The 115,343-nt window shown below is 46.1% G+C and carries 124 protein-coding genes and 2 other annotated features (2 of these 126 only partly in view); of the genes, 10 read left to right on the plus strand and 114 right to left on the minus strand.

What is annotated here, in order from left to right:
• The 3 genes from MHI55_RS19415 to MHI55_RS19425 all read right to left on the minus strand — a co-directional run.
• A protein-coding gene (locus tag MHI55_RS19415; protein WP_074095606.1) for a carbon-nitrogen family hydrolase crosses the window boundary here: on the minus strand, positions 1 to 62 show its start. 760 nt of this gene lie to the left of the window's left edge; the window shows 62 of its 822 coding nt (coding positions 1-62); it begins with the start codon at positions 60 to 62; the stop codon falls past the left edge of the window.
• A gap of 73 nt (positions 63 to 135) precedes the next feature.
• The gene (locus MHI55_RS19420) at positions 136 to 1,758 is read right to left on the minus strand and encodes an AraC family transcriptional regulator (protein WP_339186767.1); all 1,623 of its coding nucleotides are present in this window, start codon (positions 1,756 to 1,758) and stop codon (positions 136 to 138) included.
• Positions 1,759 to 1,959: 201 nt separating this feature from the next.
• On the minus strand, positions 1,960 to 2,955 hold the full coding sequence (locus MHI55_RS19425) for an ABC transporter substrate-binding protein (RefSeq protein ID WP_340386658.1): 996 nt from the start codon (positions 2,953 to 2,955) through the stop codon (positions 1,960 to 1,962).
• A 260-nt stretch (positions 2,956 to 3,215) separates the two neighbouring features.
• Between MHI55_RS19425 and MHI55_RS19430 the strand changes: the two genes are divergently transcribed.
• From MHI55_RS19430 to mtnB, 7 genes are all read left to right on the plus strand, one after another.
• Positions 3,216 to 4,424, plus strand: coding sequence for a pyridoxal phosphate-dependent aminotransferase (locus tag MHI55_RS19430; protein WP_339186764.1), 1,209 nt, complete (start codon positions 3,216 to 3,218; stop codon positions 4,422 to 4,424).
• Between the two features lie 64 nt (positions 4,425 to 4,488).
• Positions 4,489 to 4,703: a binding site (T-box leader), on the plus strand.
• 82 nt (positions 4,704 to 4,785) lie between these two features.
• Positions 4,786 to 5,889, plus strand: coding sequence for a glutamate 5-kinase (gene proB / locus MHI55_RS19435; RefSeq protein ID WP_339186762.1), 1,104 nt, complete (start codon positions 4,786 to 4,788; stop codon positions 5,887 to 5,889).
• Between the two features lie 57 nt (positions 5,890 to 5,946).
• Positions 5,947 to 7,194 carry a glutamate-5-semialdehyde dehydrogenase gene (locus tag MHI55_RS19440; protein ID WP_036671975.1) on the plus strand — a complete coding sequence of 416 codons (1,248 nt, stop codon included), beginning with the start codon at positions 5,947 to 5,949 and terminating at the stop codon, positions 7,192 to 7,194.
• 36 nt (positions 7,195 to 7,230) lie between these two features.
• Positions 7,231 to 8,091: a pyrroline-5-carboxylate reductase gene (gene proC / locus MHI55_RS19445; RefSeq protein WP_036671976.1), complete on the plus strand. Its 861-nt coding sequence runs from the start codon at positions 7,231 to 7,233 to the stop codon at positions 8,089 to 8,091.
• Positions 8,088 to 9,311 (plus strand): 2,3-diketo-5-methylthiopentyl-1-phosphate enolase, encoded by a 1,224-nt coding sequence (locus MHI55_RS19450; protein ID WP_339186759.1) that lies wholly within the window; start codon positions 8,088 to 8,090, stop codon positions 9,309 to 9,311. Before proC ends, MHI55_RS19450 begins: the two co-directional genes overlap by 4 nt.
• Positions 9,308 to 9,985: a 2-hydroxy-3-keto-5-methylthiopentenyl-1-phosphate phosphatase gene (locus MHI55_RS19455; RefSeq protein WP_017687758.1), complete on the plus strand. Its 678-nt coding sequence runs from the start codon at positions 9,308 to 9,310 to the stop codon at positions 9,983 to 9,985. The genes MHI55_RS19450 and MHI55_RS19455 overlap by 4 nt, the downstream gene beginning before the upstream one ends.
• 3 nt (positions 9,986 to 9,988) lie before the next feature.
• Positions 9,989 to 10,642 (plus strand): methylthioribulose 1-phosphate dehydratase, encoded by a 654-nt coding sequence (mtnB, locus tag MHI55_RS19460; RefSeq protein WP_339186757.1) that lies wholly within the window; start codon positions 9,989 to 9,991, stop codon positions 10,640 to 10,642.
• 163 nt (positions 10,643 to 10,805) lie between these two features.
• On the opposite strand, the gene MHI55_RS19465 is transcribed toward mtnB, so the two are convergent.
• From MHI55_RS19465 to MHI55_RS19585, 25 genes are all read right to left on the minus strand, one after another.
• On the minus strand, positions 10,806 to 12,098 hold the full coding sequence (locus MHI55_RS19465; protein WP_340386659.1) for a multi-tm2 domain protein: 1,293 nt from the start codon (positions 12,096 to 12,098) through the stop codon (positions 10,806 to 10,808).
• A 37-nt stretch (positions 12,099 to 12,135) separates the two neighbouring features.
• Positions 12,136 to 12,588 (minus strand): hypothetical protein, encoded by a 453-nt coding sequence (locus MHI55_RS19470; RefSeq protein ID WP_339186754.1) that lies wholly within the window; start codon positions 12,586 to 12,588, stop codon positions 12,136 to 12,138.
• On the minus strand, positions 12,581 to 13,213 hold the full coding sequence (locus MHI55_RS19475; RefSeq protein ID WP_340386660.1) for an RNA polymerase sigma factor: 633 nt from the start codon (positions 13,211 to 13,213) through the stop codon (positions 12,581 to 12,583). Before MHI55_RS19475 ends, MHI55_RS19470 begins: the two co-directional genes overlap by 8 nt.
• 115 nt (positions 13,214 to 13,328) lie before the next feature.
• Positions 13,329 to 14,033 carry a DnaD domain-containing protein gene (locus MHI55_RS19480; RefSeq protein WP_127549601.1) on the minus strand — a complete coding sequence of 235 codons (705 nt, stop codon included), beginning with the start codon at positions 14,031 to 14,033 and terminating at the stop codon, positions 13,329 to 13,331.
• A gap of 20 nt (positions 14,034 to 14,053) precedes the next feature.
• The gene (gene asnS, locus MHI55_RS19485) at positions 14,054 to 15,349 is read right to left on the minus strand and encodes an asparagine--tRNA ligase (protein ID WP_017687752.1); all 1,296 of its coding nucleotides are present in this window, start codon (positions 15,347 to 15,349) and stop codon (positions 14,054 to 14,056) included.
• Between the two features lie 101 nt (positions 15,350 to 15,450).
• Positions 15,451 to 16,656, minus strand: coding sequence for an acetate kinase (locus MHI55_RS19490; protein WP_036671987.1), 1,206 nt, complete (start codon positions 16,654 to 16,656; stop codon positions 15,451 to 15,453).
• Positions 16,653 to 17,525, minus strand: a complete 873-nt coding sequence (locus tag MHI55_RS19495; protein ID WP_017687750.1) for a 3-hydroxyacyl-CoA dehydrogenase NAD-binding domain-containing protein — start codon at positions 17,523 to 17,525, stop codon at positions 16,653 to 16,655. The genes MHI55_RS19490 and MHI55_RS19495 overlap by 4 nt, the downstream gene beginning before the upstream one ends.
• 133 nt (positions 17,526 to 17,658) lie before the next feature.
• Positions 17,659 to 19,161, minus strand: a complete 1,503-nt coding sequence (locus MHI55_RS19500) for an AAA family ATPase (RefSeq protein WP_047843540.1) — start codon at positions 19,159 to 19,161, stop codon at positions 17,659 to 17,661.
• A complete protein-coding gene (locus tag MHI55_RS19505; RefSeq protein ID WP_017687748.1) occupies positions 19,154 to 19,681 on the minus strand; it encodes a hypothetical protein in 528 nt (175 codons plus the stop codon). Before MHI55_RS19505 ends, MHI55_RS19500 begins: the two co-directional genes overlap by 8 nt.
• Positions 19,682 to 19,982: 301 nt before the next feature.
• Complete coding sequence (locus MHI55_RS19510; protein ID WP_047843541.1) at positions 19,983 to 20,513, minus strand: DUF5590 domain-containing protein; 531 nt, start codon at positions 20,511 to 20,513, stop codon at positions 19,983 to 19,985.
• A gap of 37 nt (positions 20,514 to 20,550) precedes the next feature.
• Positions 20,551 to 21,858: an amidohydrolase gene (locus tag MHI55_RS19515; RefSeq protein WP_339186752.1), complete on the minus strand. Its 1,308-nt coding sequence runs from the start codon at positions 21,856 to 21,858 to the stop codon at positions 20,551 to 20,553.
• Positions 21,845 to 22,498, minus strand: a complete 654-nt coding sequence (locus MHI55_RS19520) for a redox-sensing transcriptional repressor Rex (RefSeq protein WP_036671997.1) — start codon at positions 22,496 to 22,498, stop codon at positions 21,845 to 21,847. The genes MHI55_RS19515 and MHI55_RS19520 overlap by 14 nt, the downstream gene beginning before the upstream one ends.
• Before the next feature lie 219 nt (positions 22,499 to 22,717).
• Positions 22,718 to 25,579, minus strand: coding sequence for an ATP-dependent DNA helicase DinG (gene dinG / locus MHI55_RS19525; protein WP_339186751.1), 2,862 nt, complete (start codon positions 25,577 to 25,579; stop codon positions 22,718 to 22,720).
• Between the two features lie 142 nt (positions 25,580 to 25,721).
• On the minus strand, positions 25,722 to 26,345 hold the full coding sequence (locus MHI55_RS19530) for a tetratricopeptide repeat protein (protein WP_306068488.1): 624 nt from the start codon (positions 26,343 to 26,345) through the stop codon (positions 25,722 to 25,724).
• A gap of 117 nt (positions 26,346 to 26,462) precedes the next feature.
• On the minus strand, positions 26,463 to 26,846 hold the full coding sequence (gene panD / locus MHI55_RS19535; protein ID WP_017687742.1) for an aspartate 1-decarboxylase: 384 nt from the start codon (positions 26,844 to 26,846) through the stop codon (positions 26,463 to 26,465).
• On the minus strand, positions 26,839 to 27,735 hold the full coding sequence (panC, locus tag MHI55_RS19540) for a pantoate--beta-alanine ligase (RefSeq protein ID WP_339186748.1): 897 nt from the start codon (positions 27,733 to 27,735) through the stop codon (positions 26,839 to 26,841). Before panC ends, panD begins: the two co-directional genes overlap by 8 nt.
• Entirely contained in the window at positions 27,732 to 28,610 is an 879-nt protein-coding gene (gene panB / locus MHI55_RS19545; protein WP_036672039.1) for a 3-methyl-2-oxobutanoate hydroxymethyltransferase, read from the minus strand. Before panB ends, panC begins: the two co-directional genes overlap by 4 nt.
• A 343-nt stretch (positions 28,611 to 28,953) precedes the next feature.
• A complete protein-coding gene (locus MHI55_RS19550; RefSeq protein WP_340386661.1) occupies positions 28,954 to 29,931 on the minus strand; it encodes a biotin--[acetyl-CoA-carboxylase] ligase in 978 nt (325 codons plus the stop codon).
• On the minus strand, positions 29,918 to 31,216 hold the full coding sequence (locus MHI55_RS19555; RefSeq protein ID WP_339186745.1) for a CCA tRNA nucleotidyltransferase: 1,299 nt from the start codon (positions 31,214 to 31,216) through the stop codon (positions 29,918 to 29,920). The genes MHI55_RS19550 and MHI55_RS19555 overlap by 14 nt, the downstream gene beginning before the upstream one ends.
• A 62-nt stretch (positions 31,217 to 31,278) precedes the next feature.
• Positions 31,279 to 32,439, minus strand: a complete 1,161-nt coding sequence (gene bshA, locus MHI55_RS19560; protein WP_036672009.1) for an N-acetyl-alpha-D-glucosaminyl L-malate synthase BshA — start codon at positions 32,437 to 32,439, stop codon at positions 31,279 to 31,281.
• A gap of 99 nt (positions 32,440 to 32,538) precedes the next feature.
• A complete protein-coding gene (gene bshB1 / locus MHI55_RS19565) occupies positions 32,539 to 33,237 on the minus strand; it encodes a bacillithiol biosynthesis deacetylase BshB1 (protein WP_076317443.1) in 699 nt (232 codons plus the stop codon).
• Positions 33,234 to 33,674, minus strand: a complete 441-nt coding sequence (mgsA, locus tag MHI55_RS19570) for a methylglyoxal synthase (RefSeq protein ID WP_017687735.1) — start codon at positions 33,672 to 33,674, stop codon at positions 33,234 to 33,236. The genes bshB1 and mgsA overlap by 4 nt, the downstream gene beginning before the upstream one ends.
• A gap of 11 nt (positions 33,675 to 33,685) precedes the next feature.
• Positions 33,686 to 34,489: a 4-hydroxy-tetrahydrodipicolinate reductase gene (gene dapB, locus MHI55_RS19575; RefSeq protein ID WP_036607633.1), complete on the minus strand. Its 804-nt coding sequence runs from the start codon at positions 34,487 to 34,489 to the stop codon at positions 33,686 to 33,688.
• Between the two features lie 80 nt (positions 34,490 to 34,569).
• Complete coding sequence (locus tag MHI55_RS19580; RefSeq protein ID WP_017687733.1) at positions 34,570 to 35,094, minus strand: tetratricopeptide repeat protein; 525 nt, start codon at positions 35,092 to 35,094, stop codon at positions 34,570 to 34,572.
• 50 nt (positions 35,095 to 35,144) lie between these two features.
• Complete coding sequence (locus tag MHI55_RS19585; RefSeq protein WP_017687732.1) at positions 35,145 to 35,474, minus strand: nucleotide pyrophosphohydrolase; 330 nt, start codon at positions 35,472 to 35,474, stop codon at positions 35,145 to 35,147.
• A gap of 171 nt (positions 35,475 to 35,645) precedes the next feature.
• Here MHI55_RS19585 and MHI55_RS19590 point away from each other — a divergent pair, with 171 nt between their 5' ends.
• Positions 35,646 to 36,515 carry a YitT family protein gene (locus MHI55_RS19590; protein ID WP_036607636.1) on the plus strand — a complete coding sequence of 290 codons (870 nt, stop codon included), beginning with the start codon at positions 35,646 to 35,648 and terminating at the stop codon, positions 36,513 to 36,515.
• Between the two features lie 121 nt (positions 36,516 to 36,636).
• Here MHI55_RS19590 and MHI55_RS19595 read toward each other — a convergent pair whose 3' ends face one another.
• From MHI55_RS19595 to MHI55_RS19865, 55 genes are all read right to left on the minus strand, one after another.
• Positions 36,637 to 37,506 (minus strand): sporulation protein YpjB, encoded by an 870-nt coding sequence (locus MHI55_RS19595; RefSeq protein WP_339186742.1) that lies wholly within the window; start codon positions 37,504 to 37,506, stop codon positions 36,637 to 36,639.
• A gap of 66 nt (positions 37,507 to 37,572) precedes the next feature.
• Positions 37,573 to 38,199 (minus strand): DUF1405 domain-containing protein, encoded by a 627-nt coding sequence (locus MHI55_RS19600; RefSeq protein WP_091018277.1) that lies wholly within the window; start codon positions 38,197 to 38,199, stop codon positions 37,573 to 37,575.
• Positions 38,200 to 38,309: 110 nt separating this feature from the next.
• The gene (locus tag MHI55_RS19605; RefSeq protein ID WP_036607643.1) at positions 38,310 to 39,194 is read right to left on the minus strand and encodes a menaquinol-cytochrome c reductase cytochrome b/c subunit; all 885 of its coding nucleotides are present in this window, start codon (positions 39,192 to 39,194) and stop codon (positions 38,310 to 38,312) included.
• Between the two features lie 21 nt (positions 39,195 to 39,215).
• Positions 39,216 to 39,887: a cytochrome b6 gene (locus tag MHI55_RS19610; protein WP_017687726.1), complete on the minus strand. Its 672-nt coding sequence runs from the start codon at positions 39,885 to 39,887 to the stop codon at positions 39,216 to 39,218.
• A gap of 15 nt (positions 39,888 to 39,902) precedes the next feature.
• Complete coding sequence (locus tag MHI55_RS19615; RefSeq protein WP_036607648.1) at positions 39,903 to 40,442, minus strand: ubiquinol-cytochrome c reductase iron-sulfur subunit; 540 nt, start codon at positions 40,440 to 40,442, stop codon at positions 39,903 to 39,905.
• Positions 40,443 to 40,634: 192 nt separating this feature from the next.
• Positions 40,635 to 41,057 (minus strand): DUF2487 family protein, encoded by a 423-nt coding sequence (locus MHI55_RS19620; RefSeq protein WP_036607650.1) that lies wholly within the window; start codon positions 41,055 to 41,057, stop codon positions 40,635 to 40,637.
• A gap of 153 nt (positions 41,058 to 41,210) precedes the next feature.
• Positions 41,211 to 41,390 (minus strand): IDEAL domain-containing protein, encoded by a 180-nt coding sequence (locus MHI55_RS19625; RefSeq protein WP_017687723.1) that lies wholly within the window; start codon positions 41,388 to 41,390, stop codon positions 41,211 to 41,213.
• A 23-nt stretch (positions 41,391 to 41,413) separates the two neighbouring features.
• Positions 41,414 to 41,920 carry a gamma carbonic anhydrase family protein gene (locus MHI55_RS19630; RefSeq protein WP_339186740.1) on the minus strand — a complete coding sequence of 169 codons (507 nt, stop codon included), beginning with the start codon at positions 41,918 to 41,920 and terminating at the stop codon, positions 41,414 to 41,416.
• A 44-nt stretch (positions 41,921 to 41,964) separates the two neighbouring features.
• Complete coding sequence (locus tag MHI55_RS19635; RefSeq protein WP_036607656.1) at positions 41,965 to 43,083, minus strand: hypothetical protein; 1,119 nt, start codon at positions 43,081 to 43,083, stop codon at positions 41,965 to 41,967.
• Between the two features lie 234 nt (positions 43,084 to 43,317).
• Positions 43,318 to 43,917, minus strand: a complete 600-nt coding sequence (locus tag MHI55_RS19640) for a histidine phosphatase family protein (protein WP_076328398.1) — start codon at positions 43,915 to 43,917, stop codon at positions 43,318 to 43,320.
• A 43-nt stretch (positions 43,918 to 43,960) separates the two neighbouring features.
• The gene (locus MHI55_RS19645; protein ID WP_036607660.1) at positions 43,961 to 44,596 is read right to left on the minus strand and encodes a zf-HC2 domain-containing protein; all 636 of its coding nucleotides are present in this window, start codon (positions 44,594 to 44,596) and stop codon (positions 43,961 to 43,963) included.
• The gene (locus tag MHI55_RS19650) at positions 44,593 to 45,186 is read right to left on the minus strand and encodes a sigma-70 family RNA polymerase sigma factor (RefSeq protein WP_036607662.1); all 594 of its coding nucleotides are present in this window, start codon (positions 45,184 to 45,186) and stop codon (positions 44,593 to 44,595) included. The genes MHI55_RS19645 and MHI55_RS19650 overlap by 4 nt, the downstream gene beginning before the upstream one ends.
• A 727-nt stretch (positions 45,187 to 45,913) precedes the next feature.
• On the minus strand, positions 45,914 to 47,008 hold the full coding sequence (locus tag MHI55_RS19655; protein WP_074095636.1) for a prephenate dehydrogenase: 1,095 nt from the start codon (positions 47,006 to 47,008) through the stop codon (positions 45,914 to 45,916).
• 26 nt (positions 47,009 to 47,034) lie between these two features.
• Complete coding sequence (hisC, locus tag MHI55_RS19660) at positions 47,035 to 48,135, minus strand: histidinol-phosphate transaminase (RefSeq protein WP_340386662.1); 1,101 nt, start codon at positions 48,133 to 48,135, stop codon at positions 47,035 to 47,037.
• A gap of 86 nt (positions 48,136 to 48,221) precedes the next feature.
• Complete coding sequence (gene trpA, locus MHI55_RS19665) at positions 48,222 to 49,028, minus strand: tryptophan synthase subunit alpha (RefSeq protein ID WP_074095638.1); 807 nt, start codon at positions 49,026 to 49,028, stop codon at positions 48,222 to 48,224.
• Entirely contained in the window at positions 49,025 to 50,224 is a 1,200-nt protein-coding gene (gene trpB / locus MHI55_RS19670) for a tryptophan synthase subunit beta (RefSeq protein WP_017687714.1), read from the minus strand. The genes trpA and trpB overlap by 4 nt, the downstream gene beginning before the upstream one ends.
• Complete coding sequence (locus tag MHI55_RS19675) at positions 50,221 to 50,922, minus strand: phosphoribosylanthranilate isomerase (protein ID WP_340386663.1); 702 nt, start codon at positions 50,920 to 50,922, stop codon at positions 50,221 to 50,223. The genes trpB and MHI55_RS19675 overlap by 4 nt, the downstream gene beginning before the upstream one ends.
• 35 nt (positions 50,923 to 50,957) lie before the next feature.
• Entirely contained in the window at positions 50,958 to 51,746 is a 789-nt protein-coding gene (gene trpC / locus MHI55_RS19680) for an indole-3-glycerol phosphate synthase TrpC (RefSeq protein ID WP_340386664.1), read from the minus strand.
• Positions 51,736 to 52,776 (minus strand): anthranilate phosphoribosyltransferase, encoded by a 1,041-nt coding sequence (trpD, locus tag MHI55_RS19685; RefSeq protein ID WP_091034830.1) that lies wholly within the window; start codon positions 52,774 to 52,776, stop codon positions 51,736 to 51,738. Before trpD ends, trpC begins: the two co-directional genes overlap by 11 nt.
• A gap of 68 nt (positions 52,777 to 52,844) precedes the next feature.
• Positions 52,845 to 54,413: an anthranilate synthase component I gene (gene trpE / locus MHI55_RS19690; RefSeq protein WP_036607674.1), complete on the minus strand. Its 1,569-nt coding sequence runs from the start codon at positions 54,411 to 54,413 to the stop codon at positions 52,845 to 52,847.
• Between the two features lie 692 nt (positions 54,414 to 55,105).
• The gene (gene aroH, locus MHI55_RS19695; protein WP_047843558.1) at positions 55,106 to 55,483 is read right to left on the minus strand and encodes a chorismate mutase; all 378 of its coding nucleotides are present in this window, start codon (positions 55,481 to 55,483) and stop codon (positions 55,106 to 55,108) included.
• Positions 55,484 to 55,488: 5 nt separating this feature from the next.
• Positions 55,489 to 56,583, minus strand: a complete 1,095-nt coding sequence (gene aroB, locus MHI55_RS19700; protein WP_340386665.1) for a 3-dehydroquinate synthase — start codon at positions 56,581 to 56,583, stop codon at positions 55,489 to 55,491.
• A 1-nt stretch (position 56,584) separates the two neighbouring features.
• Complete coding sequence (gene aroC, locus MHI55_RS19705) at positions 56,585 to 57,754, minus strand: chorismate synthase (protein ID WP_017687707.1); 1,170 nt, start codon at positions 57,752 to 57,754, stop codon at positions 56,585 to 56,587.
• Between the two features lie 178 nt (positions 57,755 to 57,932).
• Complete coding sequence (locus MHI55_RS19710) at positions 57,933 to 58,727, minus strand: protein-glutamate O-methyltransferase CheR (RefSeq protein WP_047843560.1); 795 nt, start codon at positions 58,725 to 58,727, stop codon at positions 57,933 to 57,935.
• A 25-nt stretch (positions 58,728 to 58,752) separates the two neighbouring features.
• On the minus strand, positions 58,753 to 59,196 hold the full coding sequence (gene ndk, locus MHI55_RS19715; protein WP_017687704.1) for a nucleoside-diphosphate kinase: 444 nt from the start codon (positions 59,194 to 59,196) through the stop codon (positions 58,753 to 58,755).
• 154 nt (positions 59,197 to 59,350) lie between these two features.
• Positions 59,351 to 60,325, minus strand: a complete 975-nt coding sequence (locus MHI55_RS19720; protein ID WP_017687703.1) for a polyprenyl synthetase family protein — start codon at positions 60,323 to 60,325, stop codon at positions 59,351 to 59,353.
• 343 nt (positions 60,326 to 60,668) lie between these two features.
• Positions 60,669 to 61,289 (minus strand): flavin prenyltransferase UbiX, encoded by a 621-nt coding sequence (locus tag MHI55_RS19725; RefSeq protein WP_017687702.1) that lies wholly within the window; start codon positions 61,287 to 61,289, stop codon positions 60,669 to 60,671.
• Positions 61,290 to 62,156 carry a UbiA-like polyprenyltransferase gene (locus MHI55_RS19730; RefSeq protein WP_340386666.1) on the minus strand — a complete coding sequence of 289 codons (867 nt, stop codon included), beginning with the start codon at positions 62,154 to 62,156 and terminating at the stop codon, positions 61,290 to 61,292. It lies immediately after the preceding gene.
• A complete protein-coding gene (locus MHI55_RS19735; protein ID WP_036607690.1) occupies positions 62,149 to 62,877 on the minus strand; it encodes a demethylmenaquinone methyltransferase in 729 nt (242 codons plus the stop codon). Before MHI55_RS19735 ends, MHI55_RS19730 begins: the two co-directional genes overlap by 8 nt.
• A 15-nt stretch (positions 62,878 to 62,892) precedes the next feature.
• Complete coding sequence (locus tag MHI55_RS19740; protein ID WP_339194345.1) at positions 62,893 to 63,756, minus strand: heptaprenyl diphosphate synthase component 1; 864 nt, start codon at positions 63,754 to 63,756, stop codon at positions 62,893 to 62,895.
• Between the two features lie 101 nt (positions 63,757 to 63,857).
• A complete protein-coding gene (locus MHI55_RS19745; RefSeq protein ID WP_076209915.1) occupies positions 63,858 to 64,409 on the minus strand; it encodes a hypothetical protein in 552 nt (183 codons plus the stop codon).
• 121 nt (positions 64,410 to 64,530) lie between these two features.
• Positions 64,531 to 64,752, minus strand: coding sequence for a trp RNA-binding attenuation protein MtrB (mtrB, locus tag MHI55_RS19750; RefSeq protein ID WP_017687697.1), 222 nt, complete (start codon positions 64,750 to 64,752; stop codon positions 64,531 to 64,533).
• Positions 64,753 to 64,921: 169 nt separating this feature from the next.
• A complete protein-coding gene (locus MHI55_RS19755; RefSeq protein ID WP_024630670.1) occupies positions 64,922 to 65,194 on the minus strand; it encodes an HU family DNA-binding protein in 273 nt (90 codons plus the stop codon).
• Between the two features lie 217 nt (positions 65,195 to 65,411).
• The gene (locus tag MHI55_RS19760) at positions 65,412 to 66,398 is read right to left on the minus strand and encodes an ABC transporter permease (protein WP_017687695.1); all 987 of its coding nucleotides are present in this window, start codon (positions 66,396 to 66,398) and stop codon (positions 65,412 to 65,414) included.
• Entirely contained in the window at positions 66,395 to 67,912 is a 1,518-nt protein-coding gene (locus MHI55_RS19765; protein WP_340386667.1) for a sugar ABC transporter ATP-binding protein, read from the minus strand. The genes MHI55_RS19760 and MHI55_RS19765 overlap by 4 nt, the downstream gene beginning before the upstream one ends.
• Positions 67,913 to 68,024: 112 nt before the next feature.
• Positions 68,025 to 69,122 (minus strand): sugar ABC transporter substrate-binding protein, encoded by a 1,098-nt coding sequence (locus tag MHI55_RS19770; protein WP_074095648.1) that lies wholly within the window; start codon positions 69,120 to 69,122, stop codon positions 68,025 to 68,027.
• A gap of 217 nt (positions 69,123 to 69,339) precedes the next feature.
• Positions 69,340 to 70,818: a stage IV sporulation protein A gene (gene spoIVA / locus MHI55_RS19775; RefSeq protein WP_036607700.1), complete on the minus strand. Its 1,479-nt coding sequence runs from the start codon at positions 70,816 to 70,818 to the stop codon at positions 69,340 to 69,342.
• A gap of 454 nt (positions 70,819 to 71,272) precedes the next feature.
• A complete protein-coding gene (locus tag MHI55_RS19780; protein WP_340386668.1) occupies positions 71,273 to 72,052 on the minus strand; it encodes a hypothetical protein in 780 nt (259 codons plus the stop codon).
• A gap of 46 nt (positions 72,053 to 72,098) precedes the next feature.
• The gene (locus MHI55_RS19785) at positions 72,099 to 72,449 is read right to left on the minus strand and encodes a 2Fe-2S iron-sulfur cluster-binding protein (protein WP_340390620.1); all 351 of its coding nucleotides are present in this window, start codon (positions 72,447 to 72,449) and stop codon (positions 72,099 to 72,101) included.
• A gap of 17 nt (positions 72,450 to 72,466) precedes the next feature.
• Positions 72,467 to 73,084 carry a hypothetical protein gene (locus MHI55_RS19790; RefSeq protein WP_076317429.1) on the minus strand — a complete coding sequence of 206 codons (618 nt, stop codon included), beginning with the start codon at positions 73,082 to 73,084 and terminating at the stop codon, positions 72,467 to 72,469.
• Positions 73,085 to 73,167: 83 nt separating this feature from the next.
• Positions 73,168 to 73,347, minus strand: a complete 180-nt coding sequence (locus MHI55_RS19795) for a DUF2768 family protein (protein ID WP_017687688.1) — start codon at positions 73,345 to 73,347, stop codon at positions 73,168 to 73,170.
• Positions 73,348 to 73,520: 173 nt separating this feature from the next.
• The gene (locus MHI55_RS19800; RefSeq protein ID WP_076317428.1) at positions 73,521 to 73,796 is read right to left on the minus strand and encodes a stage VI sporulation protein F; all 276 of its coding nucleotides are present in this window, start codon (positions 73,794 to 73,796) and stop codon (positions 73,521 to 73,523) included.
• Between the two features lie 103 nt (positions 73,797 to 73,899).
• On the minus strand, positions 73,900 to 74,940 hold the full coding sequence (locus MHI55_RS19805) for an NAD(P)H-dependent glycerol-3-phosphate dehydrogenase (protein ID WP_036607707.1): 1,041 nt from the start codon (positions 74,938 to 74,940) through the stop codon (positions 73,900 to 73,902).
• Entirely contained in the window at positions 74,933 to 75,556 is a 624-nt protein-coding gene (plsY, locus tag MHI55_RS19810; RefSeq protein ID WP_076249996.1) for a glycerol-3-phosphate 1-O-acyltransferase PlsY, read from the minus strand. The genes MHI55_RS19805 and plsY overlap by 8 nt, the downstream gene beginning before the upstream one ends.
• Before the next feature lie 11 nt (positions 75,557 to 75,567).
• Positions 75,568 to 76,890: a ribosome biogenesis GTPase Der gene (der, locus tag MHI55_RS19815; protein ID WP_017687684.1), complete on the minus strand. Its 1,323-nt coding sequence runs from the start codon at positions 76,888 to 76,890 to the stop codon at positions 75,568 to 75,570.
• A gap of 185 nt (positions 76,891 to 77,075) precedes the next feature.
• A complete protein-coding gene (gene rpsA / locus MHI55_RS19820) occupies positions 77,076 to 78,290 on the minus strand; it encodes a 30S ribosomal protein S1 (RefSeq protein WP_036607712.1) in 1,215 nt (404 codons plus the stop codon).
• Positions 78,291 to 78,432: 142 nt separating this feature from the next.
• Positions 78,433 to 79,020, minus strand: coding sequence for a lysophospholipid acyltransferase family protein (locus tag MHI55_RS19825; protein WP_036607713.1), 588 nt, complete (start codon positions 79,018 to 79,020; stop codon positions 78,433 to 78,435).
• Positions 79,017 to 79,721: a (d)CMP kinase gene (gene cmk / locus MHI55_RS19830; RefSeq protein ID WP_036607714.1), complete on the minus strand. Its 705-nt coding sequence runs from the start codon at positions 79,719 to 79,721 to the stop codon at positions 79,017 to 79,019. The genes MHI55_RS19825 and cmk overlap by 4 nt, the downstream gene beginning before the upstream one ends.
• A 103-nt stretch (positions 79,722 to 79,824) precedes the next feature.
• Complete coding sequence (locus MHI55_RS19835) at positions 79,825 to 80,049, minus strand: hypothetical protein (RefSeq protein ID WP_339186712.1); 225 nt, start codon at positions 80,047 to 80,049, stop codon at positions 79,825 to 79,827.
• A 62-nt stretch (positions 80,050 to 80,111) separates the two neighbouring features.
• Positions 80,112 to 80,765, minus strand: coding sequence for a flagellar brake domain-containing protein (locus MHI55_RS19840; RefSeq protein ID WP_339186710.1), 654 nt, complete (start codon positions 80,763 to 80,765; stop codon positions 80,112 to 80,114).
• A 148-nt stretch (positions 80,766 to 80,913) separates the two neighbouring features.
• Positions 80,914 to 82,260, minus strand: coding sequence for a germination protein YpeB (ypeB, locus tag MHI55_RS19845; RefSeq protein WP_036607717.1), 1,347 nt, complete (start codon positions 82,258 to 82,260; stop codon positions 80,914 to 80,916).
• A gap of 121 nt (positions 82,261 to 82,381) precedes the next feature.
• Positions 82,382 to 82,552 carry a hypothetical protein gene (locus tag MHI55_RS19850; protein ID WP_164783335.1) on the minus strand — a complete coding sequence of 57 codons (171 nt, stop codon included), beginning with the start codon at positions 82,550 to 82,552 and terminating at the stop codon, positions 82,382 to 82,384.
• 114 nt (positions 82,553 to 82,666) lie between these two features.
• The gene (gene prsW / locus MHI55_RS19855) at positions 82,667 to 83,362 is read right to left on the minus strand and encodes a glutamic-type intramembrane protease PrsW (RefSeq protein ID WP_017687676.1); all 696 of its coding nucleotides are present in this window, start codon (positions 83,360 to 83,362) and stop codon (positions 82,667 to 82,669) included.
• A gap of 43 nt (positions 83,363 to 83,405) precedes the next feature.
• Positions 83,406 to 84,020, minus strand: a complete 615-nt coding sequence (locus MHI55_RS19860) for a genetic competence negative regulator (protein ID WP_017687675.1) — start codon at positions 84,018 to 84,020, stop codon at positions 83,406 to 83,408.
• 187 nt (positions 84,021 to 84,207) lie between these two features.
• Entirely contained in the window at positions 84,208 to 84,561 is a 354-nt protein-coding gene (locus tag MHI55_RS19865; protein WP_047843572.1) for a hypothetical protein, read from the minus strand.
• 94 nt (positions 84,562 to 84,655) lie between these two features.
• Here MHI55_RS19865 and MHI55_RS19870 point away from each other — a divergent pair, with 94 nt between their 5' ends.
• Entirely contained in the window at positions 84,656 to 85,552 is an 897-nt protein-coding gene (locus MHI55_RS19870; RefSeq protein WP_340386669.1) for a polysaccharide deacetylase family protein, read from the plus strand.
• Between the two features lie 45 nt (positions 85,553 to 85,597).
• Here MHI55_RS19870 and MHI55_RS19875 read toward each other — a convergent pair whose 3' ends face one another.
• From MHI55_RS19875 to MHI55_RS19885, 3 genes are read right to left on the minus strand one after another with little or no spacing between them, the layout of a single operon-like run.
• Entirely contained in the window at positions 85,598 to 86,395 is a 798-nt protein-coding gene (locus tag MHI55_RS19875; protein WP_340386670.1) for a metallophosphoesterase, read from the minus strand.
• Between the two features lie 29 nt (positions 86,396 to 86,424).
• Complete coding sequence (locus MHI55_RS19880) at positions 86,425 to 86,877, minus strand: hypothetical protein (protein WP_017687671.1); 453 nt, start codon at positions 86,875 to 86,877, stop codon at positions 86,425 to 86,427.
• A complete protein-coding gene (locus MHI55_RS19885) occupies positions 86,874 to 87,467 on the minus strand; it encodes a type II CAAX endopeptidase family protein (protein ID WP_036607728.1) in 594 nt (197 codons plus the stop codon). The genes MHI55_RS19880 and MHI55_RS19885 overlap by 4 nt, the downstream gene beginning before the upstream one ends.
• Positions 87,468 to 87,802: 335 nt before the next feature.
• Positions 87,803 to 88,033: a binding site (T-box leader), on the plus strand.
• Positions 88,034 to 88,232: 199 nt separating this feature from the next.
• Between MHI55_RS19885 and serA the strand changes: the two genes are divergently transcribed.
• Complete coding sequence (serA, locus tag MHI55_RS19890) at positions 88,233 to 89,828, plus strand: phosphoglycerate dehydrogenase (protein WP_047843574.1); 1,596 nt, start codon at positions 88,233 to 88,235, stop codon at positions 89,826 to 89,828.
• Positions 89,829 to 90,002: 174 nt separating this feature from the next.
• Here serA and MHI55_RS19895 read toward each other — a convergent pair whose 3' ends face one another.
• From MHI55_RS19895 to MHI55_RS20030, 28 genes are all read right to left on the minus strand, one after another.
• Positions 90,003 to 94,295: a collagen-like repeat preface domain-containing protein gene (locus MHI55_RS19895; RefSeq protein ID WP_340386671.1), complete on the minus strand. Its 4,293-nt coding sequence runs from the start codon at positions 94,293 to 94,295 to the stop codon at positions 90,003 to 90,005.
• 194 nt (positions 94,296 to 94,489) lie between these two features.
• A complete protein-coding gene (locus MHI55_RS19900; protein ID WP_017687665.1) occupies positions 94,490 to 95,887 on the minus strand; it encodes a HAMP domain-containing histidine kinase in 1,398 nt (465 codons plus the stop codon).
• A 55-nt stretch (positions 95,888 to 95,942) separates the two neighbouring features.
• Entirely contained in the window at positions 95,943 to 96,659 is a 717-nt protein-coding gene (locus MHI55_RS19905) for a response regulator transcription factor (protein WP_036607918.1), read from the minus strand.
• 139 nt (positions 96,660 to 96,798) lie between these two features.
• Positions 96,799 to 98,061, minus strand: a complete 1,263-nt coding sequence (gene ccsA / locus MHI55_RS19910) for a cytochrome c biogenesis protein CcsA (protein WP_339186697.1) — start codon at positions 98,059 to 98,061, stop codon at positions 96,799 to 96,801.
• Positions 98,058 to 99,731 (minus strand): cytochrome c biogenesis protein ResB, encoded by a 1,674-nt coding sequence (locus tag MHI55_RS19915; RefSeq protein ID WP_074095663.1) that lies wholly within the window; start codon positions 99,729 to 99,731, stop codon positions 98,058 to 98,060. The genes ccsA and MHI55_RS19915 overlap by 4 nt, the downstream gene beginning before the upstream one ends.
• 14 nt (positions 99,732 to 99,745) lie before the next feature.
• Positions 99,746 to 100,273, minus strand: a complete 528-nt coding sequence (locus MHI55_RS19920) for a redoxin family protein (RefSeq protein ID WP_036607739.1) — start codon at positions 100,271 to 100,273, stop codon at positions 99,746 to 99,748.
• A gap of 134 nt (positions 100,274 to 100,407) precedes the next feature.
• On the minus strand, positions 100,408 to 101,157 hold the full coding sequence (locus MHI55_RS19925) for a pseudouridine synthase (protein ID WP_036607741.1): 750 nt from the start codon (positions 101,155 to 101,157) through the stop codon (positions 100,408 to 100,410).
• A gap of 198 nt (positions 101,158 to 101,355) precedes the next feature.
• Positions 101,356 to 102,174: a serine protease gene (locus tag MHI55_RS19930; protein WP_036672254.1), complete on the minus strand. Its 819-nt coding sequence runs from the start codon at positions 102,172 to 102,174 to the stop codon at positions 101,356 to 101,358.
• Between the two features lie 63 nt (positions 102,175 to 102,237).
• Positions 102,238 to 102,771, minus strand: coding sequence for a spore maturation protein (locus MHI55_RS19935; RefSeq protein ID WP_127550944.1), 534 nt, complete (start codon positions 102,769 to 102,771; stop codon positions 102,238 to 102,240).
• 6 nt (positions 102,772 to 102,777) lie between these two features.
• Complete coding sequence (locus MHI55_RS19940) at positions 102,778 to 103,404, minus strand: nucleoside recognition domain-containing protein (RefSeq protein ID WP_036672256.1); 627 nt, start codon at positions 103,402 to 103,404, stop codon at positions 102,778 to 102,780.
• A 31-nt stretch (positions 103,405 to 103,435) separates the two neighbouring features.
• Positions 103,436 to 104,623: a D-alanyl-D-alanine carboxypeptidase family protein gene (locus MHI55_RS19945; protein WP_340386672.1), complete on the minus strand. Its 1,188-nt coding sequence runs from the start codon at positions 104,621 to 104,623 to the stop codon at positions 103,436 to 103,438.
• Positions 104,624 to 104,785: 162 nt separating this feature from the next.
• Positions 104,786 to 105,589, minus strand: a complete 804-nt coding sequence (locus MHI55_RS19950; RefSeq protein ID WP_340386673.1) for a sigma-70 family RNA polymerase sigma factor — start codon at positions 105,587 to 105,589, stop codon at positions 104,786 to 104,788.
• A gap of 66 nt (positions 105,590 to 105,655) precedes the next feature.
• On the minus strand, positions 105,656 to 106,294 hold the full coding sequence (locus tag MHI55_RS19955) for a lytic transglycosylase domain-containing protein (protein WP_340386674.1): 639 nt from the start codon (positions 106,292 to 106,294) through the stop codon (positions 105,656 to 105,658).
• A gap of 63 nt (positions 106,295 to 106,357) precedes the next feature.
• Complete coding sequence (locus MHI55_RS19960; RefSeq protein ID WP_340386675.1) at positions 106,358 to 106,573, minus strand: hypothetical protein; 216 nt, start codon at positions 106,571 to 106,573, stop codon at positions 106,358 to 106,360.
• Positions 106,570 to 106,944, minus strand: coding sequence for a hypothetical protein (locus tag MHI55_RS19965; RefSeq protein WP_051449827.1), 375 nt, complete (start codon positions 106,942 to 106,944; stop codon positions 106,570 to 106,572). The genes MHI55_RS19960 and MHI55_RS19965 overlap by 4 nt, the downstream gene beginning before the upstream one ends.
• A 78-nt stretch (positions 106,945 to 107,022) precedes the next feature.
• Entirely contained in the window at positions 107,023 to 107,409 is a 387-nt protein-coding gene (locus MHI55_RS19970) for a hypothetical protein (protein WP_076328296.1), read from the minus strand.
• 136 nt (positions 107,410 to 107,545) lie between these two features.
• Positions 107,546 to 108,112 (minus strand): sigma-70 family RNA polymerase sigma factor, encoded by a 567-nt coding sequence (locus tag MHI55_RS19975; RefSeq protein WP_051447053.1) that lies wholly within the window; start codon positions 108,110 to 108,112, stop codon positions 107,546 to 107,548.
• A gap of 596 nt (positions 108,113 to 108,708) precedes the next feature.
• On the minus strand, positions 108,709 to 109,125 hold the full coding sequence (locus MHI55_RS19980; RefSeq protein ID WP_036607758.1) for a Na-translocating system protein MpsC family protein: 417 nt from the start codon (positions 109,123 to 109,125) through the stop codon (positions 108,709 to 108,711).
• A 234-nt stretch (positions 109,126 to 109,359) separates the two neighbouring features.
• Entirely contained in the window at positions 109,360 to 109,557 is a 198-nt protein-coding gene (locus MHI55_RS19985) for a hypothetical protein (protein WP_036607761.1), read from the minus strand.
• A complete protein-coding gene (locus tag MHI55_RS19990) occupies positions 109,526 to 109,849 on the minus strand; it encodes a hypothetical protein (RefSeq protein ID WP_036607763.1) in 324 nt (107 codons plus the stop codon). Before MHI55_RS19990 ends, MHI55_RS19985 begins: the two co-directional genes overlap by 32 nt.
• A gap of 156 nt (positions 109,850 to 110,005) precedes the next feature.
• Positions 110,006 to 110,920, minus strand: coding sequence for a hypothetical protein (locus MHI55_RS19995; RefSeq protein WP_339186688.1), 915 nt, complete (start codon positions 110,918 to 110,920; stop codon positions 110,006 to 110,008).
• Between the two features lie 15 nt (positions 110,921 to 110,935).
• A complete protein-coding gene (locus tag MHI55_RS20000; RefSeq protein ID WP_036672279.1) occupies positions 110,936 to 111,331 on the minus strand; it encodes a hypothetical protein in 396 nt (131 codons plus the stop codon).
• The gene (locus MHI55_RS20005; protein WP_339186686.1) at positions 111,328 to 111,888 is read right to left on the minus strand and encodes a hypothetical protein; all 561 of its coding nucleotides are present in this window, start codon (positions 111,886 to 111,888) and stop codon (positions 111,328 to 111,330) included. Before MHI55_RS20005 ends, MHI55_RS20000 begins: the two co-directional genes overlap by 4 nt.
• Positions 111,889 to 111,902: 14 nt before the next feature.
• Complete coding sequence (locus MHI55_RS20010; protein ID WP_340386676.1) at positions 111,903 to 112,694, minus strand: hypothetical protein; 792 nt, start codon at positions 112,692 to 112,694, stop codon at positions 111,903 to 111,905.
• A gap of 16 nt (positions 112,695 to 112,710) precedes the next feature.
• Positions 112,711 to 113,664: a hypothetical protein gene (locus MHI55_RS20015; protein WP_340386677.1), complete on the minus strand. Its 954-nt coding sequence runs from the start codon at positions 113,662 to 113,664 to the stop codon at positions 112,711 to 112,713.
• Between the two features lie 3 nt (positions 113,665 to 113,667).
• Positions 113,668 to 114,732, minus strand: a complete 1,065-nt coding sequence (locus MHI55_RS20020; RefSeq protein ID WP_340386678.1) for a hypothetical protein — start codon at positions 114,730 to 114,732, stop codon at positions 113,668 to 113,670.
• A gap of 13 nt (positions 114,733 to 114,745) precedes the next feature.
• Complete coding sequence (locus MHI55_RS20025) at positions 114,746 to 115,054, minus strand: hypothetical protein (RefSeq protein WP_340386679.1); 309 nt, start codon at positions 115,052 to 115,054, stop codon at positions 114,746 to 114,748.
• Between the two features lie 46 nt (positions 115,055 to 115,100).
• Positions 115,101 to 115,343, minus strand: partial view of a hypothetical protein gene (locus tag MHI55_RS20030; RefSeq protein ID WP_340386680.1) — the 3' portion only. Its footprint extends 1,524 nt past the window's final position; 243 of the gene's 1,767 nt are visible here — the last part of the coding sequence; its start codon lies off the right edge, out of view; its stop codon occupies positions 115,101 to 115,103.

Raw genomic sequence — 115,343 nt, forward strand, 5'->3', positions numbered from 1 at the left:
CCGAGCTGAATATCGCCCTGAATCAGGGCTACACGCATTTCTCCCTGTTGTTTTTCTGTCATGACAAGCACTCCTCTGAACCGTAATACCTGCTATCATAGCTTGATCCTCCTGAGGACTGCAAGCCTGTTTTTGTTATAAACCTGCACACAACAACTCAGGGAGCAGGGTCAACAATCGATCACTCGTGAGCGCATCACCCACATTCCATGTTGACTCCTCCACAGGATATACCCGTCCATTCTGCACAGCCGGAAGGGCCTGCCAACTGGGACTTTTCATCAGCATCTCTGTAGCCTGTCTTGCCACAACTTCCTCAGGCAGCATAACAAACACATGATCTCCCGCGTACTGACGTACCGCTTCAGCCGAAATTTCCTTATAGGCTCTACCTGCCGCAAGTGCTTCCTTCACTTTGGTAACTGGACTGAATCCCATTGGATGATATAACATAGGCGCCAGACCGATATTGCCCATAACAAATAATCGTGCACCCCGATGGTATGTAAATACGGATGCCGTTTCCCCCTCTTCAATCACAGTATGGATCTTCGCCCACATCTGCTCAGTACGCTCCGCATAGGAGGTTAGCCATTGTTCAGCCTGCGGTTGTCTGCCAAACCAGCTGCCCAATCTGCGCATTCGTTCTTCCAACGTGGCATGTGAATTGTAAGCAAGCGTCGGTGCAATCCGGTAAAGTTGTTCATACTGCTGTTCATTGCTGCTATCAAAAATAATCAAATCCGGCTTCATGATAACAGCGGCTTCCACATTAACCGGAGCGACCGCGTCATATGTCCGATCTTCCAGCAACTGAATGCCCAACATCAGCATATCCCCAGCGGAATCTCCGTAATACATAATTCGCTCCGGGTTTACTGGAATATTCACATCATGACCCAACCAATCTTGTACTAATGTCTGCTGCTGAATCGATCTGTCATATTGACGAGGAGATAATCCGGTCATTTGGCGAAAACGCCTGCTGAAATAATACTCATCCTTAAACCCCACGCGACTCGCTATATCCCGAAGTGGTTCATCTGATTTGCGAAGCCAGTCCTTGGCATGTTTGATGCGTACATGATTCACATAATCGAGCGGCTTGTGACCCGTGAGTTGTCTGAAAAGGGTCGTATATTGTACAGGTCTGATCTCCGCAAGTCGTGCCAGTTTCTGTACAGTGATTTCTTCAGCATAATGGTCGTCCACATACTGAATCGTACTGTGTAGCCTTGCTTCCATACTCTGTTCCGTCTTTGGAGAAGTGTACCGGGTAATGATCATCTCCATCCATTTTTGGAACTGTGCATTCAGATGGCTGTATTCAGCATCTGTTTTATAATTCCGAATGACATACATTTGCTCCAGCAGCCCACTTAACGGAGCATAGGCATAACCATTCAATTGGTTTCTGTGCTCAAATAGAGCGCGGGTAAAGAGTTCGGGATCACCCGTCAACACATGAATAACATCAAAAGCCATTATGATATATTTTAATTCCGAGTTATTACGATGTTCAATCTGGTACCCCTCTCCCGGTGAAAGCGGATAAACACATCCTGTAGTAAACGGAAACTGTTCATGCCCAATATATAAACGCCCATCCCCTTCTTCACAGATCAGGAAGGCATGTTTCTCGCAAGCAACTTCCAGCATCACCTGTTCAGGTGGTTCAATTCGACGTACCAGATGATCCAGCCGAAACATGAATGCTGAAAAGAACAACGCTCCCCCATCGGCATCCAAAGCCTGCATGTCGGTTCACCTCGTTTTTCTAAAATGAGAATAATTATCAATCATTCTGTATGGTCTGATTATAAGCGAGCAATTGTTAATAATCCAGATATGAGTTTAATCAGCAAAAAAGAGCGTTCAACGAAATGTTGAAGGCCCCTTTCACTTTTTTATAACTGCATTACTCAAAGGTGTTACTGGTGCCTTATTGGCTCGTCACCATTATTGAATCATCTGTTTTGGCAGTTCTTGTAACAGCCACTCCCTGGAAAGAGCATCACTAGAAGCTTTTACGATATTAAAACGATATACTTTTCCTTCTTTCACCGCAGGCAGGTTCTTCCAGATTGTACTATCCAGCAATTCCTTGGTGGATTGTTTCGCATCGTCGGTCACGGGATCCAAAATAAATATCCGATCACCGGCAAATTCAGATAATTTTTCAGTCGAAATCTCTACAAATCCCATGTCTTCATCCAATACTTTCTGGATTTCCGCGGTTGGCTTCAGCCCGTCTTTTCCGTATAACAACTGTGGCAATCCTGCACCTGCCATGACAAACAGACGATTCCCGGGATACATGGTGAATACCGAAGCGGTCTCCCCTTCTTTTAATCCATTCTCATGAAGTTGCGTCCACATCTCTTCCGTCGCTTTTTGATGAGCCGTAACCCATTCCTCCGCTTCTTGCTTCTTATTCAACAAATCGCCAAGGATACGCATGCGATCTTCTATTAAACCAAACGAATCAAATGTAACTGTGGGTGCGACCTTTGCGATCTGATCATGTTGACCCTCGTCACTGTTGGAGAAAATGATCAGATCGGGATTCAGGTCTAACTCCTTTTCCACACTGATCGGAAATCCTACATCTTCTGCCTGAGCAACCTGATCATCAAATACGGTTCCCTCTTGACGAAGTATGCCTACAGGAACAACACCAAGCGCGAGCAGATCCCCTGTAACTTCTCCATGATAGATAACTCGCTTCGGATTTACAGGAATCTCAACTTCATGGCCAGTCCAGTCTTTGAATATTCGGGTCTCGCCCTCGTTCGTCTCTTCCGTTGCAGTTTGGGTCTCTGTGGTTTCTGTGGCTGCTTTGGAATCATCTGCGCCAGCAGCAGGTGTTGCAGCCTGATTTCCACAAGCCAGTAGCAGGATGGATAACCATGTGATCGTTAATAATACTCCCGTATTTCGAATGCCCTTTTTCATTTCTATTTCTCCCCCTATATCATGTGCGTTGTGCCAGAAATTAATGATATTGATTATCATTATCGGATATTATCATAAAACATGGCTTCTCTCAGCTCAATGGACAAAACTAAATGAGCACTTTCAGTTTTGTACAATACTCTGCTCTTTGCTCCTATGTACTGTATATTCAAGTGCATTTCCCTCTATACAGCTCGGGATTGGCGTGATAAATTAATGAGAACTATTTGCCATTATTAATAACCGGAGTGATGAAAATAATGACCCAATCAGACCATACATCTGCTCGTTCAGCTTTTAAGATACCGACTTCTGATGTGATGACACAGCTTCCAAGGCAATTTTTTGCTACCCTTGTTCAAAATGTAAATCGTGAAATCGCAAGTGGACATGACGTGATCAATCTGGGTCAGGGGAACCCGGATACACCTACACCACCTCATATTGTGAAAACACTGCAAGAGTCGGCTGAGAATCCCCTCTACCACAAATACTCCCCTTTTAGAGGGCACTCTTTCCTGAAGGAAGCTGTCGCCAAACGTTATAAGGAAGATTACAACGTTGATCTGAACCCCGAGACTGAAGTCGCCATTCTGTTCGGAGGAAAAACCGGATTGGTTCAGTTACCTCAGGTCCTGCTTAACCCCGGGGACACCGTTCTCGTTCCAGATCCCGGCTACCCGGATTACTGGTCTGGTGTTGCACTCGCCAAAGCAAACATGTCATTTATGCCTTTGCTGGAGTCCAATGCATTCCTGCCGGATTATGAAGCTGTTACAGCCGAAGATCGGGAGAAAGCCAAGCTGATGTTCCTGAACTATCCCAACAATCCAACGTCAGCAACGGCACCCCTTTCGTTCTACGAAGATACGGTTGAATTTGCCATTCAAAATCAAATCGTCATTGCCAGCGACTTTGCTTACGGTGCAATTGGATTTGACGGACATCGTCCCGTAAGTTTCCTGCAAGCCCCTGGTGCCAAAGAAGTGGGCATTGAATTCTATACGTTATCCAAAACGTACAATATGGCTGGATGGCGTGTTGGATTCGCGCTTGGCAATGCAGAGATTGTCTCTAAAATCAATCTGCTTCAAGATCATATCTATGTCAGTCTCTTCGGTGGAATTCAGGCTGCGGCAACGGAAGCACTTACTGGCTCTCAGGAATGTGTTACTTCGCTCGTTTCACGTTACGAATCCCGTCGCAATGCATTTTATGACGCTCTTTCCTCGATTGGCTGGCAAGCTTCGAAACCCGCAGGTTCATTCTTCAGCTGGTTACCTGTACCTCCAGGTTATACCTCCGCTTCATTTGCAGACTTGTTACTGCGAGAAGCCAAGGTAGCCGTAGCCCCAGGTATTGGTTTTGGTTCGCATGGCGAAGGCTATGTGCGCGCGGGGCTGTTAAGTGATGAAAACCGATTACGCGAAGCTGCCCAGCGGATTGGCAAGCTGAATTTATTCAAGTAATTTACAGGACGATAACCCCTTTGCATATGCCAAGTTTCCATGGTATGTTATAAGAAATATTGAACGAAACGTGATGACGGGACCAGTAAGAGAATATCAGTCGCGCCCAGAGAGTAAATTCCACCCTGCTGAAAGAATTTACCGCGGCTCTTCTCTGAAACCTACCCCTGAGCGGCCTGTTACGTGCAGGACAGTGCCTTCTGTTACAGGGCATGAAGCCGGATGATCTAATCATCAATAAAGGTGGTACCGCGGAAGTAACGAACTTTCGTCCTTTTTAACTAAAGGGCGGAAGTTTTTTTTGTACCCGCTAAAGCCTGCTCCAGAAGCACTTATTAATCATGTTTAAGGAAGTGAAACCATGACTTCGCGTATTGTAGTTAAAATTGGAAGCAGCTCGCTTACAACGGAAGAAGGCGGTCTGGATCGCAGTTCGATCACTTTTTTTGCCGGAGAAATTGCAGCATTGGCTGATCAGGGCCATGAAGTACTTCTGGTCACCTCAGGAGCGGTAGCGGCCGGATTCCGGGAGATCGGTTACCCTCAGCTCCCCAAACTGCTACATGAGAAACAAGCCGCAGCGGCCGTTGGGCAGGCATTACTGATGCAGGCATATCAACAGGCTTTTGCAGCGCACCGCGTTACTACGGCGCAAATTCTGTTAACTCGTACAGACTTTCACAGTCGTAAACGCATGGGTAATGCAGGCATGACCGTAGAAGAGCTGCTCAAACAGCGAGTGATTCCGATTTTTAATGAGAATGATACGGTATCGGTGGACGAATTGAAGTTTGGTGATAACGATCTGTTGTCCGCATTGGTTGCAAATCTGGTGAAGGCTCAGCATCTGATCATTCTTACCGATACCAACGGCCTGTACACCGCAGATCCGCGTAAAGATCCTTCTGCCGTGCGTTACGACCGTATCCCCGAAATCACGGCTGAGATCTATGCTTTTGCCGGTGGTTCAGGATCATCGGTTGGTACAGGTGGAATGCGATCCAAAGTAGATGCAGCTAAGGTAGCTACACGTGGAGGCGTACCTGTATTTGTGGGAAGTGTGAAAGAACCCGGAGATATGCAGAAGGCGGTTGATGGCACGGGCAAAGGAACTTACTTTGAGACACGACTCGCTTCGTTATCCCGTAAAAAGCAGTGGCTTGGCTTCATGTCTACTCCGCTGGGAACCGTCGTTGTAGATGATGGTGCTGAAGAAGCACTTGTCCATGGGGGGCACAGTCTTCTACCTGTAGGGGTCAAGCGGGTACTGGGAACGTTCCACGCCGGAGACGTCGTAGAGGTCATCGGAATGGATGAAACCTTGCTCGGTCGCGGTATTGTCAATTATGATGATGACCAGCTTCGACTCATTGCCGGACTTCCCAGTGGTGAAGTGATGAAACAACTCGCTAGCATCCATAGACTTGAGGTTATTCATAGAGACGAATGGATTACGTTAAAATAAACATGAAGCTATATAGTGGTTAAAATTTTAACTTTATATATATGAGGAGGAATTACGATGAGTGAAGTCAGAGAAAAAGCCAGCAAAGCCCAAGCAGCGGTTCCACAGCTGAACCGATTGAATACAGAACAGAAAAATACGGCCCTGCGTGTCATGGCAGATGCTTTGATTAAGGAGACGGATTCCATCATTACGGCAAACGCCGAAGATCTGGCACGAGGCAGAGAACAAGGCACGCCAGAATCCATGCTGGATCGTCTCGCACTTAATCCAGAGCGGATCGCAGGCATTGCTGAAGGGTTACGTCAGATTGCAGATCTGCCTGATCCAGTCGGCGAAGTGTTAGAGACATTTACCCGTCCAAACGGATTACATGTTGAAAAATTAAGAGTGCCGATTGGCCTGATTGGCATCATCTACGAAGCTCGTCCTAATGTAACTGTAGACGCAGCCGGATTATGTCTTAAAACAGGTAATGCAGTGCTTCTGCGCGGCGGTTCCTCTGCCCTGTCCTCCAATCGTAAAATTGTGGAGGTGCTGCATCAGGCACTCACAACGACAGACATGCCTGCTGATGCTTTGCAACTGGTTGAGGATGCGGATCGTGCTTCCGTGGATGAAATGCTCAAGTTGAACGGACTGCTGGACGTCATCATTCCACGCGGCGGGGCTTCTCTCATTCGTAATGTGGTTGCCAATGCAACAGTACCTGTTATTGAAACCGGGGCAGGCATCTGTCATACCTATGTAGATGAATCAGCCGATCCAGTTATGGCAGCCGAAATTGCCATCAATGCCAAGGCACAACGTCCATCCGTATGTAACTCCATGGAAACGTTGCTGCTGCATGCCGCATACGCGGAAGAGCATCTGCCTGCTCTTGCCGAGCAATTCCGTGAGGCCAATGTGGTCTTGAAAGGTTGCGACACGGTGCGCCGTCTTGTTCCTTCTGCCCTTGAGGCAACCGAGGAAGACTATGCGACCGAGTACAACGACTATATTTTAAATATCCGGGTGGTCGAGAACCTGGACGAAGCGATGCAGCACATCGCACATTACGGAACCAAACATTCCGAGTGTATCGTAACCCGGGATACAGCCCATGCAGAGCGCTTTATGCATGATGTGGATGCAGCAGCCGTCTATCACAATGCGTCCACGCGTTTCACTGACGGATTTGAATTTGGCTATGGAGCCGAAATCGGAATCAGTACCCAGAAACTGCATGCACGTGGACCGATGGGACTGCCAGCACTGACGTCAACCAAATATCGTATTACAGGCAATGGACAGATCCGTCAATAATATCCCAGCAACAGTTATATAGGAGGAACGATAAATATGAGTCAAGAGCAACAGACGTTACTACAACAGAAGATTACTTTCCACGGAGCAGGCGCGATGGCTGAAGCCATCGTGCGCGGACTGATCTCCCGCCTAGTCGTTCGTCCTCAGGATATTACGATGCTGAACCGCAGCAACCAGAAACGTCAGGAGGAGCTCAGCACCCGTTATGCTGTACATACCGGAACTGCCTCGCAATCCTTGGATCACCTTGCCTCCACTCCGGTCATTGTACTCTGTATGAAACCCAAAGATGCTGCCGCAGCGCTGCGCGAGCTTGGTCCGCTGTTATCACCTGATCAACTGATCGTATCTGTCATTGCCGGATTATCGATCCGCACGATGCAGTCCTTGCTTGGTCGTAAACAACCGATCGCGAGAACCATGCCGAACACATCCAGTACCATTGGACTCGGTGCAACGGGTCTTGCCTTTTCTGCGGAGATTACGGATGAGCAGCGCAGTACGGTGATGACTATGTTTGAAGCGGTTGGTATCGTAACCATCGTACCTGAAGATAAACTCGAAGTGCTCACTGGGATTTCCGGAAGCGGCCCTGCTTATGTATACTATTTAATGGAGGCCATGATTGCGGCAGGTATTCGTGGTGGCTTATCCAGCCAGCAATCTCGTGATCTCACTGTTCAGACGGTGCTGGGCGCATCACGTATGGTACAACAAACCGGTTTGGAACCGATGAAGCTTCGTAGTGATGTGACATCCCCGGGAGGGGCAACCCAGGCAGCACTGAAAACGCTGGACGAAGGTGATTTCTTCGAAAATGTAATCGCAGCCGTCAACCGCTGTGCAGAGCGCTCACGGGAGATGGGAGCTGCTTTGGAAGGGGATTTAAAATGAATAACATGTGCACAGCCACATATCGTCTGCATGATGATCATGCAGACTTTCGCAAGAAAGCTCAGTCCATCGCGATTGGCATGACCGTGGGTAGCTGGACTGAGTTGCCGCAAGCACAACGTGAAGCGATGCAGAAGCATCTGGGCGAAGTAATCAGCGTAGAAGTCCATGAAGCTGATGGCATGGCTGCGGGTGAGCGTTACGCTGATATTACTATCGGATATCCTGATGTTAACTTCAGCCGTGATATCCCTGCCCTGCTCGTGACGGTCTTTGGCAAAATCTCAATGGATGGCCGGATTAAATTAACCAAGCTTGGTTTCTCGGATGGCTTCCTGACTGCATTCCCGGGTCCAAAATTTGGACTGAATGGTGTTCGTGATCTGCTTGGTGTGCATGATCGTCCACTGTTAATGAGTATCTTTAAGTCAGTTATCGGACTGGATGCAGATGAACTGCGTGAACAATTTATTCGTCAGGCCCTTGGGGGCGTTGATCTGATCAAGGACGATGAGATTCTGTTCGAAAATAAATTGACACCTATCGAAAAAAGAGTCGAGGTCTGCATGAAAGCTGCCGAACAGGCACGCCAGGAGACCGGCAAGAAACTTCTGTATGCAACCAATCTTACAGGACCTACATCTCGTCTGAAGCAACAAGCTGAACGCGCTATTGGTGCAGGAGCAAATGCCTTGTTGTTCAACGTATTGTCCTACGGGTATGATGTGCTGCATGAACTCAGCAGTGATCCAGATATCAATGTGCCAATTATGGCTCACCCTGCTCTTGCAGGAGCACTGTATCCTTCACCACATTATGGCATGTCGGCTTCGGTTGTACTTGGTCAGTTGATGCGTCTTGCAGGTGCCGATCTGGTGCTCTTTCCTTCTCCTTATGGTTCGGTTACGATGCCGAAGGAAGAAAATATGGCGATCACGGAGCAATTACTGACAGCCGATCTGCCAGTACGAACCAGTATGCCAGTGCCTTCAGCCGGTATCCATCCAGGCCTTGTACCGCTCATTTTGCGCGACTTTGGCACGGATGTCATCGTTAATGCTGGTGGCGGTATTCATGGACATCCTATGGGCACTGAGGCAGGCGGACGTGCATTCCTGCAAGCCATTGAGGCAGCTCAACGTTCCATTCCACTCGCGCAGTATGCAACCGAGCATCCGGAGCTAAAAAGTGCATTGGATCTGTGGGGTGGCGAACGATGAGAAGTGATAAGAAAACAGTCATTTTCTGTGACTTTGACGGTACGATTACGCTCTCGGACAATATTGTCGCAATCATGAAACATTTCAAGCCTGAGGGCATTGAAGCGATTATGAAAGATACAATTGAGCAAAAAATCTCGCTGCGTGAAGGTGTTGGAGCCATGTTTGCTCTGTTGCCTGCATCGCAGAAAGATGAAATTGTGGAATTTGTGCTTGGACAAGCGGGGATCCGTGAAGGATTCAGCGAGTTTCTTGACTACGTTCGCAGCGAAGGTATCGAATTCAATGTGACCAGCGGTGGTATGGACTTTTTCATTGAACCGTTACTCGCACCATTTCATATCCCGCAGGATCATGTCTATTGCAACGGAGCTGACTTCTCGGGTGAAACCATTAAGATTGAATGGCCGAATCCCTGCCAACCTCCTTGTGAGAATGGCTGCGGCATGTGCAAAACAACAGTCATTCGTACCTTCCCGGAAGAACAATACAATCGAATCCTTATTGGAGACAGTCTCACAGATTTTGAGGGTGCCAAAATTGCCGATCTCGTCTACTCCCGCTCCATTTTGACGGATAAATGTATTGAACTTGGTGTGGACCATGTGCCATTCGCTACCTTTTACGATATCATCGAAGATATGAAACAGAAGCAAACACAAGGAGTGCTGTAAACGATGGGCTTTGAAAAGATTACATTGGAACACAAACGTCAGGTCCTTGAAGAACTGGCTGATATTAAAGCGTTGTTTGCCGGTCGTAACTGGTTCCCCGGAACAAGTGGCAATCTGTCGATGCGTGTAGGAGACTTTGACCCGGAGCAATTTTATTTTGCGGTTACCGCCTCAGGCAAAGACAAATCACTTCGCACTCCGGAAGACTTTCTTTTTGTGGACAAACACGGCAAAGCAATTGAAACAACAACGTTGAAACCAAGTGCCGAAACGTTGATTCATTGCGAAATCTATCGTTTGACGGGTTGTGGTGCTGTATTCCACGTGCATACTGTGTTTAACAACCTGATCAGTGAATTCTTTGGAGCAGATGGACACGTACCGATTCAAGGAATCGAATTGATCAAGGCTTTCAACATTTGGAAAGAAAATGCGGAGATTCGTGTACCCGTTCTGCCTAACTTTGCGGATATTCCATCTATCGCTGAATTGGTGCCAGGTGTACTTGATGCCAACGTACCAGGAATTTTGCTGCGTAACCACGGCATATATGCGTGGGGCAAGGATGCTTTTGAAGCGAAACGTCATCTGGAAGCGTTCGAATTCCTGTTCGAAGTGATGTACCGTCAACTTCTGCTGAAGGGCGCTACGAAATAGCAATCATTTATTCGAAATCAAAGCTGCAAAACCAAAAACACGCCAGAGGCTGATATACATAGCCCTTGGCGTGTTTTTTTGTTGTTGGATAAAAGAGATTAGAAGGTTGCTCTGTCATCGTAGTGTCAGTGTAAATAATCTTTAATTCAACTTGGATCGTAAATTACAGTCGATCATCCCGATCCTTGAATAAAAAGAGACTATCTGCTCCCTCATCATTTTGATGAGCAGCACTTTGGATACCCGTCCCCCGTTGCTTGCCAAACAGCAGTTTCAAACCGCCAAAAATGAGCAGCAAGGATACGATGACGGTGTTTAAATAGGAACGTATCTCATACGTCATAAATGCATTAGGGAAGAGCTCATTCAGCTGTGGAATGACAAGACGGATCGTCAGGTAATATAGACCCAGCGCGGCAATCCCGAATCCAATCAGACGCTGATGGCGGGCCCAGTCCTTGAAGATTGGTTGATCAACCAATGGTTCGCGTCCATAACGACTGGAGCACTGGAGCCCGTCAAAGAAGCTGTAGAACCAGATCAACGGAATCATGAACAGAAACACCGATAAGTGAAGCAGGTCCAGAACATAGATGCTGCCCAGGAACAGGAACATCAATTGCATGCCTCTTTTCTGCAATCCCAGATAGAGATGACCTGCACCTGGAAAAGCGGATAGCAGCGTTGCAAGCACTTTGCTACGTCTTCCGGCTACTCTGCCCATCTCCAATTCTTCGAATAATGTCCGATCCTGCAATATCTCACCAGCCTGCTTACGGTGGACATGCTGCACCGCGTCAAACATGCAGTATACCCATATTACAGGCAGTATGAGTAGGAACATCAAAAATACGGATTCATTGGTGATCGAGGCCACAAAAACCATCATGGCAAATGAACCAAAGAACGCCATCAGAAACGACAATCCGCGATGCAACAATCCCAGATGAAGGTGGCCCAATCCCGGAACAAATGAGAGCAAAATGGTGAAGAACCGTTCACCCTCACTGCCTTTTCGGTACATGGGTTGACCATAGGGGCCCTCAGGATGGCCATATTCACCACCTGGATGTTGATGCAGCTCATCTTCATTCATCTGCTCCATAGGCCCTTGCTGACCCATGTATGCTCCCTGGTAGGCTGCCCCTTGGTGTGGAGGCGCTCCATAAGCCGCACCGTATCCCCTATAATGTGCTTCTCGGGCAGAAGGTGTACGGAGCAGAACAATAACCATATCCAGCATGCTGATCCCCCAGAAGAAAGCAGCAAAAAGTGCACCGAAAATCAATAAATCTTGTTCATTAGTGACCATGGCTAACATGAATGAACCAACAGCTGTTCCGAAGAAAAGCAATGGATAGATCACAGCCCTTGCAGCCCGTCCCCAATAAATGAAACCGAGACCTGGTATCAGGTTTAATAGAAATGCGAGTAATTTGTTACGATCTGAGTGCACAGTCGTCATCCTTTCTTTTCAGGCAATGCGAAACTATTTATGGTTTAGGCTTGAGGTTATCCAGCCATGAAGTGGCTGCCTCCGTCCATTTCTCGGTAAATGACCCTCTGTGGTCGCCATCCTGGAACTTGTGATATGGTGCTACCTTGTCAAAAAGTCCAGACGAGAGGAAGATCAATGTCAAACAGGCTGCTACCGCGTAATGGAACACTTTATGATCAAGCCAGCGCCGGTTTCGCCCAGCACGGGATTTGCGTTGTACCTTGGGTGATTGAATGCCCTCAATCCGATGCATGACTGAATCCGCAAACCCTGTTGGGTCATGTAGCGGAGGCAGTTCTCCATGGATACCAAGCGCTTCCAGATAGATGTCCATCGCATCCGGATCTTCCATCAGAAGCTGTTCCATTTGGTTCCCTTGAGTTTCACTCATATGGCCTTCAATATAATCAGTCCATTGTGCAGCGGTATACTTCTCCTGTTTACTCATACCATTCATCCTCCTTCCAATTTTTTCGAATCCACTGCCGGGCACGATACAAGCGGGATTCCACAGTCTTCACAGCCACCTGTGCATCACTGGCAATCTGCTCATAATTTTTTTCGCTTAGATAATACGCAGTGATAATGTCACGATGCTGAGCAGGCAACTGATTAATTCGTTCGCGAAGTTTATCCTGACGTTCTTCACGAACGAGACGGGTAAGAACGTCTTCATCCCGTCCGGGCATATTGATTATTTTTTCTTCTCCACCCAGATCCTCAGCAGTTCGTCTGCCCAGCTTGCGTTTGGCATCAATCGCTTTGTGAAAGGCAATTCGGGTTAACCACGTTTTGAAACCTTCAGAACGGTAGTCGGGGAGAGACTTATACATCTGTATGAACGCCTCCTGAGCTGCATCCTGTGCTTCCTGATCGTTCCTGAGTACGGAATAGGCCACATGGTATACATGCTGGCTATATTTATCAATCAGAGTACGCATCTGGGATGTATCTCCTTGACGGATTTGTTCGATTACACGCGCTTCATCAATAACTCTCCCCTCCTCTCCAATACAATAGACGACAGCTTGTGCGTTAACCCCTGCGTGATCTATCAAATTTTTGTGAAACAAAATGAAATCATTGCCTGAAAGGTTGATGTTGCTGATCACTCATCCAATCTTTAATCCAAAAAAAACAGGCACAGAATGACTTCTGGCCTGTTTCTTGTCCCTGCCTACGCTGGAATTAACGTCCACCATTACGAAACCGCTGTGTGTACGCCTTCGCGTCTTGAACGGTCTTGACACGATTACGACTCCACTCAAGCAGGATTCGATCGATATACCGGAAATGTACTTTGCCTGCAAAAACCGCTTCCTTCAGAGCCATTAGAATCAATTCCTCTTGATAACGGTCCTGATCCAACCAGCCGGATATCGTCTCGCACTCCATTGGAGAGAGCGGACGTCCAAATTCTTTTTCAAAGATAGAGAACATGTTCCGTTCTTCCTCTTCTTTTTGAACACTGTTCGAATCTTGACGTGCTGTATTGATACTCTGCTGCTCCGCACGGAATGCGGCTACTTCTTCAGCAGTGCACGCTGCAAGCTTGGCATATAATCCATGTAAGTCATATCGTTCGTACTGGATGTCCCGTTCTTCGTCACGGTGCTCGTCAATTGCAATATACCCATCCCTCATCAGACGTTGCAACATTCTGGCAATGCCTTCAGGTGCAAGTCCCATGCGCGCCGCAAGCTCTTCAAGCGTGGGAAACTCATTGAACTCTGCCTGTCGGAACCCTAGCAGTTGAATCAGAAGAAGCACTTCTGCATCTGATAGGCCAAGCTGGTGATAAAAACGTAACAAGGCATACGGCAGATGGGCTGTACCCGAAGTCATGCCATAAGCTGCTCCATCCAACCAAGCTTTGGATGTGGTGTCTTCCATAGACGCTCCTCGGTTAAACATTAAGGGTACAGACGATAGAGCATACGTGGGAATGCGATTGTTTCACGTACATGATCCAATCCACAGATCCATGCTACCGTCCGCTCCAATCCCAGACCGAAACCGGAGTGAGGAACCGATCCGTATTTACGTAAATCCAGATACCATTGGTAAGCTTCATCCGAGAGATTGTGCTCCTCAAAACGTTGTTGCATCAATTCCGGATCATCTATACGCTGCGAACCGCCAATAATCTCTCCGTAGCCTTCTGGTGCAATCATATCAGCACAGAGAACAACTTCTGGACGATTCGGATCTGGTTTCATATAGAATGCCTTGATTCCAGCAGGGTAATGCGTAATAAAGACGGGTGTATTGTACTTCTCAGCAATTGCTGTTTCGTGTGGTGCACCGAAGTCTTCTCCCCAAGGAATATCAAAGCCTTGTCCATGCAGGAATTCAATTGCTTCATCGTACGTAATACGCGGGAATGGCGCTACGATGCCTTCGAGTTTGGATACGTCACGACCGATAGATTCCAGTTCTGCACGGCAGTTTTTAACCACGGATTGAACAACATGAGCGATAAATTTCTCTTGTACGCGCAGACTTTCCTCGTGATCTACAAATGCCATTTCCGGCTCAATCATCCAGAACTCAATCAAGTGACGACGTGTTTTGGACTTCTCTGCGCGGAATGTTGGACCAAATGAATATACTTTGCCCAGCGCCATGGCTGCGGCTTCCATATACAATTGACCACTTTGTGTCAGATAAGCATCTTCATCAAAGTATTTGATGTGGAACAGGTTCGTTGTTCCTTCCGCAGACGATGGTGTCAAAATCGGAGGATCAACTTGTGTGAATCCGTTACCATCAAAGAACTGCTGAACAGCGCGAATAATCTCTGCACGAATCACCATAACAGCACGTTGCTTCGTAGAACGAAGCCACAGATGACGATGATCCATCAAGAAATCAACACCATGCTCTTTAGGCGTGATTGGATAGTTTTCAGTCAGGTGAATGATTTCAACCCCTGTAACAGTCATCTCGTAACCGGACGCACTGCGAGGTTCTTCACGAATAATACCTGTAACATACAAAGAGCTTTCTTGTGTCAGGCTCTTGGCATTGTTCCAGATCTCTTCACTAACTTCACTTTTCACAACAACCCCTTGGATATATCCGGTTCCATCACGCAGCTGCAAAAACTGAATTTTACCGCTGGAACGTTTGTTGTTAATCCAGGCACCGATTGTTACGGTTTCGCCCACATGCTCGTTCACATTACGAATTACACAATTCGTATTCATGCCCATATCTCCCCTTGGTTCCTGAATTTGAAAATGCAGCGGGCAGGCTTATGCCTGTCCTCTGCACTTCCTTGTCATTCTATATTTACTTTACAGTTAGATTACTGAGAATTCAATACGATTCGGTGTGTATCACGTGCAATTACCAATTCTTCGTTAGTTGGCACAACGAGAACTTCCACTTTGGAATTCGCTGTTGTGATCCGACGTGGTTCGCCGGAACGAATGGCATTCAGCGCTTCATCCAGTTCAACACCCAGATAAGTGAGCTGCTCACATACTTTTTGGCGAAGTACAACGGAGTTCTCACCTACACCAGCCGTAAAGACGATCACGTCTACACCGTTCATTGCAGCTGCATATGAGCCGATGTATTTACGCAGACGGTACTCGTACATTTCAAAAGCAAGCGTGGAGTTGGCATCGCCATTCTCCATACCTTCCGTAATCTCACGCATGTCACTGCTGATTCCGGAGATCGCAAGCAGTCCACTGTGTTTGTTCAACATAGAGTTCACTTCGCTTACGCTCAGTTCTTCCTTGTTCATTACATAAGGTACGATGGCTGGGTCAAGGTCACCAGAACGTGTTCCCATCATCAGTCCTTCAAGCGGAGTCATACCCATCGAAGTATCCACGGATACGCCACCTTTAACTGCTGTTACACTACCACCGTTACCGACGTGACAAGTGATAATTTTCAGATCTTCCACTGGACGATCCAGATATTCAGCAGCTGCCTTGCTTACGAAATCATGGGATGTACCATGTGCGCCGTAGCGACGTACTTTATATTTTTTGTAAAGTACACGCGGAATAGCATACAGGTAAGCTTTTTCAGGCATCGTCTGATGGAACGCTGTATCAAAGACCATAACCTGTGGCACACCAGGCATATTTAATTCAGCCGCACGAATACCCATCATTGCTGCAGGGTTATGAAGTGGAGCCAAGTCGAACAAACGACGAATTTCAGCTTTGGCAGCATCATCTACCAATGCAGATTCTTTAAATGCTTCACCACCGTGAACAACACGGTGTCCAACAGCTTGAATTTCACTTACAGAATCCAGTACACCATTTTCTTTGTGAGTCAAAATATCAATGACTTTACGGATCGCTGTTGTATGCTCCAGAATCTCACTAACTTCTGTAACATCCTCACGGCCTGTCGGTTTGTGTGTCAGGATGGAGGAATCCATTCCGATCCGTTCTACCAAACCTTTAGCCAGTACAGATTCGTCAGTCATATTATACAGTTGATATTTGAGCGAGGAACTCCCCGCATTAATTACGAGTACTTTCACAGTCGGTCACCATCCTTGTCGTACTTGAAGAATCCTTCGCCTGTTTTGGCACCCAGGTGTCCTGCACGCACCATTTTCTTCAGGACTGTAGAAGGACGATATTTCAATTCTCCGAATTCACGGAACATTCTTTCGAGTGCAGCTTCAACAGAATCCAATCCGAAACGGTCAGCCATTTCGAGTGGTCCATGTTGGAAGTTGTATCCGATACGCATTGCATCATCGATATCTTCAGCAGATGCAACACCTTCTTGCAATACATGCAACGCTTCGTTAATCAGCAGGCAGATCAGACGGGAAGTTACGAATCCAGGGGATTCATAAATCATGACTCCTTTTTTGTCCGCTACTTCTTCAACAAAACGTCTGGTCTCTTCGAATGTTGTATCCGAAGTTTTCAGTCCACGAATAATCTCTACAAGATCAACCCGGGATACCGGGTGAATAAAGTGCATACCAATAACACGCTCTGGGTATTTGGTCGAGCTTGCAAGCTCGGTCAAACTCAGCGTGGATGTATTACTTGCCAGAATGACATTGCTTGGACAAACTTGGTCCAGTTGGCTGAATACTGCTTTTTTCGCATCCAGATCCTCTGAAATTGTCTCAATGACCATGTCGCAAGTTCCAAGTTCAGCTAAATGAGCTACCTTGGTAATACGGGAAAGAATCAATTTCTTCTCCGCTTTTGTAATCGCCCATTTCTCCAGTTGTTTATCCAGATTGGTTTCGATCATGTCATATGCATGATCCAGCTTTTGTGTTGTATGCTCCACGAGAAGCACATCAAGTCCTTTGGCTGCGAGCATCTGGGAAATACCTTGCCCCATCGTACCGCCGCCGACAACTCCTATTTTTTTGAAAAACATGGTTCTGCTCCATCCTTTCGGTTCTCTATTTCTCTATTGTACCCTGTTCGCCGAAAATTACAAATTTCGACCCAACATATAATAATATCTTAGCACGAGTGAAATGTAAAAAAAAATAACCAGCATAAATAAATTATGCTGGTAGAAGGGCACTGTCACGAAATTGACAACGAAATTGCTCGCCAGACAAAACTTCCTCACGAATCAAGATGTCGAGTGAATTGTCGAAAATTGTCCGTTGTTCTTCAAGTAACCGCTTTGTCTGTTCCATCAGTTCTTGCAGAATTAATTTATTCTCTCGCATCAGTTCCTCGGTTGTGACCATATCCATGTTCACAATACCAAGTGAAGTCAACCCCGAAGCCATCATCGTCTGTACAACATTGGTGGCCTGATCAAAGTCATTGCGTGAACCTGTGGAACGACCACCGTAGTACATTTCCTCCGCAGCTGCTCCTCCGAGTGCAATCATGATCTGCTCTTCCAGAAAGCGCTTCGTATAGAGGAACTGTTCCTGTTGCGGGTTATGACGTACATATCCCAGCGCCTGACCACGCGGACTAAGTGCCACCTGACTAACACTGCCTGGACGAACGAGTTCAGCCATAATGGCATGTCCCAACTCATGAATGGCGACCCTTTTCTTCTCTTCCACGCTCGACTCACGGTCTGTCTTCTCACCCATCATGACTTTATCAATAGCCAGGGATAAATGCCGCTGTTCGATGTTTAACAGCCCGTCTCTCATGGCGTATATTGCTGCTTCGTTCATCACACTTTCGAGCTGTGCACCGGAGAAACCATATGATTCTTCCGCTGTTTTCTCCAGATTAACTTCCTTCAACAGAGGTTTGTTCACCGCATGCAGTTCCAGAATATGCTTTCTGCCCTTTTTGTCAGGCAAGTCCACTTGAATGTGGCGGTCAAAACGTCCCGGTCGCGTCAGGGCGCTATCCAGCATCTCTTTACGGTTCGTTGCAGCGATAACCAGAATTCTTGGCGTATCGGAAGAATAGATTCCATCCATTTCCGTCAGGAGCTGATTGAGGGTCTGATCATATTCACGCTGTTGACCACCCTCACGTTTCCCCCCGATGACATCGATTTCATCGATAAAGATAATAGCGTTTTCCTTATTTTCCTTGGTGGCACGGGTTCTCGCGTCCTTGAACAAATCCCGAATTCTGCTGGCACCCACACCAACATACATTTCCACGAACTCACTACCCGATGCTGCTACAAAAATAGAATCGGTGTAATGGGCAGCAGCCTTGGCCATCAACGTTTTCCCTGTCCCTGGAGGGCCCGTCAGCAAGATCCCTTTTAACGGGCGAATCCCGAACTTCCGGATTTCTTCATGTTTGATCAGAAAGTCAAGCGCTTCACGCAATTCCTGCTTAGCACTGTCTTGTCCGCCAATTTCTTCAAAAGTAAGCTTGGAAGGTCCTTTTTTCTTCCGTTTACGTTCCTGTGCAGCGCCTACTGTAATCCCGCCACGCATTTGCATCATGAACAGCAAAGCTCCGACAAGCACTGCTGCAATCAGGATCGGAACAATATTAACACCAGTAAAAGCAAGGAAAATAATCAATACGGGAAAAAATCCGATGGCAACTTCTTTTGTCCACTTAGGCATTAGGCCACACTCCTATCTGACCGGGCACACGCGGCAGAATAATAAACTTGCTGGCATCTCCGTCTCTGAGACTGACATATACATTGTTGTCATCCATCGCTGTATTTACCTTAATTCCATTCGTCGCCATCTTGGACAACGTTGGTGTAATCTCGGTGTATTGCTTGTTCTCCATCGCCTGAGCTACGGTGAACATCGCATCCCCCCACCAACTTTCCAGTGCTTCACTGGAATGATCCACAACATCCAACTTTAGTGAGCGTGTTCCAATCAGGGTCTGTCCTTCTTTGTGAATATATTGTACCAGTCTGCCCAAATCAACATCAGGTTGCAGATCCAGTTTCAATTGTACGTCATTGCGGTTAATAGTTAATTGAACGTCATTGACTCCATCGTACTGGGTTACCATTTTTTCAATCGGATTCTGCACAGCCACCTGACGATATACAAACCAACCTCCAAACAACACTACGGCTGAAATGACGGCAGTTAAAGCAATAGGCAATACTTTTAGCTTCAAGTGAATTACCCCTCCCAGAATTTGGCCCAACCTACTGGCTTATTGGTATATACGAATATGTGCACATTGACTCCTGCGATAATTTTGACAGGTTTATTTGTTTTGAATGTAACTTTGAGTACATATCTGAGTATATCACATCGTATATACAATTTCGAAGGCGAAAATATGAATAAATTATTAATTTTAACTATTTAAATCAAATATGTTTACAGACAACACAAAGAACCGGTTCAGCCGGATATCCGTCTGCCGGTTCTTTCATTTCTTTAATTCTCTAGTTATCTCACTCTATCTTGTTCTAGCTGTTCGGGAGTGTGTAGACCAGGTCCACCTGTTCTCCGTTGCTAAAACGATAAAAGCGATAGTGGTTATGCGTACCGTCTTTATAATACACTTGCCACACATATATTCCATTCACAACTCCGGGCATGATTCGTTTAATCTCACCGGCAGGAACTTCAGAACTGAAGCGATTGCGTATCTGCGCTTCGGACATGCCATTCTGCAGCAGCTCACTGTGTACAGCGTTTGCACCCTTAACCGGTTGATTGTTTGCGTCGAACTTAACCCAGACCATAACATCCTGGTTATCCTTGTTTTTGCCGATCAGGGTCCAGTAGATGTTGTCAGAGCCTTCTTTGTCTCCCCAGATGTACTTACGCAATTCATCATAGGATGTAATGCCCAGTTGCTCCTGTGCCGCTTGTATGGCGAGCGCTTCTTCCTTGCGTTGGTCCTGCGTGACATGAACGTAATAACGCTGAAGTCCAAACAGAATCAGAACCAGTGCAAGCAGCGAAATCCATATCCACTTCTTTTTTTTCTTCAAAAGCCGAACTTCCTTTCCCTATGATGCTGTCCTGCAATTAACGAGCAAGCAGACCATCAAATGCCAATTGAGACTCACGCAAAATGCGTTCTTCATCCAGCGTCAGACATTCGCCATGTTTCACTACTTGTTTTCCATCCACCCATACGTGTTCAACATCTTTGGCAGAAGCCGAGTAGATCGTATGTGAGATCAGGTCTGTATGTGGATAGAAATGTGCCTGTTCAATGTTAAGGGCGATAAAATCAGCCTTCATGCCAACCTGAAGTGCTCCGGTATTATTCAAGAAGATGGATTTGGCACCGTATGACGTTCCGAGTAATAACGCTTCGCCTGCTGGCACTGCCGTCGGGTCACCAGATACACCTTTGTGAATCAATGCAGCCAGTCTCATTTCCTCGAACATATCCAGGTTGTTGTTACTTGCTGGACCGTCTGTTCCGAGTGACACGGTAACTCCTGCTTTCAGCAACGCAGGTATCCGCGCAACACCGGAAGCGAGTTTCAGGTTACTTCCCGGGTTATGGGATACAGCCACATCATGACGGGCCAGAATCTCAATCTCTTCGTCATTCAGATGCACCGCATGTGCAACCAGGGATGGACGAGAGAAAAAGCCCAGTTTCTCCAGATGTGCCACAGGACGCAGTCCATAATCAGCCACGTTCTGCTCGACTTCACGAAGCGTTTCCGACATATGTGTATGAAGGGGAAGGTTTAGGTCGTTCGCGACCTGCACAAGCTTCTCTATGTAGTCAGGAGGGCATGTATATGGTGCATGTGGCGAGATTACGGTTGTAATGCGACCATCTGCCTGTCCATTCCACTCACGTGCAAACGCAGCCGACTCCTCCAGCTTCCGCAGTTGCTCTTCTTCCGAGCACAGTCCAATTACACCACGTGCCAGTGCTGCTCTAACGCCGGATTGCTCCACAACTTTGGCAACTTGATCCATGTGATCGTACATGTCCAGGAACGCTGTAGTTCCCCCTTTCAACATTTCAAGCACCGATAGCGAAGTTCCCCAATATACATCTTCTGAAGTCATTTTCGCTTCCATCGGCCACATTTTTTCCTGCAACCATACTTGCAATGCAAGATCGTCTCCGTGCCCTCTGAGCAACGACATCGCTGCATGACCATGCGTATTGATCAGACCCGGCAGGAAGAACAGTCCTTTTCCATCCACTTTGGTACAATTTTTGTCTTCATCCGGCAATGCCTCACCAATATGCACAATCTTGTCATTCTCAACAACCATGTATCCGTGGACCACGTTCCATGTTGTGCCGCCTTCATTAACGGCAAATTTGCCGTTGTGAATTACCCATCTATTTGTTGTCATCTTCCTCGTCGTCCTTTCCAGTCTCCAAGTAATAGGCCAAACTAAGCAGATCCGTTGTAAAGTCAGCATGGTGAATGCGGATATGCGGCGGTGTTTTTAGAATGGTTGGTGCAAAATTAAGGATCGCTTCAATTCCTGATTCAATAAGCTGATCGGCTACATTTTGGGCTTCCGTATCCGGAACCGTGATAATTCCGATGCGAATATTTTCCGTTTTAACCGCTTCCGTCAATTCATCCATTGGTTTTACCGTCAAACTGTTGATTTGACTACCTATCTTCGGTCCATATGCATCAAATACAGCAACAATCTTCATGTTGTCTTTCAGATATGCGTTGTAGTTGGACAAGGCTTGACCGAGGTTACCCGCGCCTACCAGAGCCACATTAATTTGCTGATCGATTTTGAGAATGTGACGAATTTTTTCGATCAGATAGGATACATCATACCCGATCCCTTTACGACCAAAATCACCGAAGTAAGCCAGGTCTTTACGAATTTGGGCCGGATTCAGATCCAGCCTCTGTCCAAGCTCTTGAGAAGAAACAGTAGCCACCTCACGCTGATGCAACTCGTTCAAATAACGCAAGTATACAGGCAGACGTCGTACCACCGCTTCCGAAATTTTATCCGATTTCATTCTTGCTCCCCCTTACCAAGGCCACGATAAAATAATAGATGAAAAGATGAGCATTCTGTATAAAACTCAAAGATAAACGTGACATTTTATACAGAATGCTCCTTGTAATTTGGGTTATAAGTTCTTACGTGCAACTGCTTTAATCGGATACGGAAATATCTAATAAAGTTTAACGCCAAACGATAGTGTCATGCAATGATATAACGAACAAAACAACCATTATTTTTGTTCATTAGCAGGTTTTTCCAACCACTCGGTGATTCGTGGAACCATTTGCTCCGTGAGCATATGCTCCATTTTGGGACCAGGTAATGAATACAAAAAGAATTTACCATAATACGCTTCAATCACCCGTGTATCATAAACAATGACAATTCCTCTGTCCTTTGCTGTACGCACCAATCGGCCAAATCCCTGTTTGAAACGAATGACCGCTTGTGGCACGGACAGTTTCATGAACGGATTTTTCTTCTGTTCCTGAAGCAACTCACTCTTGGCTTCCACCAACGGATGATTCGGTGGCTGGAAAGGCAGTCGAACAATAGCGAGACAGGTTAGGGCCTCTCCCGGGATATCTACACCCTCCCAGAAGCTGCTTGTGCCCAGAAGTACCGTTGCTTTGGCATCTTGGAACCTGCGAGTCAATTTGGAACGACTTCCACTGTCAACGCCTTGCCCAAGCAACGAGATGTCGTTGCCAGACAGTGCCTCCTTCAGCGGATCATAGACCTGTCGCAACATCTTGTATGAAGTAAACAGAACCATCATGCGTCCACGCGTAGCAATTGCCGTCTCTGCAAGTGATTGCACCAGCATATTAACAAAGTGCGCATCACCCACACTTCCCTTCACACTCGGGAAATCACGCGGAATCACCAGAAGTGCCTGATCGCGATAGTTGAAAGGTGATGGCAACATCGACGTTAACAGCTGATTGTTCTCGGCAGCTTCCTGCAAGCCAAGCTGTTCAATCATGAACTGGAATGACTTATCTACCGAAAGCGTAGCCGATGTAAGCACAACACTTTTCTTTTTATCAAAAAATAAATCCTTAAGTTGTGCACTCACATCTACAGGTACGGCATACAGCTGGAGAGATTTGCTGCGGAATTGGCCGCTGGCTTCCATCCAGTACACCGTTTTGGCGTCATCCATACGCATGAAGAAACGTAGATTCTCCTTCAATGTGGTCAGATCTTTCAGCAGTCCTGTAATGTCCGTGATCAGACTATCCGATTGATAATCATCCTGATCCTCTTTCACTTCAAGCAGCAATTTGTCCCCTTTGCGAACCAAATCACCCAGAGTCACATAGATCTGGTTCTCCAGATCCTGCAACTCCTGCCATTTTGCAGGTTTCTGAGATGCTTTCAGACGCAGTGAAAATTGCCCCGTCTCTCCCGGTGAAGCATCACTTCGTTCAGGCAACAGACCAAACAAGGCATCGCTCATACGATCCCACAGCTCCTTAACTTCAAGAGCGAGCGGGAACATCTGATCCACCATGGAGCCCCATTGCACCGAATTTTCATGCCCGGATAACTGCGAACGAAGCATAGGCAGCTGTCCATTACGACTGTCTTTAAATAGGCGGGTCAGTGTATGAACCAAGGTGAAATATTTCATATGCATTCCAAGATGTTTACCAGCGACATCCTCCAGATGATGTGCCTCATCGATCACAAGACTCTCATAGGCTGGCAGCAGCTGATGCGCGGCTTTCACATCCGTAAATAATTTGGAGTGATTGGTGATTACGATATCAGACAACCCTGCTTCATGTTTGGCACGATGGTAGAAGCATTTACGGAACCATGGACAGGATCTTCCCAGACATGATTCGGATTCGCTCTGTACGGTCTCCCAGAAGTCCCCTCCGCGTCCGCTAAGGTTAAGTTCCTCATCATCTCCGGTTTCGGTCTGCGTAAGCCAGACGATCATCTGAGCAGCTGTGAAATAATCCTCTTTCGGTGTGGCGAATTCACGTTTATTGATTTTGTGTTCAAATTTGCGCAGGCACAGGTAATGTCCACGTCCTTTGAATACAGCAGCCTTAAACGGGAACGGAACCACTTGAGTCAGCATCGGAATGTCCCGCTCTCTCAATTGCTCCTGCAGATTGATCGTATGCGTGCTAACCATAACTTTCTGTTCTTGCTTCACACTTTCGTAAATAGCAGGCAACAGATACCCTAGAGATTTACCGGTACCCGTTCCAGCTTCGATCAAGAGATGTTTCTCTTCATCCAGGGCTTGCCTTACACTGCTGAACATCTGAGTCTGCGCTTCACGCTCTTCGTAATGATCCAGTGTATCCTTCAGATTCTCCCGAACCTGGTCCATAAACTGTTCGAAGCTTACACCATCGAGGGGGTTAGCCTCCCGCTCATCGCGTGGTGCACCAATATCGGTCCAATCACTTACATTAAGAGCAAGCTGACGATAATAGGTATGTCCGTCCAGATCCTGAATCGGCTCTGCTTCCTTCTCACTGCGCATCCCGTCCAAGAACCAGCCCAAGTCACTGTCTTCTGGTGCAAACAGGTCACTGAGGCGCTGAATCGTTATGAGCGGTAATTCCTTTAACTCATCCAGACATTTGAGTAGCACATAGGCTGTCGCCAGTGCATCACTGTCTGCCTGGTGAGGGCGATCATGTTGAAATCCAAATTCGGAAGACACATAACCGAGTTGATAAGAACCCAGTGATGGGAATGTGATCTTCAGAAAATCAATCGTGTCCAAAATGCGGCCAGTGAACGGCAAATAACCGCAACGGTCAAGAGCATTCTGCAAAAAGTGAAAATCAAAAGCGACGTTGTGTCCAACAAGCACCACATCATTAAGCAGCGGAACCATCTCCATCATCATCTCTTCGAGTGAAGGAGCGTCCGCCACATCTGCATCGGTAATACCCGTCAACCCCGAAATAAACGGGGGAATCGGTACACCAGGGTTCACATAAGAACTATATATTTGAGTTATGCTGTAGTCATGATCTATGATGGCAAGTCCGGCCTGTATAATCTCACCGTCGGACTGCGTGCCGGTTGTTTCGAAATCCAATACGGCAAATTTCATTGCAATGTACGGTCCCTTCCATTCCAGTCTATGTTACAGCATAGCAAAAAAAAGGGGATTTGAAAATTAACTGACAAAAAAGCGGTGTCCCCGCCGCTATGCCAAAGGAGGGAACACCGTTTTTTTGTCGCCGAATTCCCGCTTAATGAAGGGTCGTCAGCTGATTAGCATATTGCAATTTTCCCCTGTTCAACCTGCAAGCTTCCATGTTGTACAGTGGTTCGGTCAATGTCGGGTCATACTGAAGGGCCTGTGCAAAGAGTGAACATGCAGCTTCGGGATTCGCAAGCTTGACTTGAATACAGCCCAGGGCGTTACACACAAGCCCTTTCAAGCGAGGTGAACCTTTAAGGTACATGATCTGCTGTAAATGTGTTCCGGCTTCCGCCATTTGTTCCAGATTCAGATACGCCAGCGCCAGGTAAAAACGAGTTAATGCACTCTCCGGATGGTCGGTCACAACCCGGGAGAATTGCATGATCGCCTGCGGATACATCTGTAATTTGAAATAACCCTGACCTCGACTGAAACATTCCAGATGGAGTTCAGGCAGAGCGGTAACAGCTTCCTGTTCCGGTTCAAGGGAAGCAGGCTTATCCATCTCTCGCTCCCTCACCTGGCTCATCTTTTCTTCAAACATCAGCCATTCATCCAGCATTCCGTCACTCATCCGCTTAAGCAAGTTCCACTTTTGCAGCAATTCTTGTTTGTTCAGGCCTTCAGCGGAAGGATAGCTCTTGATAATTTCATCTAACATGTCGTTCATTTCTGCGAAAACATGCTGGAACATCGATGCATCCCCACCCTTGAAAAAATGGATTAGTGCAGTGACCTGTACTCATTTTTTGCTTCAAGGGCCGATTTCATTCTCCTTACCAGTCGATTACATAATTGTTGCGTGGACTTCCTGTTTCATCGTTTGTACAGGTTTATTCTGCCCATCTACAAATACAACGGTTGGTTTGTGAGTATTTGCCTCTTCTTGCGACATCATGGCGTAAGAAATGATAATGACGTTATCTCCAGGCTGTACCAGACGTGCAGCTGCGCCGTTAAGACATATGACCCCGCTTCCGCGTGGTCCTGGAATCACATATGTTTCCAGACGTGCACCATTGTTGTTGTTCACAATTTGCACTTTCTCGTTTTCCATCAAGTCGGATGTTTCCATCAAGTCTTCATCTATGGTAATACTACCCACATAGTTCAAGTTGGCTTCCGTTACCGTAGCCCGGTGAATTTTGGATTTCATCAGTGTTCTAAACATGGGACAGTACCTCCGATTTTTGCAACCTTATATTGTCAATCAATCTTGTTTTTCCGAATTTCACCGCAAGTGCAATGAGCAGATCGTCACGGCCTTGAACTTCTTCCTGATCTGTGAGCGGCTCCAGACTTGGAAAAGCCTGAATCTCGGCGTAGTCGATAACGGCAAGCGGTGAGGTTGCAATGTGCTCGCGCAGAATACGACGGATATCTGCGGCTGTAGTAGCTACACCTATATCTGCGGCTTCCTGAGCTGCACGTAGTGCCTTCGATAGAACCAAGGCCTGTGTACGCTGTTCTGGGCTAAGGTAGACGTTACGTGAACTGAGGGCAAGGCCATCCTCTTCGCGAACAATCGGACAGGGTACAATTTCTACAGGCATATTCAAATCATTCACCATCTGTTGAATGACCGCAACCTGCTGAGCGTCTTTCATTCCAAAAAATACACGCTGTGGCTGTACGATGTTGAAGAGCTTGGAGACTACAGTTGTTACCCCGTCAAAATGTCCTGGACGTGAAGCGCCACATAAGCGCTCCGTCAGTTTTGAGACAGATACGGTCGTTTGCGTTGCCTGTGGATACATCTCTTCAACAGAGGGAATAAATACGATATCCACTCCTTGTGAGCGTGCTGTTTCCACATCTCTGGCTTCATCCCGCGGATAGCTGTCAAAATCTTCATTAGGGCCAAATTGAATTGGATTAACAAATATGCTTAATACCACGATATCGCTCTGTTGTCTGGCTGCCTGCATCAAGCTTGCATGACCTTGATGAAGATAACCCATTGTTGGTACCAGACCTACAACAGACGCACTGGACCGAATCGCTTGACGCTTCAAGCTTAGTTCCTGTCTTAACTCTGCGATTGTCCGTAATACTTTCATGAGTTACTCCCCACCTTTTCCTTGCGTTGTCCGCCGTACAGTTGATCCAGAACACCATCCGCCGCATTGAATACATGCTCTTCGGCCGGGAACGAACGATCTTTCACTTCTTTCACGTAAGCTTCGATGCTGGTTCTGATTAATGTACCCACATCTCCATAGGTTTTGACAAATCGTTTGGGCGTATACGGAGAGGCGTATTGAACCACATCGTGGAATACCAGTACCTGACCATCACAGCCTCGTCCTGCTCCAATTCCGATGGTAGGGATGGACAGTTCCTCCGAGATCGCCCGTGCAACTTCTTCCGTAACCAGTTCAAGCACAATGCCAAACGCACCTGCAGCTTCCAAGGCTTTGGCTTCGTCCATCAGACGTTTCGCATCCGCTGCATCCTTGCCCTGAATGCGGTAACCACCAATCTGATTAACCGATTGAGGTGTCAGTCCGATATGTCCAAGAACAGGCACGCCTGCTTGCACAACTGCTCTGACGGTGTCCGCTATCTCGACTCCGCCTTCCATTTTAACCGCATGGGCATGCCCCTCTTGCATCAGTCGACGGACACCCTTAAGCGTCTCATCCACGCTGCCATGATAGGTCATAAAAGGCATATCAGCCACAATAAATGTCTTCTCAGCACCGCGCACTACGGAACGTGTGTGGTATACCATGTCGTCGATGGTCACCGGAAGCGTCGAATTATAACCCAGTACTACATTGCCGAGTGAATCACCAACCAGGATCAGATCAATACCTGCTTCCTCTGCTAGGAGCGCTGTTGGATAATCGTAAGCCGTGATCATCGTAAGCGGCACGCCATCCTGCTTATATTTTTTCATTTTCACAATATTCAACGCTTGTTTGTTCGCCATTTTTTTCATGGCTCCTTTCTTCTTTTCAAATAAACGCAACAAAAAAACCTTTTAGTTTTCCACTAAAAAGTCCCGAAAAGTCAAAAAAGAGTCACTTGCGATCGTCCCTTCTGTCTCGGTCCTCTTCGGCTCAGAGCAGAATCCAACAACTCACTTAAACGTATTTCATTCTTGCACTGCGGTCTGCTTATATAAAACACATCAAAGCAGAACAAAGGTAACTGTTACGGGAGTGCAATTCGGTCTGCATTAGCCGATATCGCCTCACGAACACAGTATACCAAAGTTCTGCTCAAACTTCACGTCTTATGTTCATTTTACCAGTGAAAATTCGACAAATTGTTTATGATTTCCAGGAAATCTCACCAGAGATGATTAGCGTATGTTCTCCATCATGCTTCTCCACGATAAGTGCACCAGAAGGGTCAAGACCAATTGCCTTCCCTTCAATGATACCATGAGGATTCGTCACTGTAATCTCTCGATTCATCGATACGGACAGGGCCTCCCATAGAGCTGAAATCACGCCAAATCCTTCTTTTTGATACAAAAAATACAACTGTTCAAGCTCCGTCAAAATGGCAGCCGTTAGTTTGGTGCGATCAACGGATTGACCCGTCTCCATCTTGAGCGAAGTAGCGATTGTGGTCAGATCTTCCGGATAATCCTCGGGATCAAAGTTCACGTCAACGCCTATACCTGCGATACAGTATCTGACTTCATGATCTTCCACCGTGGATTCAAGTAATATGCCACATACCTTGCGTCCGTCAATCAACACATCATTTGGCCATTTGATGCCCGCATCAGCTCCTGAACAAGCTCGAACGGCACGACATACAGCCACTCCTGTTAATAAAGTTAGCTGCGGCGTATGCTGAAGTGGTAGATCAGGGCGCAACAGGACACTCATCCAGATTCCTTTACCCGGAGGAGAGAACCACTGTCGACCGAAACGTCCTCTTCCTCCTGTTTGTTCTTCCGCAATGACCACAGCGCCTTCTGCCTGCCCTTGCTCAGCTAGCTTGAGAACATCCCCTTGCGTAGACAGGGTCGAAGCCAACAAAACAGCCTTACGGCCAAATACGGTTGTATCCAGGGCCAATTGGAGGCTAGTAGCGTCAATGCTATCCGGCTTCGTTAACAGACGGTATCCTTTGCGGGATACCGCTTCAAACTCATAACCCATGTCTCGCAACTTGTTCACATGTTTCCACACAGCGGTCCGACTGATGGACAGATTACGGCTGATCTCTTCACCCGATACGAATCGTCCTTCTGCATTTAATAACATATGTAACAGATCTTCATGTTTGGTCATCTTGAACCACCCGCTTCACTTCTGCACTTAGTGCTTCATGCTGATTCGCTATCGTTCCAATCGCCGTTTCTCGTAACAACTGTTTCATTAGTTGCCCCAGCCAAGGCCCGCCTTTGCGCTGCACCATTTGTAACACTTGTTCCCCTGTAATATCCAACTCTTTCAAGTCATGCACAGGGATCGATTGACTCCATTCGCCTGCAAGCTCTTGGACCAAAACAACCTGTATTTCTGCCTGTTCGGACTGATTCCGCCATCCTGCTGGCAGTGTAGACTGTATTCGAAGCCAATCATCCGCCGCCTGAACGCCACAAGCCAGAACAGTAACGATCCAATCGGAACGGAGACTGACCGTATCCTTCGGCTCCTGAATGGAAGTATGAATCAACTGTTCCACCTGGAGGACCCCTGTTATACGAGAACGATGTTCATTGGAGAATGTCCACTGACGTAATAATACATCTGCTTCATCCTTGCTATAACCGCCAGCAATCAGGATGAGTGACCAACGAAGCAACACATGCTGACCTGACAATTGTTCCAAATTGGATAACAACATCTTGTTAAATCGGGTCGAGCTTACCGGCGCTTTGATATGCGCAAGGGAATCACTTCTGTATAACAGCTCCAACCCTCTTAAAGGATGCGGTCCAGACATCATTTTTACCATCTCGGTACGTACCCGTTCCATTGCTATATGTTGAAGCAGGTCTTTCTGCCTTACAAGACCTTTCCACGTGTTATGGGCAATTTTGAAATCAAATACGGAAGCAAACCGGACACAGCGGAGCATCCGCAGTGCATCTTCACCAAATCGTTCCATCGCAGAACCCACACATCTGACTCGCTCTTCCTTGATATCTGCCTGTCCACCGAACGGGTCAACGATTGTCCCAGTGACGTCCATAGCCAGAGCGTTCATCGTGAAGTCGCGCCGCTGTAAGTCTTCCTTGATATCCTGAACAAATTGAACCGCAGCAGGTCTGCGATTATCCTGATATTCGGATTCTGTTCGAAATGTGGTCACTTCAAAGTAATAACCGCCTGAACGAACGGTAACCGTACCGTGTTGTAAACCTGTAGGAATACAATTGTCAAACAGTTCCATGACTTGCTCAGGAGAAGCAGATGTCGTGATATCCATATCGTCCACAACACGTTCCAGCAATTCGTCACGAACGCAACCACCTACCCAATATGCCTTGTAACCATGTTTGTTTAATGTTGTGAGTACATTCTCACTTTGCATTGCCATTTCACGATCTACCTGTGTCCATTGAACCACCACATATCACCTCTTCTCTTGCCTGTTGTGGTATGCACAGTATGATTTCGTCAAAGAAATGATTAACCGCAAACCGGCTTCAGATTCGGAACTTCCCTTCCCAACACCCGGTAATATATCTGTTCATATTCATGCCGAATAGCATCATTGCAAAAGTCGTGATGCGCGCGCTGAAGACATGCTTCCCTGAACTCAGCAGCCAAACGATCGTCCGTCAACAAACGAATGGTGTTCTCGGCCATGGATTGTGTATCCCCAATCGCGGATAAATAACCCGTCTTACCATGTAAGACCAGTTCCGGAATTCCTCCGGCCTGTGAACCGATCGTGGGTACGCCACAAGCCATTGCTTCGAGCGCCACAAGTCCGAAACTTTCCTTCTCCGATGGAAGCATCAACACGTCCGCCATGGAGATGACCTGAGCAATGTCATCCTGTTTGCCAAGGAAATGAACTTTATCATTCAAGCCGAGATCATTAATCTTCCATTGCATCTTCGGCAAATCAGGTCCTTCACCAACAAATAACAGTTTGGCAGGAACCTGCTCCTGTACCTGACGGAAGACCTCTACCACATCCTGAGTTCTTTTCACCGGTCGGAAATTGGAGATGTGCATTAATATTTTTTCGTCAGGCGTAGCAAAGTCTCTTCGCAGACTGGCAGCATCCCGCGGATAATATATTCGTTTGTCAATAAAATTATAGGTTAGATCGATTGGACGCTGAATATCCAGCAATTCGACCGTTTCTCGAATCAAATCTTGTGATACGGCAGTAACCGCGTCACTTTCATTAATGGCTAGACGGATCAGATCCTTCAGAGATTCATCCTGAGCCAGAACCGTAATATCCGTTCCATGTAACGTGGTAACCACTTTAAGGCCGTCCCCTACCATTTGTTTCGCCAGAAAGGCACATACTGCGTGTGGCACGGCATAATGAACATGCAGCAGATCCAGCTGCTGTGACTTAGCCACCTGAGCCATCTTTGTTGCCAGTGACAGGTCATACGGAGGGTAACGGAAAACATAATAATCATTTACTTCAACTTCGTGATAAAAAATATTTTTCTGGAACGTACCCAGTCTGAACGGGATACTGTTGGCAATAAAATGAACCTGATGCCCCTGTTCGGCAAGTAATTTGCCCAGTTCCGTTGCGACAACGCCAGACCCGCCGAGGGACGGATAACAGGTGATGCCGATTTTTAGCTTTTTATCCATCCTGTGGACGCTCCTTTGATCTCCCGCTTCATGCAGGTTGATATAATGCAATGGAATAATGAAACCCTTCGTTTCATTAAACGTAAAATGTGAAATCGCTTATTGGGCACCCGGGCCAAATTGATGAACCACGTAAGGTGTAATTGTAGCAAAACCTTCTGCAAACGGGATGAGACTGCGTTGTCCGAGCAAGGAATCGCGGGCTCTTACACGTTCAATATACCCTTGATTCAATGGCGTCGAGACCGCTCCGTCTCTCAGTTCGAATTGGGAACGATAAGAGAGCAGTGATGCTTCTTTTTGCTCATAGTGTTCCGTAATATCGACAATCAAATCCGTAGGCCCGATGTCATTAATAAAGTAAAAATAAAGTTCCTTCACCTGCAAGGCAGGCATGTCCGGCATATAGTTGCGAAGCTTAGCGTTAAATACAGCCTCCTGCACAAGCTTACTGCAATTGACATGATCCGGATGACGATCTTCCCAATACGGAGCAAACACCATCCGAGGGGCATGACGCCGTATCTCAGCCGTCACCGCCTGTACATGTTCAGGCGTAAGATATAAGCCACGATCAGGAAGCCCCAGATTCGTTCGACACGAAAGACCGAGGACGCGGGAGGCTTGCTCCGCTTCCTCGGTTCTGCGCTCTACTGTTCCGTTGGAAGACATCTCAGCACGAGTCAGATCACACACGCCTACTTTCAAGCCGGCAGCGGTATGTTTGGCAATCGTTCCACCCATACCAATCTCCGCATCGTCTGCATGTGCTCCAAAGATGAGAATATCCAGACTCATTCGGAATCACCCGAATTCAATCCAGCCTCCGGCTTGTATTTATGTACCAGCTCTCTCCAGGCAAAATCGCCACGATCCAGAGCCTTGACCAGAATCTCAGCGGTTGCGATATTGGTGGCAAGTGGAATTCCTTGCACATCACAAAGACGTAGCAACGCATTAATATCCGGCTCGTGAGGTTGTGCCATCAGTGGATCGCGAAGGAAAATAATCAGATCCATCTCATTTTGCGCAACCAAAGCTCCAATCTGTTGATCTCCTCCCAATGGGCCTGATTCGAATCGATGAATCTTCAGAGACGTTCCTTCCATAATACGAAGGCCTGTTGTTCCTGTAGAATATAATTGATGGTCCGTAAAAACAGGCTCATATGCCGTCACGAAGTTAACCATCTCTTCTTTTTTACGATCATGGGCGATAAATGCTATTTTCAACATGACAATCTCCTTTAGTCGATAAAGTGGTCAAATCCGTAGATCATTCCTGTATACTCCATAACCTTTTGCACACCAATCTTAACACCAGGCATATAACCTGCGCGCTCGTAGGAGTCATGCCGAATTTTGAGTGACTGTCCATAGTCTCCGAAAACAACTTCCTGCTGCGCGAATACACCAGGCAATCGTACACTGTGAATTCGGAAGCCATTGTAATACCCGCCGCGTGATCCTTCAATCGTTTCTTCTTCATTCGGATTACCTTGACGAAGTTCTTCCCGATTGGCAGCAATCAGTTCCGCTGTTTTGATCGCAGTTCCTGAAGGAGCATCCAGCTTCTGATCTCCGTGATATTCGATGATCTCCACATTTGGCATATGTTTGGCAGCCTGTGCTGCGAATCGCATCATCAAAATGGCACCAATCGAGAAGTTAGGGGCAATAAGCCCTCCAATTCCTTTGTCCTGGCACTGCTTGTCCAACTGTTCGATCTGCTCCGGCGTGAAGCCAGTAACACCCATGACAGGTCTGACTCCATGACGGATCGCGATCTCAGTATGTGCAAACGCAAATTGTGGTACTGTAAAATCAACCATAACCTGAGGTTTTGTTTCGGCAAAAGCCATTTCGATATCATCAGTCACCAGCACCCCACACTCTGGCAAACCAACAAGGGTTCCTGCATCCGTGCCTGCCCCGGAGCGGTTGACAGCCGCTGCAAGCTCCAATTCCGGGTCCTGAAGTACCAATTTCACAACTTCACGGCCCATACGGCCAGCCGCTCCGATCACGGCAACTCTGATTACTTCACTCATATTGACTGCATCTCCTCACTATGTTGGATCATATCGTAGAATCCATTTCAACTCGAAAGAAATCTTTGCAAAATGAATTCTTATTGAATGGATTTCATACGTTGCTTGATTTCCTGTAACATCTGATGCAGTTGCCCATTCTGCGGATCCAGCAAAATTGCCTCACGCAGCGCCTGAATTGCATAGTCAAATTCATTCAAATCACTGTAAGCCAGCGCAAGCATAACATGAGCTTCCACTGAGAGCGGATCAAGTTTGACCGCTTCTTGCAGAAGCGTAGACGCTTCCACATAGCGCTCCTGTGTTGCAATACCCGCCTGCTCCAACAGCAACTTCGCTCTAGAGGTCAATTGTTTTGCTTCCAACGTCTGCAGATGCAAAATATACTCTTCTGTTCCTGGCGACAATTCAACCGACTTGCGCGCATATTCAAGCGCTGGAACCAGATGTTTGCTGCGGGCGTGTGTAATGGAACAGCGATAATATAACTCCGCATGTTTTGGATGAGCGTGAATGGCTGACTCGAACCAACGAATCGCCTGCTCAAAATCATTTTGCAATATACAGCGGTAAGCCTGCTGCATATATTCTTCCGGTTTCATCATTAAGCTGACCCTCCCCGATCGGGTGATGGTACAGCATATGTAATCTACGCCTAATCGGTGTTTTTGGGAGTCCACCGATTGGCATCGCGGGTGTTAAATTTATGCATGACTTTATCGTGCGCCTCAGCCAGATCAATTCCCAGTGAGTTCGCAAAACAAATCGTGATAAATAAAATATCTCCAAGCTCAAGTTCAATGGAATTGGCTGCTTCGGAAGATTTCTTCGGCTTCTCGCCGAATTCATGATTCACTTCCCTGGCGAGCTCCCCAACCTCTTCAGACATCCGGGCCAACATGGCCAGAGGACTGAAGTACCCCTCCTTGAACTGGGAGATATACTGATCAACCTCACGCTGCATTTCTGCGATGCTTTTCTCCATGAGAACGGATTCTCCTTTGAAATGATGTCGTATTTGTTCCTAATAATATCAGTTATTTAGATTCACTTCCACCATCATCAGCGACAAATCATTTTTAAAGAATCAATAAACAGGTATACTAGATGGGAATGATTGCTTCTTCATTCTAATTTATCTACAGCGAGGGATCTTATGAGCACTGCCAAAACCTGGATACAAGTTAAACTGGTTCTTCCCATCGTACTGGGTACAGCCTTATATGCCTTTGGGCTCCTCTATTTCATTATCCCCAACCAGCTTATGGAAGGTGGCCTCACCGGGGTTACGGTGCTGATCAATTACGCTTTTGGCATCTCACCTTCACTTACAACCTTGATTCTGAATGTTCCCCTCTTTCTGATTGGGCTCAAAATTTTGGGCGGCAGACAGATGATCTATACGGGTATCGGGATCGGGGCACTGACCGTTTTTCTATGGTTGTTTGAGAAGTTGATTCATCTGGGCTGGATTGAACCATTACATACCGAGAATGACCTCCTGCTCGCAGCCCTATATGCAGGTGTCACCCTTGGAGCCGGCCTTGGCATTGTATTCCGTTGGGGCGGAACGACGGGCGGTTCAGACATCATTGCCCGTATTCTGAACCGCAAGTATGGATGGAGCATGGGCCGAGTATTACTGGGCATCGACTTTGTCATTATCGGGCTCTCTCTCATCTACATCCCCAAAGAAAAAATTCTGTACACGCTTGTAGCTGTATTCATCGCCTCCAAAGTCATCGACTTTATTCAGGAAGGTGCATATTCTGCCCGGGCATTTATGATCATTAGTGACCATGCACCCGAGATTGCGGACCAGATCACACGGGATATGGATCGTGGTGTCACCCTCATTCCAGCCATTGGCGCGTACTCTAAACAGGCCAAACACATGGCCTACTGCGTGATCTCCAGGCAAGAGTTCAGGCGACTGCAGACCATTGTACGTTCCATTGACCCGAGAGCTTTTGTCATCATCAGCGATGTTCACGATGTACATGGCGAAGGTTTCAAAGAAAGCTGATATATCACAGAAACTACAAGAAAACCTCTTTTTACATGAAGAGCCGTTAGCGTGGCTATTCATGCGGAAAGAGGTCTTTTTTTATATACCACTTATAGACCAGGATCAAGTTCATGTTCTATTAACGCCGAAAAGGAAAAATCCCCTGCTGCTGCGCACGATATTTACGATATCCGGCGTAACTAAGCGTTGCCACAATGACCGAACTAATCAGCAGCCCGGCTGCCCTGCGATCGGGACCCTGTACAAACGGTACAAAGGCACTCTCATCCTTCTCGCGACCAAACAACTTGTTCACCAGTTCCTCCCCATGGCCCACCATGCTCTTTAATTGAGCCAGATCAGGTTGCTTGGCAGCGGTAAGCCCTTTGGTATGAGATAACCAGGCGTCTATCTGAGCAATTTCATACGGTTCACGGCGAATCAGTGCGGCAGGACGAATCGTCTCATAATGCTCCTCCAGAACGGTGTAGCGGTTTGCCAGTACGGCCGCAGTTTGCCCTTGATTTGTAGCAGCGGATAAAGCGTCCAGATCGTTTTTCACGATTTTATAATATTGAAGCCATAAAGGCTTGGTTGGATTCGCGAGACTATCTGCTGCAAGTCTGAGCTTGGCTGAGGACTGCTGGAGAGAAGCATCGTCATTTTTCACCTTCACAACGGCTTGTTTCACTTCAACTATGGTTTCGGACAAGGCGTGAATGCCCTCGACTGTTGTTTGTCCCTCAAAGGAGATATGCTCCAGACTTTTACTGATACGCAGAATGCTTCCGCGCACTTCTTCAATATTATTCTCGAGCGCCTGACGATACAATATGGCTGCTTCCTCATTCAGTTGTGCAATTGAATTGCTTGTGGACACTTGCTGATCTGAATTCGAATTCAATGCTTCACTTTGCGCGGATACACGATATGCTAAGTTCGTCCACAGCATTATAGCTATAAACGATACCACCAATAAGCCAGTTTTGATCCCAAACGTTCTCTTCATGGACATCCCTCCCACCACCAATGTATGGCGGGGGACAGTTCATTAGAACAAGCTCAAGATCGGATATCAGGTTCGTTTCGCCTGTCTTAAGGCCAGCCACGCGCACAGAATGCTTACCAGTGTCAGTCCGAATGTGAAATTACGCACACCATCTACATGATCATAGAGGGAAGCGGGTAACCAAGGGTAAATATCATATGTATAATCCATCGTATCGTTCAACAGCGTCCAAAGACCTGCAACGACAAGGGAAGCCCAGCGGAAGCCGAAAAAGCGTACATAAATAAGAGCTTCAATGGCCATCGCACTATGCGAAGCAATCAACATCCAGTCTTGCCAGTGCTGTGTACCGCCTTGCATCCAGCCAGCAAAAATAATGGATACGGCCCACACGCCATATTTCACAGATGTAACCACGGCAAGCGCCTGAATCACATGTCCGATCCGTTTGATAATGATGGACCGTGGTGGGTACAAGACCCATAACAACGCTAAAGTAAAAAACAAACTCGCTGTTGGGCTATCTGGCACAAATACGATCTGCCACACCGGCTGCTCAGCCAGCGTCAATTTCATTTGCTCTCCGTACCAGATGTATCCGTATACCGTTCCTACCGCATTACACCAAAATAATAGCCACAGGAAATAACGATTGGTTAGAAATTCCCTACTCCAGAAATACGATAAAGCCACATTCCCTGCCCCTTCCTTCATCAATATTGTGCACGATACAGTGCTGTCCAAAAAAACACTTCAAAAAACCTGACCGCATAAACGATCAGGTTTCATTGGTTATTTCGATTTTACTGTTCTGCTTTCTGTTTCGCAAGCCATTCGGTCAGATGAGTGATCTCTTCATCCGTGACACCTTGAGCAATAGCATTATTGTACTGAGGTTGCATTGCATTGTAACCTTCTTTGATAATGGTCAGAATCTCTTCCTGGCTGTGCTTGTCACCTATGCCTCGAAGCGAAGGTCCAGTTGCGCCCTTCATATCAGCCGCATGGCAACCAATACATCCAGCCTTCTTGTACGTTTCCATTGCAGGATCATCCTGTTCCACGATCGCAACTTCTTCTTGCTGTCCAGGTGCATTGGAAACGGGTGGGAGCCCCTGTTCACGCCTCTCCAGCGCTTCTTCTTCACGTTGAATATGTTCAGGTTTCTGTCCACTTGCTTCCAACTCATGCTCGTAGTGCGTCCACGCTACATTTGTCAGGTAGAATACAGAAATGACCGACAAAATCATCAGTGATGAAGCAATTGGGCGTTTATAGAAACGCCGCTCCTTGCCTGTATCCAGGAATGGTGCCAGTAGCAAAGCTCCAAAAGCAACTCCGCTGACCCCCAGTACCCCGAGCAGAACGTAATCGCCCGATGCGTATGGATACTTCAAGTACTGATACAGGAAAAGGAAGTACCAGTCCGGCATAGGAATTACGGATGCGCTCGGATTGGCCGGATAGCCTAAAGGTGCAGGTTCTGAGATCGTGAGAACCAGAATCCCCACCAATACAACGACACCAACCATCCATTCTTTCAGCAGGAAGTTGGGGATAAAGGCTTCTGATTTGCCGGGATACGCCGTGTAATCAGGAGGGGTAATAAATCCCGCCCCTTTACGGACCCGTGAATCACCGACAAAGATAACCTTTTCCTCATCATCCTTCTTATGTCCGTGAGCCATTGCGATTCCTCCCTTCTCAGTTTATAGTGGTCCCGAAATGCCCTGTCTGCGGATCATGATAAAGTGTCCGACCAGAAGCACCAGAAGCACAGCGGGGAGGAAGAATACGTGCAGGGCAAAGAATCGGGTTAGTGTCTGTGCACCAACAATCGTACCGCCTTGCAGGAATTCTTTAATAATCGGTCCCAGCCAAGGAACCGTATTGGCAATCTCCAGTGTTACTTTTGTTGCAAAATAGGCTTTGTTATCCCATGGCAACAAGTACCCTGTCAGCCCCAGGCCCAACATGACGAAAAAGATCAGCATGCCAACAACCCAGTTCATTTCACGCGGTGCCTTGTAAGAGCCTGTAAAGAACACACGCATCGTATGTAAGAACATCATTACGATAACCAGACTGGCTCCCCAGTGGTGCATGCCGCGAACAATTTGGCCGAAGGCTACTTTGGTCTGCAGGTACTCCACACTAGCGTAGGCATTGATAATATCAGGTACATAATACATGGTCAGGAACATGCCTGACAGAATCTGAATAACAGTAATAAAGAACGTCAATCCACCAAAGCAGTACACGAATGCGGAAAAGTGATGAGCCGGATTTACATGCTCTGGAACTTCATGATCCGCAACGTCCCGCCAGATTGGCGTGATGTCAAGACGCTCGTCAATCCAGTCATAGACATTTTTAAACATCTGCGTTCACGCCTCCTAATTCACTCGGGTGTTCGGAACAATGTCGCCCAGATATACCCAACCCTGCTCTTCCTTGACTACGTACTCATCCAGCGGTTTGGGGGCTACGGCAAGATTCTTCCCTTCCTTGTCATAGTGCGCGCCATGGCAGGGGCAATGATACTCGTCAGGGTATTGCTTGTCACTATTCCAGCCTACTGTACATCCCAGATGTTTACAGATAGGTGAGAGTGCATAAATTTTACCCTGCTCATCTTTGCGAATCCACGCCACTAACGATGCATTACTCAGATACCAACCATCCTGTTGTTTAAGTTCAAAGGTGAATTCTTGAGGCTCATTCGTAATTTTGCTGATTTCAGCTACTTTGACAGAGGTGCCTTCTCCCTTATGTTGCAAAATCGGGTCCACCGCAAAACGGACCATAGGAAGGATTGCACCGGCGGCCATGTAGGCTGTAGCTCCACCAAGCGTGTACGTCAAAAACTGCCTGCGTGACATCTCCATGCGGCTTGGCAATTTCAATGAAGCTTCGTGGTCATGCTCACTGCTCATACTGTCTCCAACCCCCTTTTTCAGCCAACTCTCTCAAACGTTTTCATTTTCATAAATTCCACGACTTACTAGAACATACATAATCATATAGTAGCCCTAGAACACCGTCAAGAATTTGTCACACATTTTTAAGGTTCAATTGTAAGCGTTATTAAAAAATTGTTGTAAAATTGTCACATTTGTCGCTAAAAACTATTTTTTCCACAACTCTCGTATCTTTTCCCCTATAAATCTCGCAATCCCTTCTTCTCCGACCTCATGAGTTAAGACGGACCGACTCAAAACCAGATCAGCAGCTGGAATTTCCACGCCATCCAAATGACCATCCGATGACATAATAACCACATATTTGAATCCTGAGGATTTAAGCTGTTCGGACAAGGAATTTAATGTCATTGACAATTCCGAATTAGCATAATGAAAGGCTGGATAAGTCATGATTCTCCCTTTGAAAGGAATTTCGACCAGATCCAGAAAATCTCTCAGCCGCTCCAACGCCTCGGTAGCTTCAACTGGCGACTGCTCACCGCTAAGAGCTGTGTATGGAATAAGGCATGTATCCAGATAGAGTTGCAGTTCAGCCCAGCTGTCTTGAGTCATCTCACTGAATTTCAATTCCCTATATCCCCTCTCTATCCATTTTATTCCCATATTATATATGACTATATCTTATAAATCCAGACATTCATTTCGGAATTAAACATATTAAAAAAAGGAAACACGCATCTGCGCATTCCCTTTTATCTCAGAAAGGAACTATTTTGCTAATCAGTTTATGGTCCTCAGTTCATCCGTCAGACTCCGGAAAGCTACTTCGTCTCCGGTAGCTAACGCTTTATCGATTTCCAAATAGAGCTTCTCGCTGCGCTGTTTGCGAAGCGCTTCGTCCCAAACCATCTCAGCTGCCAGCCCCAACATGACTTCATACGTAACTTTCATTTTATCCAATAGGATGCACCTCCAAAACGGATTTAAGAGCTCCTATATTCTTTTCCTTTGGTAACATAACCCAGTGAAGTTCTGGACATCCGCTCCAGATCGGCATCAGTCAGCTCACGTATCACTTTGGCAGGTGTCCCCAAAGTAAGAGTATAGGGCGGAATTTTACTATTCTCAGTAACAACAGAACCGGCTCCAATCAGCGTATATTCGCCAATATCGGCTCCATTCAGCAGAATGGCTCCCATGCCGATTAATGATCCTGTTCCAATACAACAACCATGAATGATCGCTGTATGTCCTACTGAGACATCATCTCCCACAATCAAAGGTTGATCAGTATTGACATGCCCGACAACGTTATCTTGAATATTACAGCGCTTTCCAATGATAATAGGAGCCAAATCAGCCCGAAGGACTGCATTGAACCAAACGGAAGACTCTTCTCCCATTCTCAAATCACCGATCAGTTTTGCACCTTCAGCCATATATACCGAAGGGTGTAACTGAGGTTGTAGACCTTTGTATGGAATTATCATTATTATCACTCCTTAATTTGGGAGTGATTTTAGCAACTTGTCCTTCACTTGTCAAACATAATAGGCGTAATGTCTCCTGAGATGGAGCGACAGGATGCAGCAAGACGTGTGCCCCAGGCTGTCATTTGTATAGTCCTGCCTTCCTCATGTTCCCCAATACGGACCATGCCAAGATGCAACATCATTTTAACAATTCTGTTATCATAAATGGCCTCGGCCGTATCATAGTAAAACGGCTGAATGAACGGACCGATCTGACGAAACAGCGACTCGGCGGTTGACCATTCTTGGGCACATTCGCCTGTCCAATACACAATAGAGGACAGATTGGGAATAGCACCTTTATACAATCTTAACCAAAACCTAAATAGCTGTATCATTTCGGCTGTTTTCTCAGCTCCCAGCTTGTCTTCTCCAGCTGGTGATAACTTCAGCGTGCCTTGCTCCTCACGAACTAGCCGATGGTGAAATGCATAGTCGTAGAGAAGTGCGAAACGATCCGGGTAATCCTTGAAGGAACGGCCATATCCGAATCTCCATCCACCTTTGCCCACCAATTCCTCACTAATGTGCAGATGCTCCATAATCTGCTGTTGAGAGCGACGGTACATCATGCCTTCAGCGTTAAGGGCAATTTCGTGCTGCTGGACAAACTGCAGGAACAACTTGAGATCATCCGCTAAGAGATGATACTCATCCCGATACATGGGTGGTTCCGTTGTTTTGGTAATCCCTGCTCGCAGATGTGTGGATAACACATCCCTGAATCTTAATTTCAGATCCTGGGGTACCTGATACAAATACCTGGTCTGCTGCGTTGTCCCATTGAACAACCATCCACTCTTATTGAAGCGAACGATGAGATCACGTGGACTCGCGCCAGCCTCACTCTCCTTTTTGTCCATCGATTGACGGGCTATGGCAATGAGTTCTTCCATACCATAATACTGGCGAGGATCAAACAACAAGTTGTTCAAAAAGCGCTGATCTGCTTGATTCAGTTGACGTACCTGCTGCTCAAAAAAGGGTCTGCTGCCCAATGTAGTGAGAATACTCTGGATGAGTTCATGTTTGGAATTGGGCTTGCATTCACATTGGTAATAGTCTGCTATTCGATTAAGCTGGCCAATATCGGCAAAAGTAAGCATATCCGCTAGATTCATGGGTCCATCGCCTCGCCCGTTAACTACTTCGACTACTGATTCGAAGCCTGAAATAGTTTGGTTTTGTAAACATCGTTGACGGAATTCCCATAATCTAAACCTCTTTTTGGAAATCTTTTATGTTTTAAACCATACTATGCCCAGAGTTGGTCAATCAGAAGAAAAATGAGAGGTTTGAAATCATATACAGTCTTTATTTCCCCATAAAACGCAAAAAAAACAACCCAAGTTGGATTACTCAGGTTGTTTCGCTGTGTCCAAAGACAGATGTCGTGTGCAATTATATAACAGTGGACTCCAGTCATCACGTTCCTTTTCCAGGATCGTCAGTGACAGGTTTCCAATCCGTTCTGTATACCGATCTTTAAACAAAGCTGTTAAAAGGTTGGCTAAGAAAGCTCCGTGAGTGACAATGAGTACGTTTTGGTCAGAATAGGCCGACCATAGATCTTCCAGAAACGCCAGTGCACGAATCTGGATATCCGCTATCTGCTCCTGTCCCAAGTCTAATGTCTCCCAGGCTTGGCCCCAACGGGCAACCCGTTCTTCTGAAGTCAGACCTTCAATCTGACCAAAAGCCCTTTCTTTCAACCGTGCGTCTGGCTTGAGCAAAGGTACATTCAACAGCTTGGAGATAATCTCCCCTGTTTCCTGTGCCCGCGATAATCCACTTGTGATGATATAGTCCCATTGGTATTCTTCCGTCAGCAGACGTCTTCCCAGGCGCTCTGCCTGTTCACGACCTTCTCCATTCAGAGGAATATCCGTCTGACCCTGTATACGGCCCGCCGCATTCCAGTCTGTAAGACCGTGACGAATAAGCCCGATTCGCACTTACATCCCTCATTTCTCCACACGGCGAACGAAAGGTTATTACCTATGCACTCGCACCTTGTTTGCGTTTATTCGTTGTTCGATGCATACGTCCAAGAGAAAATAACGCCATTCCTATTGCAAGTAAAGAGAGGGCCATCCAATACTGCGGATATGCAGGTCCCATGCTCACAACAAAAGGTTCTATGATACTTCCTCTGTCCGCTCCAGTCATGTTGTACTGATACATGCCAGAGGACGATGGTCCGCTTCCGGCAACCCCTGTCTCCAGGATACCCGTAGTAACAACTTTGGTTTGCTCAGCTTCTGATACGTCTGGCTTAAACATTGCCATATACAGAAAGCTGCATAAAAAAATAGCCAGGAACGCGGCAATCCACAAAGACATATGCTTGCGGATCACAGCAGAGAAACGATTAACCTTTACCTCTTCTGGCAGTAACCATGGAGACTCCGCGTAGATCCGGTCCATAACGTTACGGTTCACTCTCTCTGCTTGTTGTTCTGTCACTGGAACCGGAATGCTGTGCAGCAAGATCTGAGCTTCTTCCCAGACCTCAAACTGCTCGGAGCACTCTTCACAACCAGCGAGATGAGCATGAAATGCAATCCGCTGAGGATGAGTTTCCGGCAAGTCCCAGACCAGTGCAAACAGTTCCTGGGCTTCATTGCAATTCATCGGTTCTTCATCCCTTCATATGGCTCGTACACCGGTTCGAAGAAATAAGGTTCCAATTGAGTTTTTACGCTTGATCTTGCTCTGAATAATAGCGATTTCACAGAACTGACGCTCTGCCCAAGAATATTCGCAATCTCTTGGTAGTCTAGTTGATCATACTCACGGAGTATAATCGCAGAACGCTGCTTCTCCGGCAAATTGTTAATCGCATCCCTAACCAGCATCACCCGCTCGCTGCGTAGTACAGCATACTCCGGTGTATTCTCCGAAGGAGCAACGGGAACAATCCCGCTCTCTTCAAGTGGGACATTTCCGCTACGCTGTTTGCGAAGCTCACTCAGTACCGTATTTCTCGCAATGGTATATAACCATGTTGAGAATGAGGCATCCACCTCACGGAAAGAGTGCAGACTGCGGAACGCCTTATAGAAAGTCTCAGAACAGAGATCTTCCGCAAGCAGCTCCATATTGGAACTTTTCAACATATGATATACGAAAGCCAGTATTTTACGCTGATAACGACTCATCAGCTCGGAATATAACTCCAGGTTACCTTCCTTGATCTCTCGAATCAACTGGGAATCCGTCATTTGAGTGCGACCCCTCCTCGCCCATCCATGTGCTTCTCCCCGTTCGACTCTATCCATGTATTACCGAACAGGCACAAAAAAGTTGCGGTTCTCACCGCATATAAAAAGCGTTCAGCGCCATAACTGGCCTTCCCGCCAAATTCCCCTATGTAATGGCAATTTCCCCAACGTTTCTACATTAACAGTATTTATTGTACAACGGTCTGCATCATCCTGGCAAATCCATTGGCATCCACAAAACCCGACCTGTCATTCATATGCGGTCATTTTCACGTTCATGACTTCATTTTGAGCCTTTTTGGTAACCCTTGCTTATATAGACGGACGATATACCGAAAAGGTTACAAAAATGTGATATTTATTGGATCTAAGGTATCCTAACAGATTAAGGAGGGAGATGTAAATAGAGGATGTAAGTCCAAGTGTAACTATTAACATATCAATGCCTTTCCCAAAACTTTTTAAGACAAAAAAAAGACCGCTTACATAAGCGGCCATTGCTCACGTGGAGCAATACAGTTATTGGATAGGAGTGGAGAGAAACCATACTGTACCCTTATTATATGTATACGTTTTCATTTTGTCAACACTTTCAGTAAAATTGTTTGAATTAATTATATCTTTCGGTAAATCAGGATAATACATCCTTTTTTTTCTGTGACTGAAAATCAAATAACCACTCCAATATAACCTCACAAAAAAGAGGGCTTTCGCCCTCTTTCTCGTCTTATATCCACACTTGATAGCCTAAGGAATCCAATAACGTCTTGGCTCGTTCCATGTCTTCTTCCTGACGGAAAGACAGACGCATAATGCCCGGCACATCCACCCGGTTTTCGATAATCTCCAAGTTGCTCAAGTTGATGTCATTCGCCCCAAGCTCAGTTGCGATCTTACCGATCATACCCGGTGCATCCTGAACATCAGTATACAGATCAAATAACGGCGAAATCATGCCTTTGCGTCGTTCTGGTAATATACTGCGAAACTCGCGGGCCTGACGGAATGCCTCCTCTATACCTTCACCGTTCTTATGTTCCAGCATATCCGTAAAGGCCGTCATCTGGCTATTCCAGTCCTTAAGCAAGCCCAGCAGTACATCACGGTTGCTAAGCAAGATATCTCTCCACACAATCGCGTCACTAGACGCAATCCGGGTAATATCCCGGAAACCACCTGCAGCCAGCATTTTATACAGTGGATTCGACTCATTATATTCACGCACCTGATTCACCAGCGCAACAGCAATAACATGTGGCAGATGACTAATCGCCCCCACGATGTCATCATGGAGCAGAGGCTCCACACGCACGATCTGTGCCCGCGTATACGCAAGCAGCTCAGACAGCCTGCTGTAGGCTTCCTCAGGTACATGTTCTGAAGGGGTTAAGACATAGTATGCATTCTCAAACAATACAGCTGAGGCCGCATCTACGCCTGCACGCTCCGACCCTGCCATAGGATGACCACCAATGAAGTAAGCGTCAGTCAACCGCACATGCTCGGCACAAGCGGCAATGGAAGCTTTAGTGCTTCCTACGTCCGTGATGATACATCCTTTTTTCAATGGCAGCTTGGAGAGCTTTTCGAAATAGGATTCAAGCAAACCTACGGGAACGCACAAAAAAATAAAGTCGGCATCCTCTACCGCTTCTTCCAGAGAGAGCGTAGCATCATCCACTACACCGCTCGCTATGTACTTGTCCTTCAGTTCATCCAAGTGGGCGTAGCCCATCACGGTTACACCTGGCTTGCCTTTGAAGCAGAGTGCCAGTGAACCGCCGATGAGTCCTACACCAATCATTGCAATTTTTAGTTTCATGGGTCCTCACTCTTTCATCGCCAGTATTAAGGGCGTGCTACCGCCTTCTCAGCCAGCGTGTTCTCCAGTGCCGTGACAAATGCACGGTTCTGTTCTGATGTTCCGACGGACACACGAATGTAAGTTGGGTATACGTGGAATCCTGAGCGAACGATAATGCCTTGTTTGAGCAAGGATTGGAACGCAATTGCCGAAGGCATATTCAGGTCAACCATAATGAAATTACCCTGTGAAGGGAAATACGACAACCCGAGCCGTGTAAATTCATTTTGCAGGTAATCCCGATCCGTTGCATTCCGCTTCGAGCACTCTTGAACAAAATCCTGATCCAGTAGTGCAGCTTTTGCCGCAACCTGTCCAAAACGGGAGGTGTTAAACGGTTCACGTACACGGTTAATCAAATCAATAATTTCGGGACGTGCAATACCATATCCGATCCGAAGCGAAGCCAAACCGTAAATTTTGGAGAATGTCCGCAGGATGACCAAGTTCGGATACCGTTCGATCAATGGTATACTTTGCGGGTATGCTTCATCGGTTACGAATTCATAATAAGCTTCGTCCAGTATGACCATCACATGAGCAGGCACACGGTCCATAAAGGCTGTAAGTTCCTGCTCGGAGATAATCGTACCTGTCGGATTATTTGGATTACACACCCATACTGCTTTGGTTTTGTCGTTAATTTGCGCGAGCATCGCGCTCAGATCATGCGTGCCATCTTTCAGAGGCACTTCGATGGACACGGCACCCTCAATATCTGCATTGCTTTTATATACAGAAAATGTCTGATCTGCCATGATGGTCTCGTCACCCGGCAAGAAGAAAGCTCTCGTGATCAAAGCAATAATCTCATCGGAACCACAACCAAATATTAAGTTGTTCCGTTCAACGCCAAGATGCTTGGCAAGAACTCCCGTCAGCTCAACCGAGCTACCGTCTGGGTATATGCTTATATTCGTCATTTCTTTCGTAATGGCTTCCAGGGCGGCAGGAGAACTGCCGTAAGGGTTTTCGTTGGAGGCCAGCTTGATGACTTGTTCAAGCCCCAGTTCACGTTTCACTTCTTCAATCGGTTTGCCCGGCTGGTACACAGGCAGATTGACAATCTGGGATTTCGGTTTCAACCCGACCGCCTCCTGTTATTGAAATAATGTTAGACACGAATCAGCGTGCACCTCATGTGTCCAAAAGATGTCCTTTCAGGACATCTCTATCCCTTTAATTGTGCCACAAAGTTGCGAATTTGCAACAGTCCCGCTGCACGCGTATCCGGATTTTCAAGCAGAGGAATCGCATCTTCCACCTGACGAACGATGGCACTACCTACTACAACGCCATCGCATATACGGGAGAAATGTGCCACCTGCTCATGACTGGAGATACCAAAACCTACCGCTACTGGGAGGTCTGTCAGACTTTTCACCGTCTCAATAAAGCTCTCTACGCCATCAAAGAAAGAAGCTCTCTCTCCGGTTACCCCAAGGGATGATACACAATAGATAAAGCCACTCGCGCCCGTTACAATCCGCTCAATCCGGGCATTAGATGTAGGTGCAACAAGCGGCACCAGATGCACACCAGCACGATTTGCGCGTTCTCGCATCTCTTCCGCTTCCTCAATCGGCAGGTCCGGAATGATCATGCCACTAATATCGTGTTTGACCAATTCATCAAAGAATACATCCAGGCCTGTCTGCAATACCGGATTATAATAGGTGAACAGTACAAACGGCAGTTTCACACCTGCCTTACGAGCTTTTGCAGCGGTTTCCATCACAGTACGAATAGTAATCTGGCTTTTCAGCGCACGTTCGGAAGCGCGCTGAATGACTGGGCCATCTGCAAGCGGATCGGAATAGGGAACACCCAGTTCCAAAATATCCGCTCCAGCCTGTTCAAGCTCCTTGATGATATCAATCGTTGTGTCCACATCCGGGTCTCCCACGGTTAAAAATGGAATAAGTGCCGTACGATTCTGTTCCTTCAATTGCTGGAAGGTCTGGTCCATCAGATTCATCCCAAGTCACCTCCCGTGTATTTCATGATCGATTCAACATCCTTGTCTCCACGTCCCGACAGACAAATGACTACAATATCATCTGCTGTAAGTTCAGGCGCCAGTTTGACAACTTGAGCTACCGCATGTGCAGACTCCAGAGCAGGAATGATTCCTTCCGTCCGACATAGGAGTTGCAGGGCATCCAGTGCTTCCTGATCCGTGATCGGTACATATTTTGCCCGTTCAATATCCTTGAGATAGGAATGTTCCGGACCAACACCCGGATAATCAAGTCCGGCCGAGATGGAATGCGCTGGCTGAACCTGTCCATACTCATCCTGCAACAGGTAACTCATAGATCCTTGGAATACACCATGCGTACCTTTGGTCATCGTTGCAGCATGATACTCGGTTTCGACCCCTTTGCCTGCGGCTTCAACACCAACAAGTTTCACATCCTGATCACCGATAAATGGATAGAACATACCAATCGCATTACTTCCTCCACCAACAGCGGCTACAATTACATCCGGCAAACGCCCTTCGATCTCCTGAATCTGACGACGGGTCTCATCACCAATCACACGTTGGAAATTCCGCACCATCATCGGATATGGATGAGGACCAACCACTGATCCGAGCACATAGAATGTATCCTCCACATTGCTGACCCAGTAGCGAAGCGCTTCATTACCAGCATCCTTCAGTGTCCGTGTTCCCGACGTCACCGGAATCACTTCTGCTCCGAGCAGCTTCATCCGAAATACGTTTAACTGTTGACGCTCTGTATCTTCTTCGCCCATAAATACTTTGCATTCCAATCCAAGCAATGCGGCTACGGTTGCCGTTGCAACGCCATGTTGACCTGCACCCGTTTCGGCAATAACTTTCTTTTTGCCCATCCGTTTGGCAAGCAAACCTTGTCCAATGGCGTTGTTAATTTTGTGCGCGCCTGTATGATTGAGATCTTCACGTTTCAGATAAATTTTCGGTCCGCCCAATCGGCGTGACAATTGCTCTGCATGATACAATGGCGTTTCACGTCCAGAATACTCGCTTAGCAGATAGTTCAGTTCCTTGTTAAATTCCTCATCTTCAGAGAAGTGGCTGTATGCCTCCTCCAACTCAATAAGTGCGTTCATTAGTGTCTCAGGTACAAAGCGGCCTCCGAAGTGACCGAAACGCCCGTGTTGATCCGGCAATTGATGTGTCATGCCTGCTTCACCCTTTCTACGAATGCTGTAATTTTGGCAATATCCTTCACACCTTCAGTCTCCACGCCGCTGGATACATCGACGCCGAAAGGTGTATATGTCTGTATTAGTTGTTGTACATTGTCCGGCTGCAAACCTCCTGCAACGAACAGAGCAATTTCGCGACTTTTTGCCCATTCAGCATAGGCAGGGATTCGCTCCCAGGCAAACGTTTTCCCGGAGCCCCCTCCATATAGAGGATCATGGGTATCAAGCAATATCGCATCCACGTATTTATCATAAGTATCAAGAGCCCTTATGGCTGCATCATCAGCTTCCGGTCCCGTTTCATCTTTGGGAAAAGAAAAAACTTTGAACACTGCGGCATTCCACCGCTGCTTCACCTGCTGGCAAAATTCCGCAGTCTCCTGTCCATGCAGTTGAATAACATCCAGCTGAGCAATGTCCATAATGTGTTCCAGTTCTTCGAGCGTAGGATTCACAAATACACCCGCAAGCTTCGGCCGATCATAGGTAGACCATTCGAACAACACCGTTCTTAATGCAGCAGCCTGCTCGGGTTCGATTCGGCGGCGTGATTTGGCAAAAACAACACCAATGTAATCCACAGGCAAGTTTCTCATCGATTTTAGCACTTCAACGTCCTGAAGTCCACATATTTTTACGGCCGCTGGCAGCGGGTTTCTCAGTTCTGACATACTGTCGCCTGTGCCATCGTGTATGGAAGTATTCATCATTTGGGCCCCATCAGATCATATACAGCCGCCTCGACATCATCCTTGCGCATGAGATGCTCACCTACGAGAATACCATGAACACCGGCCTGGATCAGAGGTACTGTTGATTCTGGTCCGTCAATACCACTTTCGCTAATCAAGGTAACGCCACTTGGAATCAATTCCATCAAATCCAGTGTTGTGTTCAGACTGGTTTCGAATGTTTTCAAATTACGATTGTTGATGCCCACAAGTGTTGCCTGCGGAATCTCCAATACCTGCTCCAGTTCTGTTCGATCATGGACTTCAATCAAGGCATCCAGCCCCAAACTTTTGGCAAATTCCAGATATTGACGAATCTGTTCAGGTGTCAGAATGCTGGCAATCAACAGTATCGCATCCGCACCCAGTAATCTTGCCTCGGCAATCTGTCGTTCATCTATAATAAAATCCTTGCGCAATAGCGGAATGTTCACTGCTTGATGGATAGCCTGCAAGTACTCGTTGCTGCCTTGAAAATACGACACATCTGTTAATACGGAGATGCAGTCTGCACCCGCTCGCTCATAAGCAGCAGCAATCTCTACCGGATGAAAATCCGGACGAATTAACCCTTTGGATGGCGAAGCCTTCTTCACTTCAGCAATAAGGCCGAGTTTGCGATTGCGTCCGCTTGATAGTGCTTGTTCAAACCCCCTAGTTGCGGGTAGTTGTTCGATTTTTTGGATAGCTTCATCCATGTTAAATGTTTGTGCAAGAACTTCAACTTCTTTATGTTTGGTTGCAACGATTCGATCAAGATACATGACTATACGCCTCCGTTGTATGAATTAACTGTTCAAGCTTCCCGGCAGCTTTGCCCGAATCTACCGCTTCTGCGGCAAGTGTCACCCCTTCAGCAATGCTATCTGCAAGACCGGATACATAGATGCACGCTCCGGCATTCAACAGAACGACATCACGATAGGCACTCTGCTCACCCTGGAAGATCCTCTTAATAATTTCGGCATTCTGTGCCGCATCTCCTCCAAGTACCGCTTCGAGCGGATGTAGAGACAAACCCATATCACGTGGATCAATATCATAGGTGTGCACTTCACCATTGCGAAGTTCAGATACCTGAGTTGGTGCCGAGATACTGATTTCATCCAGACCATCATGGCTGGCCACAACCAACGCTCTTTTGAGACCAAGACGATTCAGTACTTCAGCAATCATCGGCGTCCGGGAACGATCATACAGGCCAAGCAGTTGGCGATCTGCTCCCGCAGGATTCGTTAACGGTCCGAGCATATTGAAAATGGTACGAACCCCCAGCTCTTTTCTTGGTCCTGCTGCATGTCGCATGGAAGGGTGATATACCTGGGCAAAACAGAAGCAGATTCCGATATCATCCAGACATTGTCTGGCCTGCTCACCGTTCAGATGGATATTTACACCGAGTGCCTCTAATACATCTGCACTACCCGCTTTGCCTGAAGCTGAACGGTTGCCATGTTTGGCGACCCGAACCGAGACGGCCGAAGCAATGATCGCGGATGCTGTGGAAATGTTGAATTTGTGAATACCCGATCCACCTGTTCCACACGTGTCCAGCAAGCCGCTGCCATCCGTTAGAATTCGTCCGCCCTGACCACGCATGGCTTCAGCAAAACCGGTGATCTCATCTACCGTTTCACCCTTCATCCGTAGCGCCATCAGCAAACCTCCGATTTGAGCCGGCGTTGCCTCACCTCTCATGATCGAGTACATCAAATCTCTTGCTTCGGCTTGCTCCAGATGGCTGCCCTCTAGAATCTTCGCCAGGCCATTTTTCATGCCTTCCTCACGAGTAATCTCAGCAATAGGGGTTACAGGGTTCTCATTCATTATTGGGTTTATGTTCATCTCCGGTCTCTCCTCTCTCAGTTCTTAGCGGCCGCTGGTGTGACAAAGTAGTCTGCATTCGCCAGTCTCAACGTGCTGTCCTTTTCTTTGGCAGGAAACATTGCTTCTGCTGTTCGAATCGCCTTGAGCAATGCTTTAGCTTTGTTAACCGTTTCCTCATATTCATTCTCAGGCACAGAATCCCATACGATTCCCGCTCCGGCCTGTACATACGCTTTTCCTTTTTTAAAAATAATCGTACGAATCGTAATACAGGAGTCCATGTTACCCGAGAAACCAAGGTATCCGATTGCTCCTGCATAAGCTCCACGTGCCTCTTTCTCCAGTTCCGCGATAATCTCCATTGCACGCAGTTTCGGTGCTCCGGATACAGTACCCGCTGGCAAGCAAGAGAGGAATGCATCGAAGAAATCCTTATCTTCTCTAAGCTCGCCCGTAACGTTGGATACCATGTGCATAACGTGAGAATACCGTTCAATCTCCATGAACATGTCACACTTCACACTGCCGAAACTGGATACCCGGCCCAGATCGTTACGCCCCAGATCAACTAGCATCAGATGCTCCGCGCGTTCCTTCTCATCCTGGAGCAGATCAGCAGCGAGTGCACGATCTTCCGCTTCTGTTGCCCCTCTTGGACGTGTACCTGCAATCGGTCGTGTCTCCACACGATTCCCGTCCACCTTGACCAGCGCTTCTGGCGAAGTACCCACGATAATCTCATCATCCATTTTGAGGTAATACATATAAGGTGATGGATTCAGGGTCCGAAGCACACGATACACGTGAAGCGGAGAAACTTCCGTATCAATGTGGAAACGCTGGGATAATACCACTTGAAAAATATCACCTGCGCGAATGTAATCTTTGGCTTGCTCTACATTACCGATAAATTGCTCCTTCGTGAGGTTGGAGCGAATATCCCCCAGTTCCACGTCTCCCGGAATGGAACGCGGATTCAGGTTCTCTCCTGGTCCTTGCTGCTGCAAACGTTCTGCGGCCTGCTCCAGCTTCTCCGAAGTCACTGCATACGCTTGACGTATCTCGTCATCCGTTGCACCGTCCTTGACGTGTACATTACCGACGAGCAGCATCTGCTGCTTCACATGGTCAAACACGATAATCTGGTCACAGAACATAAAGCGAATGTCATCCATATTCAGGTCATCCAGCGCGTGAGCTGGAAGTTTCTCATAATAGGACAGCAAATCATATCCGAAGAAACCAATTGCCCCACCTGTGAATGGTGGCAGTTCATCATCTTTTGGACTGCGATACTTACGCAGCAGTGCTTTCAGTTCTTCGATCGGTTTACCTGGCAATTCACGAGTCTTCCCTGCTTCTTCTACAACAATCCGGCCCTTCTTGGCCGAAATCATCAGGAACGGATCTGTACCGATGAACGAGTATCTCGCCCATTGGATACCGCCCTCTACACTTTCCAACAGGAATGCCCGGTCGTTGTCAGCATAACGGCGGAATATTCGAATCGGAGTCTCCATATCTGCCAGAATCCGTTTGACTACCGGAATCAGATTATACTCATTCGACATTTTCAGTACTTGATTAACGTTTGGCGTTATCATCAGATCACGTCCTTTCAGATTTAGGTAAGTTCAACTAAAGAGGTTTACACTGAGCACTCCGATGACAGAACAACCTTCCGATCGCTGTTATCCCCAGATTTTTTTGATTCCCTTTCTAAAGGGAAAATCCGGTGATAAAGGCGCACGCTTCGCTTCTTCACGTTATTTCTGTCCTCTTCGTTTTTGTGTAAAAGTTTAGTTGAACTTATAGGGGGAGAAGAAACAATTCAATGTACAAAAAAACCTCTACCATCAGGTAGAGGCTTGGTTATAAGCTGTATTTAACAGGGTGATGCTTCATAAATAACAAGTCCCTATACTTCGCTGTCGGATTATTCACAGGTCGCTGAATTGATGCATCTCACATCATCCAAATCGGGAAAATAAATTAGTTATAACACTTCAACTACTCATTCCAATATTACGTAAAATATAGGAGAGTGCATTGATTGTGTTTGTACCAAAATATATCAAAACAAAAGATGTCCTATGACACGTTTGTTTTCCCTATTCCTGTTACCTATTCCGTAGCACGACGTACCGTGAATCAGTTGACCGGTTTCTGTTGCCCCGGTTACCACCCACTAGACTCTGCTATATACTCCACTAGCTCAGCTGCTCTCAGCTCAATCTCAACTCTACTCAACTGGTTCTCACTATACATCATTATGATCGGTTTGACAACCCACTACTTAAGAGCCGGAAGGTGCTGCCAAATCGGGACGTAATGCCTGTGCACCGTTCAGATACACATGGTTGATTTCATTCTGAGCTTTGTTTGTATTCACATGCACCATGAAACGAATGCACTGCGCCAAGGCACCTTTAACAGGAACCTCCAGTGCACACATTAGTGGTACGAGTTCCCAACCATCCAGTTGACGAATAGCTTTTGCCGGGAAAGCAGCATCCAGATCCCCAGTTAACGTAATCCACACACTGCAGATATCTTCCGGTTGGATCTCATTGCGATCCACGATCTCCTGCAACAATACAGCCGTTTCCTTCAAAATCTGTTCTTCGTTGTTCTGCGTGACTGTTGTAGCCCCGCGAATTCCCCGTGTGACCATTGCTGTTATTCTCCCTTCCTGAGCATTTCAATGACGTCCCGAACTTCCGACACAGGTACGTCCTTCACAATTCTTGCAGCTCCAATCCGATCAGGAATGATAAACACCATATGACCTTCACGGAACTTTTTGTCATGCATCATCGCTTCCATTAATGCATCCGTGTCGAGATGCGCAGGCATCGTTGTTGGAAGGCGAAGTGAACGCAACATGCGGACCGTATCTTCATAGAGCCCTGCTGGCGCACCAAGCTTCTCACCAAGCAATGCTGATCCAGCCATACCGATCGAGATCGCTTCTCCGTGCAGGAATTCTCCATAACCGGCAATCGCTTCAATGGCATGACCAATCGTATGTCCCAGGTTCAACAACGCACGTTCTCCATTTTCACGTTCGTCTCTGGATACAATCTCTGCCTTAATGCCACATCCACGTTCCAAGCCGTATCCAAGTGCTTCCGGATTAAGCGCAAGCAGTTCTTCCGCATGTTCCTCACACCAATGTGCAAAAGCCTCATCACGGATCAGCCCGTGCTTCAGCATCTCTGACAACCCTGCCGATACATCTCGTGGTGGCAAGGATTGAAGTGTGTCCACATCATAGAGCACTAGCTCGGGCTGGTGGAATGCACCAATCATATTTTTGGCCAGCGGATGATTGACAGCCACCTTGCCGCCTACACTGCTGTCATGCGCCAAAATCGTTGTAGGCACTTGAACAAACTTCACTCCACGCATATATGTAGCGGCAACAAAACCAGCCAGATCACCTACGACACCACCACCTAGGGCCAGAATCGCAGAACTCCGATCCAGTTTGCCTTCGATCGCAACGGTCATCATATCCTGGTACACCGAAAGGGATTTCGATGTTTCACCAGAGGGCACAACCGCCGATACGACTGTATAACCAGCCGTACGCAGCGTTTGCTCCAAACCTGACAAGTATTTGGGAGCCACATTTTCATCTGTAATGATGAGTAACGGACTTTTTTTGGTTAAGCCATATTGCTCAAAATATTGAGGGGCTTGTGCCAATAGGCCGCTACCAATCAGAATCGGATATGAGCGTTCCTCCAACTGTACCGTCAGCTGACGCATATTAGTAATTCTCCAGTTGAGCGTTATAACTAGCAACATTGGCACGGATCTCTTCCATGGAATCCCCGCCGAATTTCTCCAGGAATGCTTTGGCAATTTCCCACGCTACAACATGCTCCATCACGACACTCGCTGCTGGTACAGCACAAGCGTCTGAGCGCTCAACCTGAGCCGTAAATGCTTCTTTTGTATCAATATCGACACTTTGCAGTGGCTTATACAACGTTGGGATCGGCTTCATCACACCACGTACAACGACTGGCATACCGTTTGTCATACCACCTTCGAATCCACCCAAACGGTTGGTTGCCCGGTGGTAGCCGCGCTCATCCGTATGCATGATTTCATCATGCACCTGTGATCCTCGAATGACTCCGGCTTCGAATCCGATACCAATCTCTACACCTTTGAATGCATTAATGGACATTACGCCTTGAGCGATTCGTGCATCCAGTTTGCGATCGTATTGAACATAACTACCAAGACCAATAGGTACACCTTCAACGATACATTCCACTATTCCTCCGATGGAATCGCCTTCTTGTTTAATCTGGTCAATGTAGGCTTCCATCTTCTTCTCTGTCTCAGCATCCGTAACACGTACAGAGGAAGCTTCTGTCACTGCGATCAGTTCATCAATCGGAAGGTCCTGATATGGAGCTTCGATCTCTCCAATGCGAAGTACACGTCCAGCTACCTTGATTCCGAATTCAGCCAGGAATTGACGTGCAATGGCACCACATGCCACACGTACCGTTGTCTCACGTGCACTGGAGCGCTCCAGTACGTTACGCAAGTCTTTGAGATTATACTTGAGTCCACCGTTCAGATCAGCGTGTCCGGGACGTGGACGATGAACGCGACGTTTCTCTTCGTCACTGCCTTCAATCGGCTCAATATTCATAATATTCTGCCAATGTTTCCAGTCGTTATTTTGAACAACCAGCGCTACCGGAGCACCTGTTGTATATCCGTGACGGATACCACCAACAAAATTCGCCTGATCCTTCTCGATCTGCATCCGGCGTCCACGGCCATATCCCTTTTGGCGGCGGTGAAGCTGGAAATTCAGTTCTTCAAAATCAATCGTCAAATTACTTGGCAATCCTTCAATAATAGCGGTCAATTGGGGTCCGTGCGTCTCCCCTGCGGTTAAATAGCGTAAACTCATAATACGTTCCCCCTTTAAACTGTTAAACTTCACATTGCTAAAATCCCATAATTTCTTTGCTTATTATAGTATAGCTGACCGGCTTTGACAAGAAAGTCGGCGCTTTCTTGTACTTGGTATACAAATAACCGCCTGAACACATGTACATGTGCTTCAGACGGCTGAACAACCATTATCATTATTTTTTCCGATAGAAGAATGTCTCTGCTGTCTCCAGACCATATTGTCCCGGGGAGAAGATCTGCTCCGTACTGCCCACAAACAAAATACCGCCTGGACGCAAACTTGCTGCAAATTTGTGATACAACAGGTTTTTGGCTTCCTCGGTAAAATAGATCATGACATTTCGGCACACAATCAGATCGTACCCATCGTCAAAACGGTCCACCAGCAAATTTTGTTTCATGAACTTGATCGAATTTTTGAGTTGCTCATCAATACGGTATACCAAGCCATCCTGCTTGAAGTAACGGTTCGCCGTTTCCTTTGGCACATCCTTAAGCGAGCGTTCCATATAACGCCCTTCCTTGGCTTTGGCCAATGCACCTTCATCCAGATCACTTGCCGTAATGGAGCTGTCCTTCAAAATGCCCATCGTGTCCAGAATCATGGCAAGTGTATAAGGTTCTTCACCTGTTGAACAAGCCGCACTCCAAACTTTAGCACGACGCTTGGACCCCAGCAGCTCAGGCAGGATCTCGTCCCGCAGCACTTCCCAACGATTGGGATTACGCCAGAATTCCGACACGTTAATCGTCATACGATCAAGGAATTCGTAAAACAATGATTTATCTTTCTGCATAGCTTCAAAAAAGTTAGAAAATGTATGAAACCCGTTTTTGTTGCGAAGTGTGGTCAGCCTTCTTTTCATCTGGCCTTCCTTGTATTGAGCAAGATCAATGCCTGTGCTCTCTTTGATTTTACGAATGAATCCGGTGTAATCCGGGTCTAGTAGTTGTTCTTGCTCCAGCATCGTGTATCACCCTTTTGGCTAATAATTACAACCAGGCTGCGATGCTCTTGTCGTATACCACCAGTTCATCTGAAGCAAAGAAATTTGCTGCTTCACGGGAAGCACTTTCCGGTGAATCTGCCCCATGAATCAGATTATGTGGTGTGTGGCTGGCGAAGTCTCCGCGAATGGTACCCGGAGCTGCTTCCTTCACATTGGTTTTTCCGATGACGATGCGCGCAAGCGCCACAATATCGTCGCCTTCCCACACCATGGCAAATACAGGCCCCGATGTGATAAAACGAACCAGATCATCGAAAAACGGTTTGCCCTCATGTTCAGCATAATGGCGTTTTGCCTGATCCTCAGACATCTGCACCAATTTGCCTGCCACCAACTTAAATCCTTTGTCTTCCAGACGGCTAATAATTCGACCGATCAATCCACGCTGCACACCATCCGGCTTCACCATCAAAAATGTACGATCCATCAGCTCACTCCTCACTCACGGTTCAAAGTTAATCACTATGTAAACGCAATCCCTTTGATTGTAACATACATGTCCAAATCCTCCCAATGAGGAATCTCACAGTTCTGTTCAACTTTGGGTATGAGTAATCTGAGAGTCGAAGGTCATACATTGTTTAATGCGTACGTTTAACCACAAAATGAGCGATATCACGCAGGTTTTTGGTCGTCTTGATGTTAGGTAGCTGATCGAGAGCATCGAGCGCTTTCTTCATATATCGGTCAGCAAGGGCTTCTGCTTTAGCAATTCCTTGACTTTGGCGAATCATTCCAATTGCATCCGATGCACTTGCCCGTCCTTCTTCATGCTGGACACGGGAAATCTCCTTAAGCAAAGGTTCCCGCAGATCGGATTCTTCCAAGGCATAAAGTACAGGAAGAGTGATATTTCCTTGCTTCATGTCACTGCCAGGTGGCTTGCCAAGTTGTTTCTCAGTACCTACCAGATCAAGTACATCATCTTGAATCTGGAAAGCCATCCCCACATTGTATCCGTACGTATACAGCAGGGAAGATACATGCTCAGGCGCACGTGTAGCCAATGCCCCTAACTGACAACTAACTGCAATCAGAAGTGCTGTTTTGCGGCGAATACGCAGCAGATAGTTACGAACACTTTGTCCCGTATTGAAAAAGTCGCGAATTTGCTCCATCTCACCAATGGACATCTGTACCATAGCTTTGGCAAGGATACGATGAATCGCTGGATCGGATAATCCGGCAGTCATTTCAAGTGCCTTACCGTAGATATAGTCTCCAGTGTACATGGCAATCCGGTTATCCCATTTTGACTTCACCGTGGGTTTGCCTCGGCGTGTCTCCGCATTATCAATGACATCATCATGAACGAGGGATGCCGAATGGATGAGTTCCAGCGGAACCGCAACCAGCTTCAGACGTTCAATGTCGTATGTACCAAATTTCCCACCAAGTAACACAAAAACGGGCCGCAACCGTTTTCCTCCTGCTTTGAGCAAATGAAGTGACGTTTCACTCAGCAGCTTCTGTTCTCCTCGAACACTGCGATACAATTCTTTCTCAATGTAATCCATGTCCTTTTTTAACAACCCGAAAATATCCAATAGTTTCATTCGTTCACCCGTATCAGCGTATTGTCAGTCCATAAATTCATGCTTACCTTCCCCTCCAGCAAGTCGGGCCTGCAGGCATTACGAAAAACCCGGCTTACCGTTCTTGCTTGTGTTGTTCTATAAGGTAATCTAACGTGTTTTTCTTCTCCGAATGTCATAGCCGACACCCGAAAATTAAACTCTGCGACTTGTTCTGAAACAAAATACAGAAGTTGCCGGAGCATGGGTCAAGACTGTGGTTCATGAAGACTCACCATCAGTGCTCACCAATACCCCGGGATTCGGGGGACAAATAAACCGAGCAACACTTTGGCAAAAAACAGCCTTGTATCGAACTCAGTCGTTATCCCCGTTCATCCGGTTCTCCCCATCTTGTAAACAGTTGATGTGGGATGCGCAAGCTATCCAGCACTTTACCCACTAAAAACAGAATCAACTCATCCATAGTCTGAGGTTTGTAATAAAAAGCAGGCATAGCCGGTATCATTCGTACACCAAGACGAGAAAGCTTCAGCATGTTCTCCAGATGGATTGCATGAAGAGGCGTCTCACGTGGTACGAGGATCAATGTTCTTCCCTCTTTCATCATAACATCCGCTGCGCGAGACATCAGATTATCCGACGATCCCTGCGCGATGGACGAAAGAGTTCCCATCGAACATGGCATGATAATCATGCCGTCGGCCAGATAAGAACCACTTGCAATGGAGGCCCCTATATCACTCACAGGATGATAGATCAGAGAACCGGCACGGTTGCCGAATTTTTCTTCCAGCACCGCGTCCCGATTCGTCACATCCCAGTCCAATTCTTCTTTCAGTACACGCCACCCTGCATTGGATATGACCAGATGAACGTTATATTCCAAATCAAGCAGCGTTTCAATTAATCGAATGCCATATATACTGCCACTCGCTCCGGTAATTCCGACAACCAGTCGTTTATTGTCCGGCTGCTGCACCATTTATTTCACCGCCAGATCAATCAGAGTGAACGTAAATACGATTAAACTAAGCAAACTGTTCATGGTAAAAAACGCTGTTTGAACACGACTCATATCATTAGGCGATACAATATAGTGTTGATAGAACAGAATTCCATACGTCACCAACATGCCTGCGCCATACCACCAGCTCAGATCTGTCATCAACAATAACGCAAGAAAACCAATTGCAGTAATCACATGGAAGAACTTAGCGATCTGCAAGGATTTAACCAGGCCAAAACGGGAAGGTATGGAGTGAAGACCCTCTCCCTGATCGAATTCCAGATCCTGACATGCATAGATAATATCAAAGCCCGCTGTCCAGAACACAATCGTAACGTACAGCACAATCGCTGTCCAATCCATCGTTCCTGTTACAGCTACCCAGCCACCAAGTGGTGCCAAACCAATCGTCATTCCGAGAACAATGTGGCATAACCATGTGAATCGTTTGGTGTACGAATACAGTACCAACATAAACACAGCAATAGGCAACAGCTGCATCGATAATACATTAAGATTGGATGAGGCCCAGAATAACAATATAAATGAGATAATGACAAATATAACAACTTCCCCATTTTTCAACAGTCCTGCCGGGATGGCTCTCATCGCGGTACGCGGGTTTTTGCCATCAATCGCTTGGTCAATAATTCGGTTCAAACCAAAAGCCGCACTACGTGCACCGATCATCGCAAGCAATACCCACAAGATCTGCATCCAGCTTGGGAAGGTATCATTCACTACCATGGAGCCGAGGATCGCCCCCATAAATGCAAAAGGTAAAGCAAAAAGCGTGTGTTCAATCTTGATCATTTCTAAAAAGATGCGAATTTTCCTAAACATGCTGATTCTCCTTGGTTCCAATATGCAGTGCCGCGATACCTCCGGTCAGAGGGTAGGCCTGCACTTGTTGTAATCCAGTTTCTGCAAAAATGTCTGCCAGTTCCTGCCTTCCCGGGAAAATGGCCAGTGAGTCCGGCAGCCATTTGTACTGCTCAAAACTTTTAGCAAACACTTTGGCAAGATTCGGTAAAACCTTCTCAAAATAAAAATAATAAATGCCTTTGAACGGCTGCCATGTTGGCTTGGACAATTCCAGGCACACAACCATACCACCCGGTTTGACCACACGTTTCATTTCAGACAACACTTGTCTGAGATCAGGTACATTACGCAACCCAAAACCGATCGTCACATAATCAAACGAATTGTCTTCAAAAGGAAGTGACATGGCATTTCCCTGTGTCAGGGTAATCTGTTTTTGACGTTGCACCGCATTGATCTTTGTCTGGCCGACCTCCAGCATGTTGCTACTGAAATCAAGTCCGTGCATGTGCCCCGTTTCACTTGCCTCTGCCATAGCAAGCGTCCAGTCACATGTGCCGCAGCACAAATCAAGACCGGTATCGCCTTTGGACATATTCATCTTTTTCATGGTGAATTTACGCCAAGCCTTATGCCTGCGGAAACTTAAAATATCATTCATGACATCATATTTTCCGGCTATACTCTGAAAAACCGAATGGACATATTCTTCTTTCGGTTTGGTCTCTCCGCTCCCCATTCGTCTGTCTCCCCCTCAATCTTCCCTTACTGCCGCATGTGAAGGCTGCAAATATGCCAAGTAAGGCTCTAGAATTGCATGTATCTCATGCAAGCCCATCCGCCCTTCCTCATCTTGCAACAACAGTTGAATGCGGTGTGTACACTCGCGAAGCTTGTCCAGCAAAACCTCGCCAACCCTATGCTTCAGCACCATAGCGTTCCATGCACGTGCATCCAATTCAGATTGACGCAACACATTGCGCTCATCGTCATTACCATGCTCGTATATGTGCCAATATGCATAGCTGTGAAGATATCGTTTTGCGTCATTCATCCGCTTCAGTTCTTCCACGATCGTTTCGCAGGAGCTGAATTCGGTCAACAGGCTGTTCCATAAAGACTCTTCGTTATGTTGAATCATGCCTGTAAATGAAAGAAACAGCTGCATTCTCAGCTGTACCGTTTCACGCAAGTATTCGTCAGCCGAAACGAGAAGCTTCTTCATCCGTTCATACAGCGTCATCTTGCGTGCGTTCACTCCGGATACAGCACCACTGAGTTTGCCAATCATTTCAATTCTGCCCGCTTGGGCAAGCAATTGATAAAAACGGCTACTTAAATAATCCCCGGCGAGTACATTCAACTGACGTGAACGCATCTCCTGCTCTTTCCGCTCACCGGAAATGGTATCGATTCGATCATGCGTATCCATGGCCAACTGAACGAGCGAAGTTGCAAGAGCATATAACTCTTGATGCACCTTTTCGTCTGTGCGGCCAACAAATACCTGCAACAGACGTGCCCGGCTATCCGGAAATGATGGGATTTCCGTATGTTGTCGAATCATGTCGTAATCCGTATATTTCTTTGCTAGTTGGGGTACGCGATATGAATTCATTCTCAGCCTCCGAGCCTTAACATTGTTAAACCATTTCTGCACTACAATCTTATATATTATAGCATATGTTGAACGGGCACGCACTGAATCCTGCTATTCTATTACCCCTGACTTGTCATTTCGAATTGCTTCTTCCAGAGTTCGGTCTCCATCAAATGAAACCAGTCCTTCAATTCATCTGAGAAGGCCGCACTTTTCCAGTTCCGTAATGTTTCAATCGCATACAGAGGCCACTCTCCACGCCGAATATCAGCAGCAAGTAACAGATGTCGTTTATGCATCCATTCATCTTCTGCCATCACACGTAGCAGCACCTGATCCACGTTATCCAGACTCCGAAAGCCCAGATCTGCCACAGCTGCCATGTTCTCATAGATTTCAGTGTAACTTGTACCAGTGCCTTTAACTTTGAGGTCCAGTGTCAAAATGGACTGTTTCCATTCCACTCTTGCAATGGGCGTTGATAGTTGCATGGAGCTTAGCACATCAACCAGATTGTCATTCGTTAGCTGAACTGGATGATGTGATGCAGAGGCAGGCTGTACGTTGTCCCCGCCCCATGTACGCATATGTAAGGTTTGTATCGCAACAAGCAGAAAGACCGCCGCAACCGTTGCCAGCATTGAAGCAGTAACAATCATCCGCGGTTTCATATACGCCTCCCTGCCTTTACCTGTTAGTGTAGTCTGTCCGGTAAAGGCTCATACCTCATTGTACAATGAAAAAAAGCAGGCTATGCCTGCAATCTTCATTTGAATGTATTCAATCTGTCCATTACTCCGATTCAATCTGTCCATGCTTGGTAATCAGCGTGGCTTTGCCCCGGATTTTAATAGCTGAAGTATGGGTGGTAAATTGGGCAAACATCACTTCACCCTTGTCCAATTTCTCGGTGTGGTGAAAACGTGTATCCTGACCTCGGGTTAATCCGATCACCTGGACACCATTTTCCTCTGCCTTAATTACAATATAATCATTGCCGGTTGGATGATCCATCACGCATGTCCCCTTCTTTAGTTCGATAGCGTTAATGATGATTAAGATTGTTTCATTTGTCAACCTGCGCCTTATACGAATGAACCGCAAGAATCATCGTTAAAGGGCAAAAGAAAAGGCCGTGAACAAGTCACGGTCTTTTTGTCGACATATGGAATATGTAGAAATCTTATTTAATTCCGTCTTTGAGCGCTTTACCTGGTTTGAATGCAGGAATTTTGCTCGCAGGAATTTCGATTTCTTCACCTGTTTGCGGGTTGCGTCCTTTACGTGCAGAGCGCTCGCGAACTTCGAAGTTCCCAAAACCAACCAATTGTACTTTATCTCCGCTTTGAAGAGCCTCAGAGATTGCTTCGAATACGGCATCAACCGCTTTCGTTACATCTTTCTTGGACAATTCAGTCGCTTCAGATACGTGTGTAATCAAGTCTGATTTGTTCATTTGTTTTTCACCTCCTGTATCAATGTCCTGAATGTTATACTGTGTTTCCGTTTTATAGCGAAATATACGTTCATACGCAAAAAATCTACGTACATCTTGAGCGCTGAACACAAATCTCCGCCTGCGGTCAACAGTCATTTTCGGCAGAATATCGTCTGAAACCACGGGCATTTCAGACGCCGAACAAATTTCATACTAATACAGACAGCCCACAATTTCAAGTCCGGTTGCGGTTTAAGACGTAAAATGTAACCGCCAGAGCAAGCACGAGAACTCCACCTTTTACAATATCATGTGTGAAATACTGTACGTTCATCATCGTTAAACCGTTCACAAGTACACCAATCAGAACCGAACCAATGAAGGTTCCGATGACATTGGGTTTACCCGCACCAAACACAGAGAAACCGACAAATACTGCAGCTACGGATTCCATTAACAACGGTGATCCAGCATCGATTTGCCCAGATCCTACTTTGGAGGCATAGATGATACCACCGATTGCTGCAAACACTCCAGCGGCTACATAGGCGAGTGTACGCACCTTTTTCACCTTGATTCCAGACAACCGTGCAGCTTCCTCATTACCACCTGTAATGTACATCTGACGCCCATATTTCGTATACGTCAAAAAGATATGCACACCTATTACCGCAATAAGTAACATGATAACCGATATCGGCATACCAAGCCATTTACCCTGTCCTATAAGTAGAAATGTCGGGTCCATCTCTCCCGCAGCTTTGCTCCCGTCAGGGAACTGCATGTGATTGTAAATGGTATATCCCTGTGCATACGTTTTGTGAATACCTCCGATGATATACATCGTGGCAAGGGTTGCGAGTAAATCCGGAATACGCAATTTTACAATGAGCAAAGCGTTAAGTAAACCAATAACAGCGCCAATGATTAGTGGCACAATAATTACAATTGCCAGTGGTTGTTGATACCAAATCATTAACGAAGCAGTAACGACGGTAGTTAATGAGACAGTCGCCCCAACCGAAAGATCAAATCCATCAACAATGAGAGATAACGTAACACCGATCGCTACAAACGTAACGATAGAGATCGAGCCCAGAATATCGGTCAAGTTACTGTACGTAAAGAAATAAGGTAATTTAATGCCGAAAAAAGCGATAACACCTATGATGACTATAATCGCCCCGTAACGGAACGCAAAATCCAGTGATTTATCCTTCATGATTGCACCTCTTGTCCACCGCTTGCATAGTATAGCAGCTGTTCTTGGTTAGTCTCGCCTCGTTTGAACTCTTTTACAATAACACCTTCGCACATGACAGCGATTCGGTCACCAATTCCCATGCCTTCATCCAGTTCACAGGTGAAATAGATTACACCCTTGCCCGCCAAAGCCAGTTCATTAATGATGCGGAAAATGTCACTTTTTGCGCCAATATCTACGCCTTTGGTTGGCTCATCAAATATAAATACATCTGCATCCGCATTAAGCCATTTACCAATGGCTACCTTCTGCTGGTTACCACCGCTTAGATATTTCACTTCCTGTTTCACGGACGATGTTTTAATTCCAAGCTGTTTCACCAATGACTCTGCGTTCAGACGTTCCCGCTTGCGGCTTACGAAACCTAATGTACTAAGACGGCTTAGCAAAGGTAGACTTAAATTCCGTTCCACGTTCTCCTGAATCAGGATTCCTTGTTTACGTCGCTCCTCCGGTACAGAAACAATCCCCAGAGCCGCCGCATCCGCAGGCTGAGACAGGCGGAGGTTGCGGTTGTTAAGCCGGATCTCGCCTCCCTCCAGCCGATCTGCACCAATCAGCAAACGAGAGCTTTCCGTTTTACCCGCGCCTACCAGACCCACCACAGCGAGGACTTCACCTCGTCGTACAGAGAGGTTAACACCTTTTACCTTCACTCCACGACGAAGCCCACGTGCCTCCAATAACAGCTCCCCCACGGGTGCTTCCGTCTTCGGAAACTCTTCTTCGAATGGTTTGCCCAGCATCTGTGTAACCAAATCGTTGATCGTCAGTCCTTTTGCTTCACCGGTAAATACATGTTGTCCATCTCTCATGACCGTAACGCGATCACAGTGACCCGTCACTTCAGCAAGACGATGGGTAATGAAAATACAGGCAACGCCCCGATCCTTCAGGAGATGAACAATCCGGAAAAATGCATCCGTTTCTTCCTGGCTCAGCGGTGCAGTCGGTTCATCAAAAATGATGACTTTGGCATCCTGGATCAAAATTCGTGCCAGCAGTATCATCTGTTTTTCTGCAAGTGTCAGATCGGCCACTTTTTGGTGAACGGATATGTCCGCCCCTAATTGCTTCAACGCCTCAACCGCACGCTGTTGCAGCTTCCGTGGACTTTTCCACCAACCTCCAGCAGATGAAGCCAACTGATCCAACATAATGTTCTCCGCAGCCGTCAGCTGTGGCACCAGTGCCGCATCCACTTCCTGATAGACACAGTGAATCCCACTTGCCTTTGCGTCTCCCGGAGAACTCAAATGAAGCGCTTGTCCACTCAACTGAATCGTACCCTGATCCATTGAATAGGCACCGGACAGAATTTTCATTAACGTGCTTTTACCGGCACCATTGGCACCCAGCAGCGCATGAATCTCCCCACCTTTTACAGAGAAATCCACATCCTTCAGTGCAGGAATACCTGAAAACTGCTTGTGGATATGTTCCATTTGAAGCAGAATCGGTGCAGTGCTCATGATGTTAACCTCCAATCGTTCCCATACGGGAGTATCCCATTTCTCATCCATACTCGCACATCTTCATTATGGTAGAAAAAGCGCGCCTTGCGGCGCGCTTCCCATACGCTGCTTATTTAGCAGTAATTCCGTATTCACTCATCCAGTCCTTGATTCCTTGTGTGCTGCCACCCCAACCTTCAACGAACTCTGACAGCTCAGAAGTGGAGATTTGTTTATCTGGCAGAGCTTCACGTTGAACATAGACCGGGTTAAGAACAACTGCATCTTCTGTCTCGTCCCCGTTCAGTTTTTGATAAGCATAACGTACCTGGACGCGACCAATATCCGTTGGATCAACAGCAGCTGAAGCAACCCAAGGATTTTTCGGGTCCTGAATCATTTGCAGATCCTCGTCACTCATATCGATACCATACACTTTGATCTCATCACGTCCAGCTTGTTGAATCGCACGCGCTGCGCCTTTGGCGAACTCATCCCATGCAGTCCATACAGCTGTAATTTCACCTTTTGGATATTGCTTGAGAATAGCTTCCATTTTGGCTTGAGTATCCAGCGCAGGGTTCTGTGCAGAACCAAATGTAGCTATTTCCTTGATGTCCGGATTTGCTTTCATGAATTCACCGTATGCAATCTGACGACGTTCCATCGGTGCGAAACCAGCTACCCATACTTTGACAATATTGCCTTGTCCATTGATATCTTTTTTCATCTGCTCCAGTGTCAGTTCAGCCATCTTCTGGTCATCCTGCGACAGGACTGTAGCTCCTGGAACACTGATAGCTGCGTCAAACACGACCACTGGAATATTCTGTTCTACTGCCTTCTTCACGCCTGGCTCTAATAGGGAATCCCCATGATCCGTGAGAATGGCATCGAACTTCTGGTTAATAGCGCTATCAAGCAAGGATACCATTTTTGCTTTGTCATTATCGGCAACAAACGTTGTCAGTTCTCCACCGAATTTTTCAATTTCTTCTTTTACACCTTGTACATATTGCTGCGAGAAAGTACCTGTATTAAACTCCATAATAAGTGCAATCCGTTTGCCGCTTAGAGGGCCTGTAACTGCTTCCGTTTTTGGTGTATCATCTGATGCGCCCGAAGCCGGAGTGGCTGCCGGTTCTTTTTTGATTCCGCAAGCGGACAGCGCCAATGTAAATACTAATAACACACTCAACCACAGCCATTTTGTCTCTCTTCTTTTCATCTCTGTATCCCCCTGTCCAATCTCTGTGATCTCGATCACAATAGTTGAATATTAATATAACGGCTAATCCCTAGTATGTAAATGGGTTTTAGCAATTTAAAGCTAAAACTCGCTAAGTTTTTTCGAAAGTACTATTCTTCCTATCCATTTCATCCAAAATAAAGAAATCACGTAAAAAAGACCGCGAGGGGATGCCCCCTTACGGTCTTTTGATGTCTTACAGAATGATAGCGATCAAGCCGCCCGAACCTTCGTTAATGATTCTTCCCAGCGTCTCTTGCAATTTGTATCTTGCATTATCCGGCATCATGGCAATCTTGCCCTGGATCCCTTCTCGCACGATGGAGTGCAGCGAACGACCAAACATGTCTGAATCCCATACCTTGATCGGGTCGTTCTCGAAGTCCTGCATCAGGTATCTCACCAGTTCCTCACTTTGTTTCTCCGTACCGATGATTGGAGCGAACTCCGATTCCACATCAACCCGGATCATGTGAATGGACGGTGCCGTTGCTTTCAGACGTACGCCAAATTTGGTGCCCTGACGAATGAGCTCAGGTTCATCCAGAGCCATCTCGGCGAGAGATGGAGCAGCAATGCCATATCCGGTCGTTTTGACCATCTCCAGCGCTTCTGCGAAGCGGTCGTATTCTCTCTTCGCATGCGAGAATTCCTGCATCAATTGTAGCAGATGATCCTTACCGCGAATCTCGATGCCAACCACTTCCACGAGAATCTGATCATACAGTTCATCCGGCGCGTACAGGTCAATTTCGGCTACACCCTGCCCCATATTCATGCCACTCAGGCCTGCGCGATCAATGAATTCATATTCCATGAACTGTGCGACAACCCGATCCACGTCACGAAGTCTGCGAATATCCTTAACGGTATCCCGTACGGAATTTTCGTAGTTGCTACGCAGCCAGTGAGTCTCATTGAGTACCATAACCCAGCTCGGCAAGTTTACATTCACTTCATGCACAGGGAACTCATAGAGCACTTCACGAAGTACACCCGTCACATCATCTTCCGTCATGGTCGCTGCACTGAGTGTCATCACCGGAATGTCGTATTTGGCAGCAAGCTCACTGCGCAATTGCAGGGCTTCTTCACTGCGAGGACGAGTAGAGTTGATGACCAGGACAAACGGTTTACCCACTTCTTTTAATTCCGCAATGACCCGTTCTTCGGATTCCACATAGGAACTGCGGGCAATTTCGGCGATTGTGCCGTCTGTTGTTACCACAACACCCAGTGTGGAATGCTCCTGAATGACTTTGCGAGTACCAATCTCGGCGGCTTCCTGGAACGGAATTGGTTCCTCGAACCAAGGCGTGGAGATCATGCGTGGACCATTCTCATCCTCGTATCCCTTGGCTCCTTCCACCGCGTAACCTACACAATCCACAAGGCGCACATTGACATCGAGTCCCTCTGCCACCTTAATCTGGACTGCGTTATTTGGTACGAATTTTGGTTCGGTAGTCATGATGGTTTTACCTGCTGCACTCTGTGGAAGTTCATCCACCGCTCGACCACGGTCAGCCTCGTTAGTGATGTTTGGCAACACAATGGTTTCCATGAATCGTTTAATAAATGTTGATTTTCCCGTCCGGACTGCGCCGACAACCCCGAGATAAATATCCCCTCCGGTCCGCTCAGCTATGTCCTTAAAAATGTCCACTTTCTCCAATGAAATCCCCTCCCTAAATTACTCCGAAGGAAAAATGCTAAAGAGCATCCGCTTCGTTTTTTCAATCAGAAGACTGAAATCCCTGCAACGGTAGAGCCGCCTTTGTGAGTGCCCGGAAGTCGTCCGCCGCCGAACGTTGCATTCTGATGAAACCGGCGAGAGCGGCGTTAACTCGTACATGCAATTGGACTAGTATCATCTTATGTATCCGTATGCGGCAATATGACGCGTATTTTTGTTTTTTTATCTTAAGGTGATGACATTAGGAGAATCCCCCGATCTCGGACTGCGCGTCTTTATTTCAATCTACTTTATGTGATCCGTGAAGCTTTTATGACGGTTATTACTCATACTGACAAAAGAAAAAAGAGATATCCCTTATTGGGAATATCTCTTATTGAACCATTAGGGCCATGGTGGTCATACAGCTAAATCATTTGAATTGCAACCATGCTTATTTTATGGGCTGGGCAACCGGCGCATTATTTTTCCAAGCGTAGAAAACCGATTTTACAGGTACGAAGTAGGAGTGTTCCACCAGCAAATCCCGAACATCTTCAGTCTCTGCTGGAGACACGTCAGACTTTTCCACTGCCTGCATAATATCAAAAGCATAATCAACATAGACCTTGCCTTCGTCATCCATCATAAAAGGTAACGCCTGACCTGAATATACACTATTCAGCGTAATGGAAGGAGTACCTGCCTGAGCAGCCTGCTCCATATTCACAGCATATAACCCCGGATACAGTTCTTCCCCGCTTGGCAGCTTATTGTTATGTACGGACTTATATTGATTAACCAATCGTTGCACATCGTTTACTTTCTGTACGGTCAGAAGATCCATCACTTTAATGGTCGGATTCACTTCTTCGTCCTGAATAAGGAAGTAAGCGCTCCCACCACTTTCAAAAGCAGTCCCCGGTATTTCATCCAGATACCCCAGTTGTTTCAACTTGGGCAGGTCCACTCTGAACTTTTCATATTTTGGCGTTTCCATATCTGCATTGATGATTGGCAAAATCCCCTCATCTTGCTGAAATGCCTCGACCGCACTCTGGATGCGGCTCACGCTTTCCCGATAGGCTATCTTAGGGTCCGAATTACTCTGGGATGGATACATACAACCAGTTGCTGTAAAAGCAAATAACAGGAATAACAGCAGACCGCCCGTCTGATGTTTCAGACGCTGCCGTCCGCTTCCTTCCACACATTTTGGCTTGTTCCTAATCATTCGTGTCCTCCTTGAATAACTCATTAGAGAATCAATGTCATAACGCTCAGAACCAGTCGTCTTCCTGTTGTTGACGTTCCAGTTGTTTCCTAATGGCTGCCTTCAGCGGGTCCTCTGGAACATGAACCGATAGAGATCCACACACTTTGGCCTGACAGGACAGTCGTGTACCTGCTTCCAACAGTGAACCCAGCTTGCGCTTTTCTGCATCTGTTGGTGGATGTAGTTCCGCCCGATGTTCTTCATCCACATTCACTTTGCACATCAGGCAAGCCGCTTTACCATCACATCGAGTCGTAATCTTGACTCCAGCACGTCGTGCTGCATGCAGAAGTGTTGCCCCTGGTTTGAGCGCTATCGATTTGTTCATAGGTAAAAAAGTAACTTTATAGTCCATCATTTTCCTCCCTCAACCTACTGGGGCCATGTAAAGCCAACAAGCTCTTCCACTTCGGCTCTGAAGCGACTTGTCCATACATTCTGTTGACTTAAAAGCATCATTATAGGTTGATGTGCATCTGGCTGCTCGCGCATCTGTGTCGCAATGGGGACATAACGATCTTCACGACCTCGCAGCAGATTAAACAACAGCTCATGCGCAAGCGGCATCAGTCGCAGGCTATATGAACCCACTTGTGCTACTGGTGCATGCGGAGCAAGTACATGTTCAATCTCAATACGGTACCAACTTTTGCGAGCCCATATTTCGAAACCACCAACCAGTTCCAGCGCACATTCACCCACCTGATAGTGGCTCAGCAGAGAAGCATACGGTCCTGTCTTGTCCACTGTAGGCTCGTCAAGCATTTCCCCCGGAGCGCTACGGTGAAGTTCCTTAGCAGCAGCAACATCCGCATAGATATCAATATCTCTCGGAGCCTGTTGCAACTCCACCCCTTGAAGCAGCAACCCACAACTTCCTCCAAGTAACCATGTCTGTGACTGTGTGTTCCAGGCTTTGGCCGTTTCCAGCAAAGCCGCGTGTAATTCCGGATAACGCTCTGTCCGCCCCTCCGTATCATGCGGCCTCATAGGCTCACACTCCCCTCATCCGTGTTCATTGTGTCAGTTCTTATGATGTGCTTATGCGGATGTTATCTTTCAGGCATGGGAAATCAGGTCAGAGAAGCGATTCCACCGAAAAAGCCAATCAGCATAATCAAAAATGCAATCAGAGAAAGAATCCCCCGTACAATACCTTTTGTTTTGGCACGAGCAAACGTAATCAGGAATACAGATAGTCCCATAATGAGGATGGCCACCAATGACAGCCACATCTTGTCCATTGCACTCATAATCCAGCAGTCTCCCCTTCAGTCCGATATTCATCACTGACACTGTGACAATTGCAACCATTATAACATGAAATTCAGCTCAACTTTCCAAAAAAAAGACAAAAAAGCAAGCCGGCAGAAGCCGACTCGTCTTTTTGTCTTACTGGATCACCTGCACATGCAGGTGTGATCTATTATTTTTTCATCATCATTTTCATTAACGATTCCATACTGCTCGGATTCAATCCGCTTTTCTTGACCGCACTCACAATATCCTTAACCGTATCCTCAGATACCGGAACTTTCGCCATGGCGGATACTTGTTTGATCAATTGGCGCAACTGAACTTCATTCTGAATCGTCGTTGGTTTCACCGTGCTTGCCAATTTCTTAACGGCACCTTCCGTTATCGTTTTACCCGTTTTCTTGTTGATTGCATTCAGTGCATCTTTGGAAATGTTGTTACCCATTCGTCTCCCCTCCTCCGGCAATACTCATGTGTATAGTATGAGTCTGCTACAGAAAAGGTGAATAAGCTTCTTATTTCACAAGGTACGTTTAGGCTGACTACAATCAGGAATGCCATTGCTCCCAGGTTTCAAGCTTCATGACTTCCATTTCAGTCTTCGGGTCACGTCCCATCAAGGCTTCAACCGCATCACGCGGCTGTCTCTCCTGGAATAAAACGTGATATAACTGATCCGCAATTGGCATTTGCACTCCGTATTTTTGTGAGATGAAATAGGCAGCTTGCGTAGTTCGAATGCCTTCTACCACCATGCCCATGGACTTCAGAACATCATCCAGCTTCTGTCCCTGGCCCAACATGGAACCTGCTCTCCAGTTCCGACTGTGCTGACTTGTAGCCGTTACAACCAGATCCCCGATTCCAGCAAGTCCCGAAAACGTTAGCGGATTTGCTCCCATCTCAACACCAATACGTGTGATCTCAGCCAGACCACGTGTTAGCAAAGCGGCTTTGGCATTATCACCAAATTGAAGACCATCCGACATACCTGCACCAAGAGCAATGATATTTTTGAATGCGCCCGCCAGCTCAACACCGATCATATCCCGATTCGTGTAAACCCGGAAATAAGCATTCATAAACAAAGCTTGGGCAGATTCGGCAGATGCCTTATCCAGTGAAGCTACAACCACTGTCGTTGGACAACGCTTCACCACTTCTTCCGCATGGCTTGGGCCAGAAAGAACAACCACACGTCCTTCTTCACATTCAAGCTCTTCTGAAATGACTGTGGACATCCGTTTGAGGCTTTCTGTCTCAAAACCTTTGGTTGCATGAATGACTAACATCTCAGGCTTGTAATAAGCCTTAAGCTGGTTCGTAACTGCACGCATGGCTGATGAAGGCGCAACAATTAACACAGCTATAGCGCCTTCCACCGCAGCTTCCATATCAGTTGTTGCTTGAATCCGTGGTGAAAGCTCCGCATCCGGAAGATAGCGAGTATTAGTGTGCTTGTTATTGATTTCGTTAGCCTGGTCTTCACCACGTGTCCACATCATCACATCCAACTGATTGGCGGCGAGTACACTGGCCAGAGCTGTTCCCCAGCTCCCAGCGACTAGAACAGCAACTTTTTTAGACAACTCGTTTACCCCCTCCAGGGTTTTTCGATCCCAATTTATTTTCCTGTCCTTTGGCGAGCTTCGCAATATTGGTACGATGTCTCCAGAACGCAAACAGACAAATAATCAGACTCCCCCAGAAGATATTCATTGAATATCCGGGTAATACCATGATAAAGATGGGTGTAAATGCTACAAAAATCAGAGAGCCCAATGAAACATAGCGTGTCAATACAATAGACAGAATGGCGATCACCCCAGCACATAACGCAGGCAGGAAAGCAAGACTTACCAGAACACCAATGGCTGTGGCAACGCCTTTTCCTCCACGAAAATGGAAGTAAAGCGGCCAGTTATGTCCTGCAATGGCTGCTATACCACTGAGTGCAGGAATCCAGGCAGAACCGTTACTCAGCCAGATTCCAATCCATACAGCTGCAACACCCTTAAGTACATCAAGTAACAGAACAGCAATTGCTGGTCCTTTACCCAAAATACGCAATGTATTGGTAGCTCCCGCGTTTCCGCTTCCGTGCTGACGAATATCGATCCCCCGTATCGCTTTGGCAAGGAGGACACTAAAGCTGATCGAACCGAGCAGATAACTCAGTACAATCGCTGCGATTTGTAAAATCACACACTTCTCCCCTAACTTTCGTCGGACTTCTTCCGAGTAAATATGCGAATTGGTGTTCCTTCGAAGTCAAACGCTGCACGGATTTTATTCTCCAGGTAGCGCTCATATGAGAAGTGCATCAATTCCGGATCGTTCACAAAAACAACCATGGTCGGTGGCTTAACGGCAACCTGAGTCACATAGTTAATTCTCATTCTCCGTCCTTTATCCGTTGGCGGAGGGTTAATTGCAACCGCATCAGACACCACATCGTTAAGTAGATGTGTTTGTACACGTAACGAGTGTTGATCTGCTACCCTTTTCACAACCGGTAACAATTTTTGTAAGCGTTGTTTTGTGAGGGCTGACAAGAATACGACTGGAGCATAAGTCATAAACAGGAAGTGATCCCGAATTTTTCTCTCAAACTCTTTCATCGTTTTGTCATGCTTCTCTACCACGTCCCATTTGTTCACAACAAACAATGACGCTTTACCAGCTTCGAATGCATATCCTGCAATATGCTTGTCCTGTTCAATAATGCCTTCTTCACCATTAATGACAATCAGAACAACATCTGCACGCTCAATCGCACGCATCGCACGCATTACACTGTATTTCTCAGTTGTTTCATATACTTTACCACGCTTACGCATACCTGCTGTATCAATCAGCACGTAACGTTGGCCGTCTTTTTCAAAAGGTGTATCAATCGCATCCCGGGTCGTTCCAGCCACGTCACTTACAATGACACGCTCTTCACCCAGAATAGCGTTCACCAGTGAAGATTTACCCACATTAGGACGTCCGATCAGAGCTACACGAATGACATCTTCATCGTAAGTCTCTTCCTCAAGTTCTGGCAACTTCTCCACTATTGCATCAAGCAAATCACCTACACCTGTACCGTGACTTCCGGATACGCCAATAGGATCACCGAAACCAAATCCATAAAACTCATAAATGAGCTCACTTCGTCCGATATTATCCACTTTGTTAACGGCTACAACAATAGGCTTGCCTGAGCGGTAGAGCATCTCTGCTACCTCTTCATCCGATTGCGTAATACCTGCTTTTGCATCACACATGAATACAATAACATCCGCTTCTTCAATAGCGAGTTCTGCTTGCATCCGAATCGATTTTAAGATTACATCTTCACCATCAATTTCGATACCACCTGTATCAATGATACTAAATGGTTTACCGTTCCATTCACCGATTCCATATATACGGTCACGGGTAATGCCCGGCTTGTCTTCCACAATGGCCAGTCTGTCGCCGATGATCCGATTGAAAATGGTGGATTTACCCACGTTCGGTCGTCCGACAATTGCCACAACGGGTCTTGCCATACATTCCACTCCTCCTGTCCATACTTACGATACTCATCATAGCAAAAAAGATATATCTTGGCTAACGTTTCATGCCAAATTACTCACAATAAAAACAATCGGCGAACCCGCCTTGGGCTCGCCGATCTTGCTTTTGTTATTCAGCAAAATATGCAGTATATAACTTAGAACCATGCATTGTTAACTTATTTGAATTTGCTGAGTTTGTCTCCAAACAGTTCGCCAAGCGTAGTGCTCATACCTTGATTGTTCAAGGAAACGTTTGGATTGTTGATTTCTTCACGCGGAGCGTTGTTTCTTGAAGGTCTTTCTGATTTTTGTGGTTGAGCTGGAGCTTCTTCTGTTTCTTTGATGCTCAAGCTTACACGTTGCTCAGAAGGGTTCATGTCCAAGATTTTAACTTGAACTTCTTGTCCTTCTTTCAGCACTTCATGAGGAGTGCCGATATGCTTGTGGGAGATTTGCGAGATATGCACAAGTCCCTCAACACCAGGAGCGATTTCAACAAATGCACCGAAGTCTACCAGACGTTTCACAACACCTGTTACGATATCGCTGGAATTGAATTTTTCGCTTGCTGTTTCCCAAGGACCTGGTTGAACAGCTTTCATGCTCAGGCTGATTTTGCCTTTTTCAGGGTCAACTTTCAGCACTTTCACACTAACTTTATCACCTTCAGACAGTACGTCGGATGGTTTTTCAACGTGTGTCCAAGCCAGCTCGGATACGTGAACCAAACCGTCAACTCCGCCCACATCAACAAATGCACCGAATTGAGTCAAACGTTGTACTGTACCTTCGATCACTTGACCTTCTTGCAAACCAGCCATTACTGTAGCTTTGTTTGCTTCGAATTCTTGCTCCAGTACGTCTTTTTGGGAAAGGATCACTTTGTTGTTCTCACGGTCGATCTCTTTCACTTTAACACGCAGTGTGCGTCCTTTGTAGTCGCTGAAGTCTTCAACGAAATGGCGTTCAACCATGGAAGCCGGGATAAATCCACGTACGCCCACGTCTGCTACCAGACCGCCTTTAACAACATCACCTACAACAACTTCGAATACGTCTTGGTCTTCAAAATGCTTTTGCAATTGATCCCATGCGTTTTCACTGTCGATTGCACGTTTGGACAGAACGAGTTTTTCTTTCTCGTCGTCGATGCTAAGAACTTTAGCTTCAACTTCTTGTCCAACTTCTACTGCGTCAGACGCGCTGTCAACATGTAATGAAGACAGTTCACGAATTGGAATGACACCGTCATATTTATATCCAATGCTCACATAGGCTTGGTTATCTTCCAATTTGACGATGGTTCCTTTTACGGTATCTCCTTTTTTCAAGGAAACGAATTGATCCAACTCATCTTGGGTTGCTTCTTGATTTTTCATTTCTTCCGACATGTCAAATACCCTCCTCAATTCAAAAACCCCATTATATTCAAACCTGCCTGTAGCAGAGTTCAAAACACTTTCATCACTGAGTGCTCAAACTTTAGTCTCCCTCAAAAATATGGAAACATGCACTCAGCTACCGACGAAGCCATTACTTGCTTGGCACGCCCGTTTGCACCATCTCGTTAATCTTGGACATAATCTTTTCAGTCGCCTTCTCCAGAGCTTCTCCAGATGGGTCTTCCTTGAACTCGTCCAAACTTACTGGTGCTCCATATACAACTTTCATCTTACGAAAAACTTTGTAGTTACCGATAATAGCAGTAGGAATAACTGTAGCGCCACTGCGGAGAGCAAAACTCGCTGCCCCTTTTTTACCGATACCTCCATCATTGTGACGGCTTCCCGAGGGGAAGATTCCAAGCACTTGACCATCACGCAAAATATTGAGTGAGGTTTTGATGGATTCCTTGCTGACACCTCCACGTTTAACGGGGAAAGCGCCCACGGCTTTAATAATTCGGCCGAGTACCGGAATTTCAAACAATTCGCTTTTGGCCATGAAACGTACCTGACGGCGAAGTTTGATACCAACGGTTGGAGGATCGAAGTTACTAATATGATTGGAACATAAAAGTACGCCGCCTTCTTTCGGAATATTCTCCCGTCCAACGGCCTCCAAGCGGAAAAGAATGGTATAAATGATCCGCAGTAATGTGCTGCAAAATGTGTAAATCATAGACCGATCTCTCCTCTGACCATTGTGCAATAAGATACGATTTTGTCAACCACTTCATGAATGTTCATCTCCGTTGTATCAAGGACAATAGCATCCTCAGCACAACGCAATGGGGAAATTTCCCGATTCTCATCCAATCTGTCACGGGTGGCAATGTCTCGCTCCAGCTGTTGCAACGTCAGTCCTTCAGAGGGGTCCAGTTCTTTGAAGCGGCGAAGCGCACGCTCTTCCACACTGGCAGTCATGAAGATTTTCACTTCCGCATCGGGCAGTACTGTCGTTCCGATATCGCGTCCATCCATGACGACGCCCTTGCGCAAAGCCATTTGCCGCTGAGTATCCACTAATTGCGTACGCAGCCCCTCGATTTGCGCATATCGGGACACGATTCCCGTCACTTCACGGGAGCGGATTTCCGAGGTTACTTCTTCCCCATTACAGAACACTTTCTGTCCGTCGGGATCCGGTTGTAAATCAATGACCAGCTTTTGGGCTTCCTGAAGTACCTGTGTCACATCTTCCGGTGTAATACCTTTCCGAAGCATATGCAAGGTTACCGCACGGTACATTGCGCCTGTGTCGACGTATACATACGCGAGCGCCTCTGCAACCAATCGGGCCACCGTGCTTTTCCCGGCACCGGCAGGTCCGTCAATTGCAACGTTCATTTTCCCGTTCTCTGATGTGTTCTGGCTTGCCAACGGGGCATTCCTCCTCAAACGATAAACCTCAATAAAAAAACAGGCATTGCCTGCATCGTGAAAATTATACCACACTCTACACATGGATGCAAAAACAGACAAATCAACGACGTTTGTAATCATTCATCGTTTGCACTTCAATTGGCGTTCCTTCCAGGCGGTCAATGGTGGTCAAATTCTTTTTGAAGTCTGGTACCAACAGCAGCAATTGATATACCACAAGCAGGATTAGAAGGACTGTAATCAGAATCGTAACCTTTCGTTCCATTCGCCTGGAGAAAACATAATAAAGTCGTTCATATCTGCGGGTTGCATGACGACGATTCAAGGCAATACCTCCGTTTTTTCATTACGGTACCCGCAGTTCCCTCTCTTTATGCCACAACATTCCTATTTCGTGCGATAGTCAAGTTGCCGCTCAAAACAAAACTTGATAATTTTCTGGCGCTCCGAATCTGAAATCTGCACAAATTTGAGCATGCATAGCTGTCTGCCGGTTTCCAGGGTTTTGATCCTCACAACTTCAGCTTCAAAATTCACATGTTCAATGGTTGAATTCCGGTAGGGAACCAGCAACCAGCATTTCAATTTTTGACCTTCAGCTAGTGAGAAACCTGTTTCGCCGTAGATGGACAATCCACCACCGCCAATATCTTCAGTCAATCCGACAGCACGGGTCAGATCTTCACTCTGGATGGCCAATTCGAGGTTTGCATGAACACGAAGAAAGCTGCGCCGTTGTATTTTGGATATATCGCTCGGAAGCGGTTTGCGGATACGGACAAGACGGACCACATCTTCCTCAAATCCCGTGACATAGGTATTAAAATAATGCCGGACCCCATCCTCCGTAATATATGAAATGGACAATTCATCTCCGAAAAAGAGCCTTTTCAGACGGCTGCTTCCTTGTTGCATCGGGACCTCAATCAGAAAACTGCTGTCATCCATATCTGCAATGCGTGATTTGTACTCTTTGTGTTCCTCTTTTTCATCTGCAGAAGCAATGTGGATGTATAAAATTTCATTTATTTTCGGAAACAAGCTGTTCACCGCCACTTTATGTATTTATCTTCGTATGTACAAGGACTATTATACCATGACCTTTCTCACATTGAACAAGAAAAAAACAGACCACATCGTGGTCTGCCGCAGTTATTCGCTCAACTTCAAATTCAAATTATCCATCTTTTTATGAGGTTGCATTGACCGGTTTGATCTCTTCAACCGCTTCTTCTATTCCTGTATTCGCATTAATGTATATCCGGTAACGAGAACCGTTAATTTTCCCTCCGAATTCATAACACAATACTTCTTTGCTGTAATCATTCTCAATCAGGGATTTGCGAACATAATTTTCTTCGAACTCCGAATTAAGCTTTTTCCGCGCCTGTTGCTCCGTAAGAGTTGCTTTCGGAATTTTGCGCATGTCATTATGTTCGTAAACAAAGTCACTCGCCTGGAAGCCGGTTACTTCGCCTGTATCCAAACCAACACGAACTGACATTTTCTCGGGATAAATCAAGGTGTCCCCTTGCTTACGCACATAAGTAAGGTTACCCAGATTACCATATTCATCGTAGTTTACAGCCTTCATATCCTTATAGCCTTTGTTCATTAGAAATTGATCTGCTTTAGCCATGGCATTCTGACGAGACACTTTTTTGGTTCCGATTGGACGCGTATCACTGTAAGAGATCAGCATTCCGCCATTACGGGTGAAATCCATCATCAGTTTGCCATTGTTGGCATGATCAATCGTGGCAGTGTAGGACTCCCAGTCTGTTCCTTTGCCGTTCTCCTGCACTTGGATTTTGCTACGATCCGCATCAGAGAATTTTGCAGCCTTGCTCTGAATCTGTTCTTTGGTCACCGGCAAGCCGTCCAGTTTCTTGACTGATCGTTTTGCATAGATGTTGGATACGGAAGGACCCCAATCAAGCTCCGGGTATTCCTGTACCTTTTTGTTTACAGTACGAAAACCATCAACGATCGTGTTGTCCATGGTTTGCTCTTGTGTTGCCATGGCAGTCTCTGCATCCATCCAGCGCAATCGGTCCGTCAGGACTTTCTGCTGCACATCCTGCAGATTCTTGGTAATCTCGGATGAATTCTGATACAGCTTTTTCAGGTTGCCCATTTCCTTCTCACTTAGCGGTTCGTTCGTCAAGTCACGCATCGACGCCCGATAGGCAAAGTTGGAAATACGCGAGAGAAACTCCTCTGTCTCGTTAAATGGCAGCATGGTGAGTGGCAGTTGGTTGATCTCATTCTGCGCTTCACTGGTGAGTCGCCATACATTCATCAAACCTTTGCGATGCATCCCCTGTGATGTAGAGTGAACCGCCAAGGTGTTGCCAATCTCCGAATGCAATTTGTCCATATGAAAAGATAAATCGTGAAATGCACGCTGATATTGATTCTCTGCCTTGATCAGAATTGCATTCTTCTCCTGATTCTCCTGATAGCCCCACACGAGCGCACCGACCAGTAGAACCGCAAATATCGGAAACATAACTGAACTTAATCGTTTATACATCGGTAGAGTCTCCTTTCTTCTAAACCACTACCTCTATTGTGGATCGAAGAAAGATCTCTTATGCATGCGATTTCCAGTCCTTACACAAGCAGGCTGCTAAAGTACCGTTTGGGTCCTCCTTTTAATTCAGCTGAATCCCAGTTGCCATGCCCTCTTCTTCAATTTCGAACTGGTCTCTGTTATCACATAGGCACTGCTTGAATCCCGTCTCAATCCGGCCCCGATCTTTCTTGCCTCGTAATGTAAATCGTTCACCGCATTGTTTGCATCTGATTTTAATTTTAATTCTCATCACAACGATCTCCGTTTCTATCGGTCATTCCCCGGGAGTTTATCTGTAAAAATAAAAACACACCGGAGTCATAGGCGCAATATGCGCTTTATGTCCACCAGTGTGTCCGTATTTTTATAATTTAACCTCTTCCTCCCGCTTCACAAAACGAAAAGGAGAACGGTTATTAGCTCGTGTGATTTTACCCATTGCCCCATACCACAGGCCCGCCATTAGCGGCGCTATAAACCACAACCAATGATTCACCATGGTGTTCATGATGACGTCGTACAATGCATGCCAGAAAAAAGGTAACACCAGAGAAAGAACCAGATACCACCGCTTTTTCTTACCACCGATAAACTTGGCTTTACCCATATAATAACCCATGATTACCGCAAACATAGCGTGCCCTGAAACAGGGAGCAGTGCCCGAAGGAACATGGCTGAGACGGATGCATTCCCCGCAAAGGCATACAACACATTCTCAACAGTGGCAAATCCAAGTGAAACAGCGACTGCATATAATATCCCGTCATACGGCTCATCAAATTCGGTGTGATTATAGATGATATGATAAAGTACGAACCATTTAACGAATTCCTCCACACCACCTGAGATCATAATGGCCTCAAGATAAGGATTATCCCCGAGCCACATCATCATGCCACGCTGAATAATCATCACAGGCAGTACCATCAGAATCCCCATGAGGAAAACCCGCAATACCATATGAAGTGGCTCATAATCATAACGGTCTTTCAGGTAAAAGTATGTTAACAAGGCGAGACCCGGAGCAACTGCTGCCGCTAAGACCGAAAACAAAAGCACCGAAATTCCCTCCTCTGACTAAAGACGCGATTACAACTAGAGATTAATCCTGGCGTTTGAAGTGGGTGCAGATAACATCAATCGCTTGTGCAGGAATAACAACCTTACCATACTCTTCCATGACTGCTGGAGTAACTGAGGAGCCTTCGCCAAATTCAGCAAGCAAGGCAATCAATGCCGCATGTTTGGTGGAATCTACCTCATCTGGCTCCAAATGCAAGAACCACTTGTCTTTATAGGAATAAAGTCTCCCAGCATCCGTAACATGCTGACGCAACATATGTGCAGCTTCAATGAGCACTTCAAAGTCCTTGAATGCATAAACAATGGAATCGCTTTGCTCGAGTGTAACTTCCATTTCATATACTTCTTCAGGAAGATCATCTTCATGACCTAAACCATATTGTTGCGGATCATATTTTCCACGTGTGACAATGACAACCATCCCTTGAGCGGGAAGTGCGAATACTTCGACAGCGAGTGGACCTGTGGCATCAAATCCAAGTTCGGAATAGGCCTGATCCATCATTTCAGTGAACAGTTCATGAACCTTAGGTATTTCCTGCCACATATCTTCTTTTTGTATTCCGCGCTCGCTCAGATCGTCAAAGGTCAGGAAAATCCGTATCTTATCGTGACTTAGTCGTTCTATTTTCATACAGGATCTCCCCTTTATAAGCAAGTCTTATAACAGATTATGAAGCACAAAACAATATGTGCTGAAAATAAATCTATGTAGTTATGTTATCATTTTATACCTCTAAATGCACGAAGTAAAATCGACAAAAAAAGAATCATTCCACAGCAAATCAAGACTGTGGATGATTCTAATTGGAGGTTTTGGTTTATAAACCCGGTACTGTTGTGTTTGTTTGGCTTAAAATTTGCTCAACTTCATGCTTCACATCGGGATTGGTGCGAATAAAATCTTTGAGCATGCTCATATTCGCTTCTTTTTCCTGCGGTGTGATTGCTCTTGCGGTCTTTGCTGCCGGATTTTTGTGGGATTCACCATGTTGGTTTTGCTTACTTGTGAACCCGTCCATACCCGGGAAAGTCATTTCCATCATCTTATGTTTTGCCTGATCCATCATATTTCGTGATGAACCCGATGACATCATGGGTAATTTGCCTTTGGACAGCCATGAACTGGCTGCAACACCAATGACAATACCCCAAAAAAAGGATGACGTCTTCATTACACCAACCTCCTTCAAGTGTTAAAATCATATTTAGTGTTTGCGGTAGTGAGCGATCTCATTCCGTATAAATACAGGAAAGCGAGTTGAAATCATGTTTAGATATAGCGCCGCATTGATCATTGCTGCAAGTTTGCTGCTGTCAGCTTGTGGGACAGCGGAAGAAAAAACATCTGATAATTCCACACCAGCGGGCGAATCAACTACCACGGTTCAAGAAGAGCAAGGTAACTCTAACCCAACTAAAACAGGAGAACCCGGAACTGGTGTGCCCGAGCCTTCAACGGAAGATTCAACTGTGACAGAAGAAGAACCTGAATCTTCGGAGAAGGTTTCTACAGAAGAGAAAGTGGAAAAGACGTATCATATGAATGAAAATTATTATATTAAACCAAACGATGAAGCGAACCCAAGCAAAGTGGTCTTGTTAACTTTTGATGATGGACCCAAAGAAGAAAAAATGATTACTTCACTGATCGACACTTTAGATAAACATAACGCTAAAGCGATATTTTTCGTCAATGGATATCGGGTGAAAAGCCATCCGGAATTACTCAAACTCATACATGATCGGGGTCAGATTGTAGGCAATCATGCCTGGGATCATGAGGATCTCAAAAAAATGTCCAACACTGAGGCGGCAAAACAGGTTACAGATGTCCAAAAAATAGTGAAGGATACCATTGGTGAGGAACCGCAATTCTTCCGTCCACCTTTTGGTTCGGGAAATGATGCACTGAAGGCTGCTGTGAAGAAAAATGGCATGTTATATATGACTTGGTCTAATGGTTCTCTCGATTGGGATAAAAGCACCAAAGACAACCCGGAAAAAGTCATCCAAAATGTACTCGATCAGTTAAATCCCGGAAGCAATATTTTGATGCATGAGTTGCCATGGACGGTAGAAGCATTGGATGAGTTGCTGACCAAGCTCGAAAAGAAAGGTTATTCCTTTGTTGATCCGCGTGCAATTGAATTGGAAGCTCGTTAAATTGTAATTTTGCGCATTAAAATAAAACAGCCTTGATCCATTGGATCAAGGCTGTTTCTCTGTGAGTGCTTTTTCCGCGGGCACTCTTAACGTGATGATATGCATCTCCGCAGGACAACTTAGTCGGAGAGGAAGATGATTTGTACCGTATCCTCTGCTAACAAGCATTTTGCCTTCTTGGTGAATGTCCTCCGGACTTCGCTTCAGGGAGTACCACCCGTTCGATACGGGACGATACGCTTTGCTCAGGAACACAGGTCCGAAAAATGGCAAAACCAATTGTCCGCCATGTGTATGACCGCTTAAAATAAGATCTGCATTTTCTTCCAAGCGAAGGGCCTGCAAAGGATCATGGACGATAGCAATTTTGCAAAAACGGTTACCGATCTGCTGTAGTAATACATCGCCCTGTTTGGAACGATAGTCTATGCCGATCAGACTCAATCTGTCGTTGCCCCTTTGCAAATATTCCACATTATCCTGAAGGAGCTTAACGTCCGATTCCCGAAGGATTCGCGCAAGTTGAGCGGTACCAGCCCTCTTGTCATGGTTGCCATACACGGTAAATGAAGGTGCAATGTTCGATAAAATTTTCATGTTATGTCTAACTAAAGACCATGAGATTCCTTTTTCCGCAACATCCCCACCGATGAGAACCCAGTCCACCTTGTTTTTAACGTTTGCCAGATCCTTCTGCTTCAGCTTGCGCTTGTGCGTGTCGGATACATACAAAATCATGGCCCCGTCAAAGGATGTTGGCAGATGAGGCACTTCAACCTCTTCTTCAATCATTTGATGAATATGGGCTTCACGCCACATATGAAAAAGTAGTAAAACTCCCATCAAAATGATTAAACCTGCGAGTAAAAGCATTACCACGGCAAGGGAAGGAACGTATTCAGAGCGGGTGCCCCTTCAACCCCCCACCAAACCAGACTAATCGTTAACATGACAAAAATAAAAATGAGTGAATTCACAAACCTCTTGCTCAATTTTAACCGACGTGAAGGATGTAATTCTGTCCGTGTAGGAAGCGAACCCGCTTCGGGGATCGATTCTTCCGTTGAATTTGGCGTTTTTTTGGAGCGTGATGGTGCCCTTTGAGGAAGTACTGGACTTTCCAGTTTTTCTGTATAAGGCTTGCGCTGTGATCTAGGTAAAGAAACGGAAGTAATTGGTGTGATTCCGCCAACCTCAGCAGCTGCTGCCGTTTCAGCAACGATGCTTACTTGAGAAGCCACCTGACGCTCGGATTTCTCTTTTTTATCCGATTGACGATGGCGCTGACTGCCATATGTCTTCATTCTACTTAATGGCTGATTCATGATCCCCTCCGAAAACGTATCGCTAATCCGGACACCAAATCAATAATAAAGTGACATAATATAGGCGCCCATAATGTGCCGGACTGCAAGTAAATCCAACCCAATCCATAACTTGAGACAAACACCCAGCCTGTTGGAATCCAGTGGCGCAAATAACGAATATGGATAACTGCAAATAAAATACTTGTCCAGTAAGGACCGATGGCATGTTGGATGGCTCCACGGAATAATAATTCCTCACACACAGCAACAATGGCTGCTATACATACAATGTGCCAGATCGGACGCCCACGGAACAACATCTCGTTAATTCCACCGTCATCCATGCTTTCCTGAGGTATAACATACGACAGTACCAAGTCCATAACAAGCATTATTCCTGCAAGACCAAGACCCCACCATATAAATTGGTAATTGTCAGGCCATGCGAGTACATCTAACAAGTTTCGTTTCTGCAATAAGATCCACACAACTCCGATAATCAGTGTCAGACCTTGTGTAAAGTATAGATTGATTAAAAGCAAACGCTCGGTAAGCTGCTGTGGCTCAGCCTTCTGAATCTTGAACTTGGGAAACTTGAATTTTTTCATCGGATGCGTCTGTCCTCTTGAGTTAAATTTGATGGATAACAATTACGTTGTCCAATCGGATAGTATACTAAATGATAGCCAAAAAACCAATTAGGTTCAAGGCCTGCCCCAAGTCCTGGTTATATGTCCGTGCCATTACTTCATTAAAGCAGTAAAATTCAGTTCACCAAACAGCTTACTTTCCATCTTCTTGTGATAGGTATATTAACTATTGTATTACTTATGGTGACTCTGTTTATGTGTGAATCTAAAGACATCTGCAAAACATTTTAAAACATTTAAGCCTATTGACATGCTCATGTCAGCCATGATACATTATGAAAAAATTAGTCACGTTAAACACGATGATGGAAAAAAGACGTTGCTTCGTCTTACAGAGAGCCGATGGTAGGTGTGAATCGGTGGCAGGCAAATGGTCTTGAGCGCTCCTGAGTTATTGCATTGAAATTGGAGTAGGTGCAATCGGTTTAGACCCGTTATCCTCTTCGGTCTTCATTGACCGCTAAGACTGTCGTTGCGAAACGGCGGTGAATTAGGGTGGTACCACGACAACTCTCGTCCCTTATTGCGCAAGCAGTATGTGGATTGAGAGTTTTTTGATTTATTTTAAAGGATATCTGTGGGATCACTCTATTTGCTTCACCTCCCCCCTCTGTTGCGACACCGCGTTGTTGGGCGGAAGAATCAACCTGGTTTTAAGGAATACCTCTTCGCTGAGGTCAGACCTTGACGATATAGATACACATACCTAAGGAGGAAGAAACCATGTACAAAGTGTTAGTGTCGGACCCAATCAGTGATCTGGGGATCCAGCAACTGGTGGATGCAAATGATGTTGTTGTTGAGAAGAAAACCGGTCTTAGTGAAGATGAACTTGTTGCCATTATTGGTGATTATGATGCCCTCTTGGTTCGCAGCCAGACTCGTGTTACAGATCGTATTATGACAGCTGGTACCAACCTTAAGGTGATCGGACGTGCAGGTGTTGGTGTAGATAACATTGATCTGGAAGCTGCTACACAGCGCGGTATCATCGTTATTAATGCACCTGATGGCAATACCATCACAACCTGTGAGCACACGTTTGCCATGATGATGGCATTGGCACGACACATTCCTCAGGCATATGCCAAGACTATTCAGGGTACGTGGGATCGTAAAACCTTCCTGGGTGTGGAATTAAGAAATAAAACGCTCGGTGTACTGGGTATGGGACGGATCGGTAGTGAAGTTGCCAAGCGCGCCAAAGCATTCGGAATGGACATTCTTGCTTACGACCCGTTCCTCACGGAGGAGCGTGCCGAGAAGCTGCAAGTGAAGCTGGCTAGTGTAGATGATATCATTCGCAATGCGGACTTCATGACCGTTCACACACCATTAACACCGGAAACACGGCATATGATCTCACGTCCACAATTCGAAGTGATGAAAAAAGGCATGCGTATCATTAACTGTGCTCGTGGTGGTGTAGTTGACGAGATGGCACTTGTCGAAGCCATTGATCAAGGTATTGTTGCTGGTGCAGCATTTGACGTATTCGAAAGCGAGCCGCCAGCCGCTGATCACCCGTTCCTGAATCACCCAAGCATTATCGTTACGCCACACCTTGGTGCGTCCACAGTAGAAGCACAAGAGAACGTGGCTATCGATGTGTCGGAACAGGTGCTTCACATTTTGCGCAATGAACCGTTTAAAAACGCAGTTAACATGCCGGCTGTTGCACCAACCGTGATGAACAAATTGCAGCCGTATTTCAAACTGGGTGAAACGTTGGGTAGTTTTGCAGCACAGATTACACAAAATGCAGTGCAGGAGATTCGGATCGACTATGCTGGTGAACTTTCTGAAGTAGATACTTCTCCTCTCACACGTTACATTGTGAAAGGGATTCTCGCCAGACATTTGGGTGGGGAAGCCAACATCGTTAACTCCATGCATCTGGCCAAAATCCGTGATCTGAATGTGGTTGTAAGCCAAACCTCAACAACTAAAGGATTTACTAACCTGATTACCGTAACATTGGTTACAACTCAGGATGCTGAGGAACGCCGTGTAGCAGGTACATTGCTTGCAGGTTATGGAGAACGTATTGTTCGTCTGGACAAATTCCCGGTAGATATCGCTCCGGAAAGTCATCAAATTTTGATCTCCCACAACGATAAACCAGGTATTATCGGACGTGTAGGAACCCTGCTTGGACAAAACGATGTCAACATCGCATCCATGCAGGTTGGACGTAAAATTATTGGTGGTGCAGCGATCATGATTCTGACCGTAGATAAAGCTGTTCCAAAAGATGTGCTTGTGCAGCTTGCTGCGCTGCCTGAAATCAATACTGCTGTTGAAATTGTTCTGGAATAATCAAATATATCTCTATATGTAAAAGGAAAGACGGGACCCTAGTGGTTCCCGTCTTTTTTCATGTACTCGCTGAAATATCGGTGAAGAAGCTTTCAAACAAAATATTAGTGGAATTGGATATGAACTCCGCTTCTTTTGCTCACTGGGAAATAGTCTCAATACGTAATCGAACTATTAACTTAATTGAATAATGTTTAGTGTAGACCCCGGAGGAGACAGAACGGCTGCGCCAACAAGCCCGAATAATTGTAACTGTATTGTAGAACCAGCGGTAACGGTAACCATAAAGTCAGACTGTAGCTGACTGAGAGAAAGTACTGGAGATACTACACTCGCTGGAATTGCTGCACCGTTAAGTAAAACCCGAGATTGGATAGCAAGTGCAGCTGTCAGATTTATTTTGTATGAGATATAGTAACGACCTGCGTTGGTCAGTGTGAAGGTGTCATTAGCCCCATTGACGGTTATACCTGTGCCAATATTTTGGTTATTCGGTAATGGAACAAGTGTACCACCCAATATTACAACAATTGTACCATTAGTGTTCTCAGCAAAAGCCGAATTAGATGTTACAGATGTTCCGGTTGCACCGGTTGCTCCAGTAACTCCTGTACTTCCGGTACTTCCGGTTACACCGACTCCCGTTGCTCCCGTTATACCTGTGGCTCCTGTTCCACCAGTCGCGCCTGTTACTCCGGTACTTCCCGTTATGCCAACTCCTGTGGCTCCCGTTATACCTGTGGCTCCGGTTTCACCAGTGACACCAGTTACTCCAGTACTTCCCGTTACGCCAACTCCCGTTGCTCCTGTTATACCTGTGGCTCCTGTTCCTCCAGTCGCACCAGTTACTCCAGTACTTCCTGTTATGCCCACTCCGGTTGCCCCGGTTATACCTGTCGCTCCGGTTTCACCAGTGACACCAGTAAACCCAGTGCTTCCCGTTATGCCGACTCCTGTTGCTCCCGTTATACCTGTCGCTCCGGTTTCACCAGTGACACCAGTTGCTCCGGTGCTTCCCGTTACGCCGACTCCCGTGGCTCCTGTTACACCTGTGACTCCGGTTTCACCAGTCGCACCAGTTGCTCCGGTACTTCCCGTTACACCGACTCCCGTGGCTCCGGTTATACCTGTCGCTCCTGTTCCCCCAGTCGCACCAGTCGCACCAGTTACTCCAGTACTTCCTGTTATGCCCACTCCCGTGGCTCCAGTTACACCTGTCGCTCCTGTTCCCCCAGTCGCACCAGTTGCCCCGGTAATTCCTGTTACGCCAACTCCTGTGGCTCCTGTTATACCTGTGACTCCTGTTCCACCCGTGACACCAGTTGCTCCGGTACTTCCCGTTACGCCCACTCCCGTTGCACCGGTTATACCTGTGACTCCGGTCTCCCCCGTGACACCAGTTGCTCCGGTACTTCCGGTTATGCCGACTCCCGTTGCTCCTGTCACACCTGTTACGCTTACTCCCGTTGCGCCAGTCAATCCCGTTACGCCTGTTGCTCCTGTTTCCCCTGTAGCACCAGTACTACCTGTTACACTTACTCCTGTGGCTCCTGTGATCCCTGTCGCCCCAGTCAACCCTGCAACACCAGTCGCTCCTGTTTCACCAGTTGCCCCGGTTCCTCCAGTTACTCCTGTTGATCCTGTTACGCTTAGTCCCGTGGCTCCTGTAATTCCCGTCGCCCCGGTTAACCCTGTAAGACCTGTCGCTCCTGTTTCACCAGTTGCCCCGGTTCCTCCAGTTACTCCTGTTGATCCCGTTACGCTTAGTCCCGTGGCTCCTGTAATTCCCGTCGCCCCGGTCAACCCTGCAACACCGGTCGCTCCTGTTTCACCAGTTGCCCCGGTTCCCCCAGTTACTCCTGTTGATCCCGTTACGCTTAGTCCCGTCGCTCCTGTAATTCCCGTCGCCCCGGTTAACCCTGTAAGACCAGTCGTTCCTGTTTCACCAGTACTTCCCGTTACTCCAACTCCAGTTGCACCCGTCACACCTGTCGCTCCTGCTCCAGCGATCAACGTGTAATCTGGTGAAGTCCCCGGCGTTCCCGTTGGCGATGCCACATTTGCAATATACGTACTGCCATTGAACGTTACAACCTGACCCGCTGGATATGTCGGGGCTACAGCTGGATCGAATGGCACAATACCACTTAAACCTACACCTGTCGCTCCTGTTTCGCCGGATGCTCCGGTACTTCCTGTTACTCCAACACCAGTTGCACCCGTCACACCCGTTGCTCCTGCGCCCGCAAGCAATGTGTAATCCGGTGAAGTCCCCGGCGTTCCCGTTGGCGATGCCACATTTGCAATATACGTACTACCGTTAAACGTTACAACTTGACCCGCTGGATATGTCGGGGCTACGGCTGGATCAAATGGTACGATACCACTTAAACCTACGCCTGTCGCTCCCGTTACTCCTGATGCCCCTGTTACTCCGGTACTTCCTGTTACTCCAACTCCAGTTGCTCCTGTCACACCCGTTGCTCCTGCGCCCGCAAGCAACGTGTAATCTGGTGAAGTCCCCGGCGTTCCCGTTGGTGATGCCACATTCGCAATATACGTACTACCGTTAAACGTTACAACCTGGCCGGCTGGATACGTCGGGGCTACGGCTGGATCAAATGGTACGATACCACTTAAACCTACGCCTGTCGCTCCCGTTACTCCTGATGCCCCTGTTACTCCGGTACTTCCTGTTACTCCAACTCCAGTTGCTCCTGTCACACCCGTTGCTCCTGCGCCCGCAAGCAATTTGTAATCCGGTGAAGTCCCCGGCGTTCCGGTTGGCGATGCCACATTTGCAATATACGTACTACCGTTAAACGTTACAACTTGACCCGCTGGATACGTCGGGGCTACGGCTGGATCGAATGGTACAATGCCACTCAAACCTACGCCTGTCGCTCCTGTTTCACCAGTTGCCCCAGTTCCTCCAGTTACTCCTGTTGATCCCGTTACGCTTAATCCCGTGGCTCCTGTAATTCCCGTCGCCCCAGTCAACCCTGTAAGACCAGTCGCTCCTGTCACTCCGGTACTTCCCGTTACTCCAACACCAGTTGCACCCGTCACACCTGTTGCTCCTGCGCCCGCAAGCAATGTGTAATCCGGTGAAGTCCCCGGCGTTCCGGTTGGTGATGCGACATTAGTTATATACGTACTGCCGTTAAACGTTACGACTTGACCCGCTGGATACGTTGGGGCTACGGCTGGATCAAATGGCACTAGGCCTGTCAATCCCGCCCCGGTTGCTCCCGTTACACCTGATGCACCTGTGGCTCCTGTAGGTCCTGCACCTGCAAGCAATGTATAGTCTGGAGAACTTCCTGGCGTACCCGTTGGCGAAGCGACATTTGTAATATAAGTACTGCCACCAAACGTGACGATCTGTCCAGCTGGATATGTTGGGGCTAATGCGGGATAGAATGGCACGATGCCACTTAATCCTGCACCTGTGGCTCCAGTTGCACCAGTCGCCCCCGCAGCAGCGATTAATGTGTAATCCGATGAAGATCCTGGTGTTCCTAGAGGGCCAGCTACACTCGTAATGTAAGTACTACCGTTATACGTAATTACTTGACCTGCTGGATAACCCGGGGCGAGCGCTGCATTAAATGCCACGGCTCCTGTCAAACCAGCTCCGGTTGCTCCCGTTGCTCCATTGGTTCCACCCGACAGTAAAAGAGTGTAGTCTGGAGAACTTCCGGGTGTACCCAAAGGACCATTTACATTGGCAACATAAAGACTACCCTCGTAGCTTACTACTTGACCTTGAGCATAAGTTGGTCCCAGTGCAGGATCAAATGCAGTAATATTGTTCAAACCCACACCAGGTGCTCCTGCCGGACCCTGTGCTCCCTGTGGACCAACTGGGCCAACCGGTCCTACTGGTCCAATTCCTCCCGGTGTTCCAGTAGCCCCTTTCACCCCAGGGACTCCTGGGACACCTGGTACCCCCGGGACTCCTGGCACTCCCTGTGGGCCGGCTGGTCCGGTAATCCCTCCAGTTCCAAGAGTTGTCGTCGCACGGCTTAGCGATATGGAGATCGATCGAATTAATCCCACAAGTTTATCTTTTTCTGCAGGAGGTACTTCCAGAAGCAGCGTCACACTTAACAAGTCATCCAGTAAGTTTTGCAAGTTACCTGCGAGATTAATAAGAGGAACAGGAACAACCTCTGAACCTGCAATCGTTAATTCCAATACGGCTTGTAATTCTGCCTTTACTCCGGCACGAAATCCGGATTGATTTACAAAAGTGAGTAACTGGCTTAATCCATTCTGTAATGACAGTATATTGGCTGAAGTCGGCTGACTGATTGCAGCAGGAATAGCCACAGCCAAAGAACGCAGTATGGATTCAAACTGCTCCAGTTCGCTTGTGGTTATTGGAATAAACGGAGAGCCTGCTCTAAAAGATCTGCCTTCCAAGAAAGCTTTAATATTGACCCTTTTTCGATCATCGGACATGCTTAACTCAATCCTCCTCTATCTTGCTTGCTTTTCAAGCTTATGTTACATAGGAAGGAAAATTATCTTGGACACTCTTTTTAGTCAAAAAAAGACCATTCTTGTTCCACGTTGAACAAGATTAAACGGTAGTCTTCAACAAAAAAACACCCTCCATAAGAGGGTGTTTCCGCACTTTTTGTATGAAATTCAGGCTATTTCGATGAATCCAAGGGAAATTGCAAAATAAACTCTGTTCCTTCACCAAGCACACTATTGACGGTAATCATGCCTTGATGCGCATCAACAATATTTTTCACAATCGCTAAACCAAGCCCCGTACCTACACTTTCTCCCCGAACACGAGCCTTGTCTGCTTTGTAGAATCGTTCGAAAATAAATGGCAAGTCGGATGAAGGGATACCTACACCCTGATCCTTCACAGAAACTCTAACAAATGGAGCACGAAGATAAGTGACCCGCTCGGCTGAGATCATTACATTTTTGCCAGTAGGTGTATGTCTGAACGCATTATCCAGCAAATTCGTAAATACTTGCTCAAGTCGATCCTCATCTGCCTGTTGAAGTTCAATGGTTGGTTGTTCGAACTTAAATTGCAGTTGAATTCCCTGTTCTTTTGAACGCACAGAGAACTTCCGATATACACGTTCAAGTAGTTCTCCGAGGTCAACTTCCTTCATCACCATGTCCGTGTGTCCAGCTTCCATCCGCGCAAGATCAAGCAAGTCTTTAACCAGTCTGCCCATCCGCAGGGACTCATCATGAATGACCTGGATCAGTTCTTCGCTCTCTTCCGGTGAGGTTGCCATGCCGTCCAAAAGAGCTTCACTGTAGCCTTGCATCATGGATAGCGGAGTTCGTATCTCATGAGATACATTAGCCACGAAATCACGCCGCATTTTCTCCAGTCGCACTTCTTCTGTTACATCTCTTAAAACAGCCACAGCTCCTCTGACAACACTGTCAGCGTACAACGGTGCCATCTGAACAGACCAGACACCTTGCTGTACGTGAACATTGGAGTTCTGGTCCCCACCTTGCTCCATCACCATTCTGAACAAAGGAAGAAGGGGCTCAGGTACATCACGCGAAGTCTTGTCAGACTGCTCGGATTCTTGTCCTTCGTCCATTTTCGCCCAATCGAGATCATACCATGTCTGCATGATCTTCTCTCCAGGCGGATTCGTCAGAATAACTTTGCCTTCACCATCAAATGTAACAACAGCATCAGTCATGCTACGAAGCACACTCGCCAAATGTTCCTTCTCATGGTTAAGGTTTCGAATATTATCTTCCAGTTGGGCAGCCATATGATTAAATGTGTTGGCAAGTTCACCAATCTCATCACTCGTTACCAGGGAGAGACGTGTTCCGTAGTTCCCTTTGCGAATCGCATTGGCTGCCTGAATCAATTGCTGCATAGGCTGCGTTATTTTGGTGAATAGAAACAATGCAAAAAACGTGGTTAAACTGAATCCGATAATACAGATATAGGTGAACAACCGCTTAATATCTCTGGATTCGGATTCTGCAAAGTTCGTATCAATGTAGGGCAGCAAAAAGAGACCCAGCGCTATAAGTACACAACCCACAAGGCAGATAATAGTGATCCATAACTTCCCGACCAGTGATCTCCAGAAACTAAAACTACTTCGGTACTTCCAGTTTATAACCCACACCCCACACCGTCGTAATCATGGCCGCCGATTCAGGCGATACCTTGTTAAGTTTCTCGCGAAGACGCTTCACGTGCGTATCCACGGTACGAAGATCGCCAAAGAATTCGTAATTCCATACATCTTTGAGCAATTCTTCTCTGGAGAAAACTTTGTCGGGAGATGTTGCCAGGTAGTGCAGCAATTCATATTCTTTTGGTGTAAGACTAATCTCTTCGCCACCAGCGGTTACCCGGTGGGCATCATGCTCAATAACCAGATGCGGGAACACGATGTTGTTACTCGAATTGCTCTCCTTGGAGAGATAAGCTGTCGCGGAAGCTCGACGCAAAATCGCTTTGACACGATAAATCACTTCACGCGGGCTGAATGGTTTTACAACATAATCATCAGCGCCAACTTCGAAGCCTTGAACCCGGTTAATCTCTTCACCTTTTGCAGTGAGCATCAAAACCGGCGTTGATTTCACCTGACGAAGACGGGTACACACTTCAACTCCATCCATACCCGGCAACATCACATCAAGCAAAATCAGACCGTAGTCCCCTGCTGTTGCTTTACGCAGCGCAGTTTCCCCATCCTCAGCTTCATCGATTTCATAACCTTCTTTTTCAAGATACATTTTCAAAAGCCTGCGGATTCTCTCTTCGTCATCCACGACCAGTATTCGATTCTCATGCTCAGCCATGCCTCTCCAGCCCCTTTGCAATAACTCCTCATCACTTCTATTATGTTCGATCTGGCGAACAATATTTGAATACCCTTCAATAAAAAGGTACATTTGTGTTTCCCGCTTCTAAACTCAACCTTTGCAATACGAGTCTGTCCTAGTCAGCTCCAGCATAAGAATGTAATCCGGCAATGATCAGATTCACTCCAACCAGCGTAAACATAACCACCAGGAAGCCAAGAACTGCAAGCCATGCAGACTTCTGACCTTGCCAACCTCTGGATAAACGCAAATGCAGATACACACTATAATATAGCCATGTAATCAATGCCCACACCTCTTTGGGGTCCCAACCCCAAAAGCGACTCCAGGCAATCTGAGCCCAGATCATGGCAAAAATTAATGCTCCCAGCGTAAATATCGGAAAACCAATGGCAATCGCGCGATAACTTATCTCATCCAGATCATCAGCATCGATTCCATCCATCATTGGCTGTAACGCTTGTCCAAGTGGTCTGCGCACAAGAAGTCGTACAATTCCATACAGGATCAGACCTACAATAAGTGACCAAACCACCGTATTCAGCTTGCGCCCGGCATTTACCCCGTTCATCCAGGAAGGCGTCTCAAGTAAAGGTTTTTTCATGCCAAGAAACGGTGTCATGCTCTCCACTTCGCTATTATATGGTGCAAAAATCGGAGGCATGCGATAAATCACTTTCTCTATTGTACTATTTTCCTGTACCTCTGTGTCAATGCTGACCGTTTTCTGTACAAAAACCGCCTCGTAACCAGCTGTACGAAAGGCAAATACCGTTCCGATGAATCCGATGACTACAACGATCGTAACCAGGGTGAATTCAACCCATCCTCGTTGACGTCTTGAAGACTTGTCTTTACCACTGAAATCAACAGTACGGAGCAAATACATGAACCCTGCGGCAAAACCCACGGCGAAGAATGCTTCACCAAGCGCGGCCAACGTCACATGAATTTTCAGCCAGATGGACTGAAGTGCAGGGATTAATGGTTGTACCTCCTGAGGAAATACAGCGGCGTACGCCATAATAATAATGGTAAGTGGTAACGCAAACAAACCCAGTAATGACTTGCGGTATATGGCATATACAACAATAAATGCAACCATAATCATCATGGACAGAAAAGACATGAACTCATACATGTTACTAACCGGGATATGACCTGCCCCAGCCCATCGGGTTACAAAAAATACGATGTGTGCCGCCAAGGCGACAGTCGAAGCGATAAAAGCTCTTTTACCCCAGCGATTCATATGGTCCAGAGGATCACGATTACTCCATTTTTTGCCCATGACCGCGACAGCATATAACAAGAATGCAGCACAATAGAGAAAGAAAGATACGATAAATGCGTCGCTGCTGAAATCCAATAAACTCATGCCTGATTCCCCCCGTTATCCAACGACTTCTCTTCCACTTCCAGATTCATCTGTTTCAAGACGGCCGCAACTTCACGCCTGAAGCCAAACCAGTTTTTGTTGGTATGTCCACCCAATGTGAGCTGTTTATCATCAAAACGAATCCAGATGCGGCGATGATGCCAATAAAAACCCATGACCAGACCCAACATAACAATACCGGCTCCTACCCACACAAAAGGCATTGCCTTATCCACTCTTATATTGAGATAACTTACGGACTGAATAATATCGACCTTGTCCATGCTGTCTACTTCCAGCTGTAAAGGAATCTCAGCTCCAATCAGCTGTTGGTTAATTGCATCCTGTTGAAACCGTTGTTTATCAATCTGCTTCGCAAAGTACAGATATTGTATCCCCTCTTCGGGCAGATCCGGTCCCTTGATGAGAAAGAGAAAAGCAGGTGCATTAGGTGAAGGTGATTTTGATTTGGGCTGACCATTCTCATCCAATCCAAAGTCCATAAACTTTTCTTTTACCGTGAGCTTATAAGGACCAGCTTCAAATGTTCTTTGGGTATCTACCATATCGATCTTAATTGGCCCATATACTTCACCTGTCTTTGTATTGACCAGATCAGGCGTTACGGAACGAATGGTGGGTGTTAGATCATAATCAAACTGATATGCTTTCAGACCGTTATAATTCAATGGATGATTCACGCGTACATCATGTCTGGCTACCTCAGCTAACTGAGGTTTCTTCGAGAGATCCGAACAATCTGCTGTACATTCATACAAAACAACTTTTGTTTCGAACAGTTTTGGAACGGTCTTATTCAGGTTACGGAATTGCTCAGGTACTTCTTCCTCACTGTAGAATTCAACATTAAACTGTTCATTTTGCAGATACATCGATGTATTCGGGATCTTTTTGATCTCCCCTTCAGGAAAAGCAACATGCTCGTCCAGATTCAGACCAGGAAGTCCTCGTGCGAGCACCGCCAGCAAAAATATAATGAGTCCAATATGGATGACATATGGGCCCCATCGACTGAATCGCTGTTTCTCGGCGAGTAATGCATCCCCCTGGGTGTGCACACGGTATCCTTTCTTTTTCAACGGCGTAACCGCTTTCTTAATCCAGTCTTCTGGTGCCTCTTCGATGGTACCTTGGTACACCAGACGCTGTCTTGTCAAAAATTGCGTATGCTTACGTATTCTCTGTTTATTCAGTGCTTTGTAGAGCGGTAGGACGCGATCCAGACTGCATATCACCAATGATGCCCCAATCAGCACCAGCAGTAGAATAAACCACCAGGATTCGTATGTATGGGATAAACCCAACAGATAATAGATATGACCCAATTGACCGTATGTTTCTTTGTAGTACACGGAAGGATCAATATTCAAGAATGTACTTTCTTGCGGATAGATTGTACCAAGCATAGAACCTACCAGCGTAAAAACAATCATATAGACGGCAATTTTAACGGAAGAAAAAAAGTTCCATATGCGGTCAATGATATTAGGATTACTACGCTGTGAACGGCGCGCCATGCCATCATAACGCATTTCCAGCACTTCATCCGATTTAGCTTCAGACTCCAGCAGCGGTTTCCCACATGCTTCACATAGTACAGTGCCTACCGGATTCTGGTGTCCGCACTCACATTTGGTATTTTGGAACACGAATAGACCTCCTGTCAGGGCTGCTTCGCCAGTTGCGAAATTTGAGCGTCAAGTGTGTCCAAATCAAGTTGCCCGATATGAATGGTAGAGATTTTGCCCGTGTCGGATACAAAAAATGTCGTTGGCATGGGAGAGATCCCAAAATCACGAACCGAGTTTTTGTCCCGGTCAAGCATGATTGGAAACGTAACGCCAACCTGCCGTACAAAATTATCCACGGTCATCTGGTCTTCTCCAACATTAATCCCGACAAATTGTACTCCCTGGTCCTTCCATTTGTCAGCTTGCGCCTGAAGTGCAGGCATTTCTTTAACACAAGGTTCACACCATGTGCCCCAGAAATTGATCACCATCGCTTTTCCTTTGTACTCATCAGACGTATGAACTTGACCATCCAGGCCCAGCAGTTCAAAAGAAGGAGATTTGTCCCCTTCCTTTGGCTTGCCATTCGAGCCGGATACCGATGTGGTAATCGCATATCCGCCCAACACCAGGATCAATAACAAAATGACGATTTGCACCGTTCTTCTTGATTTCCCCATGTGCTGCTCCCCTTTTAAGTGACTGTAGCATTCGCATCTTATTGGTATAAGACAACTGTGAACATCCTATGAACAATTATAGCGAATTTCGTCACAAAACTGCGGCGGTTTTATGAAAATTATGTGTCCTCACATTACCTTTTTTTCATTTTTTTGGCTGGCTCTGATTGTGCGAGGGTAATCAGGTTGTTGACTTCCTCTTTGGTCAGATGACGTGTCAGACCACGTTTCAGGTTTTGTAGCAAAATACCACCAAACGAAATCCGTTTCAGGCGGGTTACCGGATGGTTGATTGCCTCGAACATACGTCTAACCTGACGGTTACGTCCTTCATAGATCGTAATGGAAATGACCGACTCATTAGCGGCTGTATCCACATCTTTGTACTCTACCTCTGCAGGAGCAGTCATGCCGTCATCCAGCATAATGCCTGTCTTTAATTTCTCCAAAGCTGTACCATGTGGCACACCTTTAACCGTTGCATGATACGTTTTGGGTACGTGATGCTTAGGATGCGTCAGCAAATGTGCAAACTCACCATCATTGGTAAGGATCAATAAGCCCTCTGTGTCATAATCCAGACGACCTACAGGATATACGCGTTCCTTGACACCTTTCAGGTAGTCGGATACAATTTTCCGACCTTCCGGGTCAGATGCACTTGTGATTACGCCTTTTGGCTTGTTTAACATCAAGTACACTTTTTTCTCACTACGGATCGGTTTTCCATTAACCGTAATCATATCCTCTTCGGGGTTCGCTTTTGTACCCAGTTCGGTTACGACCTCCCCGTTAACTTCTACTTTGCCGGACAGGATTAGTTCCTCGCTCTTGCGGCGGGATGCAATGCCTGCCTGTGCGATAATTTTTTGTAATCTTTCCATGTTTGTCATGTCACCTCACACTAATGATACCCATCACGCAAGGAAATCACAAGGATAATCCATGGATTTTGTAAACTGGAGACACGAATATCCATTTCTGGCTACCTTCCTCCCCCAGATTTGCCGCAAAAAAAAGCCTGCCTTTACACGACCTGTTGAACACAGATGGCGTAAAGATAAGCCTTTTCCTCAAATCATTTAATTGGAAACTTTGCCGGCAACTGCAACCTGTTTTTTGGCAGGTGTGGTACTCTCTTTAATGAAAGTCTGCAATGTCTTGGAAGTAATATAATAGGTACGTCCACCGTACACAAATGTCATCATACCAATGACCCGGTTGTTCTGATCCAGAACAGGGCCACCTGAATTACCTTGGGCCATGGATTTCACAATACTGCCGATTCCCTTTTTACCTGGAACGTCCGAAGCTTGGGAACTAAACACTCTGCTTTTGGCTATCGTATTGAAGGTTGAAGGAAAATCTTCATCCAGGATGACAAGATCACCAGCAGGATTTTTGGGGAATCCAATGGTATAGACGACCTGGTTATCCCTTGCGTTTGTAAATGTGACCGGTTGGGCGTCTATCTCCTTGTCCAGCTTCAGTAGTGCCATGTCTGTCACCGGATCTGTCTTAATAATCTTTGCCTTTACAGGCTTACCCAAGGAACCCGGACTCGCAACAGTCAGTGTACCTTCATCACCATCAGACAGTTCAGCAAAACTCTGAACGACATGATAATTCGTGAGCACTTCATCCTTTGAGATCAATATTGAGGTACCAACATCATAATATACCATATCGGGTTCATCCTGCTTGACCAAACGTACATTCACGACTGGAAAAGAATCCGCTGTGACTGCCATTTGTGCACGCAGCTGTTTATCGAAGTAACCTGTAAAATGTATCGTCTGAACGGCTTGAGCTGCCGCCAGCCCCGTTGACCCTGCGAGCATTGCAATAGCAAGCACGCCTGACATTCCGACACGGAGCATTCGTTTCCAACTCTTCTGCATGTCTCACTCTCCTCCGCTATTATTCTAGCATATCTAATATATCGGAAGGAAAGGAGATATCTTTTAACCAAAAACGAGCAAACAAATGGCGAGGGCAGCAATAAAACCAATGACATCGGAAAACAACCCTACTTTGAGTGCATATCGACCGTTCCGTATGCCTACAGCCCCAAAATAAACAGTCAGCACATATAACGTGGTGTCTGTACTCCCCTGAATCGTAGATGCCATGCGTCCAATCATGGAGTCAGGGCCATGGGTTTTGATCAGATCGGTTGTAAACGCCAGAGAGCCTGTCCCCGTTAAAGGACGCAGTATTCCGAGTGGCAACACTTCGCCTGGAACACCCATCCAGGACACCAGCGGAGCGAACAGGCTAATCACAAAATCCAGTGCACCCGAGGCACGAAATACGCTGATTGCGACCATCATGCCCACGAGATGCGGAATAATACTGATTGCAGTAGAGAAACCATCCTTGGCCCCATCAACAAAGGATTCGTAAACCGGGACCTTTTTGGTAAACGCATATAATGGAACAAACGCGATAATAACCGGGATGGCCCAGACGGAGATCCAGTTGATGAAGGTTAACAAAGGTGCTCATCCTTTCATACCGGGATTGCCACTTTTCTGTATGCGCGGCGGTTTGTGTAAAGCCCTGTTCCGATACCAGCGATCGGCGATTATAGCAGCAAGTGTAGCGATAATGGTAGCCATCAATGTTGTTCCCACAATCTCTGTAGCATTGGCAGAATGATAGTTTAAGCGGATGGCGATCAGCGTTGTCGGAATAATGGTAATACTGGCCGTATTCAGAGCCAGTAAGGTGCACATGGCAGGAGAAGCAGTTTGTTTGTCCGGATTAAGCTCCTGCAGCTGTTGCATCGCTTTGATTCCCATGGGAGTAGCTGCATTTCCTAGCCCCAGCAGATTGGCACTCATATTGGAGAGAATATAACCCATCGCCGGATGATTTTTGGGCACATCGGGGAACAGGAAGCCCACAACCGGGCCGAGCAGCTTGGCAATCCGGGCCAGGAGACCCGCATCTTCAGCCATTTTCATCATGCCCATCCAGAACACAAGCACACTAATCAGTCCAAAACAGACCGTGACTCCCGTTGCCGCCCCATCAAAAGCAGCTTGCGTGACCACTTCGATATTACCGTTGACGGCTGCAAAAGCAAATCCGATTAAAATCATGAGCAGCCAAATTAGATTAATCATGGATTATATCCTCCCTTCAATGGCGATTTAGCTAAGGAGATAACAGGTGGCTTAACACGGCACGCCATGCAGCTGCCCAGGAAGAGACATCACCGATTCCACCCAGCGTTGCATCTTCTGTCTTGGGTTCAGGAGGAATATAACTGCCTTTGCGATACACTGGAATTGAGCCCACAAGTTTGCCGTCAAGCTGCATATCAATGCGACCTGCCAATCCGAACGAAGGATCTGTCGATTGTTCCTTGCCTTCCGTTTCCGACTGTCCTCTATTTTCGTGTAGTATCAATTTCTTGGTCAATGAGCCTTCTTCACTTTTAGCCATTGGGTACCAGAATCCCCGGCCCGTAACGACATCTGTATTTTGCACAGGCTGTTCTTGCTTGGCGACCTCTACCAACGGGAAGTACTCAAAACCGAAATCTAGCATCCGAGCATGATCGTTCCAATCGTTTCCGTCATTCAGCGTTACCGCGGCGAGCTGCTGTCCATTACGTGTAGCGGAGCTGACCAAACATCTGAAAGCTTTTTTTGTGTAGCCGGTTTTCACTCCATCCGCACCTTCATACATCCGCAGCATTTTATTTTTATTGTGCCAAGAGTATTCCCAGCTTTCATTGGGGTTCGGTGCGGATTTGTCCTCCGTGGCTACGATGCGTTTGAACACCGGATTGTGCAATGCATATGCCGTTAATCGTGCCAAGTCGTTAGCTGTTGAATAGTGACCTTCTGCATCCAGTCCATGAGGGTTCATAAAATGAGAATGCGTCAGACCGATTTGCTCCGCCTTTTTGTTCATTAACAGGACAAAGCCTTCTTCCGATCCACCGACATGTTCTGCGATCGCAGAGGCCGCGTCATTGCCTGAACGGAGCATGAGCCCGTACAACATGTTTTCAAGCGTCATCTCTTCACCTAACTTGAGATAGAGAGAAGATCCTTCTTTGGCAAAAGCCGTGGGAGACACTTTCACTTTATCATCCAGCTTGCTGTGTTCGATCGCTACGATCGCTGTCATGATTTTGGTCAAGCTGGCAATTCGCAGTTCTTTATCCCCATCCTTGCTGTATAAGATCCTGCCTGATGTGACATCAATGAGAGCAGCGCTTTGCGCATGTGTAGACGGACCTTGAATCGTTGCCTGGGCTTGAGTAACCCCTAATGAAGACAACAAGAAGACAGGGATAAGCATGCATGCAATGACTTTCGTTATTTTTCGCATCAATTCATTCCTCCGGGTCACTTGGAATCTTGTACTATCTTATGTCCGGACAACTTGGAGTATGTCCCATAGGGCAAAAACAGCAAAAATCCCTCACGCTTGGATGCGGGAGGGACGTTATGTATGAGACATTATATAAGATATGAAGTGCTTAGACGACAATCAAGCCTGATCCTTTTTATCCAGCATTTTAGCTACTTTTCGCATAATTCTAGAGACTCTCATCTGGCTAATGTCTTCCATATCTGCGGTCTGGGTTTGATTAAACCCTTCAACACGATGCTTCAGTACAGTCACTTCTTTCTCACTAAGCTTGCGCTTGACCGAATCAATAACCGCATCAACGTATAACTTGTCCAAAATATCTTCTTCAATATTCTCCCCGCTATAGATGGTATCCATCAACGTCACGGATTGAGTTTGTTGATCATCAGCACCTACAGGCTCATCCAGGTATTTCACACCTTTACCCACTTGAAGTGCTTTATTGATCTTCTCTTCTTCCTCATCAAGCAACAATGCGATTTCATGTGCTGGTGGGAGGTAGCCCATATCGTGCTCAAGTCGATTGATTCGGTTAATTAATTCCGTAGCTGTGCGAGTTGGACGAATAATGCTTGCACTATCTCTCAGAAAACATCTGATTTCTCTGACAATCGCAGTAACACTAAACGAACTGAATTTTACGCCACGTCCCGTATCAAATGCTTTAACCGCTTTGATGAATCCCAGACGGCCCAGTTGAAGAATATCATCCTTCTCCACACAATGATTCTTAATAATCATTTCAGGTTTTCCAATATACTTATGAACGGAATGCCATATCAGGTTCTCATTGACCAGAATACAATCCCCGAGGAAATGCTCATCGAGCTTACAACGTTCAATATTTTCTACGTCATCCATTGTGTAATGCTTCTTATTTACCTGCAAATTCGTGCTAATATGTTCTGGAAATTTTCCCATTTGGATCTCCCTATGTAAAATTGATAAACGATCTTATAGTATTCAAATTTTATTGTTAAATAATATTTATTGATCTTTTTTGATTATTTGAAGCATCTTGTTATGATGTTCCTTCACTTGATTGTAGTACCAAGGGCGAGCCTTTCCCTTATCTACATTGCCCTCCCCCTGATTGTACGCAATGGTTGCTGTACGAAGATTTCCGTCGTACTTATCCATAAGATATTCCAAGTATATAATGCTTGTCCTGATATTCGTTTCAGGCTGATGTAGCTCCTGTTTGCTAACTCCAAACGATTTCGCTGTGCTTGGAAGAATCTGAAGTAAACCAATCGCTCCATGGGATGATACACTTTCCTCTAACATCCGGCTCTCTTGCCACATCATAGCCAGAATCCAGACGGAATCGATATCCGTATCCTTCGAATATTGAACTACCCACCTCACATACTTCAGCAGCTTTGCCCGGCTCACTGTTTTCTCATGGTGGAGTTCTATATACTGTTCAAGCATATCCGTCATTTGTATGTGCGTAGGAGCAACCAATGCATCTTTAACTTGTTTTCCCTGCTTTTCTTGCTTCTCTTGTTTTTCTTGCTTCATTGGTTTTACTGGCTGTACCTGCTCTGCTTCCGTTGCTTGGTATTGTGAAGCTAATACCACCACCGCAACAACAATACCTATTACTCTTTCTAAAGTGAGCAACAGATTCGCCCACCTCCTTACCGAAAGCCTCTATATTATAGAAGGAATAATCTCATACCTAAGTTAGGATTGGTCTTGTTCACTTGGCTGATATACAATGATTGCGGCATATTCCAACGTGTTACTGGATGGATCAACGGTGGAGGTAAACTCCAGTCCGGTAACGAACGTGTGTGGTTTGGATAACATCCATGCGTTGATTAATTCTTCCACACCTGTAGCGCTAGCGGACACAAACGTTTTTACAGCTAAATCCGAGGCGTAGTTTAACACCTTCATTGCTCTTCACCAGATGAGTCTTGTTCCTCTTCCTTTTTCTCTTCAATGAGTTGATTAAACTCCTCTTCGGTCAGTTCATGAATCTCCAATTCGTAAGCACTTGTCAGAATGTACCCCATACCATCCGTTAAATGAACGTTATAAAATGTTTGTAGTTCTTCATGAAAGGTACCCTCTTCGTAGTTGAATCCAATAACGGCTTTTTCGTAACCAGCTACACGACCAGCAAACCATACGTTGGCTTTCGTTGTTGCGCCGGTTGGCGTCTGGATTTCATGCATATTGGTCGGCGCGTGGATATACTTTCCAATCATACTGGCTACGATTTCTTCCGTTAATTTATCATCTTTTGCTTTGATCATATGAGTCATTGAATTATTCCTCCATTAGTTAAAGTCTAGCGAATATTCTTGCCCTTACATTCTCTATACGTGTTATCGGAGCGGCAGTTAAATTGGAGCCGTAGATGAAGTATTGGTTCCGCTGCTTAAGACCATATAGTTCGTCCGCATATGATGTACAGCCACGTCCAGATCAGCCACTCGTTTGGAGACAAAATCTTCGATGACAGGCTCCAATGGCCTGAAACCTACACCCAAGATCGGTTTTTTATGTATATTAGCATGATGCATGATCACAATATCAGTAGAGGTCAAATGATCCATACCCAGATTAACCAAGACAGCATCAGCCTGTACCACTACTTTCTCAATGATCAAGGCATACTCCCTGTTGCTTAAATCAGAAGCTGTCGAAGAATCATGACTTGCCCAAGCGATATCCGAATACCCCTCTAGACGTTCCACAGAAAATCCTAAAACCACCACACTAAGCATCCTTGTTCCGCCTTTCTTTCTGTACTAATCTCTCTATACGACATAAAAAAGCACCCAGTTAAGGGTGCTCTCTCTGTTCTATGTAGGTTACTGAATCTATCTTCATCAAACTTAGGCTATTAATTGCCACTTATGACTACAATGCTTCGTATTTCTCACGAATCGCTTTCCATAACTGGGATATACGTGCCTTGGATACACCTAGCATTCCTGCAATCTCTACAAATTCATACCCCGAAGTCCGAAGCTTAAAGATTTGTTTCTCACGTTCGTTCAGCCTCATATTTTCCATAATATCTGTTACAAACTCAAAATTCTCATAAGCAAACCCCGCATGACCAAGCGCTAATGCGATGTCTGAGCTTTCCGATTCATCGCCACCACCCTGATCCGTGCACATGATCTGTACAGCATTAACCACACTGAGATTTTTCTCAGACATACACTTGCGGTACATGTCCTTAATTTTATTTTCGATAAGATGATCAACAAACGTCGACATTTTGGCCTTTTCTGCATCATACTTGTCCAGGGAGTTAACTAATTTGATCATAATCTCCTGGGTCACATCTTCTTTCTCCATCCCGGCAAATGTTTTACCTCTAAGCTTGTGACGACACTTCTCCTGAGCTTTATTCAGGAACATGTCTATATCCCCAATCTCAAATAAATCATCAAAACCCATAGCAGTTGTAGCAGACATTATTCATTTCCCCCATTAACTATTTAATTATCAGTAATCGTATTCTTTCTTCACAATCTAGTCGCTATCCAGCATGATCTTACTCTATATTCCCGCTATTGCTCCCGAAATCTCATATACCATATGTAGTCTTGTTACACACAATTGAAGCTAATAAGCCTAATTACACACAAACAATCAAGAAATCTCCCTTTGATCCGCCTCCCCATTCCCATCCTATTACATTCAGAATAACAAATACGAACTAATGTTCGCAACATTTATTTATTTCGTTCGCTTATATGCCTTTTACTGACTATATACGAAGTATACAGTGAAAGGTAAAGTAGCATTTTTTACAAACAAAAAGACCAACACAGAGCGCACCACTGGAAAATACCAAAATGGTGGAATGTGTCGGTCTTGGTCTGACATCTATTTCGTCCCAATTACCGAAGATATGGCCTTCAAGTTCTTTAACAAGGTTATAGGCTTCGTCAAGATTATTAATCTATTCGATCGCCATAAGGGTAGTATAAGGAAATATGTAGGATATTGTCAACAACAAAATTAGTTCCTAAGAACCTGTCCAGTATTCAAACGTTAGTTAATAGGTCTTAAGGCATGTTAATCTCATCATTTTTCAGGAGCACTTCAACATCCTTGTTCATCTTGAAGACTGTAATCTGCTCTGCAAAATCATGACCAAAAAATGTTGTTTCGATGTCTTCGATCTTCAGACCCATGTTGATATAGGAGAAAACGGGGTTGAAATCTTCTCTCATCATATGTGCTAGCTTCATCTTGTATTCGGCGAAAATTTGACTTGAGTGTGATTGCATATGTTCCAGCATGAATGCTTCAGGCTTGGTGAATTTTGCTGTAAACTTTAAGATGATAAAATGATTCATGATAGAGACTCTGGTATCTACCGGCCCGCGCTCAGTAAAATCTTTTCTTATTCTGGATGCCAACTTTGCGAGCTCTCTTTCCAAGTCTTTTATCTCAATGTCCCATCCCTCCTTGCCAATCATCCTGACCCCTTCTACTGCCCCTGAACATATGAATTCAACCTAGTTTAATCAAAACTGCTTGTACAAGACAAGTTTCAATGGATGCATTAAATCAAGTCACTATCAACTTTTCATGAAAAAGGAATAGACCCCAGAACTAGGCTTGGGGTATATCACTTTATTAACTATATTTTATAATTATTCAAATAAATCAACACTTGGTGCTGAAAAGCTAACATTAGTTAGCTCATACGCTTAATTTATCATTTCATTGGTGAGCTCTATTTTGAGTAGGCTAAACGCAACCAGGTTCAAAACGACATTGGCACCGTAGTCTTTTTCGATCAAATCGAACGCTTCTTCCGTTGCTCCAACCAGATCCTCCTTATCCGAGGTCATCTCGGTAGTGACAATTTCCTCATCATTCAGTGCAAAGGTCAGCCTGTACAGCATCTGTATTCCCCTCCTTAGAGGTCAATTCAATATTTCGCACATCGGTAAGATCAATGATATGAACCACATCGTCTGTATCTTCCAACGTAATCGATTTCCCCTCGTTCTTGTGTTTGGTGAAAAGTCGGCGATATTCTTGCTTAACCTCATTCCCAGTTAACGGGATTTCGCGTACGACCTTATCCGAATCTTTCTCTTTCTGTTGTAACCTTGGATTATCTTCCATCCAGTTCACTGTTTTTTTCTTCCCACTTCCCTTGAAATAGAAATGAGCAGTAAGTTCAATATTCATCGTACACTACCTCCCGGAATAATTACGTTCTCATACTACTTTCTCTATACGTCTTGATCAGCTAATTGTTAATGCTAATCTTCAATGCAGATGTGGGATACACAAACTATTTCGTTGTTAAAAGAAAAAAAGGACAGCATATGCTATCCTTCCGTATTAGTATTTCTTAACCGCTATACGATTGCCGTATGAGTCATATATATATTGGAAGTTAGTTTGAACAGGTGTTGTTCCCAACCTGGTGATGGACTTGGCCACCAATCTTCCCTCATCATCATACTGATAGATGACATCAACCAAAGTAGGAAGTTGCACGAAGTCCAGACCGTCATATCGATATATCTCACCAATCGAAATGACTAAGAAGGAATCATCCTGTGCATAACCTTCTGGAGAAGCCGGCATGGTAAGTACAGGTTCTCTAACAAGCTGCTCGGTGTAGTTGTCTGTAACGACTTGTCGAATAACTCTTCCCTGATTGTCAAAAGCAAAATATGTAACCACATCCGTATAATCTACCAAATCGCTGATCGATTCCCACGGATCAATGACATTCAGGCGTTTTCGTTCACCCCAAGTCATGCTCACATGGGTTTCTCCATCGCTGATCATATCGGCACTGTGTGTGTCAGGATGTGTGTAATGATTGGCCTCACGCTCGATGTTGGACAATTTTTCGCGTTCGTCCAGAGTCATGATAACGTTATGACTTCCATCTGTTAACATATCAGCACTGTGTGTATCCGGATGGCTATAGATCACCGTTTTGGTACCATTAAGATTAATCGTTCCATTCTCAGGATGGTTCGAAACTCGATCACCACCCACCTTTACATATTTCCCACCGCTGTATGTATAGGTCGTTGATTCATTTTGATTGCTTGAGTCTTGGCGTACCAGATATAATCTTCCTGCTTCACCTACGGTTGGAAGTTCTGTTTTCAGTCTGACCGAGACCACGTTTCCTACTGACACTGCGTCCAGTCTGCCATCAAGTGAGGCATAAGAATCCCTGGCTTGTTTAACTTCACGTTCTACTTTGGCAGCTTTGCTGTATGAAACAATATCCATGTGGTGGTCCTCCTCTCACCTTGTAGTCAAACCAACGACCTCAATATCGAAGTTGGCCACATCTGTACCCAGATTTTTTAACGACAAGTGAAGTGTTGAAGTCCCATCTACGTCCTCATATGGCAAATCAATCATATCGTAAATCCCTTCCATAAAATTTCCCGTCGAGTATTGGGCATTGTTGAAATAGAGAACCTCTGGATGTGGACCCGCACTGTTCAAAACATGAACTTCCACATTCGTCTCTCTGGACGGAATGACCCTAATCGTTTTGATCATGAATCGAGGATGTTCCATGGGAATATCAATCATTGCCTTCGCCCCACCGCCAACATACTCTACTCTTTGGGCAAACGATACCGGCAATAGCACTTTTCTCATCTCCTCCATCAGTTTCCATGTCCTGTTCAAGAGCCTTCCCTCCTTCTAGGAATATGTGTATCCGGATACCGTCGTGGACGAAGATGACTATCAGATGTGTTACCACTTCCGCTGTAGGACCAATCCCCCCACGTTTTCCCCACTAACCCAGCCTGCTGGACAGGAATCTTGACCTTAATACACCAATCGAGCCCCGCATAATTTTGTTTCACTTTGAGGCCTCTTATGGTATCACGAATTAAACCTACTCCACTGGACTGGGTCAAAAATTTATGCTTGAGTATCATATTTTTTTCATCAGGAACTCCCACTCTGGTTCGTGGCCCATAAATATACTTATCCGTAACGTATCCAATCAAAAGATCATTATGGTTGTCCAGCATCCTCCATGTACCCCAACGGTAGATGTCAATTAATTCAGCCGTAGTGGATAACGTTCCTAATGTATAGACCATTTCCTTACCCTCAATGGTTAACGGGACAGCATCAAGATCGTATCCAATGCTATGGAAAACTGCCGCCTTACTCTGGGTAAAAAGAGAACCGCTCTCGGCGGTCCCTACAACTTTCCCTTGATGTATAGCCATGTCCATTCACCACCTTAATTCATCAGGACAGCAACCGTAGCTCCTGATAAGAAGCTCTGTCCACCAATCGACAGAGAGTATACCTTATATGTTCTGGTGCCTACTTTAATCTCATCTCCATGGGAAACTCCGGCAGAAGGTACCGCATAGATATCAATAAGCTCGCCTCTCGGGCCTTCCACACCATTACACATAATAACCGGAGCAAGATGATAAAGAGACCCCCACCCTGGATTAACAGGAAGCATGGCAGAGTAAGCATCATAAATGTTATTCACCATCTGTTTATCTTTATCACGCAACGTCCGGATACCATTATCCCCATTGTAGCTGAGGCCAACACTCAAACTCGAGGAATCTGCCTCTGTGGCATACCTGTTCAGAATTCCGAAGTAACCCAAATTGGATATACCGGTAACCGAGTTCACATCCCCCTGCAAATAAATAATAATCCGGTTTGGTTGTACTGAAACTTGGTAATCGATTAATAGATTCGTATCAACGGCACTTGTATGACATAGGAAGTCCTTTTTCACTTCGGCTCTGCCCAAAGGAATACTACCATCTGTTGCCATCAAATCTTCAGCCACACTCACGGTCAATTTATTTCCCGTAGTTCCCTTCGTGTTTCCAACCTCAAGTCTAAAAAACAGTTTATCTGAACCCGTTGTGCCCACCGATTTCAGCACGATCACACTCGCTGTCTCGTAAAAAATGGACCAGGGAGATCCCGCAATCGTTTTAAAGCCTTGAACAATATTCGCGAATAATTCATTCATCTTAACTTTGCCTGTGAAATTAGCCATTCCTCATAAACACCTCCTATATTTGGAAAAGTAACGCTCTTTGTCCACCACCAAGCAGTCTGGCACCATGGAAGAACTTCGGTCTTGAATACACAGGAGCCAGGTTCGAATTGTGGTAATAACGTCCATAGTCTGTATTCGGATAATCCTGATCTACGACATGAAACACGTAATACTTGCCATCATTGCCAAGATCCAGGATCGATCCGTCCGGGTGCTGCGCACTGTTTTTAAATACAATGGAACGCATACCCTTGAATTCACCCCTAGCTCCTTCAGATGGATGATAGACCATGAAAGGCGTAACATAGTATCTTGAACCTACACCTGGAGAAGGGATGGACTCTGTCCCAAAATTGTACAGTGCGTACTCCGTTCCATTCCGTGAAGTCATAACGACACCTCTCGGCGTATCATATTGATCTGATGTGTTGTTATCCGAAGCAGATAAAGGCATATGTGGGAAAACGCCATAAAATTTATTGGCAATCGCCGGGTCTTCTTGCTCTAATGGCTCGCATTTACCTAGGAATATTCGTACTGGGTAAGCTCGTTCCGGGTAGTTCAGACTCTCTCCATGGATAAACAGAATATCCTCATTCGTTATTACAGACCACTTATAGTTCACATTGTACTGCACGTTATGACACAAAAATGGCGTTTCCGTCATGAATTTATCTGTGTCCACTGGCGGATTTATGAATAGATCTGGTGATGCCACATTGCTTCCCAGGTTCTTCAGTCCCCAGCGAATGTTGACTCCTCTGGCGTGCGCCCATACACACATGGTAAAACGCATGGATGTATTTTTTTTATTGGTAAGCAGCGCATTTCCCCAATTGGCATATGTCGTTTCGGCCGTATGTATGGTATCCCAGTAAGGATCGTGTGCATCTTTCAATGTGTTAACAAGCGTTGAAGTAAATAAGCTTAGCGTACTGGTAAACTCGTGTCTGCGAATCATGGTCATGCACTACACCTCCTTCTCGATCTCGAATAGCAGCACCCGTTGTCCGCCACCGAGAAGTAAGGGAGAGTCGAAGAAGTAGGGTTGACCATTGTAGTAAGCTCCATTAGTTGCAAAAAATCCCTGATGAGTTGCCGGATGCTGCTGAACATTCACATGGAATACATAATAGCGCTCATCCCCGAGGTCAAGAATTGAACCATCCGGGTACATACTCGAATTTCTTAGTACGGCAGTACGTATACCGAAGAACTCTCCCCTTACTCCTTCCGTTCCATGCCAGACATAAAAAGGAGAGATAAAGTACCTTCCACCTAAACCCGGAGAAGGAACTTGAGAACTCGTTGAGAAATGATATAACGCATTACTTGTACCATTTCTTGATGTCCTCACGTAGCCTCTGCCTGTATTATGCTTCAATTCAACACCAGCAATATTCATCCCAACTGGATAATGACCAAAAATTCCCACAAAGTCATTTGCCACAAGTGGATCTTCTTCCTCAAAAGGCTTCATTCTGCCAAGATATAATCTAACAGGATAGGCTGCATCGCCAATGTAATTTTGTGCCTCACCAAATAAATAGATATAATTAAAATTAGTGAATAGAGTCCACTTCCAGTAAACATTAGGAGCATTAGATAAATTTGAATACGCTTCGTTAATGCAAGTATTCAGAGGAATTTCGGTTACAGCTCCTACATTGGTATAAAGATCAGGTTTCACAATCGAACCATTATTTCTCAAACCTGTTCTAAGCATATAACTCCTAGTGCAATCTCTGCTGTAATTGGGTGTATAAAACCTAGAAACATTCATACTAATTGTGAAGAACATACTTGGATCTTTTATATTTTGAGCCGTAAGAGTGCCCAGATTTGCATCACTCCTACTAGGATGAGTCCAACTCCTTGGAATTGAATATTCATTAGATGGTTCATAAGTCCAGTTCCAATGTATATCCCCATATAAATCTTGACTAACTGTTTTGTAAAGTTCAGCAATCAAATTGGAAGAATAAGAATAAAACTCATAACGACGCAGGGCACCTAACAAGATATTTTCAGCCAACTATCCCACCTCCTTAAGCACCAAATCGGATTTTCATTTCGTGAAAGATGTTCTCTTTAAGTACGGTTAACAAGACTGTTTTCACCATGTCACTTCTCTCTGTTATGAGATTCTCATGATAAGCCTGCTCTTTATCCCCGGCTTCATCCTCTGACTCCACACCACTAGCAACAGCCTCATAAATTTTAGGTAGCCCTTTAAGTGAAGGCAGAAACTTATGAGCCACATTATCAAACAGAATATTGCTTTCAAATGCAAAGATCAGGATTTCAATTTCCTCTGTACTGAATGGCTCCGAGTGATTGCCCACTAATTTATCCATAATGGTATGTAGTGCAAATTTTACATCCTGCACGGTCCTCGTCACGTCAAATCACGACCTTTCTAATTTTTACTTGTTTGATGTTACCGCTAGCATCATATTCAAATCCCTTCTGAACTCCTTGGCCGTCATAGATCAAGGTCTCAGTCTTAACGGTACCGTCTGCATTGTAAGTAAACGATGTTTTCTTCAATAGCTGTGGATTCAAATCTACTGAGAATACTTCTTCTGACTCAATGTCACCATTAGAGAAGTAGTTATATACGACATCCAGCTCAAGTGTACTTCC

This window comes from Paenibacillus sp. FSL E2-0151, from assembly GCF_037993015.1.
Lineage (GTDB): Bacteria > Bacillota > Bacilli > Paenibacillales > Paenibacillaceae > Paenibacillus > Paenibacillus amylolyticus.

Bases quoted from the DNA above. Each gene is read 5' to 3' on its own strand.
- MHI55_RS19970 (WP_076328296.1), bottom strand. From the start codon at position 107,409: ATGCTTAGTGTGGTGGTTTTAGGATTTTCTGTGGAACGTCTAGAGGGG.
- MHI55_RS20005 (WP_339186686.1), bottom strand. From the start codon at position 111,888: ATGGCTATACATCAAGGGAAAGTTGTAGGGACCGCCGAGAGCGGTTCT.
- MHI55_RS19975 (WP_051447053.1), bottom strand. From the start codon at position 108,112: ATGTCTGCTACAACTGCTATGGGTTTTGATGATTTATTTGAGATTGGG.
- MHI55_RS19595 (WP_339186742.1), bottom strand. From the start codon at position 37,506: ATGAAGAGAACGTTTGGGATCAAAACTGGCTTATTGGTGGTATCGTTT.
- MHI55_RS19865 (WP_047843572.1), bottom strand. From the start codon at position 84,561: ATGAAGACGTCATCCTTTTTTTGGGGTATTGTCATTGGTGTTGCAGCC.
- MHI55_RS19745 (WP_076209915.1), bottom strand. From the start codon at position 64,409: ATGAAACCGCGGATGATTGTTACTGCTTCAATGCTGGCAACGGTTGCG.
- MHI55_RS19960 (WP_340386675.1), bottom strand. From the start codon at position 106,573: ATGAAGGTGTTAAACTACGCCTCGGATTTAGCTGTAAAAACGTTTGTG.
- MHI55_RS19795 (WP_017687688.1), bottom strand. From the start codon at position 73,347: ATGAGTGCAATGGACAAGATGTGGCTGTCATTGGTGGCCATCCTCATT.
- MHI55_RS19425 (WP_340386658.1), bottom strand. From the start codon at position 2,955: ATGAAAAAGGGCATTCGAAATACGGGAGTATTATTAACGATCACATGG.
- MHI55_RS20025 (WP_340386679.1), bottom strand. From the start codon at position 115,054: ATGGATAAATTAGTGGGCAATCACTCGGAGCCATTCAGTACAGAGGAA.
- ypeB (WP_036607717.1), bottom strand. From the start codon at position 82,260: ATGTATAAACGATTAAGTTCAGTTATGTTTCCGATATTTGCGGTTCTA.
- MHI55_RS19945 (WP_340386672.1), bottom strand. From the start codon at position 104,623: ATGCGAAAAATAACGAAAGTCATTGCATGCATGCTTATCCCTGTCTTC.
- aroH (WP_047843558.1), bottom strand. From the start codon at position 55,483: ATGGTCACACGGGGAATTCGCGGGGCTACAACAGTCACGCAGAACAAC.
- MHI55_RS19730 (WP_340386666.1), bottom strand. From the start codon at position 62,156: ATGTTTAGGAAAATTCGCATCTTTTTAGAAATGATCAAGATTGAACAC.
- MHI55_RS19550 (WP_340386661.1), bottom strand. From the start codon at position 29,931: ATGACCAAACATGAAGATCTGTTACATATGTTATTAAATGCAGAAGGA.
- dapB (WP_036607633.1), bottom strand. From the start codon at position 34,489: ATGAGTGAAGTAATCAGAGTTGCCGTGATCGGAGCGGCTGGCCGTATG.
- ccsA (WP_339186697.1), bottom strand. From the start codon at position 98,061: ATGAGTTTATTGGATTTCAGCAGCGACGCATTTATCGTATCTTTCTTT.
- bshA (WP_036672009.1), bottom strand. From the start codon at position 32,439: ATGGATAAAAAGCTAAAAATCGGCATCACCTGTTATCCGTCCCTCGGC.
- MHI55_RS19585 (WP_017687732.1), bottom strand. From the start codon at position 35,474: ATGGAGAAAAGCATCGCAGAAATGCAGCGTGAGGTTGATCAGTATATC.
- asnS (WP_017687752.1), bottom strand. From the start codon at position 15,349: ATGAATACGAATTGTGTAATTCGTAATGTGAACGAGCATGTGGGCGAA.
- MHI55_RS19790 (WP_076317429.1), bottom strand. From the start codon at position 73,084: ATGAGGCCGCATGATACGGAGGGGCGGACAGAGCGTTATCCGGAATTA.
- MHI55_RS19590 (WP_036607636.1), top strand. From the start codon at position 35,646: ATGAGCACTGCCAAAACCTGGATACAAGTTAAACTGGTTCTTCCCATC.
- MHI55_RS19765 (WP_340386667.1), bottom strand. From the start codon at position 67,912: ATGAGCACTGCACCGATTCTGCTTCAAATGGAACATATCCACAAGCAG.
- MHI55_RS19940 (WP_036672256.1), bottom strand. From the start codon at position 103,404: ATGATTAATCTAATTTGGCTGCTCATGATTTTAATCGGATTTGCTTTT.
- MHI55_RS19930 (WP_036672254.1), bottom strand. From the start codon at position 102,174: ATGCAGAAGAGTTGGAAACGAATGCTCCGTGTCGGAATGTCAGGCGTG.
- MHI55_RS19495 (WP_017687750.1), bottom strand. From the start codon at position 17,525: ATGTTTTTCAAAAAAATAGGAGTTGTCGGCGGCGGTACGATGGGGCAA.
- dinG (WP_339186751.1), bottom strand. From the start codon at position 25,579: ATGAAATTTGCCGTATTGGATTTCGAAACAACCGGCACGCAGTCCGAC.
- MHI55_RS19800 (WP_076317428.1), bottom strand. From the start codon at position 73,796: ATGGGTAACAACATTTCCAAAGATGCACTGAATGCAATCAACAAGAAA.
- MHI55_RS19500 (WP_047843540.1), bottom strand. From the start codon at position 19,161: ATGCCTAAGTGGACAAAAGAAGTTGCCATCGGATTTTTTCCCGTATTG.
- trpC (WP_340386664.1), bottom strand. From the start codon at position 51,746: ATGTATCTTGATCGAATCGTTGCAACCAAACATAAAGAAGTTGAAGTT.
- serA (WP_047843574.1), top strand. From the start codon at position 88,233: ATGTACAAAGTGTTAGTGTCGGACCCAATCAGTGATCTGGGGATCCAG.
- MHI55_RS19850 (WP_164783335.1), bottom strand. From the start codon at position 82,552: ATGAGAATTAAAATTAAAATCAGATGCAAACAATGCGGTGAACGATTT.
- ndk (WP_017687704.1), bottom strand. From the start codon at position 59,196: ATGGATCGTACATTTTTGATGGTGAAGCCGGATGGTGTGCAGCGTGGA.
- MHI55_RS19430 (WP_339186764.1), top strand. From the start codon at position 3,216: ATGACCCAATCAGACCATACATCTGCTCGTTCAGCTTTTAAGATACCG.
- MHI55_RS19760 (WP_017687695.1), bottom strand. From the start codon at position 66,398: ATGAAGGATAAATCACTGGATTTTGCGTTCCGTTACGGGGCGATTATA.
- MHI55_RS19455 (WP_017687758.1), top strand. From the start codon at position 9,308: ATGAGAAGTGATAAGAAAACAGTCATTTTCTGTGACTTTGACGGTACG.
- MHI55_RS19995 (WP_339186688.1), bottom strand. From the start codon at position 110,920: ATGGATATTGTTTCATACAGCAAAGCTGCCAAAGTAGAACGTGAAGTT.
- MHI55_RS19785 (WP_340390620.1), bottom strand. From the start codon at position 72,449: ATGGACTATAAAGTTACTTTTTTACCTATGAACAAATCGATAGCGCTC.
- MHI55_RS19755 (WP_024630670.1), bottom strand. From the start codon at position 65,194: ATGAACAAATCAGACTTGATTACACACGTATCTGAAGCGACTGAATTG.
- rpsA (WP_036607712.1), bottom strand. From the start codon at position 78,290: ATGTCGGAAGAAATGAAAAATCAAGAAGCAACCCAAGATGAGTTGGAT.
- MHI55_RS19610 (WP_017687726.1), bottom strand. From the start codon at position 39,887: ATGTTTAAAAATGTCTATGACTGGATTGACGAGCGTCTTGACATCACG.
- MHI55_RS19635 (WP_036607656.1), bottom strand. From the start codon at position 43,083: ATGAATCTAGCGGATATGCTTACTTTTGCCGATATTGGCCAGCTTAAT.
- MHI55_RS19990 (WP_036607763.1), bottom strand. From the start codon at position 109,849: ATGAATATTGAACTTACTGCTCATTTCTATTTCAAGGGAAGTGGGAAG.
- MHI55_RS19645 (WP_036607660.1), bottom strand. From the start codon at position 44,596: ATGAATTGCAATGAAGCCCAGGAACTGTTTGCACTGGTCTGGGACTTG.
- MHI55_RS20010 (WP_340386676.1), bottom strand. From the start codon at position 112,694: ATGGCTAATTTCACAGGCAAAGTTAAGATGAATGAATTATTCGCGAAT.
- MHI55_RS19450 (WP_339186759.1), top strand. From the start codon at position 8,088: ATGAATAACATGTGCACAGCCACATATCGTCTGCATGATGATCATGCA.
- MHI55_RS19925 (WP_036607741.1), bottom strand. From the start codon at position 101,157: ATGGAAAGATTACAAAAAATTATCGCACAGGCAGGCATTGCATCCCGC.
- der (WP_017687684.1), bottom strand. From the start codon at position 76,890: ATGGCAAGACCCGTTGTGGCAATTGTCGGACGACCGAACGTGGGTAAA.
- MHI55_RS19740 (WP_339194345.1), bottom strand. From the start codon at position 63,756: ATGAATTCATATCGCGTACCCCAACTAGCAAAGAAATATACGGATTAC.
- panB (WP_036672039.1), bottom strand. From the start codon at position 28,610: ATGGCGAACAAACAAGCGTTGAATATTGTGAAAATGAAAAAATATAAG.
- MHI55_RS19770 (WP_074095648.1), bottom strand. From the start codon at position 69,122: ATGAAAAGAAGAGAGACAAAATGGCTGTGGTTGAGTGTGTTATTAGTA.
- proC (WP_036671976.1), top strand. From the start codon at position 7,231: ATGAGTCAAGAGCAACAGACGTTACTACAACAGAAGATTACTTTCCAC.
- mgsA (WP_017687735.1), bottom strand. From the start codon at position 33,674: ATGTTGAAAATAGCATTTATCGCCCATGATCGTAAAAAAGAAGAGATG.
- MHI55_RS19860 (WP_017687675.1), bottom strand. From the start codon at position 84,020: ATGAAAATAGAACGACTAAGTCACGATAAGATACGGATTTTCCTGACC.
- MHI55_RS19440 (WP_036671975.1), top strand. From the start codon at position 5,947: ATGAGTGAAGTCAGAGAAAAAGCCAGCAAAGCCCAAGCAGCGGTTCCA.
- MHI55_RS19630 (WP_339186740.1), bottom strand. From the start codon at position 41,920: ATGATAATTCCATACAAAGGTCTACAACCTCAGTTACACCCTTCGGTA.
- MHI55_RS19480 (WP_127549601.1), bottom strand. From the start codon at position 14,033: ATGGAAGACACCACATCCAAAGCTTGGTTGGATGGAGCAGCTTATGGC.
- panD (WP_017687742.1), bottom strand. From the start codon at position 26,846: ATGTTTAGAACACTGATGAAATCCAAAATTCACCGGGCTACGGTAACG.
- MHI55_RS19515 (WP_339186752.1), bottom strand. From the start codon at position 21,858: ATGACAACAAATAGATGGGTAATTCACAACGGCAAATTTGCCGTTAAT.
- MHI55_RS19735 (WP_036607690.1), bottom strand. From the start codon at position 62,877: ATGGGGAGCGGAGAGACCAAACCGAAAGAAGAATATGTCCATTCGGTT.
- MHI55_RS20015 (WP_340386677.1), bottom strand. From the start codon at position 113,664: ATGACCATGATTCGCAGACACGAGTTTACCAGTACGCTAAGCTTATTT.
- aroC (WP_017687707.1), bottom strand. From the start codon at position 57,754: ATGAGTTTACGCTATTTAACCGCAGGGGAGACGCACGGACCCCAATTG.
- MHI55_RS19870 (WP_340386669.1), top strand. From the start codon at position 84,656: ATGTTTAGATATAGCGCCGCATTGATCATTGCTGCAAGTTTGCTGCTG.
- MHI55_RS19675 (WP_340386663.1), bottom strand. From the start codon at position 50,922: ATGTCAGAACTGAGAAACCCGCTGCCAGCGGCCGTAAAAATATGTGGA.
- MHI55_RS19880 (WP_017687671.1), bottom strand. From the start codon at position 86,877: ATGAATCAGCCATTAAGTAGAATGAAGACATATGGCAGTCAGCGCCAT.
- MHI55_RS19875 (WP_340386670.1), bottom strand. From the start codon at position 86,395: ATGGGAGTTTTACTACTTTTTCATATGTGGCGTGAAGCCCATATTCAT.
- MHI55_RS19780 (WP_340386668.1), bottom strand. From the start codon at position 72,052: ATGATTAGGAACAAGCCAAAATGTGTGGAAGGAAGCGGACGGCAGCGT.
- MHI55_RS19470 (WP_339186754.1), bottom strand. From the start codon at position 12,588: ATGAGTAAACAGGAGAAGTATACCGCTGCACAATGGACTGATTATATT.
- MHI55_RS19720 (WP_017687703.1), bottom strand. From the start codon at position 60,325: ATGAAACTATTGGATATTTTCGGGTTGTTAAAAAAGGACATGGATTAC.
- MHI55_RS19650 (WP_036607662.1), bottom strand. From the start codon at position 45,186: ATGACGGATTCCCAGTTGATTCGAGAGATCAAGGAAGGTAACCTGGAG.
- MHI55_RS19615 (WP_036607648.1), bottom strand. From the start codon at position 40,442: ATGAGCAGTGAGCATGACCACGAAGCTTCATTGAAATTGCCAAGCCGC.
- aroB (WP_340386665.1), bottom strand. From the start codon at position 56,583: ATGCGTCAGCTGACGGTACAGTTGGAGGAACGCTCATATCCGATTCTG.
- MHI55_RS19825 (WP_036607713.1), bottom strand. From the start codon at position 79,020: ATGATTTACACATTTTGCAGCACATTACTGCGGATCATTTATACCATT.
- panC (WP_339186748.1), bottom strand. From the start codon at position 27,735: ATGAAAGTATTACGGACAATCGCAGAGTTAAGACAGGAACTAAGCTTG.
- MHI55_RS19580 (WP_017687733.1), bottom strand. From the start codon at position 35,094: ATGATGAAACCGGAAGAATATATGCAGCAGGCTTACCGCTGTATATTG.
- MHI55_RS19920 (WP_036607739.1), bottom strand. From the start codon at position 100,273: ATGGGGAAATCAAGAAGAACGGTGCAAATCGTCATTTTGTTATTGATC.
- MHI55_RS19885 (WP_036607728.1), bottom strand. From the start codon at position 87,467: ATGAAAAAATTCAAGTTTCCCAAGTTCAAGATTCAGAAGGCTGAGCCA.
- MHI55_RS19530 (WP_306068488.1), bottom strand. From the start codon at position 26,345: ATGAACGACATGTTAGATGAAATTATCAAGAGCTATCCTTCCGCTGAA.
- MHI55_RS19520 (WP_036671997.1), bottom strand. From the start codon at position 22,498: ATGAAATCGGATAAAATTTCGGAAGCGGTGGTACGACGTCTGCCTGTA.
- trpB (WP_017687714.1), bottom strand. From the start codon at position 50,224: ATGACACATCAATTGCCGGATCAACACGGGCGTTTCGGTCACTTCGGA.
- MHI55_RS19655 (WP_074095636.1), bottom strand. From the start codon at position 47,008: ATGAAACTAAAAATTGCAATGATTGGTGTAGGACTCATCGGCGGTTCA.
- MHI55_RS19710 (WP_047843560.1), bottom strand. From the start codon at position 58,727: ATGCTGGAGCAAGAACAACTACTAGACCCGGATTACACCGGATTCATT.
- mtnB (WP_339186757.1), top strand. From the start codon at position 9,989: ATGGGCTTTGAAAAGATTACATTGGAACACAAACGTCAGGTCCTTGAA.
- trpA (WP_074095638.1), bottom strand. From the start codon at position 49,028: ATGAATCTGATGGACCAGACCTTCCAGCAATTGAAGGAACAGAATCGT.
- bshB1 (WP_076317443.1), bottom strand. From the start codon at position 33,237: ATGAGTCTGGATATTCTCATCTTTGGAGCACATGCAGACGATGCGGAG.
- MHI55_RS19895 (WP_340386671.1), bottom strand. From the start codon at position 94,295: ATGTCCGATGATCGAAAAAGGGTCAATATTAAAGCTTTCTTGGAAGGC.
- MHI55_RS19905 (WP_036607918.1), bottom strand. From the start codon at position 96,659: ATGGCTGAGCATGAGAATCGAATACTGGTCGTGGATGACGAAGAGAGA.
- MHI55_RS19965 (WP_051449827.1), bottom strand. From the start codon at position 106,944: ATGACTCATATGATCAAAGCAAAAGATGATAAATTAACGGAAGAAATC.
- MHI55_RS19420 (WP_339186767.1), bottom strand. From the start codon at position 1,758: ATGCAGGCTTTGGATGCCGATGGGGGAGCGTTGTTCTTTTCAGCATTC.
- trpE (WP_036607674.1), bottom strand. From the start codon at position 54,413: ATGATAACGCCAAACGTTAATCAAGTACTGAAAATGTCGAATGAGTAT.
- MHI55_RS19950 (WP_340386673.1), bottom strand. From the start codon at position 105,589: ATGGGAAAATTTCCAGAACATATTAGCACGAATTTGCAGGTAAATAAG.
- MHI55_RS19980 (WP_036607758.1), bottom strand. From the start codon at position 109,125: ATGATTGGCAAGGAGGGATGGGACATTGAGATAAAAGACTTGGAAAGA.
- MHI55_RS19985 (WP_036607761.1), bottom strand. From the start codon at position 109,557: ATGCTGTACAGGCTGACCTTTGCACTGAATGATGAGGAAATTGTCACT.
- proB (WP_339186762.1), top strand. From the start codon at position 4,786: ATGACTTCGCGTATTGTAGTTAAAATTGGAAGCAGCTCGCTTACAACG.
- MHI55_RS19605 (WP_036607643.1), bottom strand. From the start codon at position 39,194: ATGGCTCACGGACATAAGAAGGATGATGAGGAAAAGGTTATCTTTGTC.
- MHI55_RS19725 (WP_017687702.1), bottom strand. From the start codon at position 61,289: ATGGTGCAGCAGCCGGACAATAAACGACTGGTTGTCGGAATTACCGGA.
- mtrB (WP_017687697.1), bottom strand. From the start codon at position 64,752: ATGGATCATCCAACCGGCAATGATTATATTGTAATTAAGGCAGAGGAA.